78 protein-coding genes, 2 tRNA genes and 3 rRNA genes (1 of these 83 cut by a window edge) are annotated in these 92725 nt (G+C 66.4%); 32 read left to right on the top strand and 51 right to left on the bottom strand.

Annotated features, from left to right (window positions below):
- Positions 1 to 330 precede the first annotated feature (330 nt).
- Complete coding sequence (locus tag ACFSCU_RS05130; protein ID WP_377560080.1) at positions 331 to 1689, top strand: hypothetical protein; 1359 nt, start codon at positions 331 to 333, stop codon at positions 1687 to 1689.
- Positions 1690 to 1856: 167 nt separating this feature from the next.
- Positions 1857 to 3425: a UDP-N-acetylmuramate:L-alanyl-gamma-D-glutamyl-meso-diaminopimelate ligase gene (gene mpl, locus ACFSCU_RS05125; protein WP_377560078.1), complete on the top strand. Its 1569-nt coding sequence runs from the start codon at positions 1857 to 1859 to the stop codon at positions 3423 to 3425.
- Positions 3426 to 3637: 212 nt separating this feature from the next.
- Here the strand turns inward: mpl and ACFSCU_RS05120 are convergent, their stop codons facing one another.
- The 8 genes from ACFSCU_RS05120 to ACFSCU_RS05085 form a co-directional block, all read right to left on the bottom strand.
- Positions 3638 to 3949: a hypothetical protein gene (locus tag ACFSCU_RS05120; protein ID WP_180550797.1), complete on the bottom strand. Its 312-nt coding sequence runs from the start codon at positions 3947 to 3949 to the stop codon at positions 3638 to 3640.
- Between the two features lie 106 nt (positions 3950 to 4055).
- Entirely contained in the window at positions 4056 to 5180 is a 1125-nt protein-coding gene (locus ACFSCU_RS05115; protein WP_377560076.1) for a 3-deoxy-7-phosphoheptulonate synthase, read from the bottom strand.
- 318 nt (positions 5181 to 5498) lie between these two features.
- On the bottom strand, positions 5499 to 6959 hold the full coding sequence (tldD, locus tag ACFSCU_RS05110) for a metalloprotease TldD (RefSeq protein WP_180550796.1): 1461 nt from the start codon (positions 6957 to 6959) through the stop codon (positions 5499 to 5501).
- Positions 6960 to 7089: 130 nt separating this feature from the next.
- Positions 7090 to 7202: ribosomal RNA gene (rrf, locus tag ACFSCU_RS05105) — 5S ribosomal RNA — on the bottom strand.
- A 121-nt stretch (positions 7203 to 7323) separates the two neighbouring features.
- A 23S ribosomal RNA gene (locus ACFSCU_RS05100) occupies positions 7324 to 10192 on the bottom strand.
- A gap of 299 nt (positions 10193 to 10491) precedes the next feature.
- Positions 10492 to 10567: transfer RNA gene (locus tag ACFSCU_RS05095), tRNA-Ala, on the bottom strand.
- 21 nt (positions 10568 to 10588) lie between these two features.
- Positions 10589 to 10665: transfer RNA gene (locus ACFSCU_RS05090), tRNA-Ile, on the bottom strand.
- 97 nt (positions 10666 to 10762) lie between these two features.
- Positions 10763 to 12291, bottom strand: a 16S ribosomal RNA gene (locus tag ACFSCU_RS05085).
- The 16S, 23S and 5S rRNA genes sit together here with 2 tRNA genes alongside, the layout of an rRNA operon.
- Positions 12292 to 12921: 630 nt before the next feature.
- Between ACFSCU_RS05085 and ACFSCU_RS05080 the strand changes: the two genes are divergently transcribed.
- Positions 12922 to 14817: an ATP-binding cassette domain-containing protein gene (locus tag ACFSCU_RS05080; RefSeq protein ID WP_377560074.1), complete on the top strand. Its 1896-nt coding sequence runs from the start codon at positions 12922 to 12924 to the stop codon at positions 14815 to 14817.
- A 71-nt stretch (positions 14818 to 14888) separates the two neighbouring features.
- The gene (locus ACFSCU_RS05075; RefSeq protein WP_180550795.1) at positions 14889 to 15578 is read left to right on the top strand and encodes a DUF2726 domain-containing protein; all 690 of its coding nucleotides are present in this window, start codon (positions 14889 to 14891) and stop codon (positions 15576 to 15578) included.
- A gap of 35 nt (positions 15579 to 15613) precedes the next feature.
- On the opposite strand, the gene glmU is transcribed toward ACFSCU_RS05075, so the two are convergent.
- The 10 genes from glmU to ACFSCU_RS05025 all read right to left on the bottom strand — a co-directional run bounded on the left by glmU (position 15614) and on the right by ACFSCU_RS05025 (position 25599).
- Positions 15614 to 17044 carry a bifunctional UDP-N-acetylglucosamine diphosphorylase/glucosamine-1-phosphate N-acetyltransferase GlmU gene (glmU, locus tag ACFSCU_RS05070; protein WP_180550794.1) on the bottom strand — a complete coding sequence of 477 codons (1431 nt, stop codon included), beginning with the start codon at positions 17042 to 17044 and terminating at the stop codon, positions 15614 to 15616.
- Between the two features lie 83 nt (positions 17045 to 17127).
- Positions 17128 to 17883: a Crp/Fnr family transcriptional regulator gene (locus ACFSCU_RS05065; protein WP_180550793.1), complete on the bottom strand. Its 756-nt coding sequence runs from the start codon at positions 17881 to 17883 to the stop codon at positions 17128 to 17130.
- 70 nt (positions 17884 to 17953) lie between these two features.
- On the bottom strand, positions 17954 to 18559 hold the full coding sequence (locus tag ACFSCU_RS05060; protein ID WP_180550792.1) for a TetR/AcrR family transcriptional regulator: 606 nt from the start codon (positions 18557 to 18559) through the stop codon (positions 17954 to 17956).
- Positions 18560 to 18663: 104 nt separating this feature from the next.
- On the bottom strand, positions 18664 to 19932 hold the full coding sequence (locus ACFSCU_RS05055) for a multifunctional CCA addition/repair protein (RefSeq protein ID WP_377560070.1): 1269 nt from the start codon (positions 19930 to 19932) through the stop codon (positions 18664 to 18666).
- A gap of 3 nt (positions 19933 to 19935) precedes the next feature.
- On the bottom strand, positions 19936 to 20571 hold the full coding sequence (locus ACFSCU_RS05050) for a LysE family translocator (RefSeq protein ID WP_180550791.1): 636 nt from the start codon (positions 20569 to 20571) through the stop codon (positions 19936 to 19938).
- A gap of 205 nt (positions 20572 to 20776) precedes the next feature.
- Positions 20777 to 21037, bottom strand: coding sequence for a translation initiation factor IF-1 (gene infA / locus ACFSCU_RS05045; RefSeq protein WP_180550790.1), 261 nt, complete (start codon positions 21035 to 21037; stop codon positions 20777 to 20779).
- Positions 21038 to 21067: 30 nt separating this feature from the next.
- A complete protein-coding gene (locus tag ACFSCU_RS05040) occupies positions 21068 to 21304 on the bottom strand; it encodes a hypothetical protein (protein WP_333707389.1) in 237 nt (78 codons plus the stop codon).
- Between the two features lie 477 nt (positions 21305 to 21781).
- On the bottom strand, positions 21782 to 22471 hold the full coding sequence (locus ACFSCU_RS05035) for a glutathione S-transferase family protein (protein WP_180550788.1): 690 nt from the start codon (positions 22469 to 22471) through the stop codon (positions 21782 to 21784).
- A gap of 106 nt (positions 22472 to 22577) precedes the next feature.
- Complete coding sequence (locus ACFSCU_RS05030) at positions 22578 to 23546, bottom strand: complex I NDUFA9 subunit family protein (protein WP_377560067.1); 969 nt, start codon at positions 23544 to 23546, stop codon at positions 22578 to 22580.
- A 118-nt stretch (positions 23547 to 23664) separates the two neighbouring features.
- Positions 23665 to 25599 carry a lytic transglycosylase domain-containing protein gene (locus ACFSCU_RS05025; protein WP_180551809.1) on the bottom strand — a complete coding sequence of 645 codons (1935 nt, stop codon included), beginning with the start codon at positions 25597 to 25599 and terminating at the stop codon, positions 23665 to 23667.
- Between the two features lie 207 nt (positions 25600 to 25806).
- On the opposite strand from ACFSCU_RS05025, the gene ACFSCU_RS05020 reads away from it, so the two are divergent.
- From ACFSCU_RS05020 to ACFSCU_RS05005, 4 genes are all read left to right on the top strand, one after another.
- Complete coding sequence (locus ACFSCU_RS05020) at positions 25807 to 26397, top strand: 5-formyltetrahydrofolate cyclo-ligase (protein WP_333707383.1); 591 nt, start codon at positions 25807 to 25809, stop codon at positions 26395 to 26397.
- Positions 26398 to 26519: 122 nt separating this feature from the next.
- Positions 26520 to 27701 carry a polyphosphate kinase 2 gene (gene ppk2, locus ACFSCU_RS05015; RefSeq protein WP_377560066.1) on the top strand — a complete coding sequence of 394 codons (1182 nt, stop codon included), beginning with the start codon at positions 26520 to 26522 and terminating at the stop codon, positions 27699 to 27701.
- A 501-nt stretch (positions 27702 to 28202) separates the two neighbouring features.
- Entirely contained in the window at positions 28203 to 28670 is a 468-nt protein-coding gene (locus ACFSCU_RS05010) for a RidA family protein (protein ID WP_180550787.1), read from the top strand.
- Between the two features lie 64 nt (positions 28671 to 28734).
- On the top strand, positions 28735 to 29367 hold the full coding sequence (locus ACFSCU_RS05005; protein ID WP_180550786.1) for a class I SAM-dependent methyltransferase: 633 nt from the start codon (positions 28735 to 28737) through the stop codon (positions 29365 to 29367).
- A 205-nt stretch (positions 29368 to 29572) separates the two neighbouring features.
- Here the strand turns inward: ACFSCU_RS05005 and ACFSCU_RS05000 are convergent, their stop codons facing one another.
- Complete coding sequence (locus ACFSCU_RS05000; protein ID WP_377560064.1) at positions 29573 to 30556, bottom strand: LysR substrate-binding domain-containing protein; 984 nt, start codon at positions 30554 to 30556, stop codon at positions 29573 to 29575.
- 117 nt (positions 30557 to 30673) lie between these two features.
- Between ACFSCU_RS05000 and ACFSCU_RS04995 the strand changes: the two genes are divergently transcribed.
- A complete protein-coding gene (locus tag ACFSCU_RS04995) occupies positions 30674 to 31147 on the top strand; it encodes a DUF2917 domain-containing protein (protein ID WP_377560063.1) in 474 nt (157 codons plus the stop codon).
- Between the two features lie 289 nt (positions 31148 to 31436).
- Positions 31437 to 33743: an NADP-dependent malic enzyme gene (locus ACFSCU_RS04990; protein ID WP_377560062.1), complete on the top strand. Its 2307-nt coding sequence runs from the start codon at positions 31437 to 31439 to the stop codon at positions 33741 to 33743.
- Between the two features lie 585 nt (positions 33744 to 34328).
- Here ACFSCU_RS04990 and ACFSCU_RS04985 read toward each other — a convergent pair.
- Positions 34329 to 34910, bottom strand: coding sequence for a YceI family protein (locus ACFSCU_RS04985; protein ID WP_377560061.1), 582 nt, complete (start codon positions 34908 to 34910; stop codon positions 34329 to 34331).
- A 249-nt stretch (positions 34911 to 35159) separates the two neighbouring features.
- Between ACFSCU_RS04985 and ACFSCU_RS04980 the strand changes: the two genes are divergently transcribed.
- The 5 genes from ACFSCU_RS04980 (at position 35160) to ACFSCU_RS04960 (ending at position 42538) form a co-directional block, all read left to right on the top strand.
- Positions 35160 to 37856, top strand: a complete 2697-nt coding sequence (locus ACFSCU_RS04980) for a bifunctional acetate--CoA ligase family protein/GNAT family N-acetyltransferase (RefSeq protein ID WP_377560059.1) — start codon at positions 35160 to 35162, stop codon at positions 37854 to 37856.
- A 73-nt stretch (positions 37857 to 37929) separates the two neighbouring features.
- On the top strand, positions 37930 to 39195 hold the full coding sequence (locus ACFSCU_RS04975; RefSeq protein ID WP_377560058.1) for a lytic murein transglycosylase: 1266 nt from the start codon (positions 37930 to 37932) through the stop codon (positions 39193 to 39195).
- A gap of 106 nt (positions 39196 to 39301) precedes the next feature.
- Positions 39302 to 39877, top strand: coding sequence for a COG4648 family protein (locus tag ACFSCU_RS04970; protein WP_180550783.1), 576 nt, complete (start codon positions 39302 to 39304; stop codon positions 39875 to 39877).
- 421 nt (positions 39878 to 40298) lie between these two features.
- Positions 40299 to 41087, top strand: a complete 789-nt coding sequence (locus tag ACFSCU_RS04965) for an Lcl C-terminal domain-containing protein (protein WP_377560056.1) — start codon at positions 40299 to 40301, stop codon at positions 41085 to 41087.
- A 182-nt stretch (positions 41088 to 41269) separates the two neighbouring features.
- Complete coding sequence (locus ACFSCU_RS04960; protein ID WP_377560055.1) at positions 41270 to 42538, top strand: Lcl domain-containing protein; 1269 nt, start codon at positions 41270 to 41272, stop codon at positions 42536 to 42538.
- A gap of 677 nt (positions 42539 to 43215) precedes the next feature.
- Here ACFSCU_RS04960 and ACFSCU_RS04955 read toward each other — a convergent pair.
- Positions 43216 to 43752 carry a DUF3617 domain-containing protein gene (locus ACFSCU_RS04955; RefSeq protein ID WP_180550779.1) on the bottom strand — a complete coding sequence of 179 codons (537 nt, stop codon included), beginning with the start codon at positions 43750 to 43752 and terminating at the stop codon, positions 43216 to 43218.
- A 28-nt stretch (positions 43753 to 43780) separates the two neighbouring features.
- Positions 43781 to 44932 (bottom strand): hypothetical protein, encoded by a 1152-nt coding sequence (locus tag ACFSCU_RS04950; protein WP_377560054.1) that lies wholly within the window; start codon positions 44930 to 44932, stop codon positions 43781 to 43783.
- 195 nt (positions 44933 to 45127) lie between these two features.
- Here ACFSCU_RS04950 and ACFSCU_RS04945 point away from each other — a divergent pair, with 195 nt between their 5' ends.
- A complete protein-coding gene (locus tag ACFSCU_RS04945) occupies positions 45128 to 45778 on the top strand; it encodes a response regulator transcription factor (RefSeq protein ID WP_180550776.1) in 651 nt (216 codons plus the stop codon).
- Positions 45768 to 47612 carry an ATP-binding response regulator gene (locus ACFSCU_RS04940; RefSeq protein ID WP_377560053.1) on the top strand — a complete coding sequence of 615 codons (1845 nt, stop codon included), beginning with the start codon at positions 45768 to 45770 and terminating at the stop codon, positions 47610 to 47612. Before ACFSCU_RS04945 ends, ACFSCU_RS04940 begins: the two co-directional genes overlap by 11 nt.
- A gap of 119 nt (positions 47613 to 47731) precedes the next feature.
- Here ACFSCU_RS04940 and glmS read toward each other — a convergent pair whose 3' ends face one another.
- Positions 47732 to 49651, bottom strand: coding sequence for a glutamine--fructose-6-phosphate transaminase (isomerizing) (gene glmS, locus ACFSCU_RS04935; protein WP_180550773.1), 1920 nt, complete (start codon positions 49649 to 49651; stop codon positions 47732 to 47734).
- 152 nt (positions 49652 to 49803) lie between these two features.
- On the opposite strand from glmS, the gene ACFSCU_RS04930 reads away from it, so the two are divergent.
- Positions 49804 to 50283 carry an Lrp/AsnC family transcriptional regulator gene (locus ACFSCU_RS04930; RefSeq protein WP_377560051.1) on the top strand — a complete coding sequence of 160 codons (480 nt, stop codon included), beginning with the start codon at positions 49804 to 49806 and terminating at the stop codon, positions 50281 to 50283.
- 315 nt (positions 50284 to 50598) lie between these two features.
- Here the strand turns inward: ACFSCU_RS04930 and ACFSCU_RS04925 are convergent, their stop codons facing one another.
- The 6 genes from ACFSCU_RS04925 to ACFSCU_RS04900 form a co-directional block, all read right to left on the bottom strand.
- Positions 50599 to 51768: a DSD1 family PLP-dependent enzyme gene (locus ACFSCU_RS04925; protein WP_180550772.1), complete on the bottom strand. Its 1170-nt coding sequence runs from the start codon at positions 51766 to 51768 to the stop codon at positions 50599 to 50601.
- Positions 51752 to 52399: a histidine phosphatase family protein gene (locus ACFSCU_RS04920; protein WP_180550771.1), complete on the bottom strand. Its 648-nt coding sequence runs from the start codon at positions 52397 to 52399 to the stop codon at positions 51752 to 51754. Before ACFSCU_RS04920 ends, ACFSCU_RS04925 begins: the two co-directional genes overlap by 17 nt.
- A 62-nt stretch (positions 52400 to 52461) precedes the next feature.
- A complete protein-coding gene (locus ACFSCU_RS04915; protein ID WP_180550770.1) occupies positions 52462 to 53178 on the bottom strand; it encodes a DUF4136 domain-containing protein in 717 nt (238 codons plus the stop codon).
- A gap of 31 nt (positions 53179 to 53209) precedes the next feature.
- Entirely contained in the window at positions 53210 to 54154 is a 945-nt protein-coding gene (gene ttcA / locus ACFSCU_RS04910) for a tRNA 2-thiocytidine(32) synthetase TtcA (RefSeq protein ID WP_180550769.1), read from the bottom strand.
- 36 nt (positions 54155 to 54190) lie between these two features.
- Complete coding sequence (locus tag ACFSCU_RS04905; protein ID WP_377560049.1) at positions 54191 to 55438, bottom strand: IPTL-CTERM sorting domain-containing protein; 1248 nt, start codon at positions 55436 to 55438, stop codon at positions 54191 to 54193.
- A gap of 14 nt (positions 55439 to 55452) precedes the next feature.
- The gene (locus ACFSCU_RS04900) at positions 55453 to 56277 is read right to left on the bottom strand and encodes an OmpA family protein (RefSeq protein WP_377560047.1); all 825 of its coding nucleotides are present in this window, start codon (positions 56275 to 56277) and stop codon (positions 55453 to 55455) included.
- A 133-nt stretch (positions 56278 to 56410) separates the two neighbouring features.
- Between ACFSCU_RS04900 and ACFSCU_RS04895 the strand changes: the two genes are divergently transcribed.
- On the top strand, positions 56411 to 57577 hold the full coding sequence (locus ACFSCU_RS04895) for a response regulator transcription factor (RefSeq protein ID WP_180550764.1): 1167 nt from the start codon (positions 56411 to 56413) through the stop codon (positions 57575 to 57577).
- Positions 57578 to 57717: 140 nt separating this feature from the next.
- Here the strand turns inward: ACFSCU_RS04895 and ACFSCU_RS04890 are convergent, their stop codons facing one another.
- From ACFSCU_RS04890 to ACFSCU_RS04870, 5 genes are all read right to left on the bottom strand, one after another.
- Positions 57718 to 57810 (bottom strand): IPTL-CTERM sorting domain-containing protein, encoded by a 93-nt coding sequence (locus ACFSCU_RS04890; protein WP_180550763.1) that lies wholly within the window; start codon positions 57808 to 57810, stop codon positions 57718 to 57720.
- 95 nt (positions 57811 to 57905) lie between these two features.
- Positions 57906 to 58259 carry a hypothetical protein gene (locus tag ACFSCU_RS04885; protein ID WP_180550762.1) on the bottom strand — a complete coding sequence of 118 codons (354 nt, stop codon included), beginning with the start codon at positions 58257 to 58259 and terminating at the stop codon, positions 57906 to 57908.
- 181 nt (positions 58260 to 58440) lie between these two features.
- Entirely contained in the window at positions 58441 to 58998 is a 558-nt protein-coding gene (locus tag ACFSCU_RS04880) for a hypothetical protein (protein ID WP_180550761.1), read from the bottom strand.
- A 151-nt stretch (positions 58999 to 59149) separates the two neighbouring features.
- Positions 59150 to 59527 carry a dihydroneopterin aldolase gene (locus ACFSCU_RS04875; protein WP_377560046.1) on the bottom strand — a complete coding sequence of 126 codons (378 nt, stop codon included), beginning with the start codon at positions 59525 to 59527 and terminating at the stop codon, positions 59150 to 59152.
- 7 nt (positions 59528 to 59534) lie between these two features.
- Complete coding sequence (locus tag ACFSCU_RS04870) at positions 59535 to 60311, bottom strand: SDR family oxidoreductase (protein ID WP_377560045.1); 777 nt, start codon at positions 60309 to 60311, stop codon at positions 59535 to 59537.
- Between the two features lie 13 nt (positions 60312 to 60324).
- On the opposite strand from ACFSCU_RS04870, the gene ACFSCU_RS04865 reads away from it, so the two are divergent.
- Both ACFSCU_RS04865 and ACFSCU_RS04860 read left to right on the top strand, forming a co-directional pair.
- Positions 60325 to 61494 carry a class I SAM-dependent methyltransferase gene (locus ACFSCU_RS04865; protein WP_308645848.1) on the top strand — a complete coding sequence of 390 codons (1170 nt, stop codon included), beginning with the start codon at positions 60325 to 60327 and terminating at the stop codon, positions 61492 to 61494.
- Positions 61495 to 61505: 11 nt separating this feature from the next.
- The gene (locus tag ACFSCU_RS04860; protein WP_180550759.1) at positions 61506 to 61700 is read left to right on the top strand and encodes a DUF2905 domain-containing protein; all 195 of its coding nucleotides are present in this window, start codon (positions 61506 to 61508) and stop codon (positions 61698 to 61700) included.
- An 83-nt stretch (positions 61701 to 61783) separates the two neighbouring features.
- On the opposite strand, the gene ACFSCU_RS04855 is transcribed toward ACFSCU_RS04860, so the two are convergent.
- From ACFSCU_RS04855 to ACFSCU_RS04835, 5 genes are all read right to left on the bottom strand, one after another.
- Complete coding sequence (locus ACFSCU_RS04855) at positions 61784 to 61909, bottom strand: hypothetical protein (protein WP_257645789.1); 126 nt, start codon at positions 61907 to 61909, stop codon at positions 61784 to 61786.
- 46 nt (positions 61910 to 61955) lie between these two features.
- Positions 61956 to 63659: a phospholipase D family protein gene (locus ACFSCU_RS04850; RefSeq protein WP_377560044.1), complete on the bottom strand. Its 1704-nt coding sequence runs from the start codon at positions 63657 to 63659 to the stop codon at positions 61956 to 61958.
- A gap of 154 nt (positions 63660 to 63813) precedes the next feature.
- Complete coding sequence (locus ACFSCU_RS04845; protein WP_180550758.1) at positions 63814 to 64152, bottom strand: YegP family protein; 339 nt, start codon at positions 64150 to 64152, stop codon at positions 63814 to 63816.
- A 146-nt stretch (positions 64153 to 64298) separates the two neighbouring features.
- Positions 64299 to 65453, bottom strand: a complete 1155-nt coding sequence (rodA, locus tag ACFSCU_RS04840) for a rod shape-determining protein RodA (protein WP_377560043.1) — start codon at positions 65451 to 65453, stop codon at positions 64299 to 64301.
- 115 nt (positions 65454 to 65568) lie between these two features.
- Positions 65569 to 66084, bottom strand: a complete 516-nt coding sequence (locus tag ACFSCU_RS04835) for an IPTL-CTERM sorting domain-containing protein (protein WP_377560041.1) — start codon at positions 66082 to 66084, stop codon at positions 65569 to 65571.
- A gap of 386 nt (positions 66085 to 66470) precedes the next feature.
- On the opposite strand from ACFSCU_RS04835, the gene ACFSCU_RS04830 reads away from it, so the two are divergent.
- From ACFSCU_RS04830 to ruvC, 11 genes are all read left to right on the top strand, one after another.
- On the top strand, positions 66471 to 67388 hold the full coding sequence (locus tag ACFSCU_RS04830; RefSeq protein WP_377560040.1) for a helix-turn-helix transcriptional regulator: 918 nt from the start codon (positions 66471 to 66473) through the stop codon (positions 67386 to 67388).
- A gap of 35 nt (positions 67389 to 67423) precedes the next feature.
- A complete protein-coding gene (locus ACFSCU_RS04825) occupies positions 67424 to 67786 on the top strand; it encodes an SHOCT domain-containing protein (protein WP_377560039.1) in 363 nt (120 codons plus the stop codon).
- 53 nt (positions 67787 to 67839) lie between these two features.
- Entirely contained in the window at positions 67840 to 68634 is a 795-nt protein-coding gene (locus ACFSCU_RS04820) for a hypothetical protein (protein ID WP_180550754.1), read from the top strand.
- Between the two features lies 1 nt (position 68635).
- Positions 68636 to 70369, top strand: a complete 1734-nt coding sequence (locus tag ACFSCU_RS04815; protein WP_377560037.1) for a hypothetical protein — start codon at positions 68636 to 68638, stop codon at positions 70367 to 70369.
- Positions 70347 to 72080 carry a LeoA/HP0731 family dynamin-like GTPase gene (locus tag ACFSCU_RS04810; protein WP_180550753.1) on the top strand — a complete coding sequence of 578 codons (1734 nt, stop codon included), beginning with the start codon at positions 70347 to 70349 and terminating at the stop codon, positions 72078 to 72080. Before ACFSCU_RS04815 ends, ACFSCU_RS04810 begins: the two co-directional genes overlap by 23 nt.
- Before the next feature lie 1053 nt (positions 72081 to 73133).
- A complete protein-coding gene (locus tag ACFSCU_RS04805) occupies positions 73134 to 73721 on the top strand; it encodes a YqiA/YcfP family alpha/beta fold hydrolase (RefSeq protein WP_180550751.1) in 588 nt (195 codons plus the stop codon).
- A gap of 168 nt (positions 73722 to 73889) precedes the next feature.
- On the top strand, positions 73890 to 74414 hold the full coding sequence (locus ACFSCU_RS04800; RefSeq protein ID WP_180550750.1) for a cytochrome b: 525 nt from the start codon (positions 73890 to 73892) through the stop codon (positions 74412 to 74414).
- A 50-nt stretch (positions 74415 to 74464) separates the two neighbouring features.
- On the top strand, positions 74465 to 76531 hold the full coding sequence (locus tag ACFSCU_RS04795) for a ribonuclease catalytic domain-containing protein (RefSeq protein WP_377560036.1): 2067 nt from the start codon (positions 74465 to 74467) through the stop codon (positions 76529 to 76531).
- Complete coding sequence (locus ACFSCU_RS04790) at positions 76531 to 77442, top strand: energy transducer TonB (RefSeq protein ID WP_180551806.1); 912 nt, start codon at positions 76531 to 76533, stop codon at positions 77440 to 77442. Before ACFSCU_RS04795 ends, ACFSCU_RS04790 begins: the two co-directional genes overlap by 1 nt.
- Before the next feature lie 241 nt (positions 77443 to 77683).
- Positions 77684 to 78409, top strand: coding sequence for a monofunctional biosynthetic peptidoglycan transglycosylase (gene mtgA, locus ACFSCU_RS04785; protein ID WP_180550749.1), 726 nt, complete (start codon positions 77684 to 77686; stop codon positions 78407 to 78409).
- Between the two features lie 129 nt (positions 78410 to 78538).
- Entirely contained in the window at positions 78539 to 79075 is a 537-nt protein-coding gene (gene ruvC, locus ACFSCU_RS04780; RefSeq protein ID WP_377560035.1) for a crossover junction endodeoxyribonuclease RuvC, read from the top strand.
- Positions 79076 to 79371: 296 nt separating this feature from the next.
- Here the strand turns inward: ruvC and lpxC are convergent, their stop codons facing one another.
- The 12 genes from lpxC to ACFSCU_RS04720 form a co-directional block, all read right to left on the bottom strand.
- The gene (gene lpxC, locus ACFSCU_RS04775) at positions 79372 to 80295 is read right to left on the bottom strand and encodes a UDP-3-O-acyl-N-acetylglucosamine deacetylase (protein ID WP_180550748.1); all 924 of its coding nucleotides are present in this window, start codon (positions 80293 to 80295) and stop codon (positions 79372 to 79374) included.
- A gap of 397 nt (positions 80296 to 80692) precedes the next feature.
- Positions 80693 to 81919: a cell division protein FtsZ gene (ftsZ, locus tag ACFSCU_RS04770; RefSeq protein WP_180550747.1), complete on the bottom strand. Its 1227-nt coding sequence runs from the start codon at positions 81917 to 81919 to the stop codon at positions 80693 to 80695.
- A gap of 130 nt (positions 81920 to 82049) precedes the next feature.
- Positions 82050 to 83279, bottom strand: coding sequence for a cell division protein FtsA (ftsA, locus tag ACFSCU_RS04765; protein WP_333705466.1), 1230 nt, complete (start codon positions 83277 to 83279; stop codon positions 82050 to 82052).
- Positions 83280 to 83314: 35 nt separating this feature from the next.
- Positions 83315 to 84121: a cell division protein FtsQ/DivIB gene (locus ACFSCU_RS04760; RefSeq protein ID WP_180550746.1), complete on the bottom strand. Its 807-nt coding sequence runs from the start codon at positions 84119 to 84121 to the stop codon at positions 83315 to 83317.
- Positions 84118 to 85095 (bottom strand): D-alanine--D-alanine ligase, encoded by a 978-nt coding sequence (locus tag ACFSCU_RS04755; protein WP_377560034.1) that lies wholly within the window; start codon positions 85093 to 85095, stop codon positions 84118 to 84120. The genes ACFSCU_RS04760 and ACFSCU_RS04755 overlap by 4 nt, the downstream gene beginning before the upstream one ends.
- Positions 85096 to 85106: 11 nt before the next feature.
- Positions 85107 to 86525, bottom strand: a complete 1419-nt coding sequence (murC, locus tag ACFSCU_RS04750) for a UDP-N-acetylmuramate--L-alanine ligase (RefSeq protein ID WP_377560033.1) — start codon at positions 86523 to 86525, stop codon at positions 85107 to 85109.
- Complete coding sequence (gene murG / locus ACFSCU_RS04745; protein ID WP_377560032.1) at positions 86522 to 87595, bottom strand: undecaprenyldiphospho-muramoylpentapeptide beta-N-acetylglucosaminyltransferase; 1074 nt, start codon at positions 87593 to 87595, stop codon at positions 86522 to 86524. Before murG ends, murC begins: the two co-directional genes overlap by 4 nt.
- Entirely contained in the window at positions 87592 to 87768 is a 177-nt protein-coding gene (locus tag ACFSCU_RS04740) for a hypothetical protein (RefSeq protein ID WP_377560031.1), read from the bottom strand. The genes murG and ACFSCU_RS04740 overlap by 4 nt, the downstream gene beginning before the upstream one ends.
- Before the next feature lie 80 nt (positions 87769 to 87848).
- The gene (gene ftsW / locus ACFSCU_RS04735) at positions 87849 to 89120 is read right to left on the bottom strand and encodes a putative lipid II flippase FtsW (protein WP_333705462.1); all 1272 of its coding nucleotides are present in this window, start codon (positions 89118 to 89120) and stop codon (positions 87849 to 87851) included.
- Positions 89117 to 90643, bottom strand: coding sequence for a UDP-N-acetylmuramoyl-L-alanine--D-glutamate ligase (murD, locus tag ACFSCU_RS04730; protein ID WP_180550745.1), 1527 nt, complete (start codon positions 90641 to 90643; stop codon positions 89117 to 89119). The genes ftsW and murD overlap by 4 nt, the downstream gene beginning before the upstream one ends.
- A 4-nt stretch (positions 90644 to 90647) precedes the next feature.
- Entirely contained in the window at positions 90648 to 91826 is a 1179-nt protein-coding gene (mraY, locus tag ACFSCU_RS04725) for a phospho-N-acetylmuramoyl-pentapeptide-transferase (RefSeq protein ID WP_180550744.1), read from the bottom strand.
- Positions 91816 to 92725: the 3' portion of a UDP-N-acetylmuramoyl-tripeptide--D-alanyl-D-alanine ligase gene (locus ACFSCU_RS04720; RefSeq protein ID WP_180550743.1), read on the bottom strand. Its footprint extends 509 nt past the window's final position; the window shows 910 of its 1419 coding nt (coding positions 510–1419); the start codon falls outside the window, past its right edge; the stop codon is at positions 91816 to 91818. Before ACFSCU_RS04720 ends, mraY begins: the two co-directional genes overlap by 11 nt.

The following is a 92725-nucleotide window of genomic DNA, read 5'->3' as shown; positions in this document are numbered from 1 at the left end:
GTCCAGACCTGCGCAGGCAGGTCTGGAGCCGCAGACCTCAGCCCCCACTGGGGGACAACGCCGGTGGCCGGCGCAGGTCCGGCCACGGCGTTCTGGCGTGGCCTGCTCCGCGGCCTTGCGATCGGTGAACGAGGGTCGCGCAAGCAGATCAAACTCTTGTTTTTATAGCTGCTTGCGCTTTATTGGCGGGCGCTAGAGGCCAAAAAGACTCTGAACCAGATTCAGCGCGACAATCACGCCCTGCTCAGCGTCGCCGTCGTTCATGCACCCCTTGGCCGCCCCATGAAACGTGTCCTGCTCATCGCCAGCGGCGTCGCCGTCGCCCTGGCCGTGCTGTTCTGGCCCTACACCGTGGGGTTGTTCATGATGGGCAAGAGCCTGCAGGCCGATGGCCTGCAGGTGGTCTCGGGCATCCGCGAAGAACCCGGGCCGTGGGAAGTTGTCGACCCCGGCCAACCCAACGCCGTGTTCGTGAAACCCTACGTGCTACAGGCGGGCGCTGGCGAGGCGGTGCAGATTGGCGACATCGTGACTGTGCGCAAGTACATACTCGATACGGACGCCACGACGATCACGAAGGACATGGGGCCCATCTGGTTCTGGGTGGGATACCGCAGACCCCAAGACGGTCGCTTCTTTAAATGCCTCAAGATGGAGAACAGTTGTGACGTCGAAAGCGGCGTCGTCGGCCTGAAGACGGGTAGCTGGTTCTATTACCCCATCAACGATGTCAGCGTGGCATCCTGGCGCAATAAGGATGGACATCTTGACCCGCGCTGTGGCTCTGAACTCGTGCTGGGAGGGGGAAGTGGCGTCTTCATGCTGGAAGACACAACTGCCTTTCGCCATTCCTTGCCTGCCAAGCCCGCACCTTATCTGGAGCAGCAATTCAAGAACACCTTCGTGGCTGGCGGCGTGGGCGCAATGGTGCAGAGGCAGCTCTACCACCTGGTGCAGCGCTGCCCGGCCCAATTGCACCAGCGGACGGTGAAAGTCAGGAGCGGCGGCCCGACGACCACCCTTGAGCGCCGCCTGTGGGTGGTGGAGGGCGAACTGAAAGCCACCTGCGCCGACGGCAGCGTGATGACCTTCGGCGTAGGCCCGCTGTACACCGACCCGCCGCCCGGCGAGAGCTTTGGCCCGGCGCCACCCCAGGGCTATTGGGACGGCTGGTTCAAGCGCGCGTCGGCCAAGGTGCCGAAGGGCCTGCGCATCGAGCCGGCGCCCCCCATGCAGCCTGGCACCGTCTCGCCCGAGTTGCTGGCGCAGGTGCGCGACGTGAACGCGCGCTATGCCAAGCCGCTGAGCCACGGCCCTCGCCTCCTGCACAACGCCTATGTGGTGGTGGCGGGCGAGAAGACGCGGCTCAATTTGCGCGAGGGGCTGTGCTCGATACAAGGTTCCTGTGAAGGTTTCCACAAACTGGATCGCATCAAGATCACCGATTACCGGGTGCACGAACACACGCACGGCACGGCCGTGCGCGGCGAGAACGATGAATTCTTCTACACCGCCGATCCTGGTTACAGCGGCCCGGCGCATTTCAGGATTCACTTATCTGAAACCATCATGCTGAGTTCTGGAAAGCCCTGGATACGCACCAACGACGCCGACGTGCCGATCGAGGTGATCTCGCCGCAGGAGGCGGCCGCGCGCGCCGCACAAGGCAGGCCGGCAGGCGCATCCTGATTGCCCGCCAGCCGCCCACCGCGTGGCACACAGGCGCAGGGTCGCTCAGTCCGTGTGGCGCACATGTTGCCGCATCCCAGTCACTATATTTTGAATAGCTGCTCGCGCTTTCCCCACGGGCGCCAGAGGCCGAAAAGGCTTGCAATTCAGCCGTAGAATCCAGCCCCATGCATATTCACATCCTGGGCATCTGCGGCACCTTCATGGGCGGGCTGGCCGCGCTGGCGCGCGAGGCGGGCCACACCGTCACCGGCTGCGACGCGGGCGTGTACCCGCCGATGAGCGACCAGTTGCGCGCGCTGGGCATCGAGCTGATCGAGGGCTATGGCGCCGAGCAGATCGCGCTGAAGCCCGACGTGTTCGTGATCGGCAACGTGGTCAGCCGCGCGCGGCTGACGGACGGTTCACCGAAGTTTCCGCTGATGGAAGCCATTCTCGACGCCGGCGCGCCCTACATCAGCGGCCCGCAGTGGCTGCTGGAGAACGTGCTGCAGGGCCGCCACGTGCTGGCCGTGGCGGGCACGCACGGCAAGACGACGACCACGTCGATGCTGGCCTGGATTCTGGAGAGCGCGGGCCTCGCGCCCGGCTTCCTGGTCGGTGGGGTGCCGCTCAACTTCGGCATCAGCGCACGGCTGGGCTCCACCACCCCATCGGATGGGTCTGGCTCCCTCTCCCGGGAGCGGGAGAGGATTGGGGTGAGGGCCGACGGCCTTGCCCCCGCGCCCGCGAGCCCCTCACCCCAGCCCCCGGATCAAGTCCGGGGCAAGCTCTCCCCCCAGAGGGGCGAGGGAGCAACATCTCCCGCACGGCCCTTGTTCGTGATTGAAGCCGACGAATACGACACCGCCTTCTTCGACAAGCGCAGCAAGTTCGTGCACTACCGCCCGCGCACGGCGGTGCTGAACAACCTGGAGTTCGACCACGCCGACATCTTCGACGACCTGGCGGCGATCGAGCGGCAGTTCCACCACCTGGTGCGCACCGTGCCGCCCTCGGGCCGCGTGGTGGTCAACGGGCTGGAAGAAAGCCTGCAGCGCGTGCTGGCGCAGGGCTGCTGGAGCGGGCAGCGCAGCTTTGGTGCGGCGGTGAGCGATTTCACCGCGCACGGCGACGCGTCGGATTTCGAGGTGCAACTGCGTGGCCAGCCCGTGGGCCGCGTGCGCTGGGATCTGTCGGGCACCCACAACCAACTCAACGCGCTGGCCGCCATCGCCGCGGCCGAGCATGTGGGCGTGGCCCCGGCCGAGGCCTGCGCGGCGCTGGCCAGCTTTCAGAACGTGCGCCGCCGCATGGAGGTGCGTGGCCGCGTGGCCCAAGCCGGCGGCGCCGAGATCACGGTGTACGATGATTTCGCCCACCACCCCACGGCGATTCGCACCACGGTGGACGGCTTGCGCCGCCAGCTGGATGCGGCCGGCAAGCGAAGCGAGCGCATCCTCGCCATCTTCGAGCCGCGCAGCAACACGATGAAGCTGGGCACGATGAAATCGCAACTGCCCTGGTCACTGGAGCACGCCGACCTGAGCTTCTGCCACACCGGCGGGCTGGATTGGGACGCGGCCGCCGCGCTGGCGCCCCTAGGCGCGCACGCGCAGGTGGCCGCCAGCGTGGACGAGATCGTGCGTCAGGTCATCGCCGCGGCGCGCCCGGGCGACCACCTGCTGTGCATGAGCAATGGCGGCTTCGGCGGCGTGCACACGAAGCTGATGGAAGAACTTCAAAAACACCGATGAGCAACGAGTCTCAGACAGTGTTGCAGGAGCGGGCTTGCCCGCGATCAAGCGTTGATTGCGGCGAGACGTCTCATCGCGGGCAAGCCCGCTCCCACAACAGGGTCTGAGACTTCTTGATAGTCAAGCAAAAACAATAGCTGCTCGCGCTTACCCAGCAAGCGTTAGCGGCCAATTTGACCAAGAACCTGCCGCCTCGGCAGCGTGCTGCCGCATCAGTAAGAAACCGTCATCGCGCCCAGGTCGATGCGCACCACGGGCTTGTCGAGCGCAGCACTGGCGGCGCGCGCGAATTCGCGGCTCCACTGCGGGTCGTTCAGCAGCCGCGGGCCGGCGTCGCGCGCCACCACCAGCACCTTGTCGGCCAGCAGCAGCTTGCCGGTGGGGCGCAGCGGCTCGCTGCCCAGCTGGGTGAACTGCGCGTCGAGCCAGTCGCGTGCCTCGGCGTTGCCCATCGGCGCGGCGGGTTCGAGATCGAAGCGCCATTCGGTGCGCTCGTCCTGGATGACGCGGACTTCGCTTTGCATGATCGGTGGGTCTCCTGAAGGCGGGGGGATGCAGTCTGCATGCGCCCCGCGACCGCGGCACGCCCCGTGACTGTAGTCGATCCGAAGCGGCCGCCCTTGACGTCGATCAGCGCTTGCGCCGCGCCCGCACCGCGTCCGACAGCACTTGCAGGATAGTCTGCGTGCCGTCCCAGCCGATGCAGGCGTCGGTGATGCTCTTGCCGTATTCGAGCGCGTTCACGTCATCCTTGCCGGGCGTGAACTTCTGCGCCCCGCCGTGGATGTGGCTTTCCACCATCACGCCGAACACGCAGCGCGAGCCGCCCGACACCTGGGCAGCCACCTCGCGCGCCACGTCCAGCTGCTTCTCGTGCTGCTTGCTGCTGTTGGCGTGGCTGCAGTCGACCATCAGCGTGGGGGGCAGCTTGGCGGCCTCCAGCTCCTTGCAGGCGGCGGTCACGCTTTCGGCATCGTAGTTGGGCGCCTTGCCGCCACGCAGGATCACGTGGCAGTCCTTGTTGCCGTCGGTGTGGACGATGGCGACCTGGCCGTTCTTGTGCACCGACAGGAAGTGGTGGCCGCGGCTGGCGGACTGGATGGCGTCGGTGGCGATGCGGATGTTGCCGTCGGTGCCGTTCTTGAAGCCGATCGGGGCCGACAGCCCACTGGCCAGCTCGCGGTGCACCTGGCTTTCGGTGGTGCGCGCGCCGATGGCGCCCCAGCTGATCAGATCGCCGATGTACTGCGGCGAAATCACGTCGAGGAATTCGCTGCCCGCCGGCAGGCCCAGGCGGTTGATTTCGATCAGCAGCTGGCGCGCGATGCGCAGGCCTTCGTCGATGCGGTAGCTCTCGTCCAGGTAGGGGTCGTTGATGAGACCCTTCCAGCCCACGGTGGTGCGCGGCTTCTCGAAATACACGCGCATCACGATCTCGAGCGAATCGGCGTAAAGATCGCGCAGCGGCTTCACGCGCCGCGCGTAGTCCAGCGCCGCCGCCGGATCGTGGATGGAACACGGACCGATGACGACCAGCAGGCGATCATCCTTGCCCGACATGATGCGGCGGATCGACTTGCGGGTTTCGCCGATCAGCGTTTCGACCGCGGTGCCACGAATCGGGAAGAAGCGGATCAGGTGCTCGGGTGGGGGCAGCACGGTGATGTCCTTGATGCGTTGGTCGTCGGTCTGGCTGGTGCGTTCCTGCGACGGTTGCCAGGCCTCGACGGCGGCCTGCACGGCTTTCGCGTTCATGGCTTCTTCCTTTGAAATGAATAGGTGTTGACGGTGGTGTTCGGGCACAAAAAAACCGCCGGGCTCATCGCGTCGGCGGTCTTGTCGGGAAGTGCGCTTGGGTTACACGTTCGCCTCTCGTCCGCCGAGGACTGAGAACCAAAAGTAAAAACCGAAAGCGACACGCGTTTTCATGACCCAGCGAATGTAGCACAAGCAGCGTGACGGGCCGATGACGGGCACGGGCCGGGCGGTTACATACCGTCGCTTACTCACAAATTAATAGCTGGAAGCGCTTGACAGTCGACGGCTTCAGGGCAAATTCATTAAAAATGCAACTCAACCCGTTCCACCGACGGTGAGGCCGTCCAGCCGCAGCGTCGGCTGCCCCACGCCCACCGGCACACTCTGCCCTTCCTTGCCGCACACGCCCACGCCGGAATCGAGCCGCATGTCGTTGCCGATCATCGTGATGCGCTTGAGCGACTCGGGGCCGCTGCCCACGATGGTCGCACCCTTCACCGGGTACTGGATCTTGCCGTTCTCGACCCAGAAGGCCTCGCTGGCAGAGAACACGAACTTGCCGCTGGTGATGTCGACTTGGCCGCCGCCGAAGTTGGTGGCGTACAGACCTTTCTTGATGCTGGCCACGATTTCACGCGGGTCCGTGTCGCCGCCGAGCATGTAGGTATTGGTCATGCGCGGCATCGGAATGTGCGCATAGCTCTCGCGCCGGGCATTGCCGGTGGGCTTCACTCTCATCAAGCGCGCGTTCATCGCGTCCTGGATGTAGCCCTTCAGGATGCCGTCCTCGATCAATACGTTGCGCTGCGTGGCGTGACCTTCGTCGTCCACGTTGAGGCTGCCGCGCCGATCAGGAATCGTTCCGTCATCCAGCACGGTGACACCCTTGGCCGCCACGCGCTGGCCGATGCGGCCACTGAACGCGCTCGACCCCTTCCGGTTGAAATCACCCTCCAGGCCGTGACCAACCGCCTCATGCAACAGCACGCCCGGCCAGCCCGGACCGAGCACCACGGTCATCTCACCGGCAGGTGCAGGCCTGGATTCAAGGTTGGTGAGCGCAGCGGTCACCGCCTCGTCCACATAGCTCTTGACCAGCGCGTCGTCGAAATACGATAGGCCGAACCGCCCTCCACCGCCGAATGAACCAACTTCGCGCCGACCATTCTGTTCGGCGATCACGGTCACGGAGAGTCGGACCAACGGACGCACATCGGCTGCCAAGCTTCCATCGAGACGCGCGACCAACACCACATCGTACTCACTGGCCAAGCCGGCCATCACCTGGACAATCCGTGGGTCCACGGCCCGCGCCATCTGCTCGACCCTTTCAAGCAAGGTGACCTTGGCTGTGCTATCGAGAGATCCAATCGGATCAAGCGAGTCATAAAGCCTGCGACTTTTGGCCACAGTCCGACGTGGAAGCTTGATTCGGTCACTGCGGGCCGCCGTCGAGATGGCACGCACGGTGTGCGCCGCATCGTTGAGGGAGGCGGCCGAGATGTCATCGGCGTACGCAAATGCGGTTTTTTCGCCCGTTACCGCGCGCACGCCCACACCTTGGTCAATCGAAAAGCTGCCGGTCTTGACAATGCCCTCTTCCAGGCTCCAGCCTTCTGCGCGCGTGTACTGAAAGTAGAGATCCGCGTCATCGATCTGACGCTGTCCGATGATGCCCAGCGTCTTGCCTAAATCCACCTCGGTCAACCCAAATGGCGCCAATAGCAAATCATTAGCCGTCGCCAAACGCTCAATCGTGCTGCTTCTGGAAATCATGGCTGGATTGTAGGATGTGCGTGGATTCTTTGCGGTTGGCGCGCGACTTCTGCCCCCTCCGCCGACACCCAAAACGTTGCCCAAAAGAAAACGCCCAGTCATTTCTGACTGGGCGTTTCTCGCTGTAATAGCCTGACAATGTCCTACTTTCACACGGGAATCCGCACTATCATCGGCGCTAAGGCGTTTCACTGTCCTGTTCGGGATGGGAAGGAGTGGTACCACCTCGCTATGGTCATCAGGCATAACTTGTTGCCATCCAGCCGCACCGCAGTGCTTGGCTGGACGACCAATTCATAGAGCAAATCAGCTTATCTTGAATGCGTCACTTGGCATAACAACCTTGATCGTCGATCAAAGTTATAGGGTCAAGCCGCACGAGCAATTAGTACTGGTTAGCTTAATGCATTACTGCACTTCCACACCCAGCCTATCAACGTCCTGGTCTAGAACGACTCTTTAGGGGGCTCAAGGCCCCGGCAGATCTCATCTTGAAACGAGTTTCCCGCTTAGATGCTTTCAGCGGTTATCTCTTCCGCACTTAGCTACCCTGCGATGCCACGGGCGTGACAACAGGTACACCAGAGGTGCGTCCACTCCGGTCCTCTCGTACTAGGAGCAGGCTTTCTCAAATCTGCAGCGCCCACGGAAGATAGGGACCAAACTGTCTCACGACGTTTTGAACCCAGCTCACGTACCTCTTTAAATGGCGAACAGCCATACCCTTGGGACCGGCTACAGCCCCAGGATGAGATGAGCCGACATCGAGGTGCCAAACACCGCCGTCGATATGAACTCTTGGGCGGTATCAGCCTGTTATCCCCAGAGTACCTTTTATCCGTTGAGCGATGGCCCTTCCATACAGAACCACCGGATCACTATGTCCTGCTTTCGCATCTGCTCGACTTGTCAGTCTCGCAGTTAAGCACGCTTATGCCATTGCACTATCGTCACGATGTCCGACCGTAACTAGCGTACCTTCGAACTCCTCCGTTACACTTTGGGAGGAGACCGCCCCAGTCAAACTGCCTACCATGCACTGTCCCCGACCCAGATAATGGGCCTAGGTTAGAACCTCAAACACACCAGGGTGGTATTTCAACGTTGGCTCCATGCGATCTAGCGACCGCACTTCAAAGCCTCCCACCTATCCTACACAGATCTGTTCAAAGTCCAATACAAAGCTACAGTAAAGGTTCATGGGGTCTTTCCGTCTTTCCGCGGGGAGATTGCATCATCACAAACATTTCAACTTCGCTGAGTCTCTGGAGGAGACAGTGTGGCCATCGTTACGCCATTCGTGCAGGTCGGAACTTACCCGACAAGGAATTTCGCTACCTTAGGACCGTTATAGTTACGGCCGCCGTTTACTGGGACTTCGATCAAGAGCTTGCACCCCATCAATTAATCTTCCAGCACCGGGCAGGCGTCACACCCTATACGTCCACTTTCGTGTTTGCAGAGTGCTGTGTTTTTGATAAACAGTCGCAGCCACCTATTTGTTGCAACCCTTTCATGCTCAGATGTTCTCATCACATTACCGGGGCACACCTTCTCCCGAAGTTACGGTGTCAATTTGCCGAGTTCCTTCTCCAGAGTTCTCTCAAGCGCCTTAGAATACTCATCTCGCGCACCAGTGTCGGTTTGCGGTACGGTCGTGTGCAGCTGAAGCTTAGTGGCTTTTCCTGGGACCCCGTTCAGTCACTTCGCGAGCAAGCTCGCTCGATCGACAGCCTCGGTATATGACAGGCGGATTTTCCTACCTGTCGCCTACATCTGCCTAAACCAGAATCCAATAACTGGATGACCTATTAGGATCCGTCCCCACATCGCACTACACATCGGTACAGGAATATTGACCTGTTTCCCATCAGCTACGCATCTCTGCCTCGCCTTAGGGGCCGACTCACTCTACGCCGATGAACGTTGCGTAGAAAACCTTGCGCTTACGGCGAGCGGGCTTTTCACCCGCTTTAACGCTACTCATGTCAGCATTCGCACTTCTGATACCTCCAGCATCCCTCTCGAGACACCTTCACAGGCTTACAGAACGCTCTCCTACCACTCACAGTAAACTGTGAATCCGCAGCTTCGGTAACTGGCTTAGCCCCGTTACATCTTCCGCGCAGGACGACTCGATCAGTGAGCTATTACGCTTTCTTTAAATGATGGCTGCTTCTAAGCCAACATCCTGACTGTTTTAGCCTTCCCACTTCGTTTCCCACTTAGCCAATTTTAGGGACCTTAGCTGGCGGTCTGGGTTGTTTCCCTCTTGTGTCCGGACGTTAGCACCCGGTGCACTGTCTCCCAAGCTGTACTCTTCGGTATTCGGAGTTTGCCTTGGTTTGGTAAGTCGCCATGACCCCCTAGCCAAAACAGTGCTCTACCCCCGAAGGCAATACTTGAGGCACTACCTAAATAGTTTTCGGAGAGAACCAGCTATTTCCAGGTTTGTTTAGCCTTTCACCCCTATCCACAGCTCATCCGCTAATTTTGCAACATTAGTCGGTTCGGACCTCCAGTACCTGTTACGGCACCTTCATCCTGGCCATGGATAGATCACCTGGTTTCGGGTCTACACCCAGCGACTGAGCGCCCTATTCGGACTCGATTTCTCTTCGGCTTCCCTATTCGGTTAACCTTGCCACTGAATGTAAGTCGCTGACCCATTATACAAAAGGTACGCCGTCACCCCGAAGGGCTCCGACTTTTTGTAAGCATGCGGTTTCAGGATCTATTTCACTCCCCTCCCGGGGTTCTTTTCGCCTTTCCCTCACGGTACTAGTTCACTATCGGTCGATGATGAGTATTTAGCCTTGGAGGATGGTCCCCCCATGTTCAGACAGGATTACACGTGTCCCGCCCTACTTTTCTCTAGCCTAGTACCACACGTCTGTTTTCGCATACAGGGCTATCACCTGCTATGGCCTACTTTTCCAAGTCGTTTTGCTAACAGTCGTGCTATCACTAGAAGGCTGCTCCGATTTCGCTCGCCACTACTTTCGGAATCTCGGTTGATGTCTTTTCCTCGAGCTACTGAGATGTTTCAGTTCACCCGGTTCGCCTCCTGCAGCTATGTATTCACTGCAGGATACCTTACGGTGGGTTTCCCCATTCGGAAATCTCCGGATCAAAGCTTATTTGCCAGCTCCCCGAAGCTTATCGCAGGCTATCACGTCCTTCATCGCCTATCATCGCCAAGGCATCCACCACATGCTCTTAGTCACTTGACCCTATAACTTTGACGCCTCTCACGAGGGCAAAAGCAATCAAGGACTTGCCAGGTCTTTCACCTGGCGCGTTATGCCGTAATTGAGCTCGAAAGCTCCAATTACTATGAATATCAACTTACGTTGAATTCATGGTGACGCAATCAAAAATTGTTGCCGACGGCACGGTGAGCCATGACGCTCTTTCCGTCGACAACGCTGATTCGACTCTATGAATTGTTAAAGAACAGCCGTGAGTCTTTCGACTCGTTATTGGCAATGCCAATATCAAAACACCAAACTGATGCTTTGATATGGACAAATGGTGGAGGATGACGGGATCGAACCGACGACCCCCTGCTTGCAAAGCAGGTGCTCTCCCAGCTGAGCTAATCCCCCAGATGAATGTTGCGGTGGGGATGGTGGGTCTGGTTGGTCTCGAACCAACGACCCCCGCCTTATCAAGACGGTGCTCTAACCAACTGAGCTACAGACCCAAGTCGGTCGCTTGCGAGCCGTGCTAGCCCAGACCGCTGGCGACACCTTCCAACAACCGATAAGTGTGGACGTTTGAATTGAATTGCTGTTTTCCAGAAAGGAGGTGATCCAGCCGCACCTTCCGATACGGCTACCTTGTTACGACTTCACCCCAGTCACGAACCCTGCCGTGGTGATCGCCCTCCTTACGGTTAGGCTAACCACTTCTGGCAGAACCCGCTCCCATGGTGTGACGGGCGGTGTGTACAAGACCCGGGAACGTATTCACCGCGACATTCTGATCCGCGATTACTAGCGATTCCGACTTCACGCAGTCGAGTTGCAGACTGCGATCCGGACTACGACTGGCTTTGTGGGATTAGCTCCCCCTCGCGGGTTGGCAACCCTCTGTACCAGCCATTGTATGACGTGTGTAGCCCCACCTATAAGGGCCATGAGGACTTGACGTCATCCCCACCTTCCTCCGGTTTGTCACCGGCAGTCCCATTAGAGTGCCCTTTCGTAGCAACTAATGGCAAGGGTTGCGCTCGTTGCGGGACTTAACCCAACATCTCACGACACGAGCTGACGACAGCCATGCAGCACCTGTGTTACGGCTCCCTTTCGGGCACCAAGCCATCTCTGGCAAGTTCCGTACATGTCAAAGGTGGGTAAGGTTTTTCGCGTTGCATCGAATTAAACCACATCATCCACCGCTTGTGCGGGTCCCCGTCAATTCCTTTGAGTTTTAGCCTTGCGGCCGTACTCCCCAGGCGGTCAACTTCACGCGTTAGCTTCGTTACTGAGAAAATGAATTCCCAACAACCAGTTGACATCGTTTAGGGCGTGGACTACCAGGGTATCTAATCCTGTTTGCTCCCCACGCTTTCGTGCATGAGCGTCAGTGCAGGCCCAGGGGATTGCCTTCGCCATCGGTGTTCCTCCGCATATCTACGCATTTCACTGCTACACGCGGAATTCCATCCCCCTCTGCCGCACTCCAGCCTTGCAGTCACAAAGGCAGTTCCCAGGTTGAGCCCGGGGATTTCACCTCTGTCTTACAAAACCGCCTGCGCACGCTTTACGCCCAGTAATTCCGATTAACGCTTGCACCCTACGTATTACCGCGGCTGCTGGCACGTAGTTAGCCGGTGCTTATTCTTACGGTACCGTCATGGACTCCAGGTATTAGCCGGAGCTTTTTCGTTCCGTACAAAAGCAGTTTACAACCCGAGGGCCTTCATCCTGCACGCGGAATGGCTGGATCAGGCTTTCGCCCATTGTCCAAAATTCCCCACTGCTGCCTCCCGTAGGAGTCTGGGCCGTGTCTCAGTCCCAGTGTGGCTGATCATCCTCTCAGACCAGCTACAGATCGCAGGCTTGGTAAGCCTTTACCTCACCAACTACCTAATCTGCCATCGGCCGCTCCAGACGCGCGAGGTCTTGCGATCCCCCGCTTTCATCCTCAGATCGTATGCGGTATTAGCCACTCTTTCGAGTAGTTATCCCCCACGTCTGGGCACGTTCCGATGTATTACTCACCCGTTCGCCGCTCGCCGCCAGGTTGCCCCGCGCTGCCGCTCGACTTGCATGTGTAAAGCATTCCGCCAGCGTTCAATCTGAGCCAGGATCAAACTCTACAGTTCGATCTTGAAATTTATACTCTTCCGAGTTAACTCATTTAAACGGAATTGAAGTGAACTTCACTTCTGTTCTCATGAGCGTTTGATAGTCTGAAAGACTTTGGCAATTCGCCATCAAACGCCCACGCTTATCGGCTGTATGTTTTTAAAGAACCGCCGCAAAGCTTGTTGCTCTTGCGTCGAATCAGTTGCGATCAACTGAGCCTTGAATTATGACATGGTTTTTAAAGACCTGTCAAACTTTAGGGTTTTTACCGATTTCGCTTGGCGTCGCCTTGCGTTATCTTTTCGACCCGCCCAGCTGTTTGCTGGAAAGCCTTGCAGTATCGCACATTTCTGATTGACCTGTCAACGCTTAGGGTCTTTGCCTTTTTGCGCACATCCTCCAGCGGGAGAATGCAGCACCCTTCGGCACCCTGCGACATCGAGCTTCTGGCTTGCCTTCAGCTCTCTGCCGCTCCGCTGATTGCTGCACAAGGCAGTGATCAGCGAAGCCCTAGACTATAGCATCCTTTTCACCGGCTCCGCAAGTGCCGCAAAAAATTTTTTGCTGTGGTGTCGTCTTCTGATGGCGCGCAGTGACTGACAGCATCCGCGGCCTGTGCCCTCGCGGAGTTCTTCCCTCAATTGACCATGGCTCTTATCTCTCTGCTCAACGCGCAACTGGCCTTCGGTCATGTGCCCTTGCTTGACCATGCCGATTTCGCGCTCGAGGGCAGCGAGCGTGTTGGCCTCATAGGTCGGAATGGCGCCGGCAAGTCGTCGCTGCTGCGCATCCTGGGCGCGCTGGAGCGCGCCGACGACGGCGAGCTTCAATTCCAGCAGGGCTTGCGCGTGGCCTATGTGGCACAGGAACCCGTACTGGCCGAGGACGCCACCGTGTTCGATGCCGTTGCCGAAGCGCTGGCACCGCTGCGAGCGCTGATCGACGCCTATTCAGCTGGCGGTGACGATCTGGATGGGTTGCAGGCGCAGATCGAAGCGCAGGAGGGCTGGACCTGGCAACAGCGCGTGGAAGAGACGCTGCAGCGCCTGCGGCTGTCTCCCGCGGATCGGATCGGTGCGCTGTCCGGTGGCACGCGCAAGCGGGTTGCGCTGGCCCAGGCGCTGGTGGCCAAGCCGGATGTGCTGCTGCTGGACGAACCGACCAACCACCTGGACCTGGATGCGATCCGCTGGCTTGAGGAGTTGCTGCTGGCGTTCAAGGGCAGCGTGGTGGTGATCACGCACGATCGCGCCTTCCTCGATGCGGTGGCGATGCGCATCGTCGAGCTGGACCGGGGCAAGCTGCTCTCGTATCCGGGCAACTTCGCCGCCTATCAGGTGCAGAAGGAAGAACAGATGGCCCAGGAGGCCGCCATCAACGCCCGCGCCGACAAGCTGCTGGCTCAGGAGGAGGTCTGGATCCGCAAAGGGGTGGAAGCGCGCCGCACCCGAGCGCAAGGCCGCGTCAACCGGCTCGAAGCCTTGCGGGCCGCGCGTGCGGTGCGGCGCGAGGCCGTGGGCCGCGTGCGCCTCGACGTGGACGCGCGCACGGGCGGCTACCAGGGCAAGCTGGTGGCCGAGTTGCAGGACGTGAGCCTGTCGTTTGGCGACAAGTGCATCGTCGACAAGCTGAACACCACCATCCTGCGCGGCGACAAGATCGGCCTGATCGGGCCCAATGGCGCCGGCAAAACCACGCTGCTGAAGCTGATCCTGGGCGCGCTGGAGCCGGACAGCGGCCACATCCAGCGCGGCGCCAACCTGCAGGTGGCCTATTTCGACCAGATGCGCGCGGCACTGGATCTGGACGCCACGCTGGAAGACTTCATCAGCCCCGGCAGCGAATGGATCGAGATCGGCAGCCGGCGCCAGCACGTCAAGAGCTATCTCGGCGACTTCCTGTTCAGCCCGGCGCGCGCCGCATCGCCAGTGCGCAGCCTGTCAGGCGGCGAGCGCAACCGCCTGCTGCTGGCCCGGCTGTTCGCCCGGCCTGCCAACGTGCTGGTGCTCGACGAGCCGACCAACGACCTCGACATCGACACGCTGGAGCTGCTGGAAGAGCTGCTGCAAGGCTACGAGGGCACGGTGTTCCTGGTCAGTCACGACCGCGCCTTTCTGGACAACGTGGTGACCAGCACGCTGGTGTGGGAAGGCCCCGGCCAGTGGCGCGAATACGAGGGCGGCGTGCAGGACTGGCTGGCGCAAAGTGCCCGCTGGCAGGCACAGCAGGCGCCGGAAGCCGGCGCACAAGTGCCGGCCACTGACAAGAATTTGGATAAAAACGAGCCGAATCGCTCGTCCGACGGGCGCGAGCAGCTACAAAAAAAGAAGCTTTCGTACAAGGAGCAGCGCGAACTGGAGGCCTTGCCCGGCCACATCGAGGCGCTGGAAGCCGAGCAAGCCGGCATTCGCGCCGCCCTGGCCGATGGCACGCTCTATCAGAGCAACCTGCAAGAAGCCATCGCCTTGCAGGCGCGCGATGCGGCCATCGACGACGAACTCACCGCGGCGCTGGAGCGCTGGGAAACGCTCGGCGCCGTCTGATCGCACCGCCGCCCGGGCGGCGTGCCATCATGCGGCCTGCGCCGGCGCGCCGGCAAACCAGAGGAAGACCCATGATTCAAACCCTTGCTCCGTGGCTCGTTCTGGCCGTCGCGCTGGCGGGATTGGCGGCCTGGTGGTGGAGCCGCCAGGCCCGCTCGGCCGCCTCGCCGGCGCTGGGCGCGAACGACCGCTTCGGCGCCGTGGCCGCCATTTCGCCGGTGCAGTGGGACATGCTGAGCTACCTGAACCAGGCCTTTCCCGGCCGCCCGGTGCTGTTTCGTGCCGGCCTGTCCCAGCTGGTGGCCGTGCGCCAGGCGCAGAACCGCGCGGCGGCGCAGCAGCGGCTGGCGCAGCACATCGTCGACTACGTGGTGTGCAACCGCGACGGCAAGGCAGTCTACGCCTTCGAGCTGGACGCCGCGCACGAAGACGAGGACGAGGCGGCGCTCGACGCCACCGAGAAGCACCGCGTGCTCAAGACCGCCGGCATTCGCCTGATCCGGCTCAAGCGCTCGCGCCGGCACATGCCGCCGCCCGATGAGTTCCGCCGGCGCCTGCGCTCGGCCGAGATCGACCCCACCGCCACCGAGGCGCCGCCGACGCCGCCGGCAGACGCACCCGACACGATGCCGGTGCCTTCGATCAGGCGCGACCAGCGCGCCGTGCCGCCGGACACCGAGCCCATGAGCCTGACCGGCCTGATGGATCTGCCGCCAGCCCCCGACGAGGAAGATCCGTGGGGCTCGCCGCGGCGGCGCTGACGGCTGTCAACACGCAAGCGCCGTGAACATGAGGCTCAGCGCTTCTTCTGCGGCCGCGCCCAGTTGGCGATGCTCACCTGCTTGCCGCGCGCCACGCTCAGCGCGCCCGGCGGCGTGCTCTTGGTGATGGTGCTGCCGCCGCCCACCGTGCCGCCGGCGCCAATGGTCACGGGCGCCACCAGCACGCAGTTGCTGCCCACGTGCACGTCGGCCTCCAGCACGGTGCGGTGCTTGTTGGCGCCGTCGTAATTGGCGGTGATGCTGCCGGCGCCGTAGTTCACGCGCTCGCCCACGGTGGCGTCGCCCAGGTAGGCCAGGTGGTTGGCCTTGGCGCCGGCGGCCAGCGTGCTGTTCTTCACCTCGACGAAGTTGCCGATGTGCACCTCGGCGCCCAGCTGCGCGCCGGGGCGCAGACGCGCGAAGGGGCCGACCAGCGCTCCGGGGCCGACGACCGCGCCATCCTTGCCGCCGTCGATGTGGGTGAAGGGGTGAATCACCGCGCCGGCCTCGACGCGCGCATTGGCGATCACGCAATGCGCGCCGATGCGCACGTTGTCGGCCAGCGTCACCGTGCCTTCGAAGATGCAGCCGACGTCGATCTCCACGTCCTGCCCGCATTGCAGATCGCCGCGCACGTCGAAGCGCGCCGGGTCCAGCAGGCGCACGCCGGCCTCCATCAGGCGCTGTGCCGTGCGGCGCTGCACCTCGCGTTCCAGCTCGGCCAGCTGCACCGGGCTGTTCACACCGGCCACCTCCGCCTCGTCGTCGATCTTCAGCGCCAGCACAGGCGTGCCGCCCGCCACGGCGTGCTTCACGACGTCGGTCAGGTAGAACTCCTGCTGCGCGTTGTCGTCGGTCAGCAGCGCCAGATAGCGCTTCAGCAGGCGCGTGGGCGCGGCCATCACCCCGCTGTACCACTCGGTGATGGCGCGCTGGTCGGGCGTGGCGTCCTTGGCCTCGACGATGGCGCGCACCGGCACGTCGCCATCGGGCTCGGCCGCGCCGCGCACGATGCGACCGTAGGCGCCGGCGTCGCGGCCCGTGTCCACCGTCAGCAGCGCAATCTGGTCGTCGCCGCACAGCGCGATCAGGCGCTGCATGGTCTCGGTGCGCACCAGCGGCACGTCGCCGTTCAGGATCAGTGTCAGGCCGTCGTCGGGCAGCATGGGCACCGCCTGCTGCACCGCGTGGCCGGTGCCCAGCTGCGGCTCCTGGCGCACCGGGCGCAGCTGGAGTTCAGTGCTTTTTCGGCCTGCAGCGCCCGTCCAGTCTGCGCAGAACGCTTCAACTTCCGCAGCACCATGACCGGTGATCACCACCGCCGAGCGCGCCCGCAGCGCCGCGGCGCTGTCCAGCACATGCCCCAGCAGTGGCCGGCCGGCCAGACGGTGCAGCACCTTGGGCCGCTGGCTTTTCATGCGCGTGCCCTTGCCCGCGGCCATGATGACGACGTCGATTGCGCTCATCGGTGGGTTCCGTTGCGTGGTGGATATGGGCGCCAATTATCGGAGCCCGCTGCACCCCGTCGCCCAACCAGCAGAGCGGCCCGTCAGAGCAGGGGCACACGCCGCAGTGGCCGCGTGTAGTAGTCGGCCAGTCGCTCCAGCGCCTGCGGCTCGATCAGGCGCAGGCGGCCGGCGCGGATTTCGTGCAGGGCCAGGCGCTCCAGCTTGCGCAGCGTCTTGTTGGTGTGTACCAGCGACAGGCCCAGCGCGTCGGCGATGTGCTGCTGCGTCAGCGGAAAGTCGATGCCGCCGTCGTCGCCGGTCAGGCCCACGCGCTCGGCGCGGCGCCACAGGTGGATCAGCAGCATGGCGATGCGCTCGGCGGCGCTGCGGCGGCCCACGGTGACGAGGTTCTCGTCCACCAGCTGCTCCTCGCTGGCGCACAGCCAGGTCAGGTCGTAGCCCAGCTGCGGCTGCTGCTGGAACAGCGCCCACAGCCGGTCCTGCGGAAACACGCACAGCTGCACATCGGTCAGCGCCTCGACGCCGTGCGTGGCCTCGTCGATGAACTCGGCCTGCAGCCCGATCAGGTCGCCCGGCAGCAGAAAGTTGAGGATCTGCCGCCGCCCGTCGGCCAGGCTCTTGTGGCGAAAGGCCCAGCCCGAATACAGCGTGAACAGCCTGGCCGACGCCCGATGCTCGGGCACCACCGCCTGGCCGGCGCGCACCCGCGTGATGTCGGCGCGGAAGGATTCGATGCAGGCCAGCTGCTCGGGCGTGACGGACGTGAAGCCCGGCTGGCGGCGCAGCACGCAGTCGGCACAGTGCTTCGGCGGGACGGGCGAAGGGGTGGTGTTCATGGCCTTCGCGCTTCTATCACACGGCTTGCAGGCCACCATGCCGCGCGGCATAGCCACGCGCGCGCCGCGGTCAGGTGCTGCTTGCCAGGCCCTGGTCGAGCAGGCGGATCACCTCTTCGGCAAAGGCCGCGTAGCTCATCGCGCCGCCGGGGCGCAGCCAGGTGAAGGTCCAGTTGATCATGCCGAACAGCGTCATGGTGATGGCCGTCTGGTTGCGCGCATCCAGCCGCTCGGGGTAGGCGCGGCGCAGAAAGCGCGTAACGGCCGAGACCACGTCGCGCTGGCGGTCCAGGATCAGCTCGCGCGGCTCCTCGCCCAGGAACTGCGTGGCGCCCAGCAGCGCGGCATGGCGCGTGGCCGAGGTTTCGTACTCGCGCAGAAAGGCGCGGATCAGCTCGTGCAGCGCGGCGCGCTCGTCCAGCGACTGGCGCTGCGCCTTGGCCTCGACCTGGGCGACGATGAGCAGCAGCTTCTGCGTGTAGCGGTCGAGCAGGTCGAACAGGATCGCTTCCTTGCTCTCGTAATAGTGGTAGAGCCGCGCCTTCGACGTGCCGCAGGCGGCGGCGATGTCGTTCATGCTGGTGGCGGGGTAGCTGCGCTGCGCGAAGCACGCCGCCGCGACGTTCAGGATTTCGTCGCGCCGCAAGTCGTGCGAGGCGGAGATGGGACGGGCCATGGCGGGATTATGGGTGGCGGCCTGGTTTATGAATCAAATTGGCCTCCAGCGCTTATGCAGCAAGCGCTGCCAGCTATGATTTTCATACCTACCCAAAGCCAGGCTCAACGGGCGGCCGCGGCTTCATCCATCCAGCCTTGCACCGCCTGCGCACGCGCCTTGGCCACGGCCTGGCCGATGGCCGCGCCCTGCGCGCCGTGCGCCATGGCCGCCTGCGCCACGCTGGCGGTCTGCACGCCCTGCGCCGCGGCCAGCGCCGCCAGCAGGCGCGGGCGCTGCGGGTAGGCGTCGTCCTCCATGCCCAAGCGGCCGCGCGCGTCGCATTCGCAGGCCAGCAGCACGTCGGCAAAGCGCGCCGGCTTGCGGAAGGCGTCGCAGCGCTCCAGCAGGCGCACCAGGGCGGCGGCGTTCAGATCGGCGCTGCGGTGGATGTTGCCGTGCTCGCGCGCCACCACCTCGGCCAGTTCGGTGCACTCGGTGGGCACGCGCAGGCGCTCGGCCACGGCACGCAGCAGCCTGGCGCTGCGCGCCTCGTGACCGATGTGGCGCGGCAGCACGTCGGCGGGCGTGGTGCCCTTGCCCAGGTCGTGCATCAGGCAGGCCCAGCGCACGGGCAGCGGCGCCCGCAGGCGCGCGGCCTGCTGCAGCACCATCATCACGTGCACGCCGGTGTCGACCTCGGGGTGGTATTCGGGGCGCTGCGGCACGCCCCACAGGCGGTCCAGCTCGGGCAGCACCACGCGCAGCGCGCCGCAATCGCGCAACACGTCGAACAGGCGCGCGGGGTGGTCTTCCATCAGGCCGCGCGCCAACTCCTGCCACACGCGCTCGGGCACCAGGTGGTCGGCTTCGCCTTCTTGCACCATCTCGCGCAGCAGCGCCATGGTTTCGGGTGCGATGGCGAAGTCGTGAAAGCGCGCCGCAAAGCGCGCCAGCCGCAGAATGCGCACCGGGTCTTCGCGGAAGGCCGCCGTCACATGGCGCAGCACCTTGGCCCGCAGGTCGCGCCGGCCGTTGAAGGGGTCGATGAATTCAGGGTCTTTTTTGCCTTCAGCGCCCGTCCAGTCTGCGCGGGCAGCTATGGCATTGATAGTCAAGTCGCGCCGTGCCAGGTCGTCCTCGATGGTCACGTCGGGGCTGGTGAACACGGTGAAGCCCTTGTAGCCGCGCCCGCTCTTGCGCTCGGTGCGCGCCAGCGCGTATTCCTCGCGCGTGTCGGGGTGCAGGAACACCGGAAAGTCCTTGCCCACCGGCAGATAGCCCTGCGCCACCATCTGCTCCGGCGTGGCGCCCACCACCACCCAGTCGTGGTCCTGCACCGGCAGGCCCAGCAAGCGGTCGCGCACCGCGCCGCCGACCATGTAGATCTGCATCGCTCAGCGCTCCGCCAGCGCCAGCCTGGCGGCCAGCCCCACGAACACCAGCGCCGCCGCGCGGTTGAGCCCGCGCTGCGCCCGCGCCGAACGCGCCAGCCGCGCGCGCAGCGCATCGGCGGCCAGCACCACGGCGCCGAACACCAGCGTGGCCGCCAGGATGAACAACGCGCCGAACCACACGATCTGCCCCGCCACCGGCCCCTGCCCCGGCTGCACGAACTGCGGCAGCAGCGCCAGGAAGAACAGCACCACCTTGGGATTGGTCAGGTTCATCACCACGCCGCGCGCCATCAGGCGCGGCCAGGGCGGCGGGTGGGTGGGCGCGCCGGCGTCGCTGGCCACCAGCATAGGCGGCGCGCGCCAGGCACCCCAGGCCAGGTACAGCAGGTACGCGGCGCCCAGCAGCTTGAGCACGGTGAACGCCGTGGCAGAGGTGGCGAACACCGCCGCCAGGCCCAGCGCCACGGCCAGCGTGTGCACCATCACGCCCAGCATCAGCCCCGCCACCACCGCAAAGCCGGCACGCCGCCCGCCGGTGGCGGACTGCACCAGCACGAACAGGTTGTCCGGCCCCGGCGACAGCGCCAGCAGCAGGGCAACGGTGAAGAAGGCGAGCGAGGCTTGCAGAGTGGGCATGGCGAAGGCGGAAGGCAGCGAAGGCCAAAATTTTCAGCACGCCATTGTCGCCGGCAGGCGGCCGCCGGAGCGCCAGTGCAGGCGCGGCCCGTGCGCCAAACGCCCTGACATGAAAAAAGGGGGCCACGCCCCTTGCTTCAAAAGCCGCTTCAGCGGCTGCGCAGCGGCTCGGGGGGCCTTGGCTCACCCGGCGCCGCGGCCGCGCTCAGTGGCGGCGTGGCCGTGCCGGGCCGCGCGGGGCGCTGCGCTCAAGATGGCGGAAGGTGATGCGGCCCTTGTTCAGGTCGTAGGGCGACATCTCCAGCGTGACCTTGTCGCCCGCCAGGATGCGGATGCGGTGCTTGCGCATCTTGCCGCCGGTGTAGGCCACCAGCTGGTGGCCGTTGTCCAGGGTGATGCGGTAGCGCGAATCGGGCAGCATCTCGTCGACGGTGCCACGCATCTCGATCAAATCTTCCTTGGCCATGGATCTCCTTTGTCAAAAAAGTGAATGGGTTCAGCCGAACGCCCGCGGGTTGGCGAGCCACGCACGCGCCTGCGCAACCGCGTAGCGCAGGGCGCTGTCGCGGCTGGCGAACTGGCGCGCGAAGGTGTAGACGCGGTCGTGCGTCTGCATGCCGCTGCCCCGGCGGATGGACAGGCAGGCAGTGAAGCCCCCGTCGGCCGCCACGCGGCTCCACGGGGTGAAACGAAACTTGCCGCTGGCAAACGCAGCGGCCACTGAAATGGACATGGATAAAAACAACCGGAAACGGGCGGGTAAGGCCCAAAGCGCGCGCCCAGGTCAGCCCTTGCAGGCCGGACACGCATGAAAGCCGCCGCCGGGGCACCAGGCCCGACGGGAATAAGTGCGCCAATTGAAAAAGCGTGACCACCAAAATGCCTCGGTCAGCGAGGGGGGTGGTGCGGGTGCGCGGTGTCTTGGGGCCACCGCAGACCTTCGTCAAACTTCGTTGTAGCGCAGCACAGCGAACGTCTACAAGCCCACACAGTCTACTCGGTATCGCTCCGCCTTGCAGCGCGGTCACACCAAAGGCCTCTTGCCAAGGCTGAAGCCCGCGCGCCCTGATCAGAGGATGTTCATCAAATTGATAGCTGCCTGCGCCCGCCAATCGGTGGTTTTAGAGCTATTTCTATTGAAACCCACGCCAAACAAGCGCAAGCCACTATCAAAACCATACCGACGCCGCGCCCGCAACGCTGCGCGCGATCACCGTGCGGCGGACAGCCGATACGGCTCTTCGAAGTCGCGAAAGTCCTGTTCGGCCAGCGCGGCGTCGACCCAGGCCTTCACGCCCGGCAGCGCGCACAGGTGCTCCATGTAGGCGGCCACGTCGGGCGGCACGGGCAGCGCGTAGGTTTTCAGGCGCATCACCACCGGGGCATAGAACGCATCGGCCACCGAGAAGCGGCCGAACAGCAGCGGCCCGCCGTGCTCGGCCAGCAGTTGCTGCCACATGGCGATGAGCCGGTCGAGGTCGGCGCGCACGCCGGGCTTGTCGCGCAGCGCCAGTGCGCCCACGTCGGGCAGGTGCGCCTCGATGTTCATGGGGCAGGCGCCGCGCAGCGCGGCAAAGCCGCTGTGCATCTCGGCGCACACGCTGCGGGCGCGGGCGCGCTTGTCGGCCTCGCGCGGCCACAGGTGCAGCTCGGGAAACTGCTCGGCCAGGTACTCGGCGATGGCCAGCGTGTCCCACACCACCAGATCGCCATCCACCAGCACCGGCACCTTGCCGGTGGGGCTGACGCCGGCCAGCGCGGCCTTGAACCGCGAGCCGGCGTCGAACCCGTCGAAGCGCACCATCACTTCCTCGAACGGGATGCCGGCCTGCGTCATCAGCACCCAGGGGCGCATGGACCAGGACGAGTAGTTCTTGTTGCCGATGTAGAGCTTGAGCATGGGTTTCTCCTGTCTTGCGAGCGGCCATGCTAGCGTGGCCACACGCGCCGATTGATGCATTCGCGCGGGGCCATTGATGCGCCGGCGCACCCCGGCCCAGGGCCTGTCAACGCCCGGCCGAGCGCCGGTAGCGGTCGAGTTGCGCCTGCGGGCCAGCGCTGCCCAGCAGCAGCGGCCCCACGCCCGACAGCGGCGCGGGGGTGATGCCCAGCGCCTCCAGCCCCGGCACCTGGCCGCTGGCCACGTTGTCGACGGCCATCGAGTCGAGGTTGTCGCGGCTCATCAGCGGCTGGCCGGGCAGCAGCTCCAGCGCCAGCGCCTGCAGGCGGCCCAGCGCGCCCGGCAGGCCGATCACGGGCCGGCCATCGCCGCCGCCCACGCCGGCCCACTGGCCCGCGGCCTTGACGATGTCGCGCAGCGTCCACACCTCGGGGCCGCAGCATTCATAGATCTGGCCGATGGTGTCGTCGCGCTGCAGGCAGGTGACGATGGCATGGGCCACGTCGCGCACCCACACGGGCTGAAAGCGCGCGTCGGCACGGGCCAGTGGCATGACCGGAAACACCTTCTGCAAACGGGCGAACAGGTTCAGAAAGCTGTCCTGCGCGCCGAACATGACGCTGGGCCGCAGCACCGTCAGCTGCAGCGAGCCGACCTGCGCCGCCTGGCCCAGAACGGCCTCGCCGCGCGCCTTGCTGCGCTGGTATTTCGACGGCCCGTCGGCCGCGGCACCCAGCGCGCTGATGTGCACCACGCGCCGCCCGCCGGCCTGCGCGCAGGCCTCGGCGATGCGCCGGGGCAGCTCCACGTGGGCGCGCTCGAACTGCTGCTCGCTGCCGTGCAGGATGCCGACCAGGTTGACCACGGCGTCGTGCTCGGCCACCAGGCGCGCCAGCGTGGGCGGGTCCATCACGTCGGCCACGGTGACGTGCACGCGCGGCTGGCTCCACATCGAGCGCGCGGCGGCCAGCCGGCGCGTGGGCACCGTGATGAGGGCGCCGGCGCGCTGCAGGCGCTCGACCACGTGGCGACCGACAAAGCCCGAACCGCCCAGCACCAGCACGCGTGAAGACATGGATGAACCCTCCAGAATATCAATGAAATTGGCCTGCAGCGCCCGCCAATACTGCGCAAGAAGCTATAAAAACAAAAGCAAACCGTCTGCCGCTATCGTGCCCGAGCGTGCGCGTCTGTCAAGGCAAGTCCTTCGTCAGCACCGGCTCATCGACCGGCGCCGGGCCCACGGTGCCCAGGCGGTTTTTCAGCGACTGCGGCTGGCCCGTCAGGTACGCGGCGTAGTCGGTGGTGTTGGAGAGCACCTTCTTCACGTAGTCGCGCGTTTCGCCGAAGGGGATGTTCTCGGCCCAGATGGCGCCTTCCAGCACCGGGCCGTTGCGCCAGTTGCGCGGCCGGCCCGGGCCGGCGTTGTAGGCGGCGGCGGCCAGCGGCATGGAGCCGCGGAACTCGTCCAGCGCCAGCTTGAGGTAGCTGGTGCCGATCAGGATGTTGGTATCGCGGTCGTTGATCTGGCCGGGCGTGAAGCCCTCCAGCCCGATCTTGCGCGCCGTCCAGCGCGCGGTGGCGGGCATGATCTGCATCAGCCCCGAGGCGCCGACGTGCGAGCGCGCGTCCATGATGAAGCGGCTCTCCTGCCGGATCAGGCCGTAGACATAGGCCGGGTCCAGCCCGATGGCCTGCGACTGGCGCACCACGGCGTCGCGGTGCGGCATGGGAAAGCGCTGCGCGAAGTCGATGAAGCCCTTGGTGCGCTCGCTGGTGTTGATGCAGCGGTCCCACACCTGGTGCTGGCAGGCCAGGTCGGCGGCGGCGTACAGCTCGCGGTCGGGCTTGCCGCCGGGGCTGTGCAGGTTGGTCCAGTAGTTCCATTCGCGCACGCCTTCGCTGCGCAGGCCCAGGGCAATCGCCAGCAGGCCGCGGTTCAGGCCAATGTGGCGGCGCGCCCAGTCGCGCTCGGCTTGTGTCAGCGGCGGCGGCGCGGGCGGCGCGGTGATGGGACGGCCCAGCTCTTCCTGCGCCAGCTTTTCATAGAAGCCGCCGTAGCCGGCGATGCCTTCCAGCAGCTGGCGCGCCTGGGTGCGGTCGAGGTCGCTGCGCGCCTGCGCCAGTTGGGCGCGGGCCAGCCAGTAGGTCCAGGCCGGGTCGCGGCGGGCCTCGTCGCTCATGGCCTGCACGGCGTCCTGCACGGCGCGCCACTGGCCCTGGCGCAGCGCGGCGCGCACCTTCCAGGCCAGCAGGTCGTCGCTCAGGTCGTGGTGGCGCGTGATCTTGGCGAAGTGGCCGGCCGCGCCCTCGTGCAGCTTCAGCGCGGCGGATTTGCCGATGACGCCCCAGACCCAGTTGCGCTCTTCGGGCGACAGCTGGCTGGCCCAGCGGCCTTCCATCTGCGCGGCGGCCTGGTCGGGGTCGGCCGTGGCCAGCTTGATGAGCGCCAGCGTCACCAGCTCCTGCCGCTTGCGCGTGACCACGGGCAGGCGCGCCGTCAGGTAGCGGATCGGGCTGCTCTGGATCTGCGCCACCTCGGCGCCCACGTCGGGCGCGTCCAGCTCGACGGCGGCGCGTGCCAGCGTGGGGCGGTTGGCCTCGATGGCCAGGCGCGCCTTCTTCCACAGATCCTGGTAGGGCAGCTGGCCCGCCTGGTGCAGCGCGCCGGCGGCCAGCAGGCAGCCGTCGTCCAGGTCGCGCTGGGCGAACCAGTCGGTGCGCACCTGCTCGGCCGCTTCGGGCGCCACGGCGCGGCCCTGGTAGATGGCGGAGGCCACGGCAAAGCAGCGCACCTCGCGGTCGTCGCGCATGCGGAACTGCGGGTAGTGCGCGTCGAACGCTGCCCAGTCGCGCCGCTTGCCCGACACCAGCAGCCAGTCGTTGCGCAGGCGGTCTTCCTGGTAGGTGTTGGGGTAGCGCGCCACGAAGTCCTGCACCTCCAGCGGGCTGGCTTCTTCCAGCCGCGCCTTCAGTTCCCAGTAGGCGGCCCAGGGCTCCAGCGCGTGGCCGCGCGCCTGCGGCAGCAGCGCCGCCAGGCGCGGGCGGTCGTTGCGGCGGAAGGCCTCGCGCATGTCCAGGATCACGCTGTCGCTGGGCGGGGCGCTGGCAATGGGCGGCGGCGCCATCGGCGCGGGCGGTGCCACGGGCTGGACGGATTGGACAGGCTGGGCCGGCTGTGGCGCCACCGGCTGCCCCGGCAGGGCGGCGGGCGGTGCGAAGGCGGGTTGTGCGGGCTGCGCCACGCCAGCGGATGGCGGCAGCGCCGCCCAGAAAACCGCTGCGCCCACGGCGCGCAACGGTGTCAGAATCTTTGAAAAACGCATCGACCCATTATGAGCAAGTTCGACAAAAAAGCCCTGCGCGAACGCCTGGTGCAAGAGCGCCTGCACCTTGAAGACCGGCTGGCGCGGGCCGATGCGCTGCAGGGCATCATCCGCGTGTGGCTGCTGGAGCGGCCCGACACCGTGATCGGCGCCTACTGGCCGATCAAGGGCGAGTTCGACCCCCTGCCCGCCCTGCACCGCTGGAAGGAGGACGGCGAACTGATGGACGAGCCGCAGCGCCGCCGCATCGGCCTGCCGGTGATCGACAAGGTGCACAAGACGCTCACCTTCCACGCCTGGCACCCCGGCTGCCCGATGGAGGAAGACGCCTACGGCATCCCCAAGCCGAAGGACACCGAACTCATCGTGCCCACCCTGCTGTTCGTGCCCTGCGTGGGCTACGGCCCGGGCGGCTACAGGCTGGGCTATGGCGGCGGCTTTTACGACCGCACGCTGGCCGCGCTGGAGCCGCGCCCCTTCACCGTGGGCGTGGGTTTTACCAATGGTTTCATCTTCGACTTCGAGCCCGAACCGCACGACCAGCCGCTGGACGCCATCCTCAACGACAACGGTGTGGTGTGGCCGCTGCCGATGCCGTGACGCAGCGCACGCTCGGGCGGCCGTTGTCGGCCACGCTGCGGCCATCTCCCTACCCCGAGCACGGATAATCAAGGGTTCGGCTGCCCTGCAGGCGGCAGCCCCCGGATGACAGGAGAAAAAGCATGAGCACCACCACGCCCCGCAAGATGACCCCTGCCAAGAAAGCCACGGCCACCAAGACCGCCGCACGCCCCAGGATGGACATCAACACCGATGTGCGCCCGGTGAAGAAAGGCGACACGCCGCCCTCACTGGCGCCCAAGGCGATCGAGAGCTACGTGGTCGAACGCGCCACCGTGTCGGCGCGCGACAAGCAACTGGCCGCCGCGCGCCGCCTGGTGCAGGACGAGAAGGCCGGCACTGTGGCCGAGCGTGCGCACGGCCTGCGCGCCATCCTCGAAGGCGCCTCGCCCGACGACCGCAAGGCGCTGCGCAAGGCGCTGAACGCGCTCGACGCGCCCGAGATCGAGAAGATCAACCCCGACGAGGTGCTGGCCGACGACTGGCGCGACGGCGGCTACCCCTACAAGAACCTGCTGCGCCGCGCCACCTACGAAAAGCAGAAGTTCAAGCTGCAGGTCGAGCTGCTGAAGCTGCAGAGCTGGGTCAAGGAAACCGGCGCGCGCGTGGTCATCATCTTCGAAGGGCGCGACGCGGCCGGCAAGGGCGGCACCATCAAGCGCTTCATGGAGCACCTGAACCCGCGCGGCGCGCGCACCGTGGCACTGGAAAAGCCCAGCGAAGTCGAGCGCGGCCAGTGGTACTTCCAGCGCTACGTGCAGCACCTGCCCAGCTTCGGCGAGATCGTGCTGTTCGACCGCAGCTGGTACAACCGCGCCGGCGTCGAGCGCGTGATGGGCTTCTGCAGCGACAAGGAATACGCCGACTTCATGCGCCAGGCGCCCGAGTTCGAGCGCCACCTGGTCAGCAGCGGCGTGCACGTCATCAAGTTCTGGTTCAGCGTCAGCCAGGCCGAGCAGCGCCGCCGCTTCAAGGAGCGCGAAGGCCACCCGCTGAAGCAGTGGAAGCTGTCGCCCATCGACAAGGCCAGCCTGGACAAGTGGGACGACTACACCCGCGCCAAGGAGCAGATGTTCTTCGAGACCGACACCGCCGACAGCCCGTGGACGGTGGTCAAGAGCGACTGCAAGAAGCGCGCGCGCCTGAACGCCATGCGCTACGTGCTGCACAAGCTGCCCTACACCGGCAAGGACCTGCAGCAGGTCGGCAAGCTCGACCCGCTGATCGTCGGCCGCGCGCACGTGGTGTACGAGCGCGGCGAGAAGCCGCAGGCGCTGATGTGACGCCCCCTGAGTCGGCCTGCGGCCGCCATCCCCCACTGGGGGACAACGCCAGTGGCCGGGCCAAGCCCGCTCCACGGCGTTCCCGGATGGCCTGCTCCGCGGCCACCTGAACGGGCTTGCTGCGCAGCCCAATGGGTTGAGACGATATTGATTTGATAGCTGCTCGCGCACGGCGGACGGGTATTCCAGACGCAAATGCCCTGAAATCATTAAACGACTTGCGCGGCCAGCTATCTTTTTTTCTTGATCCGCAACCATGCACACCTGCGGTCGGGCCCCCCGCTCTGTGGGAACGGGCTTGCCCGCGATGGCAGCGGCAGCGCCTGGCCTGACGTCCATCGCGGCCAGGGCAGCTCCCAAAAGCAGCAGCTGAGTCTTCCTGGCAATCCCGCAGGCCCGGCTGACCTCCCTTGCGGCCGTGGCATGGCCTAGACTGCCGTGCGGTCCGCCGCCGGGCCTTCGGCCGAAGGCCTGTCGAACCATCACAACAAGGAGACCCCCATGTCGATCAGAACCCTGGCCCTGTTGGCTGCCTTCGCCATCGCCGGCCTGCAGGCAGGTTGCGCCACGCAGGCGCCAGCCGTCACCCACCTGAACTCCGGCAAGGTGCTGCCCACCGGCCTGCCGTTCTCCGAAGCCGTGCGCGTAGGCGATACCGTGTACCTGTCGGGCCAGATCGGCAACGTGCCCGGCCCCGGTCCGATCAAGCTGGCTCCCGGCGGCATGGTGGCCGAAGCCCGGCAGACCATGGACAACATCAAGACCTCGCTGGAAGCGCACGGCCTGTCGATGGCCGACGTGGTCAAGTGCACCGTGATGCTGGCCGACATGAAGGAATGGGGCGCCTTCAACGACGTCTACAAGACCTATTTCTCCGGCAACTACCCGGCACGCAGCGCCTTCGGCAGCAACGGGCTGGCCTTCAATGCCCGCGTCGAGGTGGAGTGCCTGGCGGTGGCCCGCCGGTAAGCTGCCGGGCGCGCCGGTGGGCGTGTCGCGCCCTCCGCCTGCGCTGGCTAGAATCCGCGCGGTCATGAGCCCCATCACGCGCCAGAACGTCGAGAGCACCTACAACCATTACGCCGGGTTTTACGACCTGCTGTTCGGCGCCGTGCTGCAGGGCGGGCGGCGGCGCATGTGCGATGCGGTGCGCGGGCTGGCGCCGGCGGCGCTGCTGGAGGTGGGCATCGGCACCGGCCTGACGCTGGCGCAGTACCCGGCGGCCACCGCGGTGACCGGCATCGACCTGTCGCGCGACATGCTGCGCCACGCCCAGCGCCGCGCCGCCGCGCTGCCCGATCGCCGCATCGCGCTGCACTGCATGGACGCCGAGCAGCTCGCCTTCGAGGACGGCACCTTCGACTGCGTCACCCTGCCCTACGTGCTCTCCGTCACGCCCGAGCCGGCGCGGCTGACGGCCGAGCTGCGCCGCGTGTGCAAGCCGGGCGGCGACATCTTCGTGCTCAACCACTTCAGCGGCGGCAACGCCGTGTGGGCGCCGCTGGAGCGGCTGGTCAGCGGGCTGGCGGCGCGCATCGGCTTCCGTTCGGAGTTTCCGTTCGCGCCGCACATGCAGCACCCGGACTGGACGGTGCTGTCGGTGCGCAAGGTCAACCTGCTGGGGCTGACCACGCTGGTGCACCTGAAGAACCAGCCGGCGGGCTGACCCCACCCGGGGGCTGTGGGAGCGGGCTCGCCCGCGATGACGGCGCTTCGCTCCTCCAACCGCCCTATCGCGGCCAAGGCCGCTTTCACCGGGCTGAAATTCAATATTGATAGTGGTCAGCGCAGGTCAATCAATGGTTTCAAGCCAAATCAACCTGAAAACCTTGCTTAACGAGCGCCAGCAGCTCCCGATTCAATAGCAAACCTCAATCCAGGTCGTTCACCAGATCGGGGTCGTCGCCCTCGCCGATCACCTGGCGCGTGGCCACCGCCTGCGCCAGCACCCAGTCGGCAAAGGCCTTCACCTCGGGCCGCGCGGCGCTGCGCGGGGCCAGCATCAACCAGTAGGCCAGGGGCGAATGCAGGCGCGTCTGCGGCAGCAGCTCCACCAGTTCGCCGCGCGCCAGTGCATCGGCCACCAGCGGCGGGCGCGCCAGCACCAGGCCCTGGCCGGTCAGCGCGGCCTGCACCATCTGGTAGGCGTAGTTCAGCGTCAGCCAGCGCTTGGGCTGCTGCTTGGCCAGGTCGTTGGCCTCCAGCCAACGGTGCCACGACAACCACGCCAGGTGCGGCGCGTAGGCGTCGCCCGATTCGATCAGCGTGTACTGCAGCACATCCGCCGGGCGCCGCAGCGCCGGGCCGGCTTTCAGCAGCCACGGGCTGGCCATGACGGTGACCGATTCGCCGAACAGCCGCCGCGCCCCCGTGGGCACGCGCGCCACGGGGGCGTAGCGCACGGCCAGGTCCACGTCGGCCACCTCCAGGTCCAGCATGGTGTCGGAGGCCTCGATGCGGATGTCGATGTCGGGAAACTCGCGCTGGAACGCCTCCAGCCGCGGAATCAGCCACATCGACGCGAACGAGGCGAAGGTGGTCACCGTCACGTGCCGCCGCCCGGCGCTCTGGCGGATCTGGCGCACCGCGGTGTCGATGCGCGGCAGCGCCTGCGCCACCGCCTGCAGCAGCAGCGCGCCGGCGGCCGTCAGCTCCACCGCGCGGGTGTGGCGCAGAAACAGCGGCGCGCCCACCTCGTCCTCCAGCGCCTGGATCTGGCGGCTGACGGCCGACTGGGTGAGCGCCATCTCCTCCGCCGCCAGGCGAAAGTTGAGGTGGCGCGCCACCGCCTCGAAGGCGCGCAGGTGGCCGGCCTGGATCGGGCGGGTGCGCAGGTGGGTTTGTGAGTGCAGCATGGCAATTGATGCGTGAACGGCATGAATAGGCTCGCCGGATTTCATTGGACTGTCAATGCGGCCAGGCGCACCATGGCGGCATCGATTGATGCTGAAACAACAGTGCAGGAGGTTTCCATGTCCGCCGCTGATCACGCCCTGTCGCCCCTCGCTGCCCGGGCCGCTGCCCACGCCGTGCAGACCCTGGCCCCCGGCCAGGCGCTGACATTGCGCCCGGCGCGCGCCGGCGTGCTGCACGTGCAGCGCGGCGCGGTGTGGGCCACCCGCCGCGGCCCGCACGCGGCCAATGCCGGCGCCGCGGGCGGCGACGACGTGCTGCGCGCCGGCCAGCGCCTGCGGCTGCACGCCGGCGATGTGCTGGTGCTGGAACCCATCGCCGTGCCCGGCACCCCGGCGCAGCGCGTGGCCCTGCACTGGCAACCCGCCGCCGACACGCGCTGGGCGACCGAAGTGGCCCGCCCGGCCAGCGAACTGCAGCGCGCGCTGCGCGATGCCGTGCGCGCCGGCGGCCAGTTGCTGCGCGGCACGGCGGCGTGGGCCGGGCACCGGCTGGGGCCGTGCCGGGATGCGCGCTGCCTGCACGATGCCTGACACGAAAGCTACTTTATTGATAGCTTCCAGCGCTTGCTGGACGGGCGCTGAAGCCCGATTTCGCTCATAACCCCTGGCAACACCGGGCGGGCCCGCGCTGGGCCGCACCGGTTCAGCCGACACGCCACGGCAGGCCACCGCGCATCGCCCGCAGCCACCGGCGCCAGGACTTGGGTTAGGCTAGCGATCCGACAGCGCCGCCAGCGGCACGCCTGAACTCCTCGAAGAAAAAGCGAAGGCTCGCGGCGCTCGACGTGCCCGAACCTTTGGACCCGACAGGAGACCCCTCATGACCAAGCCCCTCTCGCCCGCCGAGACGTCCCTGCGCGACGCCGCGCGCGAGTACCACCGCACGCCCACGCGCGGCAAGATCTCGGTCACCCCGACCAAGCCGCTGGTCAACCAGCTCGACCTGTCGCTGGCCTATTCGCCCGGCGTGGCCTACCCCTGCCTCGACATCCAGGCCGACCCGGCCAAGGCGGCCGAATACACGGCGCGCGGCAACCTGGTGGGCGTCATCACCAACGGCACCGCCGTGCTGGGCCTGGGCGACATCGGCCCGCTGGCCGGCAAGCCGGTGATGGAGGGCAAGGGCTGCCTGTTCAAGAAGTTTGCCGGCATCGACGTGTTCGACATCGAACTGGACGAGCGCGACCCCGACAAGCTGGTCGACATCATCGCCGCGCTCGAGCCCACGCTGGGCGGCATCAACCTGGAAGACATCAAGGCGCCCGAGTGCTTCTACATCGAGACCAGGCTGCGCGAGCGCATGAACATCCCGGTGTTCCACGACGACCAGCACGGCACGGCCATCATCTCGTCGGCGGCGCTGCTGAACGGGCTGGAGCTGGTGGGCAAGCGCATCGACAAGGTCAAGGTGGCCGTCAGCGGTGCCGGCGCGGCCGCCATCGCCTGCCTGGACGTGATGGTGGCGCTGGGCGTGCGGCCCGACAACGTGTACGCCTGCGACTCCAAGGGCCTGATCTACGAAGGGCGCCCCGGCGGCTTCGACGAATCGAAGGCGCGCTACGCCCAGCCCGACACCGGCCTGCGCACGCTGGCCGACGTGGTGAAGGGCGCCGACGTCTTCCTCGGCTGCTCTGCGCCCGGCGTGCTGACGGGCGAGATGGTCAAGACCATGGCCGACCAGCCGGTGATCCTGGCGCTGGCCAACCCCGAGCCCGAAATCCGCCCCGAGGACGCCAAGGCCGCGCGGCCCGACTGCATCATCGCCACCGGCCGCTCGGACTACCCGAACCAGGTCAACAACGTCCTGTGCTTCCCGTACATCTTCCGTGGCGCGCTGGACTGCGGCGCCACCAAGATCACCGAGGCCATGAAGCTGGCCTGCGTGCACGAGATCGCCAACCTGGCCAAGGCCGAGACCAGCGCCGAGGTGGCCGCCGCCTACGCCGGCAAGGACCTGCAGTTCGGCCCCGACTACATCATCCCCACGCCGTTCGACCCGCGCCTGATCACCCGCATCGCCCCCGCCGTGGCGCGGGCGGCGGTCGAATCGGGCGTGGCGGAACGCCCCATCACCGACATGGAGGCCTACCGCACCAGCCTGGAGCGCTTCGTCTACCAGACCGGCATGGTGATGCGCCCCGTGTACGACGCCGCCAAGGCCGTGCCGCACGACCGCAAGCGCGTGGCCTATGCCGAGGGCGAGGACGAGCGCGTGCTGCGCGCGGCGCAGATCGCCATCGACGACCGGCTGGCCATGCCGATCCTGATCGGCCGCCCGGCGGTGATCGAGCAGCGCATCCAGAAAGCCGGCCTGCGCATGCGCCTGGGCGCCGACGTGCAGTGCGTGAACCCCGAGGACGACCCGCGCTTTCGCCAGTACTGGGAGGCCTACCACCGCCTGATGGCGCGCAACGGCGTCACCGTCGAGGCGGCCAAGGCCGCGGTGCGGCGCTCCTCCACCATCATCGCCGCGCTGATGGTGCACCTGGGCGACGCCGACGCCATGCTGTGCGGCGCGCTCGGCCGCTTCGACCAGCACCTGGAGCACATCCACGACATCATCGGCGTGGAGCCCGGCGCGCCCGGCTACGCCACCGTGAACGCGCTGCTGCTGCAGGACCGCACGCTGTTCGTGGCCGACACCTACGTCAACGAAGACCCCAGCGCCGAGCTGCTGGCCGCCATCGCCAAGATGGCCGCCGACGAGGTGCACAACTTCGGCCTGCCGCCCAAGGTGGCCTTCGTATCGCACTCCAACTTCGGCTCGTCCAAGCGCCCCTCGGCGCTGAAGATGCGGCGCGCGCGCGACCTGTTCCGCGCGCAGCACCCGTCCATCATGTGCGACGGCGAAATGCACGGCGACAGCGCCCTGTCGTCGACCCTGCGCGAACGCGCCGTGGCCGACAGCACGCTCGACGGCGAAGCCAACCTGCTGGTCTGCCCCAGCCTGGACGCGGCCAACATATTGTTCAACGTGCTGAAGATCACCGTGGGCCACGGCGTCACCATCGGCCCCATCCTGCTCGGCACCGCCGCGCCGGCCCACGTGCTGACGGCATCGGCCACGGTGCGGCGCGTGGTGAACATGACGGCGCTGGCGGTGGCGGAGGCGGAGAGCAAAAGGTAACCCCCCTGAAGCGCTGACGCGCCTTCCCTCTCTTGCGAAGCAAAGGGGCGCGCAGCCGGCCCCAAGCCCGCGCTGCGGTTCGCCCTCACCCCAACCCTCTCCCGCCAGCGGGAGAGGGGGCAAGAAAGCCGCCGCGCAAAGCAGCGGCCTGACGAAACCAAGGCCGAGCGCAGCGATGGCCCGTGTGGACTTCCCCTCCCCTCTGGCCGTGCCGAGAAGCGCAGGGCGTGGGGCGGGCATGGGCTGCGCAGCAAGCCCATGCTTCGTGCTCTGACTCGCTGCGGTTGTCTGAGCGGAGCGCGTAAGCGCGAAGCGAGTTCCGCAGCGCCGCCCCATGCCCGAGCATCGCAGGTTGCCCCGGAGCGAAGCGCAGGGGACATGGCCAGTGGGGTCGCCTTTCTTTTGCCTACTTTTCTTTGGCGAGACAAAGAAAAGTAGGTCGCCCGCCGGGGCGAACTCCCGGCCAGCAGCGCCCCCAACCCCCTTCAGCCACAAAAAAAGCGGACCCCGGCCCGCTTCTTTTTTCATAGCTACCAGCGCCCACCAAGCAAGCGCCAGAGCCCGATTCGATTCAAAAACCGAAGATCACTGCTTGAACGCCTCGATCGTCGCCGTGATCTTCACGTTCTTGGGCATGCCCATGTCGACCATGGCGTTCATGCCCCACTGCGTGCGGTCGATCACCGCCTCGAAGTCGCCGCCGCAGGCCTCGGTCTTGGCCAGCGGGTTGGAGTAGCAGGCAAACTGGTTGGCCTTCAGCGTCACCGGATGGGTCTGGCCCAGCAGCGTCAGCTGGCCCGGCACCTCGACCAGCTTGTCGCCCTGGAGCACCAGCTTGTCCGACACGAAACGCATCGTCGGGTGCTTGGCCGCGTCGAACAAATCGGCCGCCTGCAGGTGCTTGTCGAAACCCTTGGAGCCGCTGTAGACGCTCTTGACGTCCACCGTGACGTCGATCTTGCCCGCCTTGGCCGCCTTGTCGAACTGCACCGTGCCGGTCACCGTGTCGAAGCGCGCGCGGTTCACCGAGGCGCCGAAGTGGTCGATGGCGAAGGTGGCGTAGGTGTGGTCGTCGTCGATCTTGTAGGTGGCGGGGGCGGCCTGGGCCGCGCCAGCGGCACCCAGGCCCAGGGCGGCGGCGATCAGGGCAACGGAAAACGATTGCATGGGAAACTCCTTTTTGTTGGGCTGTTCTGTCCACAAGTAAGTCACGCGATCCGGCCGCGCCATGCAGGCGCCGGGCCGAAACCAGTCAGACCCATGTTAGAACTGGCCAACATCGATCGGTTCCATTCGATTTGACGTTTAAGTTCAATTATTTTGAATGATGCAGGGCATTCCACGCCCTGTCATCGCCCCATCATCCTGGTGCGCTAGGCTGGCGGCACCGGGGCCATCACCCCTTTGAGGCAACCCATGAGCATCCGCAATCTCGATTCCCTGTTCGACCCGCAATCCGTGGCCGTCATCGGCGCGTCCGAGCGGCCCTTCTCCGTCGGCGGCACGCTGTGGCACAACATGCGCACCAGCGGCTTTGCCGGCCCCGTGTTCCCGGTCAACCCAAAGTACAAGACGCTGTCGGGCCAGCGCTGCTACGCCCGCGTGGCCGACCTGCCCGAGGCGCCCGAGCTGGCCGTGATCTGCACGCCGTCCGGCACGGTGGTGGACCTGGTCAAGCAGCTGGCGCGGCGCGGCACCAAGGCGGTGGTGGTCATCAGCGCCGGCCTGACGGCGCAGCAGAAGCAGGCCATGCTGGACGCCGCCCGGCCCACGCTGATGCGCATTCTGGGCCCCAACTGCGTGGGCCTGCTGGCGCCGCACGCCAGGCTCAACGCCAGCTTCGCGCACATTCCGGCGCGGCCGGGCGAACTGGCCTTCGTGTCGCAGTCGGGCGCGCTGGTCACCGCCATGCTCGACTGGGCCGAGGCGCGGCAGATCGGCTTCTCGCACTTCGTGTCGCTGGGCGAGCATGCCGACGTCGACTTCGGCGACATGCTCGACTACCTGGCCAACGACCCCCACACGCGCGCCATCCTGCTGTACATCGAATCGGTGGACCAGGCGCGCAAGTTCATGTCGGCCGCACGCTCGGCGGCGCGCAACAAGCCGGTGATCGTGGTCAAGGCCGGCCGCAGCGAGCAGGGCCAGAAGGCCGCCGCCTCGCACACCGGCGCGCTGGCCGGCGCCGACAACGTGGTCGACGCCGCCATCGCCCGCGCCGGCATGCTGCGCGTGGACAGCCTGGAAGAGCTGTTCCTGGCGGCCGAGATCCTGACGCGCTTCAAGTCGCCCATCGGCGACAAGATGACCATCCTGACCAACGGCGGCGGCGTGGGCGTGATGGCGGCCGATGCCGCCGCCGCGCACAGCGTGCCGCTGGCCGAGCTGGGCGACGGCCTCATCCGCGACCTCGACAAGGTGCTGCCCGCCAACTGGTCGCGCGGCAACCCGGTGGACATCATCGGCGACGCGCCAGCGCAGCGCTATGTGGATGCGCTGAACGCGCTGGCCAAGCACCCGCAGGACACAGGCACGCTGCTGTTCATCCACGCGCCGACGGCCATCGTGCCCTCCACCGACATCGCGCGCGCCATGCTGCCGGCCATCCAGCCGCCGGGCCAGCGCCCGCTGCCGCTGATCAGCGCCTGGGTGGGCGGCCCGGCCGTGGCCGAGGCGCGCCAGCTGTTCATCGACGCCGGCATCGCCTGCTACGACCTGCCCGAGCAGGCCGTGGCCGCCATCGGCACGCTGCAGCGCTACGCCCGCAACCAGGCCGAACTGACCGAGGCCCCGCCCGCCACCCAGCTGCACAACGGCAGCACGCCCGACGTGGCACGCGTGCGCCAGCTGATCCAGGGCGCGCTGGCCACCGGCCGCGACATGCTGACCGAGCCCGAGGCCAAGGCCGTGTGCGAGGCCTACCACATCCCCGTGGTGGCCACCAGCACCGTGCCGGCCGATGCCGAGGCCGCGGCGGCCGAGGCGGCGCGCATCGGCTTTCCGGTGGTGCTGAAGATCCTGTCCGAGGACATCTCGCACAAGTCCGACGTCGGCGGCGTGGTGCTGAACCTGCAGAGCGAGGACGAGGTGCGCACCGCCGTCGAGCTGGTGCTGGCGCGCGTGCGCAAGAAGTTTCCCAAGGCGCGGCTGGAGGGCTTCACCGTGCAGCGCATGGTGAAGAAATCGCAGGCGCAGGAGCTGATCATCGGCGCCAGCATCGACCCCACCTTCGGCCCCGTCATCCTGTTCGGCCAGGGCGGCACGGCGGTGGAGGTGATGAAGGACAGCGCCATGGCGCTGCCGCCGCTGAATGCGCCGCTGGCACACACGCTGATCGAGCGCACCCGCGTGGCGCGCCTGCTGAAGGGCTACCGCGACGTGCCGCCGGCCGACATGGACAGCGTGGTGGCCACGCTGATGGCCGTGTCGCAACTGCTGGCCGACGTGCCCGAGGTGGCCGAGCTGGACATCAATCCGCTGATCGTGAACCACGAAGGCGCCATCGCGCTGGATGCGCGCGTGCGCGTCAGCGCCAAGCTGCCGGCCGGCGCGGCCAACTTCGCCATCCAGCCCTACCCGGCCGAGCTGACCGAGGTCATCGACTGGCACGGCCAGAAGCTCACGCTGCGCCCCATCCGCCCCGAGGACGAGCCGCGCCACCGCGCCTTCGTCGACAGCCTGGATGCCGAGGACATGCGCATGCGCTTCTTCTACAGCCGTCGCATCATGGAGCGCAGTGAACTGGCGCGCCTGGTGCAGGTGGACTACACGCGCGAAATGGCCTTCATCGCCACCGTGCCGGACGAGAACGGCAACGAGAAGACGCTGGGCGTGGCCCGCGCCATCGCCGACCCCGACAACATCGGCGCCGAGTTCGGCATCATCCTGCGCCCCGGGATGAAGGGCACGGGCCTGGGCCGCATCCTGATGGACAAGCTGATCCGCTACCAGCGCGCCGCCGGCACGCAGCAGCTGGTGGCCACCGTGCTGGTGGAGAACGACCGCATGCGCCAGCTCGGCCAGGCGCTGGGCTTCAGCGAAACGCCCACGCCGGGCGATGCCACCACGCACCAGCTGGTGCTGAACCTGCAGTTGAGCGCGCAAAGGGCCTGAAGGCAACAGCCGGTTTCAAAAGAAACCGGCTTCCAACGCCCGAGGGATGAGCGCAATCAGCTATCATTTTTGAATGACGCAGATTGACCGCCATCCCCTCCCCTCCGGCATTTCCGGCTTGTCCGGCCTGCTCGTGGCCGCCGCCCTGCTGGGCGCCGGCGCCGCCCGCGCGCAGGACACGCCGCCGGCCATCGACCCGGCCGACTTCAGCCGCTGCCTGGGCCAGCTCAAAGGCACGCCAGCGTTTCGCCCCATCTCCGCCGCCACCTACGCTCGGCACACCGACGGCCTGGCGGCCGACCCCTCGGTGCTGGTGCTGCTGAACCGCCAGCCCGAATTCACCCTGCCGGTGTGGGACTACCTGGCCATGCTGGTCGATGACGAGCGCGTCGCCGATGGCCGCGCCGCCTACGGCCGTTGGCACGACACGCTGCAAAAAATTGCGCAGCAAAGCGGCGTGGCGCCCGAGATCGTGGTCGGCGTGTGGGGCGTGGAGAGCAACTTCGGCCAGAACCTGGGCGGCCGGCCGCTGGTGCAGTCGCTGGCCACGCTGTCTTGCTTTGGCCGGCGGCAAAGTTATTTCCGCGGCGAATTCGCCGCCGCGCTGCGCATCCTGCAGGAAGGCCACATCGCGGCCGACAAGCTGTCGGGCTCGTGGGCCGGCGCCTTCGGGCAGACCCAGTTCATGCCCAGCACCTTTTTCCGCAGCGCGGTCGATTTCGACGGCGACGGCCGCCGCGACATCGTGGACAGCGTGCCCGATGCCCTGGCCTCCACCGCCAAGTTTCTGCAAAACGCCGGCTGGCGCCGCGGCGAAGCCTGGGGCTTCGAAGTGCGGCTGCCCGCCGGCTACGACACCTCGGGTGCCAGCCGCAAGGCCAAGCGCCCCATCGCCGCCTGGCGCGCCGACGGTGTGACCTTGGCCGACGGCGCGCCGCTGCCCGACAGCCTGCCCCGCGCCGGCCTGCTGGTGCCCGCCCGCCGCGAGGGCGGCGGCCCCGCCTTTCTGGTCGGGCGCAACTTCGACGCGCTGTTCAGCTACAACGCCAGCGAGAACTACGCGCTGGCCATCGCCCAACTGTCGAACCTGGTCGCTGCGCCGGCCGGCACGCCGATCGGCTTTGTGCAGCCCTGGCCCACCGACGATCCCGGCCTGTCGCGCGCGCAGAACCGCGAGCTGCAAGCCCTGCTGCTGACCCGCGGCCACGACATCGGAAGCGCCGACGGCCTGATCGGCGCCAGGACGCGCGAGGCCATCAAGACCGAACAGCAGCGCCTGGGCATGGAGGCCGACGGGCGCGCCGGGCAGAAGCTGCTGGCGGCGCTGCGCGGGGGCTGAGACGCCGCCGCGCCGGTATGATTTTTGGGTGAACCCGCCGGCGCCCACTTCGTCCCCACCCGCCACTGCGCCGCAGCGCCGCGCCTTGGCGGGAACGACGCTCAGCGTGGCCTATGCCTTGGGCTGCGCGGTGCTGCTGTGGCTGCAGCCACGCTCGCCATGGACCGTGGCCGCCTTCCTGCTGCCGGCCCTGGTCTTTGCCTGCGGCTGGCTGTGGCGGCACGGCTGGCGCGCCGCGTCGGTGCTGCTGGCCGTGGCCGTGCCGGCGGCACTGCTGGCCTGCCTGCAACGCTGCGCGCCACAGGCGCACCTGCTCTACGTGGCCGAATACGTGGCGGTGTACGGTGCGCTCAGCGCCTGGTTCGCTGGCTCGCTGGCCGGCACGCCACTCATCACCCGGGTGGCGCGGCGTGTGCATCCGCTCACGCCCGACATGCAGGCCTACACCGTGCGCCTGACCCGCGCCTGGGCGCTCTACTTCGCCGCCATGGCGGCGCTGTCGCTGCTGACCTTCGCGCTGCTCGGCCTGCGCGCCTGGGCCTTCTTCACCCTGGTGCTGTCGCCCATCTCGCTGGGCGTGTTCGTCGTCGGCGAACACTTTCTGCGCTACCGCTGGCACCCCGAGTTCGACCGCGCCTCGCTGCGCCAGACCATCCGCACCTGGCGCGAGGGGCGGCTTTGACCTGAAAAAGAAGAACTGACACCGGCAATCCCCCTGCAAGCACTGTGCGTAACCCCATGAAAGCGCTTGGGGCTGGTGTGCGGGCACTGCATAAAAAGATGCAAAAGATCGGCGGGGGCGCACGGTCGGCCATGCCGCCGCGGGGGTAGCGGCGCGCGCTGGCCCGCACATGGAACCGGGGCTCGCCATAGGCCGGCTGGCCGATGGCGCATGTCGCAGGGAGGCTTTAGCGTACGGACTACAGACCTGCCGAAGCCCGCCCCATGCCCACTGCGTTCACCTGGAGTCACCACACGTTTGCCGCCCGTCAAGGGGCGGCCGAGCTTTGCCCGGTTCGCTCCACATTCACTTCCTCTGCAGGCCACGGAGCACATCCATCGCCTGCTTCGCCGCTTTCGTTTTTCTTCGGGAGGCAGACTGCATGAGCCCCAAATTGCCCCATCTTCGCGCCGCGACCTTGTCGCTGCTGACACTGCCCGCTGCCTGGGCACAGACCAACCCGGTCAACGACTCGGGCATTGACTTCTGTCGCGAGCACGCCAGCGGCGCCGACACGGCCATCAGCGCCAGCACCACGTGCACGCCCCTGCCCACCCACGGCGGGCAAGACGCGCGCTACGGGCGCGATGCCGCTGCCGCCAAGGGCGTGCTGCCCAAGGTTGGCGCGGGCGCCAAGGGCTTCGACTACACCAAGATCAGCCACAGCGGCGCCACCCTGCCCGCCAGTGCCGTGCTGGGTACGGGTGCCGGCGACTGGGCCTGCACCTACGACAACCACACCGGGCTGATGTGGGAGGTCAAGGTCGATGACGCCAGTCACCTGCGTCACAAGGACCACACCTACTCGTGGTACTTCAGCGCCAACAGCCATGGCGGCCCTGGCGTTGCCAGCAGCGGAGCATGCCTGACGGCGGGCCGCTGCGACACCGAAAAGTTCGCCCAGGACGTCAATGCCGTCGGCCTGTGCGGTCACAACGACTGGCGACTGCCCACCATGCAAGAGCTGTACAACCTGGCCGACCGCGGCAGTGCTACTGGGGCCATCGATTTCGACTACTTTCCCTACACCCCAGCCATGCAGTTCTGGTCGGCTTCGCCCATGGCCAGGGTCGCGGGCAACGCGTGGACAGTGCGCTTCCTGGATGGCGCCAATGGCTGGACCAGCCGGGGCGGCGCCCTCCGGGTTCGCCTCGTCCGCACGGGACTGTGACGTTCTTGCAAGGGGCCAGAACAATGACGGCAACCATGCGCCTGCGCCAGCCGGCCCGCTGGCCGGCCGCCGAGGCGCCGTGCGCCGCGCCCGTGGCATCGGCGGCCCGCGGCCAACCGACCATCGGGCGGACGTTGTCCAGCAGCCGCTCAATTCCCGCATCTTTTTGGAGGCCACAAGCCATGAGACTTTCTGCCCTCGTGCGCTGGGCGGCGGCCCTGCCGGCCCTGTTGATCGCGCTCGCCGCCCAGGCACAACAAAGCTGCCCACTGCCGCTGACGACCCCCGACGGCGCATTTGCCGACGCCGGCAGCGGCAGCGGCATGGTCCGTCACCTGCCCACGGGCCTGGTGTGGAAGCGCTGCGCCGAAGGGCAGGCCTGGGACGGCGCCACCTGCACCGGTACGGCGGCCGGCTATGCCTGGCAACAGGCCTTCGCGCGTGTGGATGCCGTCAATCAGGCCGCCGCCGGCACGCAAAACCTGGGCGCCACCGACTGGCGCCTGCCCAACCTCAATGAGTTGACATCGATTGCCGAACTGGGCTGCGCCGAACCCGCCATCAACCTGGCGCAGTTTCCTGGCACCGGGGCAAACTGGGCCTTCTGGTCGTCCTCGCCCATCGTCACCAGACCCAATCTGGCATGGGCCGTGTTCCTCGTCAACGGCAATGACACTTTGAGCGGCCGCACTGCCACCAACTACGTTCGCCTGGTGCGCGGGGGACAGTCCTTCCTGGACTATGTTGATGCACCTACCGTGGCGCCCACACTGACCGGCACCGCGCCCGGCGGCACGGTGGGGCAGCCCTACGCGGGCTTCACACCCACGCTGGGCCCGGCCGGGGTGACGCAACCGGTCACCTACGCGCTGGCCGGCGGCACGTTGCCGCCGGGGCTGAGCCTGAACCCCACGACGGGCCACATCAGCGGCACGCCCACGGCAGCCGGCAGCTACGACTTCAGCCTGGTGGCCAGCAACGCCGCCGGCGACAGCGCGCCGCTGGCGCAGACGGTGGTGATTGCCGCTATGGCCGTGGCGCCCACGCTGACCGGCACCGCGCCCGGCGGCACGGTGGGGCAGCCCTACGCGGGCTTCACACCCACGCTGGGCCCGGCCGGGGTGACGCAACCGGTCACCTACGCGCTGGCCGGCGGCACGTTGCCGCCAGGGCTGAGCCTGAACCCCGCGACGGGCCAGATCAGCGGCACGCCCACGGCAGCCGGCAGCTACGACTTCAGCCTGGTGGCCAGCAACGCCGCCGGCGACAGCGCGCCGCTGGCGCTGCGCCTTGTGGTGGCCGCGACTGGCAACGGCAACGGCAACGGTACCGGCGGTGGCGCTGGCGGCGGTGGGCAGGTCACGGCCGTGCCGACGCTCGGGCAGTGGACGCTGGTGTGGCTGGGGCTGGCAGCGGCGCTGCTGGGGGCCAGGCGACTGCGACGCGGCTGATGGCCGGGCCAGCGCTGAAAGTGCGGCCGCCAGGCCTTCTGTCGCGCCCCAAGCAAACGAGTTGAAACCATCCGCCACTCACGCGAGGGTGGGGAGTCCATGCATCCACCCTCTGCGGCGCTTGGAACCCGCTTCTGAACTCCCGCCTCGGCGGAAATCGTGCGCTCCGCGTGGCAGCGGCAACACCACCATCGCGCAACTGAGGGGCGACCGTATTCGACGTTCCGTTCATCGCCTCTGCGCCACCGTGCCGGGCGGCGTCACGAACGCAGCGAGGCGGTGCGGCCGACCCCGTGAAGGCGCGCGGGGCGTCTTGGCGCCCAAGAGCAACACCGTCTACATGGCCTTCGGCCTGCCGGGGCACTTTTGAAGGCGGGTGCGCCCAGCAAGGATTGCGGCGCTGGATTGCAAGCCCGAACCTCGACCAGAGGCGCACGGCAAGGTCGGCACCAATGGCGCAAAGGGTCAGCGTCGCGGCGCCCAACCGCGTCCGGCCCAAACAAATGACCAGGCGACCTGCAGGCACGGCATGGGGCAGGGGCTGCCTGCCCGCTCACAGTCCTCTTTTGCCGCGCACCGCCCCGACCATCAGCAAACCACCGACCACGCAGGGCGGGCGCCCGTTCAAGCGCCGCGGCACGATCTCCTGTCCGGGCAGATCCTGCCTGTTGCCGGCATCAGCGGCGTGGCACGGCCGCTACCGCGCCGCAGTCGGTGCCGATGCGGCGCGCGTCGAGCTTGACCTCCGTGCGCCCTTGCGCGCCACTGAGCACCGAGATGGTGCTGAAATGCGAGGCACTGTGCACCGTGGTCGTGAATTTGCCCTGGCCCGCCGGTTCGGTGCATGTCACGCGTCCGCTCCAGGTGTTGCCATTGCGCTTGACCTGGGTGTAGGTGCAATCGTTGTCGCGATGGCCCTCGCGCACCGGCCCGCGCCGCGCGTCGTCCAGGCCCATGCACACGCGCAATGCTCCGCCCTCACCGAGACCGACACCCATGTTCGCCAGTTGCCGCTCCATCATCTGGCGCATCTGTGGCGGCAGCGACTTCATGCGCTCGCGCATCTGCGCCATCTGGGCGTTCAGGTCGGGCATGCCGGGCGCGCGAACGTCGTGCTTGAATTCCCACAGACCGGGGTCGATGGACTGCGCATGCGCAGCCCCGGCGCACGCCAGGAGCAGCGCGGTGAATACAGTGCGGTTGCTTGTCAGCATGGGTCGCCTCGCGTTTGGGTTGGTGGCTTCACTGGCGCGAAGCGTGGTACTGGCTGACCGGTACGCCGTTGACATGCGAGTCAGGCTGCATTTCCATGCGCACGAGCCCGCCGTCCTCGATCCTGCTGGCGATCACCAGCGGCAAGCCACTGCCGACCGAGTAGTAAACATCCACCTGGCCCTCGGTCGTCGCATTGCTGAAGTGGCAGGCTGGGTAGGTGCCCGCCGCGACGGTGATTTCCTTCTGCCCCAGATAAGTCACTCGATAGGCATCGGTGCTCGTATCGACGGTGGTATGGATCGCCACCCCGCTCATCATCGTTCTTGTGGTCGTGCGCGTGGTGGCACTGTATGGATAGCTCTGCCCGGATTGCAGCGCAAACTCTCGCTTTTCCGCTGGCGGCGTGTTGACCCACTCGTGCCGCGAGTCGAAACGCATACCCCCCGCGCTGGTCGTCGCATCGGCGCTGCCGCCATATTCAACGATCACCGGTCCGGCAGCCGTGTCCAGGCGCTTGTAATACCAGGCGCCTCTTTGATCCATCGAGCCGCTGGCGCCGAAGGTCATGGACATCGAACCACTATCCACCACCAAGCCGGAAGCACCAGCAAAGCTGCCGCCGCCCTCGATCCGGCGTTCCTGCACCATGGATACCAGCTGGCCTTCCACCTGCGTCTGCATGTGCCACCGGTAGCGGGTTCCAGGCGTCATCAGGGCAGGGTTGAAGCAGGCGCTCGCGGCGCCGGCGCCCACATCGGCGCCACCGTCTCCGTCGCCGGTGCCGTCACCCGGGCCCGGTATGGCCCCGTCGTCGCCCGCTGCGGGTGCGCAGTTCACCTGGACATCGCGCACATCGCGCGCCAGCATTCCCTGCCCGCGACCTACCATGCATTTCTGGCCCGACGGCTGCGCCCTGATGCTGACGTCGTAAGGCTCGCCCGCCGCCAGCGCAGCCGCAAACACGAAATCACGGGCGCCGGCCGGCAGCGCCAGGTCATCGGCGCCATTGTTCTGCAGCACCAGCCCTGCGGCGGTCAGTCCGCTGACCGTGCCGCCAACCGTGAATCGCTGGGTCGCCTCGTCGTCCGAGCCGCCGCAGGCCAGCAACCCCAGCCCCAAGCCGCAAGCCGCGACGAGCCGCCAATGGCCGACGTGGAAAGTAGAAACCGTGCTGCGCATGATCGCGCCTCCTTTCAGGCGATGGGGGCGGCACCGCAGGCGTCTGTCAGTCATCGCCGCACGCACATACGGCCGCTGAACCCATCATGCCGGCGGGCACCGCGCGCCACCATCGGCCGTTTGGCCCCCTGCGCAAACGCGGACCCTGCGCTATTCTTGAAAATCATGCCCCAGCCGCACTTCAAAGGATCTCCGTTGAACGATGAGCTTGATGGCTTCGCCGTGCTGCTAGTGGATGACCATCCGCTGTTTCGCGACGGCCTCGCCACGGCGCTGCGCCACCAGGTGCCGACGCTGCAAGTGCATGCTGTGGCCACGCTGGACCAGGCGCTCGAGGTGCTGTGCTCGGATGGCGAGGCGTTCGACCTGGTGCTGCTCGACTACCGTCTGCCCGGCGAGGACGGCCTGCGCGGCGCCGAACGCCTGCGGGCGCGGTGCCCGTCCGTCGGCATCGGCCTGATGTCGGGCGTGGACGACCCCACGCTGCCTCGGCGCGCGTACGACGCCGGCTTGATGGCATATCTGCCGAAAGCGTTGGAGTTGCCGGCCTTGCTGTCATGTCTGCGCCGGCTGGCCAATGGCGAGACCGTGTTCGATGACGAGCTGCTGGCGCCAGCCATCAGCGTAGCCGCCGTGGCCGGACCGCGCGGACTGACCGGCAGACAGGTGGACGTGCTGCGTCACCTGGCCACCGGCGCCAGCAACAAGAAGATCGCGCGGGCCCTTGGCATCTCGCCGGCCACGGTGAAGAAGCATATCGAAGACATCTTCGACAAGATGGGCGCCTCCAACCGCTTGCAGGCGGTGATGATGGCTCGCGACACACTTGAGCAACATGACGCCTGACACATCGGTCGCCGACGCAACCGCCAACGCCGCAGGCTGGTCACTGGCGCGTGCAATGATGCTCGAAGCCGAGCGTCTGTTCCCGAAGGTCCATGATCCGGCCCAGCGCCTGCTGCTTGAGCAACGGGTACTCGACCTCGTCATGGCAGGGCTGCGCACGACGCTGATCACCGCAGCCGTCGGGCCGGCGCTGGTCGTGTGGCTCATCATGCCGAGCGTCGGGCCAATGGCTGCCATGGTGCCCGCGTTGCTGCTGTATGCGCTGACCGTTGAGCGCCTGTTCTTCATTCGCCGCGCCGCACGGGCACAGGCGGACGGCGACAGCCGGCCGCGCCCCTGGCTGCACGCCGTGACCTGGCGCACCGGACTGTCGTCCGCCATCGTCGCCGGCTGGGGCTATCCAGTCGTCATCTCGGGCAACGCGTCGCTGGTGTTCGTGATCCTGGCCTTGGCCACCATCGTGGCCGCCAGTTCGGTGACACAGTTCTGCTGCTGGCCACCGGCCATGTGGGCCTCGTTCACACCAATGCTGCTGGGCCTGAGCGCTCAAGTACTGCTGCTCGGCGGCGACGAACGCCTGTTCGCCGCACTCTTCACCGCGTTGCTTTGGTTCACGCTCGGCATGGCCGGATTGCGCTTCGCGCGCACACTGCACAACGACATGTCCACCCGCCTGCTCAACGAACAACTGATGCGCGAGCTGGATGAACGGCGCGCTCAGGCCGAAGCTGCCAACGCCGCCAAATCGCGCTTCTTTGCCGCTGCCAGCCACGATCTCCGCCAGCCTCTGCAAGCCATGAGCCTGTACCACGGCGTGCTTGAAGGCAGTGCGCGCGACGCGCCGACGCTGGCCCGCATGGGCGAGTGCATGGCCTCGCTCGACCGCCTGCTGGAAGTCGTGATGGACCTGTCGCGCCTGGACGCCGGCCAGATCACGCCAGCACCCAGCGCATTCGCCGTGCAGCCACTGCTGGAGCGCTTGGCCGGCATGTACGAAGGCATGGCCCGGCAGAAAGGGCTGCGCTTGCGCATTCACCCCACCACCGCCTGGGCCCGCAGCGATGTGGCGCTGCTGGAGCGCGCGTTGTCCAACCTGCTGGCCAACGCCATCCGCTACACCGCCCGTGGCGGTGTGGTGCTTGGCGTGCGGCCCCGAGGCAACGCCTGGCGCCTGTGCATCGTCGATACCGGCATCGGCATCGCACCCGAGGCGCACGATGCGGTGTTCGAGGAGTTCGTGCAGCTCGACAACGCAGCCCGCGACCCCACGCAAGGCACCGGACTGGGCCTGGCCACCGTGCGGCGTGTCGCCGACCTGCTGGGCCACCGCATCACGCTCAACTCCCGGGTCGGGCGCGGCTGCGTGTTTGCACTCGACTTGCCGCGCGCCGACCCGCCGCCCGACGGCATGCCCTACCCGCAACAGGCCGCCCCATCCGCTCGACCATTCTGCGGCCGGGTGCTGGTAGTGGAAGACAACCCGAGCGTGCGCGATGCGCTGGTGCTGCTGATGCGGATGTGGGGATTGCATGCCGACGCCGCACACGATGCCGGACAGGCCAGTCGCTCGATGGCGCAGCACGCTTACGACGCCGTGATCAGCGACTGGCGGCTGCCCGGTGAGCGTGACGGCCTCGCGGTATTGCGCGAGGCACGCCAGCGCTTGCCCGACCTGCGCCTGGCGCTGCTGGTCACCGGCGAGGACATCCAGCACCTGCACCAGGCCGGCTCGGCGTTTCAAGTGCTGCGCAAGCCGGTTCGGCCATTGCGCCTGCGCGCCCTGCTGGCGGCGCGCCTCGGTGTCGCTCCCCAAGAGGTTGTTCACGCGCGCTAAGGCAGCACGGAGATTCTCAAACCAGTTTGCTTTCGGAGCAATAGCGATCTTCGCCGGACTATGTTGGCTCCCGACGGACTTTACTTGTTGGGGTCAGCATTGAAGGCACTGGCAGCCGCTTACTCCACCGTCACGCTCTTGGCCAGGTTGCGTGGCTTGTCCACGTCGGTGCCGCGCGCAACAGCCGTGTGGTAGGCCAGCAGTTGCAGCGGCACCACGTGCACGATGGCCGACAGCGCGCCATAGTGGCCCGGCAGGCGGATGACGTGCAGGCCGTCGCCGCTGTCGATGTGGGTGTCGGCATCGGCCAGCACATAGAGCACGCCGCCGCGGGCGCGCACTTCCTGCATGTTGCTCTTGAGCTTTTCCAGCAGCGCGTCGTTGGGCGCCACGGTGACCACCGGCATGGCGCTGGTGACCAGCGCCAGCGGGCCGTGCTTGAGTTCGCCCGCCGCGTACGCCTCGGCGTGGATGTAGGTGATCTCCTTGAGCTTGAGTGCGCCCTCCTGCGCCACCGGGTAGTGCAGGCCGCGGCCCAGGAACAGCGCGTTCTCCTTGGCGGCGAACTGCTCGGCCCAGGTGATGACCTGCGGCTCCAGCGCCAGCACGGCCTGCAGCGCGTTGGGCAGCTGGCGCATCGCCTTCAGGTGCTCGGCCTCCTGCGCCTCGGTGAGCAGGCCGCGCGCCTGGGCCAGCGCCAGGGTCAGCAGGAACAGGCCGGCCAGCTGCGTGGTGAAGGCCTTGGTGCTGGCCACGCCGATCTCGATGCCGGCGCGGGTGACGTAGGCCAGCTTGCATTCGCGCACCATGGCGCTGGTGGCCACGTTGCACACCGTCAGCGTGTGCTGCATGCCCAGTGACTGCGCGTGGCGCAGCGCGGCCAGGGTGTCGGCCGTCTCGCCCGACTGGGTGATGGTGACCACCAGCGTGCGCGGGTTGGGCACCGATTCGCGGTAGCGGTATTCGCTGGCGATTTCGACCGCGCAGGGCAGCTGGGCGATGGCCTCGAGCCAGTACTTGGCCACGCAGCCGGCGTAGTAGCTGGTGCCGCAGGCCAGGATCAGCACCTGGTCGGTGGCGCGGAAGGTGGCGTGCGCGCCCTCGCCCGGCGCGTGGTTGCGGGCGGCCTCGAACAGCTCGGGCACCACGGCCTCGACGCCTTCCAGCGTGTCGGCAATGGCGCGCGGCTGCTCGAATATTTCCTTCTGCATGTAGTGGCGGTAAGGCCCCAGCTCGGCCGCGCCGCTCATGGCCTGCACGGTGCGCACCGGGCGCTGCACGGCCTGGCCGTCGCGTGCCACAACCCAGTGCTTGCCCAGCTGCACGTCCACCGTGTCACCTTCTTCCAGGTAGACGATCTGGTCGGTCACGCCGGCCAGGGCCATGGCGTCGCTGGCCAGAAAGTTCTCCTTGCCGTCGGCGCCGATGCCCAGCACCAGCGGCGAGCCCTCGCGCGCGCCCACCAGGCGCTGCGGCTCGTCGCGGTGCAGCACGGCGATGGAATAGCTGCCGCGCAGGCGCTTGACGGCCGCCTGCACCGCCGCCAGCAGGTCGCCGTCGTACAGGCTGTCGATGAGGTGGACGATGACCTCGGTGTCGGTCTGGCTGGTGAAGAAGTAGCCGCGCGCCAGCAGTTCGGCGCGCAGGGCCTCGTGGTTTTCGATGATGCCGTTGTGCACCAGCGTGACACGCGCCGGGCGGGCGGCGGCCTGCTCGCCGTCCATGCCGGCGGGCACGGGGCCGCGGCTGAAATGCGGGTGCGCGTTGCCGATGGCCGGCGCGCCGTGCGTGGCCCAGCGGGTGTGGGCAATGCCGGTGCTGCCGGCCAGGCCCTGCGATTCAGCCTGCGCGCCCAGGTCGGCCACGCGGGCGATGCCGCGCAGGCGCTTCAGGCGCGTGCCCGGCACGGCGCCCGCGGCCTCGGCCGCATGCACGGCCACGCCGCACGAGTCGTAGCCGCGGTATTCGAGCCGCTGCAGGCCCTGCACGAGGAGGGGAACGATGTTGCGCGTGGAGACCGCGCCGACGATGCCGCACATGGGAAAGCCCTTCAGAAACGCCGCATGCTGCGCGGCCGACCCGCGATCTTAGGAAAGTCTGTATGAAATTTCAGCGGCCATCAATCACCTAAATTGAAATAAATCTACATTTTTCTTGAATGATGAACTTTTCAGCCAAAATACCGCTGCATATGAAACCAAACGACACCGACTGGGCCCTGCTGGCCGCCCTGCAGCACGATGCCGCCCAGAGCAACCAGGCACTGGCCGAGCGCGCCGGCATCTCGCCGCCCACCGCGCTGCGGCGGGTGCGGCGGTTGCACGACGAGGGCCTGATCAGCGCGCAGGTGGCGCTGCTGGACGAAGACCGCGTGGCCGCGTTGCAGGGCCACGGCCTGACGGCGATCGTGGAGGTGACGCTGGACCGCCAGGGCGCCGAGCACCAGGACGCCTTCGAGCGCCGTGCCGTGGCCGACGACGCCGTGCGCCAGTGCTATCGCGTGGCGCCAGGGCCAGACTTCGTGCTGCTGCTGCGCGTGCCCGACATGCCGGCCTACCAGCGGCTCGCCGAGCGCCTGTTCACGCAGGATGCCAACGTGCGCACCGTGCGCGCCTTCTTCTCGGTCAAGCGGGCCAAGTTCGAGACGCAGGTGCCGCTGGTGCGGGGGTGATTTGCGGCTGCGGTGCGTGGGGAAAACCAAGACAGCCGGACGCAGAGGACGCAGAAACCACGCAGAGGACGCAAAAAACTCCCGATCACATCTGTCAATCAAGCACCCCGATGAGCAGGTGTTTGGATTTCTTTTGCGTCCTCTGCGAAACCTTGGCGTCCTCTGCGTCCGGCTGTTCGGCTGTTCGGCTGTTCGGCTGTTCGGCTGTTCGGCTGTTCGGCTGTTCGGCTGTTCGGCTGTTTAGATTCAAGCATCCAATCAGCCTTCTGCCCTTGCCAGTCAAGCGCAGAAAGCCATCAAATTGATAGCACCCACTCACCAGGCGCCGCGTGCGTCCACCGCCACCACCGCCTCGACGCGGCCGGCGGCCACGCCGCCGCGCACCACCACCAGGTGGTCGTGCAGGTTCACGGTGGGGTCGCAGTGGCCGGGGATCAGCCACACCGTGTCGCCCAGCGCCGGCAGCGTGCCACCATCGGCCAGCGTGAGCACACCGTGCTCGTCGCCGCCGTTGGCAAACGCCAGCGGCGCCTGCCCGGGCAGCGCGTGCACCAGCGGCAGGCCGCTGTCGATGGCATGGCTCTTGTGGCCGGCATCGCACACCGCGCGGCCTTCGCCGACGCTGATGACCTGCGACTTGACGAACAGCGCCGGCTCGAACTGCGGCTGCGCCGCATCGCGCTCGTTGCGCAGGTAGTCCGCGTCCATGAACAAAAAGCTGCCGGGCTGGATCTCCGTCCACAGCCCGCTGGCGGCCTCGTGCGCGAAGGTGCCGGTGCCGGCGCCGGTGATCACCGCCGGCGGCAGCTCGCCCGCCACCAGCAGGCGGCGCGTGTCGTCCAGCCGTTCGGCGGCGGCGGTGATGGCGGCGCGGCGCTCGGCCACGCTGCGCAGGTGCTGCGCCCCGCCGTGGTAGGCCTGCAGGCCGGCAAAGCGCAGGCTGGCCGATCGGCGGGCGATCAGGCGCGCCAGTTGCAAGGCTGCCTCGCCCGGCGCCACGCCGCAGCGGCCCTGGCCGATGTCGACTTCGACGAACACGTCGATCACCGCGTTGGTCAGCTGCATGGCCTGCGCCAGCCGCTCCACGCCCTCGAAGCTGTCGACCGCGATGGCCAACTGGCCGCCCCGGGCCTTGAGCTGGTGCGCCAGCGCCGCCACACGCCGCAGCTTGGCCACCGACACCACCTGGTTGGTGATGAACAGGTCGTTGATGCCGCCGGCGGCCAGCGCCTCGGCCTCGCCCACGGTCTGCACGCACAGGCCGGCGGCACCGGCCTGCAGTTGCAGGCGGCCGAATTCGGCACTCTTGTGCATCTTGGCGTGCGGGCGCAGGCGCAACCGGTGCTTGGCGGCGAACTCGGTCATGCGCTGCTGGTTGCGGTTGGCGGCGTCCAGGTCGACCACCAGCACGGGCGTTTCGATGGCGTCCGTGCCCTGGCCGATCAGGGCGCGCAGGCGTTCAGGTATTTCAGGCGGTGCTTTCATCCAGCCACTCGTCTTCCAGGTGGGTGGTGTCGGCCCAACCCACCAGGGTCAGGCCACTGTCGGGCGTCCACAGCAGGCGGTTGACCGCCGTGTTGCCGATCTGCCAGGTGCGCGCATCCTCCAGGCCCAGGCCGGTGGCGGCACGGTACAGCACGTCGAGCACGCCGCCGTGCGTGAACAGGGCCAGCGTCTTGCCGGCATTCTGGGCTGCCAGCACTTGCACGGTCTGCGTCACGCGCTCTCGAAACGAGAGCAACGACTCGCCGCCGCCAGGTGGCACCCAGTCGGGGTCGCGCCGGCGCCAGCGCTCGGCTTGCTGCGGCGCGGCGGCGCTGAACTCGGCGAAAGTGTGGCCCTGCAGATCGCCGAAGCAGCGCTCGCGCAGGCCGGCGTTCACGCTCAGCGGCGCGCCGGTGGCGTCGGCCACGATGCGCGCCGTCTGCAGCGCGCGCGACAGGTCGCTGCTGCAGATGGCGTCGATCGGCGCGTGGCCGAGCAGCGCGCGCGCCAGGCGGCTGGCCTGTTCGCGGCCGGTGGCGTTGAGCGGAATGTCGAGATGACCCTGGATGCGCGTGTCCACGTTCCAGGCGGTTTCGCCGTGGCGGATGGCCAGGATGCGGGTCGGTTCCATGCCGTGCATCATGCCATGAGGGTTGGGCCGCCCGCGGGGCACTTTGCCCCGCTGGACCCCAGTCAGCGCGCGGGCGCCTGCACCGGCTCGGGGCCGCGCACCGGGCGGTGCGCCGGTTCGGCGGCGCCGGTCGTCGGCGTGGCGCCGGCCGCCCCGCTGGCGCTGGCCGGCGGCAGCAGGGGCACGCCCACGCGGCGCACCGCAGTGGCAGGCTGCGGATAGCCCTCCAGCGCCGCCACGAACAGCGCCGCCAGCACGTTGTCGGTGTCGTGCCAGCCGCCGTCGTGGCGGGCGCGGGTGTCGTAAACGATCTGGCCCGTCTGCAGGTCGCGCATCAGCAGGCTGACTTCGCTCACGTAGGCCGGGGTGCTGTCGTCCCACATCGGCATGCCGAACCCGAACCCGATGCCGCCGCCCCGCCAGCCACGCCCCACGCCCAGGCCCAGCGCCACGCGCGCATTGCTCGGCTCGCCCCAGAGATCGCGGTAGTACGCGTTCACATAGCCGCCCACCTGCACGCTGACGCGCGGCCGCGCATCGTCACGCACGGCGCCCACGCGGGCCAGCGCGGCCTGCGCCATGGCTTCCAGCCTGGCCGGGTCAGGCTGGCCGGCGATCAGCGGGCCGCGCTCGAAGCGGTAACGCGCGCCGTTCAGCACCGCGTTGCCCGGCGGCTGGGCCGCGCTGGTGCGCACGTCGGCACCCACGGTGCGTGGGCCGGTGGCACAGGCCGTCAGCGTTGCCGCTATCAATACAAGAGCTGTTCGCGCAATCCACATCACGATACCTCCGCGATTTATTGCAAAAAGATCAGGCACTGACCAGCGCCACGCCACCGAAGGGCGTGCCCACGGGCGCGGGGAAAGTCTCTTCGTCGAAAGCCTTGTCGCCCTGCTCGTCCGGCACGCCGGTCGCCTTCAGGTTTCGGAAATCGTGCAAGGTTCCATCCATCAGGTGCGAGGGCACCACGTTCTGCAGCGCGGTGGTCATGTTCTCGATGCGGCCGGGGTATTTCTTCTGCCACTCGCGCAGCATGTCGCCGATCTGCTGGCGCTGCAGGTTCTCCTGGCTGCCGCACAGGTTGCACGGAATGATTGGGAACTGCCGGTGCGCCGCCCAGGCCACCAGGTCGCGCTCATCCACGTAGGCCAGCGGGCGGATCACGATGAACTCGCCGTTGTCGCTGGTCAGCTTGGGCGGCATGCCTTTCAGCTTGCCGCCGAAGAACATGTTGAGGAAGAAGGTCTGCAGCATGTCGTCGCGGTGGTGGCCCAGCGCGATCTTGTTGCACTTCAGCCGCCGCGCCACGCTGTACAGGATGCCGCGGCGCAGGCGCGAGCACAGGCTGCAGGTGGTCTTGCCCTCGGGGATCTTGGCCTTGACGATGCTGTAGGTGTCCTGCGTCTCGATGTGGTGCTCGATGCCCAGGTCACGCAGGTAATTCGGCAGCACCTCGGCCGGAAAGCCCGGCTGCTTCTGGTCGAGGTTCACCGCCACCAGCTCGAAGCGCACCGGCGCGCGCGCCTGCAGCTTCATCAGCACGTCGAGCAGGCCGTAGCTGTCCTTGCCGCCCGACAGGCACACCATCACGCGGTCGCCTTCCTCGATCATGTTGAAGTCGGCAATCGCCTGGCCGACCTGGCGGCACAGGCGCTTTTCGAGCTTGAGCGCCTCGCGCTCGGCGCGCGTGCGGGCGGCGGGTCCGGTGGCCGGTTCAGCGGCCTGTTCGGAATGCGGTGCGAAAGCGGCGGTCATGCCGCCATTGTCCTATGCCGGGGCTGCGCGACCTTGCTATCGGCGCTGCCGGAGGTTCCGTGCGCCGACGCCCGCGGCCAGCAGGCCCAGCATCATCAGGCCCCACTCGCCAAGGGTTGGCACCGCCGCCACGCCCCCCGGCAGCGGCGGCGCGGCCGCCAGGCGCTCATAGGCGCCGATGTCCACGCCGGCTCCTTGCGGACGCGAGATACCCCGCTGATCGGACGCTGGCGCACCGGCAAGCACACCCGCGTCGATGGCTGGGCTGCCGGCCGGAAGCGCCATGGTCGGCGTCGGGCCGCCGTTGTCGCCCAGCGCGCCCAGTTGCGGGTCTGTGGTGACGGTGACCGTCGGGCCGCAGGAATTGACACCTGCGGGGTCGGCGAAATTCAGGTTGTTGCTGCCGGCCGAGATCGGGTTGGTGCAGTGCCCACCACCAGTGCCGCTGGCAAACACGGTGTTGCGCACCGTCACCCCCACCCCGCCAGCCACGGACAGCGCGGAGCCTGTCGTCGCGGTGTTGCCGGAGAAGGTCACGTTGGTGAGCGACATGCCAGGGTAATCGGTGGCGATCGCGCCGCCGAAGCCGCCCGCCGTGTTGCCCTGGAAGGTGCTGTTGGTGATGGTGACCGAGCCAGTGTTGGTCACCGCCAGTGCGCCGCCATACCCGCCACCGCCCTGACCAGCGGTGTTGCCGGAAAACGTGCTGCCGGAAATGGTGATCGCGCCGCAGGCGCCGATGGCGCCGCCGCCGTTGGTGGCGTGGTTGTCCATGAACACGCTGTCGATCACGCCGAGCGTCTGCGTGGCGGGATCGACGCACCCCGACACGCCCGCGCCAACGCTGCCCGTGTTGCCGCGCACCAGCACTTGCGTCAGCGTGAGGTTGCCGTTGTTCTGCACCGCGTTCTGTGCGTTGAGCAGCGACAGGCGCGTGAGCGCCGCCGCGGCCCCGACGCCGACGCGGAACAAAGGGATCGCCGCGCCACCGCCGCTGATCTGCACGGCCGCCCCACCGGGCGGGACTTCGATGGTGAGGTTCCGGTCAATGGGGATCACGCTGGCCAGCGTGATGGCGCCACCCACATCGAACGTCACCACGTCGCCGTTGACCGCAGCCTGCACCGTGGCGCGCAGCGAGCCCGGGCCGGCGTCGTTCAGGTTCGTGACGTGCAGCGTGGCGGCCTGCGTGGTGGCGCCGGCCGTCAGCAGCGCGAGGGTTGCGGCGCGACGGAGGCGGCGTCGGGCGGACGATGACAAGGCGATAGGCATGAACATGAGCATGAAGTACGAAGGAGTTATTGCTTGAGCATCTCGACGCGGCGGTTTCTGGCGCGACCGGCGTGGCTGCGGTTGTCCGCCACCGGCTTGTCCTGGCCCCAGCCGACGGCGCTCATGCGGGCGGGCGCCACGCCTTGGGCCGTCACGGCGTCAACCACCGCCTTGGCGCGTTGCTGCGACAGGGCCTTGTTGGCGGCGGCGTTGCCCTGGTTGTCGGTATGTCCCTCGATGGAGACCTTCAGCGCGGGCTGCTGCTTGAGCAGGTCGGCGATCTGGCGCACCACGCCCGCGGATTCGGGCCGGATGCTGGCCTTGCCGGTGTCGAACAGCACCGGCAGCGTGACGAAACCATCCTTCCGCAGGGCGTCCCACATCAGGTTGGCGCTGACTTCCTGCGCCATGGCCTGCTGCTCCAGCACCTGCAATTCGACCGTTCGGCCTTCGTTGAACACCTCCACGCTGGCGTAGACGGTGCGGCCCTCGGGGGTGAACTTCAGGGCCGTGTAGCGCGGGTGCTCGGCCAGCACGGCGCCGCCCCTGGCGGTGGCGGCGTTCTGGTAGTTGCGCAGCACCTGCAGAAAATCGGGCGGCGTGCCGGCCGCGTCATCCCACTCGTACCGGCTCTTCGAGCGGTCGCCTTCGGGATGAGGGTTGCGTGCAGCGTCGGGGTCCTCGTCGAGCTTGATGACGAGCTGCTCGAACTTCTTCTCGCAGGCGGCGAGCTGGTAGCCGCTCATGCGCGTGAACAGCGGGTGGTCCTTGCAGCCTCGGGCGTCGGCGGCCCACCCCGTGACTGACAGCAGGCCCAGCAGCAGAAAAGCCGTGACGGTTCTGGTTCTCATGAAATATTTCGGAGGGCGGTTTGATTCAGGTCATCGGTGCCCCTCGCCACCGTGCCCCGCCGTCGCGCCGGATCAAAATACGATCGTGGCATGCGATCCCCTAAACGACAGCCCCACCACGGTTAGGAATCTGATGCTCTCCGACGCCTTGCACGAGCGCGACACCAACGTCCTGCCGGCCGCGCCCAGTGCGCCCAGCACACCGCTGCGCGATACGGCCTGGCATGGCCAATTGCAATTGCTGGCCAGCCTGCCTCACTCGCTGCTGACCCTGGCGCCGGCCATCGCCGCTTCCGTGCGCTCCGGCATGCGGGCCGATTTCGCCAGCATCGGCTTGTGCGACAGCGCGACGTTGACGCCCACGGGGTTCTGGACGGAGCGCGTAAGCGAAGCGCTGCTGTACTGGCTGGGGCGGCATGCCGACGAGTTGCTGGCCCTCACGCCGCTGACGCTGCAGCGCGACAGCGACGGCCAGGCCGTGCGCGACACCTTCGACGCACCCGGATGGAGCACGCACCCGGTTTACCAGGGCGCCTTCGGGCCGCTGGGGGCGCGCTGGGGCACGGGCGTTCCGCTGCTCGATCGGCAGGATCGCTGCCTGGGCTTCATCTACCTGTACCGTGCCGAAGCCGAGGGCCGTTTCAGCGACGCCGAGCAGCGGCGCCTGCGCGACGCGCGCGATCGCCTGCGCGGCCTGGCATCGGCCCACGCGGCGCCAGGCACGCGGGACACCCCGACGGTGCCGACGCGCAGTGCGCTGCTGCGCATCGACGCGCAAGGGCGCATCCGTGCGCGCAGTGCCGACGCCTACGAGTTGCTGTTCCTGGGCCAGCACCAGCAACTGGGCTCCCTGACCTGGGCTGCAGCCGACCTGACAGCGTTGCCGGCGCCCGTTGCAGAGCGGGCGCGCCAGTTGCTGGACGAGCCCGCGGCGCCGGCCTGCGACGAGCTCACCCTGCGTGACGACGGCGGCGGCATGCGCTACCGCATGGAGCGGCTGATCGATGCCGGCGCCGATGCAGCCGAGCTGGTGCTGACGCTCTGCCATCTGGAGCCGATCGATCTGGCCGTGGCACTCCAGCTGACGCGCTGGCCGTTGACGCCGCGCGAACGGCAGCTGGCCGTCGCCAGCGCACGCACCGACAGCCAGCGCGAAATGGCCAGCGCGCTGGGCTGTTCGCTGGGCACCCTAAAGGGCTACATGAGAAGCCTGTACGCCAAGCTGGGCGTGGCCTCGCGGGAGGCGATGATCGAGCGGCTGCTGGCCGGCGCAGCAAGCGCCGCGCCTACCTCGCGTTGACGCGTTGACGCGGCACCCGCCTGCGATCCCATCAGTGGATCAATGGGCACGAACCCAGCAGACGATGCCTTTGCCGGCGGGCCCGTCGCCCGGCTGGACGGGCTGTGTGGCGTGGCGAAGACCGCGCCAGCGGCCCAGCATCAGGGGCGCCGGCGTCTTTGCGCGGCCCCGGCACCCCACAGCATCAGGACGGCCGAAAGCGCCATCAACGCCCATTCGCCCAGCGTGGGCACGGCGGCAACCGTCGGAGCGGGGGGCAAGGGCAGGCTGGCGCAGTGGCCACTGGCGGTGAAGGCTGTCTGCTGCGGCAAGCCGTTGCCCGCCAGACTCACCAGCCGGAAGTTATGGGGTTCGCTGCGGGCGGAGCGGTGTAAGCCAGCGTACCAGCGTTGCCGAATACCTCTGCGCCAAACGGCGGCGGACCCAGCGACTGGGTGTTGGTGAACTGCCACAGCACGTTGCCTGCACCATCCACGATCTCGGACACGTAGCTTTCCGTGTTGTTACCGGTGTTGTCACGGTCCAACTGGAACAGGAAGCCCGCAGCGCTGTAGGTCAGCCCGGTGCACGAGAAGGTCAGCGTGGGCACTGGGCCAGACACGGTAATCGCCTGCGCCGGGTATGCCAGCACGGCAGCGACGGCGCCGATCACGGCCAGCCACTTGATATCGCGGAACTTCATCGACGCCCCTCCCACTCGGCCGAACGTGGCCAGCGCTTCATTACAGCAGCATCCACGAGACCGCACAACTCACCACCGCCCCGCCTCCATCCTGATCGCCATGGCGCAGTCTTCGAACATATCCAGCTTGGCGATCTTTACCAGCACGCCCTGCACTCCCCGTACAGGCGCCTCAGGCATTTCACAGCCGCAGATATGTCGGTCCGATGGCAGCGCTGGTCGGGTAGCCTTGTGCATCCAGCGGCGCCTGTGTCTGCACGTACAAGTTCGCGCCTTCCAGCCACAGCAAGGCCTTCTGCGACGTCGGCGCCAACATGAAACGGTCGACGGTTCGCCCGTCGACCGAGGCCGAACCCTGGTAGGTCCCTGTCCAGACGGGTGCCGCGGCACTTTGCACAGCCGAGCCCGTGCAGTCCGGCGTGCCGAAGGTCAGCGCCACCCGAGAAAGGGTCAGGCTGTTGTCGGCCCGCGTGATCGAGGCGGCCTGCGCCGTGGATCGGCCGGTGGGGTATCGCGTGCTTCCCACGTCGGCCACCTTGGTGCACACCAATCCGACGGGGTCGACCCACGTCCCGACGTAGACATCCAGTCCCTGAGGCGTGGCTGGCGTGGCCACATCGGGCACCGCCGGGACGGTTGGTGTGTCGGTGGCCGCTGGCGCTGGCGGATCATCGCTGCCGCCACAGGCGGTCAGCCCCATGGCGAGTGCAAGCAAGGTCACCCGTGCAAAGCCTTTCATGCTGTTCTCCCTGTCGTGGTTCTGATGAACGGTGGCACGCAATCCGTGCAACAGTTCATTCCCACGCCACTCAAGACCGGATGGCAAGCATGGCGCGGTGACGCAGGTCAAACGAAGCGCTCGCGGCACCCCATGCATGGATCGGAGACATTCACCACCGCCCCGCCTCCATCCGGATCGCCACTTCGCAGTCGTCGAAGATTTCCAGCTTGGTGATCTTCACCCGCACGCCCTGCACGCCGGGCAGGCGCATCAGGCGGTCGCACAGCTTGCCGATCAGGGTTTCGAGCAGATTCACGTGCTCGGCCGTGCACTCGTCGATGATGATCTGGCGCACCTTGCGGTAATCCAGCACGTGGCTGATGTCGTCGTCGCGCGGGTGCAGCGGCTGCGGGCCCAGGCTCAGTTCGGCGTCGACCTGGATGGGCTGCGGCGCGCCCTTTTCGTGGTCCAGGATGCCCAGGGCGGCGTCGAAGCGCAGGCCGGTGAAGCTGAGGCTTTGCAGGCCCTCGGTTGGCAGATCGCTCATGGCGGGCTCACATCATCGAAAAATCACGGTCGAAACGCATCAGGTGCTGGCCGCCGTCGACCAGCAGCGTGGTGCCGGTGATCGAGCGGTTGTCCAGCGCGAAGCGCACCGCGCCGGCCACGTCCTCGGGCGTGGACGAGCGGCCCAGCGGGCTCTGGCGGTGCAGTTCGGCAAAGCGCTGTTCGTCGAGCAGGTGGCTGGTCAGCGTGAGGCCCGGCGCCACGCCGACGACGCGCACGCGCGGCGCCAGGGCCTGCGCCAGCAGCGTGGTGGCGCTGTGCAGCGCGGCCTTGCTGAGGGTGTAGCTGAGGAAATCCGGGTTGGGGTTGAACAGCTTCTGATCGAGCAGGTTGACCACGCAGCCGCTGGCTGCCGGTGCATCGCGTGCGGCCAGGTGCTCGGCCAGCGCCTGCGCCAGCAGCACGGGCGCAGCGGTGTTGGTGCGCCAGTGGCGCTCCATCTGCGCGTGGCCGAAGCTGGCTGCGTCGTCGTAGTCGAACAGCGCGGCGCTGTTGACCACGGCGTCCACCGCGCCCAGCGCGGCCACCACGCGCGGCAGCAGGGCGCGGGTGGGTGCCTCGTCCGAAAGATCGGCATCAAAAGCGGCCGAGCCGCCCGTACTGCTTGCGCAAGCAGCTACTGTTTCAAGAGCATCCTGCTGCGAGCTGTGGTAATGCACCGCCACGCGCCAGCCCGCGCGCGCCAGGTCGATGGCGATGGCGCGCCCCAGCCGGCGGCCGGCGCCGGTGACCAGCACGGTGCGGGGGGCGGGGGTGGCGTTCACGGACAATGGCGCGGTGACGAATGACGACCAAACCAGTGTAACCAGCGCGCTGCCGGCGCTGATCGCCCGCGAGATCGCGCAGGCCGGCGGCTGGCTGCCGTTCGACCGCTTCATGCACCTGGCGCTGTACGCACCGGGGTTGGGCTATTACGCGCATGGTTCGCGCAAGTTCGGCGCGCTGCCGTCGTCGGGCAGCGACTTCGTGACGGCGCCCGAGCTGTCGCCGCTGTTCGCCCGCGCGCTGGCGGCGCAGGTGGCCGAGAGCCTGGCGGCGACCGGCACGCAGGAAGTGTGGGAGTTCGGCGCCGGCTCGGGCGCGCTGGCGGCAGAATTGATCGCCGCACTGGATGCGCTGGGCCAGCCGCTGACGCGCTACACCATCGTCGACGTGTCGGGTGCGTTGCGGGCGCGCCAGCAGGCGCGGCTGGCAGCCCATGGCGACCGCGTGGCCTGGGCGGATGAGCTGCCCGCCACGCTGCGCGGCGTGGTGCTGGGCAACGAGGTGCTGGACGCGATGCCGGTGAAGCTGCTAGCGCGCGTGGGTGGTGAGTGGCATGAGCGCGGCGTGATTCTTGAGGCAAATCAGGCTGCAGCGCCCGCTCCACAAGCGCCGGCAGCTATTGAAAGCGAAGCGCGTGCATTCGTTTGGCAAGACCGCCCCACCGCCCTGCGCCCGCCGGTCGAGATCGACGGCAACGGCGACTACGTGACCGAAGTGCACCCGCAGGCGCACGCCTTCGTCGCCACCGTGGCCGCGCTACTTCAGCGCGGCGGCGCGGGCGCGGCGTACTTCATCGACTACGGTTTTCCCGAGGCCGAGTACTACCACCCGCAGCGCACCACCGGCACCCTGGTGTGCCACCGCGCGCACCGCATGGACGACGCGCCGCTGGCCGATGTGGGCGACAAGGACATCACCGCGCACGTCAACTTCACCGGCGTGGCGCTGGCGGGACAGGACGCCGGGCTCGACCTGCTGGGCTACACCAGCCAGGGGCGCTTTCTGCTGAATTGCGGCATTGCCGCGCTGATGGAAGCCAGCGACCTGCCCACGCGCGCCACGGCCATGAAGCTGGTGGCCGAGCACGAGATGGGCGAGCTGTTCAAGGTGATCGGCTTCGCCACGCCGGGCCATCCGCCGGCGCGCGGCTTCGCGGCGGGCGACCGGCTGCACCGGCTTTGATGGAGGCCTGAATGATCCGCTGGATGATCGTCATCTTCCTGGCGCTGGTGCTGATCAGCTGGTTCACGCCGCTGCTGGGCAAGCTGGGTTTCGGGCGGCTGCCAGGCGACTTCCGCTTCAGGCTGTTCGGGCGCGAGTGGTTCATCCCGCTCACCACCACGCTGATCCTGAGCGGCGTGGCGAGCCTGATCGCCAGGCTGCTCTGAGCCATCACGCATCCAATTCGCTTGATCAGCAACAAGTCTCCGACTGTGTTGCGGGAGCGGGCTTGCCCGCGATGAGCCTTGGTTCAGGGTGAAGCGCCGCCATCGCGGCCAAGGCCGCTCACACACGCAGTATCTGAGAACTCTTGATAATCAAGCAAGTTTAATAGCTGCTTGCGCTCGCCAGAATTCATTTTCAGATAGATTTTCATCTGAAATCAGCTTCTGACGGGCGCTAACAGCTATCTTTATTGAATTTCAGAGCATCTCATCCGGCGCGAATGGCCCCAGGATTTGCAGCAGGAACTGCAGGCCCCAGCTGGCGTCGGGCTCGCTGCGGGCGTCCTCGAACTTCGCCTGCGGCGGGGCGCGCCACAGCAGGCCGCCGGCGGGCGTCAGCTCCAGCTTCCAGGCGCTGTCGTCGAACACGTCCTCGATCTGCGCCGCGGCCTCCCTCGACAGCGCGCCGCTGCGGATGACCAGCGCCACCTCGGTGTTCTGCAACTGCGAGCGCAAGTCCAGGTTCATCGAGCCGATGCTGATCACGCGGCCGTCGAAGATGAACATCTTGGAATGCAGGCTGGCCTTGGAGCCGCCCGCGCCGGAGCCGAACACGGTGCGGTCGAGGTGCTGGCTTTTCAGCGCGCGCATCTCGTACAGCTCCACGCCCAGCTGCAGCAGCTGCTTGCGGTAGCGCGCGTAGCCCACGTGCGCCAGCGGCGCGTCGTTGCTGGCCAGCGAGTTGGTGAGCACGCGCACGCGCACGCCGCGGCGGCGCATGTCGGCAAACACTTTCATCATCGCCTCGCCCGGCACGAAGTAGGGCGAGACGATGAGCACGTCGCGCTGCGCGCCCTGCATCAGCGACAGCATGCCGTCGACCACGGTGTCTTCGGTGTAGGTGTCGTTCAGCTCGGGCACCAGCTTGAAGGGCTTGTCGACGATCAGCGTGCCGGGCGCCCAGATTAGCGGCAGCTTCTGCAGGTCGAGCGCGTCGGGCAGCGGCGCGGGCGGTGCGTCCTGGTCCTTGTCGGTGGGCAGGTTGACGGCGGCGTGCACGGCGCTGCCGGCGGCGTCGGCGGCCGAGGCAGCGCTGCTGGGCGGCGGCGCGGCGTGGTCGGCGGCCGGGCCCGGCGCGGCGTGGTCGGCGGCGTCGGTCGACGCGGCCACCTGCTCGCGCAGCGTGCGCAGCTCTTCGGCCGAGATGAGCGACTGCACCGGGTAGGCCAGCGGGTTGTTCCAGTACTGGTCGAAGCTGGCCGACATCTGCGGCACCACCGGGCCAATGGCCAGGATGTCCATGTCGACGAAGTTGCTGCCGTCGGCGGTGCCGAAGTAGGCGTCGCCCAGGTTGCGCCCGCCGGTGATGCCCCAGGCGTTGTCGGCGATGTACAGCTTGTTGTGCATGCGGTGCTGCATGCGCCGGAAGTCGTGCAGCGAGCGCATGGCGCGCACCACGGTGGAGCCGCGCCCGCCCGGCAGCGGGTTGTACATGCGCATCTCCACGCCGGGCAGAAAAGCCATGCCCATCACCAGCGCGTTCTTGCCGGTGGAGTTGAAGTCGTCCAGCAGGATGCGCACGCGCACGCCGCGCTTGGCGGCCAGGCGCACTTCCTGCAACAGGCGCGCGGTGCTCTCGTCGCCGTGGATGGCGTAGTACTGGATGTCCAGCGTGCGGCGGGCCTGCTGCGTCAGCGCCAGGCGGCTGCTGAAGGCGAGGTTGGCGGAATCGATCAGCGCGTAGCCGGACACGTCGGGCGCCGTGTCGGCCGGCCGGCGCGCCGCCGCCAGCTGGCCCAGCGGCGTGCCGGCGGGGCTGGCCAGCGCGTGCGACACCGGGCGCTCGACGTTCTCGGGCAGGCTGCCGCAGCCCGCCAGCACGACCGCCAGCAGCAGCAACGGCAGCCACGCCAGCCAGCGGGGCGTGGTGTGTGGGCGCGCGAATGGGGCAGGCTGGAACATGGCGGCGGCAGGGTGATTGACACCCATCGTAGAGCCAAAGAACGGGCGCCGCCTGTCGGACAAGGGCGTTTGCGCGCCGGCCGGCGGCAGGGCAGCGTGGTGTGCGGGCACAAAAAAGCCGCCCTGCGGCGGCTTTTTGGGGGCGATGGGCGGATCAGGCGGCCGTCTGGTCGTCCACGCTGGCGCCGGCGGCGTTGGCCATCACCGACTCGATGCCGGCATCGCGGGCCGATTCGCTGCTGTACATCTCGCTGCTGCCGATGACCTGGCCGTTGGCCGCCTTCAGGTTGAAGTAGGGCGAGCCGTTCTTGGCCACGGCCTTTTCGTAGCGCGCGGCGTCGCCGGCGTTCTTCTTCACCGACTCGATGCCGTTGACCGCGCTGGCCTTGGCCTCGTACATCTCGCTGCTCAGGATGGTCTGGCCATTGCCGGCCAGCAGGGAGAAATAGAACTTGTCGTTCTTGGACTTCTTCAGTTCGAACTTGCCTGCCATGAAAACTATCTCCTTCTGAGGGTGAGCGCCAAGCGGGTGCCGGCTGGCGCGCATTGTGGCCCTCAAATCCGACAGATTCAATCGCGCGGGCCGGGGATGTGCAATTGCGCACGCCCCTGTGGCGCCCCCGCCATGCCCGGCGGGCTTCAGCTCTGCATCATGCGGCGCGACTTGGCCACCGACATCAGCATGCCCAGCGCCAGCCCCAGCGTGACCATGGCCGTGCCGCCGTAGCTGATGAAGGGCAGCGGCACGCCCACCACCGGCAGAATGCCGCTGACCATGCCCATGTTGACGAAGGCATAGGTGAAGAAGATGGTGGTGAGCGCCGCCGCCAGCAGGCGCGCGAACAGCGTCGGCGCCTCGGCGGCGATCATCAGGCCGCGGAAGATGAGGAACGTGAAGCCGGCGATCAGCGCCAGGTTGCCGGCCAGGCCGAACTCCTCGGAGAAGGCGGCAAAGATGAAGTCGGTGGTGCGCTCGGGGATGAACTCCAGGTGCGTCTGCGTGCCCTGCATGAAGCCCTTGCCCCACCAGCCGCCCGAGCCGATGGCGATCATGCCCTGCAGGATGTGGAAGCCCCTGCCCAGCGGATCGCGCGTGGGATCGAGCAGCGTGCACACGCGCTGGCGCTGGTACTCGTGCAGCACGTGCCAGTCCACGCCGTCGGCGCACAACTGCGGCTCGAACGCGATGATGCTGACGATGCCCACGGCCGCGATCACCACCGGCGGCAGCACCAGCTTCCAGGGCAGGCCGGCGAAGAAGATCACCGCCAGCCCGGCGGCCATCACCAGCAGGGCCGTGCCCAGGTCGGGCTGGCGCATGATCAGCGCCACCGGCACCGCCAGCAGCGCGAAGGCGCCGATGAAGTCGATCGGCCGCGTCTGCCCCTCGCGCCGGTGGAACCACCAGGCCAGCATCAGCGGCGTGGCGATCTTCAGCAACTCGCTGGGCTGGATGACGATGCCCACGTTGAGCCAGCGCGTGGCCCCCTTGCGCGTGATGCCGAAGAACTCCACCCCCAGCAACAGCACCACGCCCAGCACGTACAGCGGCACCGCCAGGCTCATCAGCCGCTGCGGCGGCACCTGCGCCACCACAAACAGAATGCCCAGCGCGATCAGCATGTTGCGCCCATGGTCGGCAAAGCGCGTGCCGTGGTCGAAGCCGGACGAATACATCGCCGTCAACCCCAGGCCCGCCAGGATGAGCACGGCCAGCAACAGCCACAGATCGAAGCCGCGCAGCAGCGGCCACAGGCGGCGCCAGAGCGAGGGTTTTTCGAACACGATGGCCATGGGGAATTATCCCTCTGGGGCTGGCCGGGGGTGGCCACCGGCCACAACCGACCCTTCGCCTAACGCCCCCGAAGCGGTCTTTCAGGCCGCTTCGGGTCGGCCCAAGGCTAGTTGATCAACCTCGCCGCCGCAGCCTGCTCGCACCCAAGCCTCCGGCAGCCAGTGCCATAAGCATCAGGCCCAGTTCCGACAGCGTGGGCACCGGCGTCACCGCAGACGGTGGCGATGGCGCGACCTTGCGGGTGTTGGTCAAGGTGCAGGTGACATCCGTTTCCGGCATTTGGAAACTGCCATCTGTGATGGTCACGGCGCCTTCGGCGGCGTTGCAGGTCAGTTCGGCATCGTAGTTGGCCAGATCGGTGTCCGGGTTGGCGGCAATTTCGGTCACCTTCACTTCGGTGCCAGCCTCAACAGGCACGGGTCCGGTGGTCCCGGTGTCGCCTACATCCGTCGATTGCTCTGTGGTTTCGCCATTGACTTGAAGGGTGCACCTGCCCGGGTCTTCCGCCGGTGACAGCACCTTGGTCACCGTCACCGTGGGGGGTGGCGTGCAAGTTATCTTCATGGTGGCGTTGCCATTGAGTGGCAACTCATCATTGGCGCTGTCAAAAATATAGACGATCGGCAACACGCCTGCCGTCGGTGCTGTGTATGTGAGGCTCGTGCCGAGCTGGCCTCCAGGCACTAAAGGCGCGGGTACACCGCCAGACGATTCGGTCGCAAACGCCGATTCAAAGTTATACAGAGCCCACGACGCCGTAGTCGCAGGGTCTGGATTTCCTGGCTCCAGCGTGAACGTGATCTTGTCACCCTGAGCAGTTCACAACTGAACGTCATGGTCGAAAAAGCGTCGGGGTCGTCTGGAGTGACAACGTAGCCCAACACACGGGATTCGCCCTCTGGCACGGTGTAGGTAGAACGACCATTTCAAACTTCACATAATGTTTTCTGTTGCAGTTCGACACACCTTGTCGCACCCCAGTTCTACAGTCCGTGCAGCCACTTTCTCGAACAACCATGTCTGCCCAAACTCCTGCAGCCAACACCACATCCAAAGGTGAAAAGCTGGCCCAGCGCCTGTCACGCATCATTGCCCGCTTGCACCAAGGGGAGCTGATCGACAAGCACCAACTGGCCGCCGAATTCGATGTGGACGTGCGCACCATCGAGCGTGACCTGCACCAACGCCTGCACGGCATTGCCGAGCGCAATGACCAAGGGCAGTGGCAACTCACCCACACCGCCCGCAGCACCATCCCGGCCAGGCACCTGCACGACTACGCCCGCATGGCTGGCACCGAACACCTGTTCCCCGACACCAGCCTGTCCTACCTGCTCGGCCAGCTTGCCACCCCCGAACCACGCCGCGCAACCCACGTCCAGCCCGTGCCGCACGAAGACCTTGGTGGCAACACCCGCACCTTTGCCGCACTACAGCAAGCCATTGGGCAGCACCACATCTGTCACTTCACCTACAAGGCCAAGCCACGCATCGCCCACCCCTACCGCCTGATCCACAAGAACGGCGTCTGGTACCTGGCCGCAGAAGAAGCAGGCCGCCTGAAAAACTTCAGCGTTGCGCTGATTGAAGCATTGCAGGTAGACCACACCCAGCACTTCACCCCCAAACGCGCACACCTGGACTACATCGCCAACAAGGACGACGTGTGGTTTACCGAACAAACCACCGAAGTGCTGCTGCGCGTCGCCCCAGAGATTGCCCACTACTTCGCCCGCCGCCAGCTCCTGCCGCAACAACAGCAGCGCCAGGACAGCGACGGGTCCCTGCTGGTCACCACCCAGATCAACCACATTAACCAGCTACTGCCCGTGGTGCGGTATTGGCTACCGCATGTGCGCATTGTTCAGCCCAAGGCTTGGGAGGAGGAGTTGGTGAGGGGGCTGGAGCAAGCGTTGGTGATGTGGGAGCCCTGAAATCGACAGACAAAATTAGATAAAGAAGTACCTCTATGCTGCAATTCATTCTTTTTTTATTGGTGCTGTTCGCCATTGGCTGTGTGCTGTATGGCGTTTCGGCGGGGGTACAGATGATTCAGCGTGGGCTTGCCTATATGGCAAGAAGTACAAGCGAAGGTGTATTGGAAAAGACGCCGTTATCACCAAAGACGGACAAAAGCTCTGACAGTGCTGTTGTGTCGCCAGAGCCAGCCAGCACACCGTCGCCCGCAGGTTCGCCGATGCAACACGGCATTGAGGAACTACGCGCACTTTTTACGCTGTATCAGCAAGGCGCGCTGACGCAGGCTGAATTTGAAGAGATGAAGCGTAGTTTGCTGGCGGCCTTTAAAAGCGTTGCACCGCAAGACCAGTGAAGTCTGTACGCCCAGCGTCAAGGAATAGCCAATTTTCATCACAAAGACAAACAATGAACGCACCCCAAGACCTCAATCGTCTGTACGCCAATGTATCGGACAGCGTCGGCAAAGCCATGGCAGACATTCTCTCGCTCAATGTTGAGCATAAGGATGGCAAGCGTGAAATCGGAAACATTACGAAAAAGCTTCGCGACATTCAAAATCGTTTCGACAGCGAACTCCAGCAGCTAAAAACCCATGCCGAGTGGGACACATTCACTTTGGCGTTCTTTGGCGAAACCAACGCAGGTAAAAGTACGATCATTGAATCACTGCGTATCTTGTTCAAGGAAGAAACCCGTCAAGCACTGCTACAACAGCATGCCAATGATTTGGAGCAGTTCGCGCAGGCTCTTACCGCTCACCTTGAGCATGTCCGTGAAGGTCTACACGCCTTGTACAGTGAATACACGGATGAATTGACGGCCATCTGTCAAGGCACCGATCGATTAGTGCGAATCGCCCAGAGCGAAGTCCAAGAAAGAAATGCAATTGCCAAAGCCGAGGCTGATGCAAGAAATCTGATAGTCCAGCAAGAAACCCAGGCACGTCTTGAAATACAGCGCCAGGAAGTGGTGCATCGTCAGCAACTCGCTGAAACTGAGGCCCAGGCTAGACAGAAACTCGCCGAACAGGAATCCAGCGCTCGCCTGGCTGCGGAGCAGCAAGAGGTATCACAACGCTTGCAAATCGAGCAGGCCTACGCAGTATCACGTCACAAGCTGCGTTTGGCCCTCTTCGGTGGTGGTGGGATCTTGATCGGTGCCATGGCTGCTGTGGCATTGTTGAAGCTGGCAGGAGTCTGAGATGGCTGCTCATGAACTCGATGAACTATTCGAGGAGGCGACATCAATGCCTTCATCAGTTGTGCCTACGACGTCTGTCTCCCAGCACATCGAGGTAAGCTCCCCAACACTTGATGCGTTGCTCAATCGCCAACTCACCGCACTCCTAGACATGCTAGTAGTCTATGAGCGTCAGAAGGCCCAAGTCCATCGGGTGGATGGCTTAATCATTGGTACTGGCGAGGCTGATTTTACCAAGGGTAATACGCTGTATCCCCTGAATTACAAGGGCAAGCGCTTTCAATTAATAGATGTGCCTGGTATCGAAGGTGATGAGAGCAAGTATGCGCATATGGTTCGTGAAGCCATAGCCAAGGCTCATTTGGTTTTTTATGTCAATGGCACCAACAAAAAACCTGAGAAGGCCACTGCACAGAAAATACGAAATTATCTCAGACTGGGTACGCAAGTCTGTCCCCTAGTAAATGTTCGTGGCAATGCAGATGCATACGAGTTTGAAGAAGATCGTGAATCTCTAAAAAATCATGGTGACTCCACCACTGCATTGCAGCAGACCGAGGAAGTACTTCGCTCAGTATTGGGTAGCAAGGTTATGCAAACCGGCCATTGCGTACAGGGCCTGCTTGCGTTCTCAGCATTGGCGATCGATGCGCAAACCGGACGAACTACTATTCACTCTTCTCGTAGCCGAGATTTAGTCATCCAGCAACGTAATTATCAAAAGCACTTCACATCACGCAAGTCGATGTATGAATTTAGCCAGATACAGTCCGTTGCTAAAGTGCTCCACGACAAGCTATCGACCTTTCGGGAAGACATGATAGAGAGCAACAAGACCAAAGTTTATGAATTACTTGTTGAAAATTTAGAAACATTGAAAAATCTTTACATATCGCACGAAGCATTTGTTGCAAAAACCAAGCCGGAGTTCGATAAGTGCCGCGAAGCAATAAAACAAGCACAAGAAAGATTTGAGCAACTGGTCGTGACCGGACGAAAAAATCTTTGGGAGAAGCTTTTCAACAGCCTCAAAGAGGATGCTGACGAAATTGTCGAGCAAAATTTTGGAGAAAATAAAATCATCTCCAATAAAATTGAACGTGCATTCAAGAATCGACAAGAGTCACTCAAAAATGCATTACAGGAACAGTATGAAAAGTACCTCGCTGATTTACAGAAGGATCTACAACAGGCCATGCGACGGTTACTGGAAGATGTTTCGCGGGTCGAGTTTGAAAAGTTACTCAGTGACTCCGAAAATATGAACATTAACTATAAGACTCCTGAGCTTGGCATCGGTCTTGAATTTGGCGATTATGGCTGGATGGCTTTAAATATTGGTTCTTATGCTGTTGCTGGATTTGGTATCGGTTCCGCGTTCCCAGTGATTGGCAACTTGATAGGTGCTATTGCTGGTGCTGTAGTGGGCGCGCTGGTCAGCTTCATAAAGCACATTTTCACCAGCAAGGGAGAACGCATTCGTAAGGCACAAGGCCAAGTGCAAGAAAAAATAGATGAAGCCTGGTCCGAGGCCCGTAAAGCCTTGCAAGAAGAAAGCAAAACACTTTTCTCGCCTGTGCGCAAGCAGGTTCAGGAAGTTGTTTTGGCACGTGTGCAACAACTTGATGAATCACTCAAACGACCCCTAAAAATAATCGAGCAGCAGATGATGCTGATGAAAAACACTAAAGACCAATTGGAGAAAATGCCTTATGGAACAATTCAAGCAATTTAATGTAGAGAAGCAAGCTGCACTCAAGGAACTGGAGCAATTGCGTGTAGTACTCAACGAACTAGGTGATATGGGTGCTGATGTCAGCAACGAATTGCAAAAAATTGATTCAGCAATACGAACTATTGAGTCTGATGTTCTTCGCATCGCACTTCTCGGTGCCTTTTCTGACGGCAAGACTAGTGTGATTGCCGCTTGGATGGGCAAGGTAATGGCTGATATGAAAATCAATATGGACGAATCCTCTGACCGTTTAGCCATTTATTCACCCGAAGGATTGCCAGAAAAATGTGAGATTGTTGACACCCCTGGCCTTTTTGGTGACAAGGAAAAGTTGGTTGATGGCGAGCAGGTGATGTATGAAGATTTGACAAAACGCTATATCTCCGAAGCGCACTTGATTCTCTATGTGGTGGATGCTACCAACCCACTCAAGGAAAGCCACAACGACATTGTCAAGTGGGTGCTGCGAGATTTGAATAAGCTATCGTCAACCGTTTTTGTGATCAACAAGATGGATGAGGTTACTGATCTGACGGAACAAGTGCTTTTTGATGCACAGGCCACGATCAAGAAAGATAATCTTAAATCTAAGCTGCAGCGTGCAGCAAATCTTAGCCCTGACGAAGTGGCCCAGTTGAAAATTGTTTGTCTGGCATCTAACCCTAATGGGCGTGGCTTGGAATTTTGGTTCAGTAAGCCAGCGCATTATGAAAGTCGATCGCGAATTAATGACCTCAAAGCTATGACAACCCAGGTGCTGCACCGCAACGTCCCAGCCGTATTGATGGCTAAGACCGGCCTGGATGTCGTTCACGATATTGTTGGGCAGCATGTGGTTCGCGCTGAAAATCAATTGATGCAACTCAATATTTTTGCCGAGCAAAATGCAGAAGAGGCGGCACGTATCCGTCAAGATATTTCTAAAGGCCGTCGGGAAGTAAAACAATTGGCTGGTGAATTATTTGAGGAGTTGCAAAACATTGAAAATAGCCTGCTGGGCAAGTTGCGTCCTCTATCCCTAGAAAACATCCGTGACTTCCTTGAGGATGAACTCGGTTATACCGTGGATGGCGTTGGATTTAAGTTGCACTTGAAAATCAAGAGTGCAATTGACCGTTCCTTCGAACAGTCTTCTAAAGTTACCAGTCGTATATCGCAAGATATCGGTCGCCAGCTAAATTCTAGCGAAAGCTTTCTTAATGCCATGGGTGAAAGTGCGTTGAAGTCCATGGGTGGCGCAGCGAAGGGGATTGCCAGCCTGAGTCCAGATGTCATCAAGGGTGCAATATTCGTTGCCCGTGATACACTGAAATCTGTGGCAGGTATTGCAATAAAATTCAAGCCTTGGGAAGCGACCAAACTTGCCGCCTCTATTTCCAAATGGGCGGGTCCTGCGGGAGCAGCTTTTAACCTTGCTTCTGACTTGTTCAGTGCATATAAGGCACATGAATTGGAGCAGGAACTAAAAAGCACCAAAGATTCCATTGCAGAGATAATCAAAAGCTCCTTCAAGGATATTTATGACATCATCGGTGATGACGAAAAGCTGATGGATTTCTTTGCTCCTCAACTCAAAGAATTTGAGAAAATTGTAAAAACCGTTGAGGAACGATCGAAATTCATCAGCACAAGCCAAGAGAAACTCCAAGGGGTGAAGGAAAAGCTGAATGCGCTTAAGTTTGATGCTGCGCGGCTTGAGACAACGGCCTAAACGGATAGCTGGCCTTCGCAAGAACAACGCTCAGCACCGGTCTTCTGCCACCACCCCACGCGATCGATATGCCCATTCGTCCAGTTCCCATGCGTTACCTCGGCTCAGGGTGCTCGGCAGATTCGCTTGTTCTGCACTTGATGCCAGCGGTTGCCAGACTGGTGTTTCACCGGCATCAATGCTGGAGCCGAGGATCGACCAGGTAGCCTTGCTCAGTGCTGGATCCCAAGTTGGGTCCCCTTCCCGCCAACTTTGCAGGCGCTCTCCACTCAAGGTAACCGTCAGTTTGTCGCCCGGATGGAACGTCCCGAGCTTTGTGCTGGCGTCTGGTCGTACCCAGTCGCAGGCCCATCCGGACCGAGTGCCTCCTGTCGGACCGAGTGCGGCAAGATGCTAAGCAACTGGCATGAGGTGCCTAGCCCCCCCAGGAACATAAATGCGTTGGCAATGGTACTGGTCGTTGTGGTGCCGTCCTGTGCCGAGACGGGACTACTCAGCCCAACACCCATGGCAGCGAGCAGCGTTGTCAATACCAGCTTGAGTTTGTTCATGATTAACGCTCCAGAGACCGATCACTACGCCTAGCCAACCTAGTATGCGAGCCTATGACCATAACTCAGCCATGTGAGTTCTTGGTCTTTTCGCAGGCTTTTCATTCGTGAACTAAATGTGCATTGCTGACACTGCACGACCTTGGTTTGACCTTTGTCAGAAGGAAGCCGCTAATGTGGCGCCTGAAACCGGCGCGGATGCACGGGTCGTCCACGTCACAATAGACGGCTTACCGAGTCGCGCAATGGCTGCAACGGGTCGAAAGTGCCTGTTCGCTGGTCCGAAGAGCAGCCGTTCGCGACTCCGCCAGGCGGTGACCGCATCGGATGTCCGATGAGCACGTCAAATCGGTCTTTGATTTCGGCAAACCGTTGAAGGCTGAGCGGCCGCTTAGAAGTCGGCCTTCACACACGGGGTGCAACCACGAACGGCAGCAATCGCTGCAACGCCGTCATCCCAGCCAGCCGCGCCTCTGCACTTCCCGCCGCTACCATCCCCCGGATGCCCACCACCCACCTCCTCTACCTGCACGGCTTTCGCTCGTCGCCGCAGTCGGCCAAGTCGCGGATGATGGCCGCGCGCGTGGCGGCGGAGCATCCGTCCGTCACCTGGTGGTGCCCGCAGTTGCCGCCCTCGCCCGCCGCGGCAGCAGCGCTGATCGAACGTGGCACGGCCGATTGGCCGGCGGATCGCATGGCCGTGGTCGGCTCCTCATTGGGCGGCTTTTATGCCACCTGGCTGGCCCAGCGGCGCGGTTGCCGGGCGGTGGTGCTGAACCCGGCCGTCGATCCGGCGCGCGATCTGACGGCGCACATCGGCGAGCAGACCGCGTGGCACGACCCGCAGGCGCGCTTTTTCTTCCGCCCTGAATACATCGACGAGTTGCGCGCGCTCGAATCCGGCCCGCTGCACCACCCCGAGCGCTTCTTGGCCGTCATCGCCAAGGGCGACGAGCTGCTGGACTGGCGCGAGATGTGCGGCCGCTACACGGGCGCCACGATCCGCCTGCTGGAAGGCAGCGACCACGCGCTGTCGGACTTCGACCAGCACATCGACGCGGTGCTGGATTTTCTGGAACTTGCCGGCTGAGGCCCCGCTCTCACCCCGGTGCCGGCGGCGCCGGGCGCCACTCAAAAGTATTATTTTGATAGCTGTCAGCGCTTGTCCAGCAAGCGCTGAAGGCAGATTTCTTGCTTAAACCTTCGGCAGCACACACCACCGTTCGCGTGTGCGCCCCCCGCCTTCTAGAGCCTGCCCATGACCCCCGATTCCGCCACCCGCTACGGCACCGTCAGCCGCACGCTGCACTGGGGCATGGCCCTGGGCCTGGGGTGGATGTTTGCCTCGGCCATCACGCACAGCCTGGCCGAGAAGTCGGCGCTCGACGCCTTTCTGTGGCCCACGCACAAGCATGTGGGCAGTCTGCTGATGCTGCTGGTGCTGCTGCGCGGCGCCTGGGCGCTGATGAATGCGGGGCGGCGCCCGCCTTCGGTCGGCACGCTGGCGCACCTGGGGCATCTGGGGTTGTACGGGCTGATGGTGGCGATCCCCTTCATCGGCCTGCTGCGCCAGTACGGCTCGGCCCGCGCCTTTTCGCCGCTGGGCCTGCCGGTGTTTCCGGGCCGCGATGCGGACACGGCGGTGAAGTGGATGACCGACCTGGGCGGCGCGCTGCACGGCGAACTGGGCTGGGCGCTGCTGGCGCTGACGGTGGGCCACGTCTTCATGGCCTTCTGGCACCGCCGCCGCGGGCCGGACGTGCTGCCGCGCATGCTGGGCTGACCGCCGGCGCCGGCCTGCCATGGCCGGGGATGGGACAATCGCCCCCCTCTATGCATGTACTTTTCGACGAGGCCGGCAAATTCCTGGCGGGCCGCATTCTTTCCGAGGCCGAGGCCTCGGCGCAGGTGGAGCTGGACTCCGGCAAGCGCGTCAAGGTCAAGTCGGCCAACCAGCTGCTGCGCTTCGACAAACCCGCGCCGGCCGAGCTGATGGCCCAGGCCGCGCCCCTGGCGGCTGAGATCGAGTTGCCGCTGGCCTGGGAGTTCGCGCCCGAGGCCGAGTTCGGCTTCGGCGAACTGGCGGCCGACTACTTCGGCGGCACGCCGGGCGTGGCGCAGCAGGCCGCCATGCTGCTGGCGCTGTACGAGGCGCCGCACTACTTCCGCCGCGCCGGCAAGGGCCGCTTCAAGAAGGCGCCGGCCGACATCGTGGCGCAGGCGCTGGCCGCCATCGAGAAGAAGAAGCAGATCGCCGCGCAGATCAGCGCCTGGGCCGACGAGCTGGCTGCGGGCAGCACGCCGGGGCCGATCCGCGAGCAGCTGTACAAGATCCTGTTCCGGCCCGACAAGAACGCGCCCGAATACAAGGCCGTGGTGGAGGCCGCGCGCGCCACGCAGCTGGCGCCGCTGGCGCTGCTGCAGAAGGCGGGCGCCATCGAATCGGCCTACCAGTTCCACTGGCAGCGCTTTCTGTTCGAGAACTTTCCCAAGGGCACGGGCTTTCCGGCGCTGCAGGCGCCGGCCATCACCGACGAGCTGCCGCTGGCCGACGTGCAGGCGTATTCGATCGACGACTCGTCGACCACCGAGATCGACGATGCGCTGTCGCTGCAGGGCCTGGGCACGGGCACGGTGGTGCTGGGCATCCACATCGCCGCGCCGGGGCTGGCCGTGCAGCCGGGCGACGCGCTGGACGCGCTGGCGCGCGCGCGCCTGTCCACCGTGTACATGCCGGGCTACAAGATCACCATGCTGCCCGACGACGTGGTGGAAGCCTACACGCTGAGCGAAGGGCGCCCGGTGCCGGCGGTGTCGCTGTACGTCACGCTCGACGAGGCCACGCTGGAGGTGCAGGCCACCGAGACCAGGCTGGAGCGCGTGCCCATCGTGGCCAACCTGCGGCACGACCAGATCGACCACCTGATCGCTGACGACTGGCTGGCCGGCGGCCATGTTTCGAACAAAATCGAGGCTGAGGCCTTGCCCATCAAGCGCGAGCAGCTATCATTTTTGTATAAACTGGCGCAGCACCTGAAGCACCAGCGCGAGCTGGTGCGCGGCAAGCCCGAGACCTTCAACCGGCCCGACTACAGCTTCAAGCTGGCCGGGCACGACGGCGACGTGCCCACGGGCGACGAACAGGTGCTGATCACCACGCGCCAGCGCGGCGCGCCGCTGGACGTGATCGTCTCCGAGCTGATGATCCTGGCCAACAGCACCTGGGGCCAGTGGCTGGCGCACCTGGGCGTGCCCGCCATCTACCGCAGCCAGGCCAGCCTGCTGCCGGGCGTGAAGGTGCGCATGGGCGCCAAGGCGCTGCCGCATGCCGGCATCGGCGTGCCCAGCTATGCGTGGAGCACCTCGCCGCTGCGCCGCTACGTCGACCTGGTGAACCAGTGGCAGCTGATCGCCGCCGCGCGCCACGGCCAGACGGCCGCGCTGGCCGCGCCCTTCAAACCCAAGGACGCGCAGCTGTTCGCCGTCATCAGCGCCTTCGACGCCGCCTACAGCGCCTACAACGCGCACCAGGCCAGCATGGAGCGCTTCTGGACGCTGAAGTACCTGCGCCAGCACGGCATCACCGAGCTGACGGCCAGCCTGATCAAGGAGCAGGCTGGCGGCGCCTGGCTGGCGCGCGCCGACACGCTGCCGCTGGTGTTCACCGTGCTGGGCGCGCAGGGCCTGCCGCGCGGCACGCAGGTGCGCGTGCGGCTGGGGCAGATCGACGACATCGCGCTGGACGTGGGCGGCACCGTGATCGAGGTGCTGGACGCCGACACGCCGCCCACCGACAACGGCGTCGAGGACGAAGATGAGACTTCTGCCGCAGGGCCGATCGCCATCGCCGTGGACGTGAGCGAAGCCGAGGGCGCCAGCGCCGATAATCCGGCCCCGTGATGCTGCGCGCGCAACGCCTTCCCTCGCTCAAGACCCTGACCACGCTGCAATGGGCGCTGGGGCTGTCGGTGCTGCTGCACGCGGCGCTGCTCACCATCCGCTTCGTCGATCCGGAAGGCTTCAAGCGCGTGTTCCAGGACACCACGCTCGACGTGGTGCTGGTCAACGCCGAGTCCGACGAAAAGCCCGAGAAGCCCCAGGCACTGGCCCAGGCCACGCTGGCCGGCGGCGGCGAGGCGGCCGACAAGCGCATGGTCAGCACGCCACTGCCGCCGGCGCCGGTCGAGTCGCCCGGCGATTCGGCCGTCAACGAGAACCAGCGCCGCATCGACAGCATGCTGGAGCAGCAGGAGCAGCTGCTGGCCCAGGTGCGCCAGCAACTGGCCACCATGCCCAAGGTGGACCCGCAGAAGCTGAACCAGGACCCCGAGGCCCAAGCGCAGGAAGAACGCCGCCAGCAGCTGCAGAAGCTGCTGGCCGCCATCGAACGCCGGGTGGAGGAAGAAAACTCGCGCCCACGCAAGCGCTACCTGAGCCCGGCCACGCTGGGCATCACCTACGCCGTGTACTACGATGAGATGCGCCGCAAGATCGAGGCCGAGGGCACGGCCAACTTTCCGCAGGTGGCCGGGCGCAAGCTGTATGGCGAGCTGCTGATGTCGCTGCTGATCAACCACGACGGCCGCATCCTGGATGCGCGCGTCACGCGCAGTTCGGGCAATCGAAACCTCGACCGCCTGGCCGAGATCATCGCCTCGCGCGCCGCACCCTTCGGCAACTTCACCGCCGCCATGCGCAAGGACACGGACCAGTTCGACGTCACCGCGCGCTTCAGGTTCACGCACGAGCAGACGCTGGAGACGACGCTGCAGTCCGACCAGTTGACGACGACGGTGCAGGAATTGAAATGACCCGCCTGAGTCGCCTGCAGCGCCACGTGCTCGTCGCCAGAGGCGCCGGCTCTTCGGCCCGTCCAGACCTGCGCAGGCAGGTCTGGAGCTGCGGGCCTCAGCCCCCCAGGGGGACAACGCTGGCGGCCGGCGCAGGGCTGGCCACGGCGTTCCGGGGCGGCCTGCTCCGCGGCCTTGCGTCGAGCTTGCTGCGCAACCCTGCGTGGTTGCCCATGCCCGCCGGCTGGCAATAAACCCGGATATGCGAAGACTGGGCCGCTGGTTGTTGCTGGTGCTGGTGGCCGGCCTGGCGCTGCAGCTGTTCTTCATCGGCCGCATCGCGCTGATGAGCGTGGTCGATCCGCAGTCCACCGCCTTCCAGCGCTCCGAGGCCTGGCGCATCGCCAACACCGGCGCGCTGCGCTGGCGCCAGGACTGGCGCGACTACGACCAGATTTCCGACCACCTCAAGCGCGCCGTCATCGCGGCCGAGGACGACAGCTTTGCCAGCCACGAGGGCGTGGACTGGGACGCCATCGAGAAGGCCTGGGAGCGCAACGCCCAGGCCGAGGAGGCCGCCGCCCAGCGCGCCGCGCAGAACAAGCCCGCGCGGCCGCTGCGCATCCGCGGTGGCTCCACCATCACGCAGCAACTGGCCAAGAACCTGCTGCTGTCGGGCGAGCGCACGCTGCTGCGCAAGGGGCAGGAGCTGGTGCTGACCTACGCGCTGGAGCACATGCTGACCAAACGGCGCATTCTCGAGATCTACCTGAACAGCGTGGAATGGGGCGAAGGCGTGTTCGGCGCCGAAGCGGCCGCGCAGCACTATTTCAAGAAGAGCGCCGCACAGCTCAGCGCCTGGGAGGCCGCCCGCCTGGCCGTGATGCTGCCGCGCCCGCGCCACTTCGAGAAGCAGCCGAAGTCGCGCTACCTGGCCAGCCGCACCAACACCATCGTGGCGCGCATGCGCAGCGCCGAGCTGCCATGAAGCCCGCCATGGCGTCCACACCGCGCTTCAATTTCAAGAGCTGCTTGCGCCCGTTCAAAAACGATTTCAGATGAATTTCCATTTCAAAACGTTGCACAGCATGCGCCAGCAGCTATCATTAGCATAGTCATGAGAATCCTCGGCATCGACCCCGGCCTGCGCACCACGGGCTTTGGCGTGCTCGACGTGGAGGGCCCCGCGCTGCGCTACGTGGCCAGCGGCGTGATCCAGACCGCGCAGGCCGAACAGGGCAACCTGCCGGCGCGGCTGAAGGTGCTGTTCGACGGCATCCGCGAGCTGCAGGCGCGCTACCAGCCCGACGTGGCGGCGGTCGAGATCGTGTTCGTCAACGTCAACCCGCAGGCCACGCTGCTGCTGGGCCAGGCGCGCGGCGCCTGCGTGACGGCGCTGGTGGCCGGCGAGCTGCCGGTGGCCGAATACACCGCGCTGCAGATGAAGCAGGCCGTGGCCGGCCACGGCAAGGCCGCCAAGGCGCAGGTGCAGGCCATGGTGCAGCGCCTGCTGCAACTGCCCGCCGCCCCGCGCCCCGATGCCGCCGACGCGCTGGGCCTGGCCATCACGCACGCCCACGCCGGCCGCGCCGTGGCGCTGCTGCACGCGGCGGGCGCCGGGCGCAGCACCAGCAGCATGTACAAGCGACGCTGATTCTTTAGGTTGGGGCGATCGGTGCTGCCCCGTCAGGCTGTTTCGCGTTCCCAAAGACGGCTAGCGCGTGCGCGATGCGATGACGAAATGACCTCGCTGCGCTTCGATGACGGCAGCTGCGCCGCCATGACGCCAGCCAAGGGCGAGGCCTTCCGCGCATCACTGACGTCATTTCGTCATCACGCCGCGCAGCGGCGGAGTCATGGCGTCAGCAGTCAAAAGTTGGAACGCGCAGCGGTATCAGACGCCGGCAACACTGGTTTTCTTGGGAGCGGGCGCAGGCGCGAGGGCGCCGCTCACCAGGCCCGCACCAGCTGCGCGAAGCCAGCCGGCGCCTTCTTCTCGTCCTCGAAGCTGACGATCTCGTAGGCGTCTTCGCGCGCCAGCAGTGCGCGCAGCAACTGGTTGTTGAGCGCGTGGCCCGAGCGGAAGGCGCTGTACGCCGCCAGCATGGGCTGGCCGACGCAGTACAGGTCGCCGATGGCGTCGAGGATCTTGTGCTTGGCGAACTCCTCGGCGTAGCGCAGGCCGTCCACGTTCAGCACCTTGGTGTCGTCCATGACGATGGCGTTGTCGAGCCCGCCGCCCAGTGCCAGGCCGTTGGCGCGCATCATCTCCACGTCCTTGCTGAAGGCGAAGGTGCGGGCACGGGCGATGTCGCGGCTGTAGCGGCCCGAGCCCATGTCGAACGTGACCTGCTGGCCGGTGGAATCGACCGCCGGGTGCTGGAAGTCGATCTCGAAGCTGAGCGTGAAGCCGTGGTGCGGCTCCAGCCGCGCCCACTTGAGCTGGTCGCCCTCGCCTTCGCGCACTTCCACGGGCTTGAGCACGCGCAGGAACCGCTTGGGCGCGTTCTGCAGTTCGATGCCGGCGCTTTGCAGCAGGTAGACGAAGGACGAGGCCGAGCCATCGAGGATGGGCACTTCCTCGGCCGTGATGTCGATGTAGAGGTTGTCCAGGCCCAGGCCGGCGCACGCCGACATCAGGTGCTCCACCGTGCGCACCTTCGCGTCACCGTGCGACAGCGTGGAGGCCAGGCGCGTGTCGGTCACCGACCGGGCGTTCACCGGAATGTCCACCGGCTCGGGCAGGTCGATGCGGCGGAACACGATGCCGGTGTCGGGCGGTGCCGGGCGCAGCGTCAGCTCCACCCGCTCGCCGCTGTGCAGGCCGACGCCCACGGCGCGCGTGAGGGACTTGAGGGTGCGTTGCGCAAGCATCCGCATATTTTAAGTGCTCCGCGTCAACGGCGCTTACAAGCCAAATCAGGCTTCAGCGCCCGTCCAACAAGCGCAGACAGCTATCAATACAATAGCCTTCAAGTGCTTGATTCATCCGCCGCCCGGGCCGATGCCAGGAACGCCGCCGAAGAGCTTGGCCCGCCCTGGGGCGTTGCCCATGCTGAAAGAAGGAGGAAGCAGACCTGTCACGTTTCCCGCGCCGCCGGCCCCCACCCCAACCCTCCCCCAGCGGGGGAGGGAGCGAATGCCGGGCTGCGCAGCAAGCCCGGAAAGGGCCGCGGAGCAGACCATGCGCGAACGCCGCGGCCGGACCTGCGCCGGCCGCCAGCGTTGTCCCCCTCCGGGGGAAGGCGCGTCAGCGCCTCAGGGGGGATGCTCAGTCTGCCTGCTTGCGCAGGAACGCCGGGATCTCGAAGTCGTCCATGCCGCCCGAGGACAGCGCGTCGACCTTGGCCGCCGCCTGGGTGCGGTTGGTGCGCCACACGCTGGGCACGGCCATGTTGCCGTAGTCGGGCTGCTGCGCGGCGTGGCCGGCCGGTGCACCGCCCACGGACTGGTTCAGCGTCGGCACGTGGAACGGCACGTTGTCGGTGCCGGTGCGCAGGCCGCCCTGCACCACGGTGATGGGCTGGCGGCGCACGCCCTGGCGCGACAGGCCGGTGGCCAGCACGGTGACGCGGATGTCGTCGCCCAGCGAATCGTCGTAGGCGGCGCCGTAGATCACGTGCGCTTCCGGCGAGGCGTAGGCGCGGATGGTGTTCATGGCCTCGCGCGACTCGTTCAGCTTGAGCGAACCCTTGGACGCGGTGACCAGCACCAGCACGCCCTTGGCGCCCGACAGGTCGATGCCCTCCAGCAGCGGGCAGGCCACAGCCTGCTCGGCGGCGATGCGGGCGCGGTCGGGGCCGCTGGCGGTGGCCGTGCCCATCATGGCCTTGCCGGGCTCGCCCATCACGGTGCGCACGTCCTCGAAGTCGACGTTCACGTTGCCGTAGTTGTTGATGATCTCGGCGATGCCGCCGACGGCGTTCTTCAGCACGTCGTTGGCCTGGGCGAAGGCTTCTTCCTGGGTGATGTCGTCACCCAGCACCTCGAGCAGCTTCTCGTTCAGCACCACCACCAGCGAGTCGACGTTGGCTTCCAGTTCGGCCAGGCCGGCTTCGGCGTTGGTCATGCGGCGGCCGCCTTCCCAGTCGAAGGGCTTGGTGACCACGGCCACGGTGAGGATGCCCATGTCCTTGGCGATGCGGGCGATCACCGGTGCGGCGCCGGTGCCGGTGCCGCCGCCCATGCCGGCGGTGATGAACAGCATGTGCGCACCACGGATGGCCTGGCGGATGTCGTCCGACGCGGCCTCGGCGGCCTCGCGGCCCTTGTCGGGCTTGCTGCCCGCGCCCAGGCCGCTGTTGCCCAGCTGGATGGCCGCACCCGCCAGCGTGCGGCTGAGCGCCTGCGCATCGGTGTTGGCGCACACGAACTCGACACCCTGGACCTGGCGCGAAATCATGTGGTCGACGGCATTGCTGCCGCCGCCGCCAACGCCGATCACCTTGATCTGGGTGCCCGCGTGAAATCCGTCCGTCTCAATCATCTCGATGCTCATGGTGTCACTCCTTGTCTGCCTGCAGTTGCCGTGGTTGGAAAGAAATTGAAATAGCTGTTGTTGTCATGGACCTGATGCGCTTGCTGAAGGGCCCAGGTCGGCGGCCCCGTGCTCTGCCAATGAGGGGTCATCAAAAGTTCCCCACGATGAAATCCTTGAAGCGGCCGAACGCCGTCTTCACACCGCTCGACTTCTGCGCCACCTTGTAGCCGCGCAGCCGTGCGGCGCGCGCCTCTTCCATCAGCCCCATCACGGTGGCCGCGCGCGGCTGCGCCACCATGTCGGACAGGGCGCGTGAGTACTTGGGCACGCCACGCCGCACGGGCTTGAGGAAGATGTCCTCGCCCAGCTCGACGATGCCCGGCATGACGGCGCTGCCGCCCGTCAGCACCACGCCGGAGGACAGCACCTCCTCGAAGCCGGAATCGCGAATCACCTGCTGCACCAGCGAGAAGATTTCCTCCACGCGCGGCTCGATCACGCCGGCCAGCGCCTGCTTGCTCAGCATGCGCGGCGTGCGGTCGCCCAGGCCCGGCACCTCGACCTGCGTGTCGGCGTCGGCCAGCAGTTGCTTGGCGCAGCCGCTGGCCACCTTGATGTCCTCGGCGTCCATGGTGGGCGTGCGCAGGGCCATGGCGATGTCGCTGGTGATCAGGTCGCCGGCGATCGGGATCACCGCCGTGTGGCGGATGGAGCCGCCGGCGAAGATGGCCACGTCGGTGGTGCCGGCACCGACGTCGACGCAGGCCACGCCCAGTTCGCGCTCGTCGTCGGTCAGCACCGCCTGCGCCGAGGCCAGCGGGTTCAGCATCAGCTGGTCCACGTCGAGGCCGCAGCGGCGCACGCACTTGATGATGTTCTCGGCCGCGCTCTGCGCGCCGGTGACGATGTGCACCTTGGCTTCCAGCCGCATGCCGCTCATGCCCACGGGCTCACGCACGTCCTGGCCGTCGATGACGAATTCCTGCGGCTCGACCAGCAGCAGGCGCTGGTCGCTGGAGATGTTGATGGCCTTGGCGGTCTCGACCACGCGCTGCACGTCGGCGTGGGTGACTTCCTTGTCCTTCACCGCCACCATGCCGGTGGAGTTGATGCCGCGGATGTGGCTGCCGGTGATGCCGGTGTAGACGCGACCGATCTTGCAGTCGGCCATCAGCTCGGCCTCTTTCAGCGCCTGCTGGATGCTGGCAACGGTGGCGTCGATGTTGACCACCACGCCGCGCTTCAGGCCGTTGCTGGGGGCCACCCCCAGGCCGGCGAGCTTGAGGTCGCCGCCGGCCAGCACCTCGCCCACCACCACCATGATCTTGGCGGTGCCGATGTCGAGGCCGACGATCAAATCCTTGTACTCTTTTGCCATGAAGTTACCAGTCGTTCTTGCTTTCTTCTTGTGTCTCAGCGCGTGGCCGCGGGCTTGCCGGGCGGCGTGTCGGGGCGCACGGTGGTGACACCGCGCAGCCGCAGCGCATAACCGCCCGGATGCCGCAAATCCGCCGCCTCGACGGCCTCCACCGGGCGCTGATGGCGCGCCGCCACTTCCTTGACCGTGCCCACGAACTGCTTCAGGCGCGCCGCCAGCGCGGGCGGCTCGCCATGGCCCAGCTCGATCACGGCCCCGTTGTCCAGTTCGGCCTGCCAGTTGCCGCGCGACTGCAGCGCCAACTGCGCGATCTGGGCATCCAGCGGCGCCACCAGCGGGTTCAGCAGGCGGTGCATGGCCAGCACCTGTGCGGCCTGCCCCTCGGGCCCGGCCAGCACGGGCAGTTCGTCGTCGCTCAGGTCGTTGCCGCCAGCGGCCTCGAACACCTCGCCGAAGCTGTTGACCAGCGGCGTATCGTCGCCCTCACCCCAGTGCGCCACGGCCCGGTGCTCCTGCAGGATCACGTTCAGCCGCCCCGGAAACTCGCGCTGCACCACCGCCCTGCGCACCCAGGGCGCGGCCTGGAAGGCGGCCTGCGCACTGGCCAGATCCAGCGTGAAGAAGTTGCCCGACAGGCGCGGCGCCACGGCCGCGCGCAGGCTGGTGGCGCTGTTGTGCGTGGTGTCGCCCGCCACCACGATCTGGCGGATGGCGAAGGCCGGGTTGCGCAGCGCCCACCACAGCCCGGCCGCCAGGCAGGCCAGCACCAGGCCCGTGACGAGCAGCGAAGTCGTCACGTTCATCAGGCGCACATCGACCGGCACCGGCAGGCTGTTCGTCATGCGCGCGCCTCCGTGGTGGGCGGGTAATCCAGCGAGGCGCTGGCCAGCAGCTGCAGGCACAGCGTTTCGTAATCGGTGCCCGCCGCCTGGGCCGCCATGGGCACCAGCGAGTGGCTGGTCATGCCGGGCGAGGTGTTGATCTCCAGCAGGTAGGGCTGGCGCGTGGCGGCGTCGATCATGACGTCGATGCGGCCCCAGCCGCGGCAGCCGAGCACGCGGTAGGCCTTGAGCACCAGTTGCTGGATCGCCGCTTCCTCACCGGCCGGCAGGTCGCACGGCACGCGGTATTCGGTGACGTCGGTGAAGTACTTGTTCTGGTAGTCGTACTGGCCTTCGGGCGCGACGATGTGGATCACCGGCAGCGCGCGGGCGTCGCCGCCGGTGCCCAGGACCGGGCAGGTCACCTCGTCGCCGGCGATGAACTCCTCGCACAGGATGTCGGCGTCCAGCGCCGCGGCGTCGGCCAGGGCCTGTTCCATCTGGTCGGCGCTGGTGACCTTGGTCACGCCCAGCGACGAGCCTTCGCGCACCGGCTTGACGATCAGCGGCAGGCCCAGCGCGGCGGGAATGGCGCGCACGCGCTCGGGTGTGTATTCGCTGCGGTGCAGCAGCACGTAGCGCGGCGTCGGCAGGCCTTCGGCCAGCCACACGCGCTTGGTCATCACCTTGTCGATGGCCATGCTGGAGGCCATGACGCCGGCGCCGGTGTACGGAATGCCCAGCAGCTCCAGCGCGCCCTGCACCGTGCCGTCTTCGCCGTAGCGGCCGTGCAGCGCGATGAAGCAGCGGGTGAAGCCCTGCTTCTTCAATTCGTCCATCGGCTGGGCGGCCGGGTCGAAGGCATGCGCGTCGACGCCGCGGGCGCGCAGTGCGGCCAGCACACCCTGGCCGGACATCAGCGACACCTCGCGCTCGGCCGACTGGCCCCCCATCAGCACCGCCACTTTTCCGAATTGAACGTCTTGTTGCACCATGGTCGTCTTGTTCAGCCCGGATTATGCTCAGTTTTTTGTAGCATTTCAACGACTTTTGCGGGAATACCACCAATCGAGCCCGCACCCATGCACATCACCACGTCGCCGGCCTGCGCCTGTGCGGCGATCAGCGCCGGCAGATCGGCCACGTCGCCCACGAACACCGGCTCCACGCGGCCCGCCACGCGCAGCGCGCGCGCCAGCGAACGGCCGTCGGCGGCGACGATGGGCTCCTCGCCGGCGGCATAGACCTCGGTCAGCACCACGTGGTCGGCACTGCCGATGACCTTGACGAAATCCTCGAAGCAGTCGCGCGTGCGGGTGTAGCGGTGCGGCTGGAAGGCCAGCACCAGCCGCCGCCCCGGAAACGCGCCGCGCGCCGCCGCCAGCGTGGCCGCCATCTCGACCGGGTGGTGGCCGTAGTCGTCGATCACGGTGAAGCTGCCGCCGCCCCTGGCCGGCAGATCGCCATAGCGCTGGAAGCGCCGGCCCACGCCCTTGAACTCGGCCAGCGCCTTCTGCAGCGCCGCGTCGTCGATGCTCAGCTCGGTCGCCACGGCGATGGCCGACAGCGCGTTCAGCACGTTGTGCTCGCCCGCCAGGTTCAGCACCACCGGCAGATCGGGCAGCTGCACGCCATTGCGGCGCTGCACGGTGAAGTGCATCTGGCCGTGCGCCGCGCGCACGTCGACGGCGCGCACCTGCGCATCCTCGGCAAAGCCGTAGGTGATGACCGGGCAGGCCAGGTTGCCGGCGATCTCGCGCACCGCCGGGCTTTCGAGGCACAGGATGGCGGTGCCGTAGAACGGCATCTTGTGCAGGAAGTCGACGAAGGCCTGCTTCAGCTTGCCGAAGTCGTGGCCGTAGGTCTCCATGTGGTCGGCGTCGATGTTGGTGACGACGGCCATCACGGGCAGCAGGTTGAGGAAGGAGGCGTCGGATTCATCGGCCTCGACCACGATGTAGTCGCCCGAGCCCAGCCGCGCGTTGGCGCCGGCACTGTTCAGGCGCCCGCCGATGACGAAGGTCGGGTCCAGCCCGCCCTCGGCCAGCACGCTGGCCACCAGGCTGGTGGTCGTCGTCTTGCCGTGCGTGCCTGCAATGGCGATGCCCTGCTTCAGGCGCATCAGCTCGGCCAGCATCATGGCGCGCGGCACCACGGGAATGCGCCGCTCGCGCGCGATCAGCACCTCGGGGTTGTCAGGCTTGACGGCGGTGGAGGTGACCACCGCGTCCGCGCCCTCCACATTGGCGGCGGCGTGGCCGATGAAGGTGCGGATGCCCATGCCGGCCAGGCGCCGCAGCGTGGCGCCATCAGCAAGGTCGGAGCCGGACACCGTGTAGCCCAGGTTGTGCAGCACCTCGGCGATGCCGCTCATGCCGGCGCCGCCGATGCCGACGAAGTGGATGTGGCGGATGGCGTGCTTCATGCCGTTAGCTCCTCACAGGCGGCGACCACGTCCTCCACGGCGTTTGTTTTCTGCATCGTTTTGGCCTTCTGCGCCGCCTGCACCAGCGCGGAACGCTCTTTTTTCTGAAGCAGATCAGCCAGGCCTTGCGGCGTCAGATCGCGCTGCTGGATCAGCCAGCCCGCACCCTGGTCGACCAGGAACTTCGCGTTGGTGGTCTGGTGGTCGTCCACCGCGTGCGGAAACGGCACGAACAGCGCGGCGGCGCCGATGGCGGCGATCTCGGTCACGGTGGTGGCGCCGGCGCGGCAGATCACCAGATCGGCGTCGGCATAGGCGCGCGCCATGTCGTCGATGAAGGGCACGCACTCGGCCTGCACGCCGGCGGCCTGGTAGTTGGCGCGCAGCGCGTCGATCTGCTTGGCGCCGCTCTGGTGCAGCACGATGGGGCGCTGCGCGGGCGGCATCAGCGCCAGTGCCTTGGGCACCACCTCGTTCAGCGCCTGCGCGCCCAGGCTGCCGCCCACCACCAGCACCTTCAGTGGGCCACTGCGGCCGGCAAAACGCTCGGCCGGCGCGGGGACTTGCTTGAACGCGGCGCGCAGCGGGTTGCCCACCCACTGCACCTTGCGCGCCTTCGGTAAGACGCCGGGGAAGGCGGTGAACACGCGATCGGCCACGCCGGCCAGCACCTTGTTGGCCATGCCGGCGACCGAGTTCTGCTCGTGCAGCACCAGCGGCTTGTTCAGGGCCACGCCCATCAGGCCACCGGGAAAGGTGATGTAGCCGCCCAGGCCCACCAGCACGTCGGGCTTCACGCGGCGGATCACGCCGATGCTTTGCCCGAAGGCTTTCAGCAGGCGCAGCGGCAGCAGCACCAGGGTCGACACGCCCTTGCCGCGCACGCCGCCGAATTCCACCGCCTCGAAGTCGAAGCCGCGCGGCGGCACCAGTTGTGCCTCCATGCTGGCGGGGGCGCCCAGCCAGTGCACGCGCCAGCCGCGCGCGCGCAGCGCCTCGGCCACGGCCAGGCCCGGAAAGATGTGGCCGCCGGTGCCGCCGGCCATCACGAGCGCGCACTTGGCGCTCATGCGCGGCCTCCGGTCGTCAGGGGCAGCGCCTCAACAGGGGGGACTTGCTGAATTTTTTGATTCAACAAAAACGCCTCTAGCTCTCGATTTACGGGCGCCAGCAGCTTCTTTTTTTGAATCGAAGAATGGCGCCAAATGGCTATCGCCTGATTTGCTGCACTGAAGCGCCTCATGCCCGGCCTCCGTGCATGAGCCATGCCGCACGGCGGCATGCTGCGCTGCGCGCACGGCCGGTTTTGGCGAAACCGTCGCCTCATGCCCGGCCTCCGTGCATGAGGCGACGGTTTTCAACATCGACCCGCAGCACGATGGCAATGGCCACCATGTTGGCCAAAATGGCCGAGCCGCCGTAGCTCATGAAGGGCAGCGTCAGCCCCTTGGTGGGCAGCGCGCCCAGGTTCACGCCGATGTTGATGAAGGCCTGGAAGCCCAGCCACAGGCCGATGCCCTGCGCCACCAGGCCGCTGAACACGCGGTCCAGCGCGATGGCCTGGCGGCCGATGACCATGATGCGGCGCGTGAGCCACATGAACAGGAAGATCACGCACACCAGCCCGACCAGGCCGAACTCCTCGCCGATGATGGCGGTGAGAAAGTCGGTGTGCGCCTCGGGCAGCCAGTGCAGCTTCTCCACGCTGCCGCCCAGGCCAACGCCGAACACCTCGCCCCGGCCGATGGCGATCAGCGCGTGCGACAGCTGGTAGCCCTTGCCCAGCGCGTGCTCCTCGCTCCACGGGTCGAGGTAGGCAAAGATGCGCTCGCGCCGCCAGGGCGAGGCCCAGATCATGGCGGCGAAGATGCCCACCAGCACGAAGGCGATGAGGAAGAACATGCGCGCGTTCACGCCACCCAGGAACAGGATGCCCATGGCGATGACCGCGATCACCATGAAGGCGCCCATGTCGGGCTGCGCCAGCAGCAGCAGGCCCACCACGCCCACCGCCACGCCCATGGGCAGAACGGCGCGGAAGAAGCGCTCCTTCACGTCCATCTTGCGCACCATGTAGTCGGCGGCGTACAGCAGCACGGCGATCTTCGCCAGCTCGGACGGCTGGAAGCTGATGGGACCGAGCGAGATCCAGCGGCGCGCGCCGTTGACCATGTTGCCGATGTGCGGGATCAGCACCGCGATCAGCAAAGCCAGCGACACCACGAACAGCCACGGCGCCATCTTCTCCCACCAGTCCATGCGCACCTGGAAGGTGATCAGCGCCGCCACGAAGGACAGCAGGATCCAGAACGCGTGGCGCATGGCGAAGTGGTTGGGCGAATAGCGCTCGAAGCGCGGGTTGTCGGGCAGCGCGATGCTGGCCGAATACACCATCACCAGGCCCCAGGCCAGCAGGGCTACGCAGACCCAGATCAGCGCCTGGTCGAACCCCAGCAGGCGCGACGGCGTGCTGGCCGTGCGCGCGTATTCCATGCCACCGATGCGCACCGGCAGGTCGTCCACGCGCTGGCGGCTGCGCGGCTTGCGCGGCTTCTTGCCTGCGGGCGGCGTCAGTGTTTCTGCGGCGGCTGTCATGACAGCACCTCCATCTCGGTTCCCTCGGCCAGCGCCAGGTCGCGCACGGCGGCGCGGAACACCTCCGCGCGCTCGGCGTAGTCCTTGAACATGTCCAGGCTGGCGCAGGCGGGCGACAGCAGCACGGCATCGCCGGGGTGTGCCCGCGCGCGCGCCTGGGCCACCGCATCGGCCATGCCGGTGGCGTCCAGCAGCGGCACGCCGGCATCGGCCAGCGCGGCGCGCACCTGCGGCGCATCGCGGCCGATCAGCACCACCGCCCGCACGAAGCGCGACACGGGCGCCGCCAGCGGCGTGAAGTCCTGCCCCTTGCCGTCGCCGCCCAGGATCACCACCAGCTTGCGCTCGGCGCCCAGGCCCTCCAGCGCGGCCACGGTGGCGCCCACGTTGGTGCCCTTGCTGTCGTCGAAGTACTCGATGCCGCCCAGCAGGCCGATGGATTCGACGCGGTGCGGCTCGCCGCGGTATTCGCGCAGGCCGTACAGCATCGGGCCGAGCTGGCAGCCCGCGCTGGTGGCCAGCGCCAGCGCGGCCAGCGCGTTGACGGCGTTGTGGCGACCGCGGATGCGCAGCGCGTCGGCGGGCATCAGGCGCTGGATGTGCAGTTCGACCTCCACATCCTTGCGGCGGCGCAGGGTTTCGTCGGCCTCCTGCGCACGCACCAGCCAGGCCATGCCGCCCACCACCTCGATGCCGAAGTCGCCCGGCTCGGCGGGCATGTCGGCGCCGAAGCTCACCACGCTGCGCGGCACGGGCCTGGGCGCGCCCTTCGGCAGCTTGGCCGGTGCGGCGGGGCGCATGGCCATCACGGCGTCGTCGTTGCGGTTCAGCACCATCACCGCGCGCTCGCCAAAGATGCGCGCCTTGGCCGCCGCGTAGGCCGCCATGTCGCCATGCCAGTCCAGATGGTCCTGCGTGACGTTGAGCACGGTGGCGGCCGTGGGCTCGAAGTCGTCGCTGCCGTCGAGCTGGAAGCTGGACAGCTCCAGCACCCAGGCCTGCGGCAGGCTGTCGTCCGCCAGGTGGGCCTGCAGGGTTTCCAGCAGCGTCGGGCCGATGTTGCCGGCCACGACCACCGACAGGCCGGCGCGCTCGACCAGTTGCCCGGTCAGCGCCGTCACCGTGGTCTTGCCGTTGGTGCCGGTGATGGCCAGCACGGCGGGTGCATAGCCGCGCTGCGCCTTCAGGTCGGCCAGGGCCTGGGCGAACAGGCCCAGTTCACCACTGACCGGCAGGCCGCGCTCGCGGGCGGCGTTGACGACACTGGAAATCGCGGCGGGCGCCAGGCCCGGGCTGCGGTACACCGCGCGCAGGCTGGCATCGTCGACCAGCGCGGCGTCCATCGGCCCGGCCACGAAGCGGGCCGCGGGCACCTGCGCACGCAGCGCCTCCAGCTGCGGCGGCGCGTCGCGCGTGTCGGCCACGGTCACGCTGGCGCCTTGCGCGGCGCACCAGCGGGCCATGGCCAGGCCCGACAGGCCCAGCCCCAGGATCAGCACATGACGGTCTTGCAGCATCGTCATGGCCTCACCTCAGTTTCAAGGATGCCAGGCCGATCAGGCACAGCAGCATGGTGATGATCCAGAAGCGCACAACGACCTGCGTCTCGGCCCAACCGCTGCGCTCGAAGTGGTGGTGCAGCGGCGCCATCTTGAGCAGGCGCCGGCCTTCGCCGTAGCGGCGCTTGGTGTACTTGAACCAGGTGACCTGCAGCATCACCGACAGTGCCTCGACGACGAAGATGCCGCCCATGATGGCCAGCACGATCTCCTGCCGCACGATGACCGCGATGGTGCCCAGCGCGCCGCCCAGCGCCAGGGCGCCCACGTCGCCCATGAACACCTGCGCCGGGTGCGCGTTGAACCACAGGAAGGCCAGCCCGGCACCGGCCATGGCGGCGCAGAAGATGAGCAGCTCGCCCGTGCCCGGGATGTGCGGGAACAGCAGGTACTTCGAATACACCGAACTGCCGGTGACGTAGGCAAAGATACCCAGCGCCGAACCGACCATGATGACGGGCATGATGGCCAGGCCGTCCAGCCCGTCGGTCAGGTTCACGGCGTTGCTGGCGCCGACGATGACCAGGTAGCTCAGGATCACGAACCCGACCACGCCCAGCGGGTAGGTGATCTCCTTGAAGAAGGGCACCAGCAGGCCGGCGGCCGAGGGCAGGTCGATGGTGAAGCCCGAGGACACCCAGTTGACGAACAGCGCCCACACCTGCGCATTGGACGCGCCGGAGATGGCAAACACCAGGTACAGCGCGGCCACCAGGCCGATCACCGATTGCCAGAAATACTTCTCGCGCGAGCGCATGCCCTCGGGGTCCTTGTTGACCACCTTGCGCCAGTCGTCGACCCAGCCGATGGCGCCGAAGCCGAAGGTGACCACCATCACGATCCAGACGAAGCGGTTCGACCAGTCGAACCACAGCAGCGTGGACAGCGCAATGGCAAACAGCACCAGCACGCCGCCCATGGTCGGCGTGCCGCTCTTGGACAGATGTGTCTCCATGGCGTAGCCGCGCACCGGCTGGCCGATCTTCAGCTCGGTCAGCTTGCGGATCACCCACGGCCCGGCAAACAGGCCGATGACCAGGGCGGTCATGGCGGCCATCACGGCGCGAAACGTGAGGTATTGGAAGACGCGGAAGAAGCCGAGCTCCGGCGACAGCGTCTGCAGCCAGGCGGCCAGACTAAGCAGCATCGGCGCCCTCCCCGTCGCTGGCGGGCGACGCCGTCAACGCCTGCACCACGCGCTCCATGCGCATGAAGCGCGAACCCTTCACGGCAATCGACGCGCACTGCGGCAGGTGCGCGCGCACGGCGTCCGTCAAGGCCTGGATGTCGTCGAAATGCCGACCGCCGCCAAAGGCCATGGCGCTGTGGATGGCCAGCGGCCCGTGGGCCAGCACGCGCTCGATGCCACGCTCACGCGCGTAGCTGCCCACTTCGGCGTGGAAGGCCGGGCCGCGCTCGCCCACCTCGCCCATGTCGCCCAGCACCAGCAGGCGCGGGCCGGCAAGCTCGGCCAGCACGTCGATGATGGCGCGCACCGAGTCGGGGTTGGCGTTGTAGGTGTCGTCCACCAGCGTGATGGCGCGGCCACGGTGGCGCAGCATGAAGGTGCGCGAGCGCCCCTTGACCGGCCGGAAGGCCGTCAGGCCCTGCGCCACCGCCGCCAGCGGCGCGCCTGCGGCCAGCGCGCACGCGGTGGCCGCGAGCGCGTTGCGCACGTTGTGCCGGCCGGCCACATGCAGTTCGAACTCGAGCGGGCCCGCCGCCGTATCGGCCGCCACGGACCAATGGTCCTGCCGCCAGTCCGCGCGCCGGTCCGCGACCTCGGCGCCCGCTGCCGGGTCGCCGAACTGCACCACGCGCCGCCCCGCGGCCAGTTGCCGCCACAGCGCGCTGTAGTCGTCGCCGGCCGGAAACACCGCCACGCCGCCTTCGGGCAAGGCCGCCAGCACCGAGCCGTTCTCGCGCGCCACGGCTTCCACGCTGGTCATGAACTCCTGGTGCTCGCGCTGCGCGTTGTTGACCAGCGCCACCGTGGGCTCGGCGATACCGGCCAGGTAGGCGATCTCGCCGGGGTGGTTCATGCCC

The sequence above is a fragment of the Ottowia beijingensis genome (assembly GCF_042680925.1).
In the GTDB taxonomy this organism is placed as follows: domain Bacteria; phylum Pseudomonadota; class Gammaproteobacteria; order Burkholderiales; family Burkholderiaceae_C; genus Ottowia; species Ottowia beijingensis.
The sequence above is the reverse complement of the archived record's forward strand: the minus strand, read 5'-3'. Positions and strand labels throughout refer to the sequence as shown.

Bases quoted from the DNA above. Each gene is read 5' to 3' on its own strand.
- mpl (WP_377560078.1), top strand. From the start codon at position 1,857: ATGCATATTCACATCCTGGGCATCTGCGGCACCTTCATGGGCGGGCTG.
- ACFSCU_RS05120 (WP_180550797.1), bottom strand. From the start codon at position 3,949: ATGCAAAGCGAAGTCCGCGTCATCCAGGACGAGCGCACCGAATGGCGC.
- ACFSCU_RS05115 (WP_377560076.1), bottom strand. From the start codon at position 5,180: ATGAACGCGAAAGCCGTGCAGGCCGCCGTCGAGGCCTGGCAACCGTCG.
- tldD (WP_180550796.1), bottom strand. From the start codon at position 6,959: ATGATTTCCAGAAGCAGCACGATTGAGCGTTTGGCGACGGCTAATGAT.
- ACFSCU_RS05080 (WP_377560074.1), top strand. From the start codon at position 12,922: ATGGCTCTTATCTCTCTGCTCAACGCGCAACTGGCCTTCGGTCATGTG.
- ACFSCU_RS05075 (WP_180550795.1), top strand. From the start codon at position 14,889: ATGATTCAAACCCTTGCTCCGTGGCTCGTTCTGGCCGTCGCGCTGGCG.
- glmU (WP_180550794.1), bottom strand. From the start codon at position 17,044: ATGAGCGCAATCGACGTCGTCATCATGGCCGCGGGCAAGGGCACGCGC.
- ACFSCU_RS05065 (WP_180550793.1), bottom strand. From the start codon at position 17,883: ATGAACACCACCCCTTCGCCCGTCCCGCCGAAGCACTGTGCCGACTGC.
- ACFSCU_RS05060 (WP_180550792.1), bottom strand. From the start codon at position 18,559: ATGGCCCGTCCCATCTCCGCCTCGCACGACTTGCGGCGCGACGAAATC.
- ACFSCU_RS05055 (WP_377560070.1), bottom strand. From the start codon at position 19,932: ATGCAGATCTACATGGTCGGCGGCGCGGTGCGCGACCGCTTGCTGGGC.
- ACFSCU_RS05050 (WP_180550791.1), bottom strand. From the start codon at position 20,571: ATGCCCACTCTGCAAGCCTCGCTCGCCTTCTTCACCGTTGCCCTGCTG.
- infA (WP_180550790.1), bottom strand. From the start codon at position 21,037: ATGGCCAAGGAAGATTTGATCGAGATGCGTGGCACCGTCGACGAGATG.
- ACFSCU_RS05040 (WP_333707389.1), bottom strand. From the start codon at position 21,304: ATGTCCATTTCAGTGGCCGCTGCGTTTGCCAGCGGCAAGTTTCGTTTC.
- ACFSCU_RS05035 (WP_180550788.1), bottom strand. From the start codon at position 22,471: ATGCTCAAGCTCTACATCGGCAACAAGAACTACTCGTCCTGGTCCATG.
- ACFSCU_RS05030 (WP_377560067.1), bottom strand. From the start codon at position 23,546: ATGTCTTCACGCGTGCTGGTGCTGGGCGGTTCGGGCTTTGTCGGTCGC.
- ACFSCU_RS05025 (WP_180551809.1), bottom strand. From the start codon at position 25,599: ATGGCGCCGCCGCCCATTGCCAGCGCCCCGCCCAGCGACAGCGTGATC.
- ACFSCU_RS05020 (WP_333707383.1), top strand. From the start codon at position 25,807: ATGAGCAAGTTCGACAAAAAAGCCCTGCGCGAACGCCTGGTGCAAGAG.
- ppk2 (WP_377560066.1), top strand. From the start codon at position 26,520: ATGAGCACCACCACGCCCCGCAAGATGACCCCTGCCAAGAAAGCCACG.
- ACFSCU_RS05010 (WP_180550787.1), top strand. From the start codon at position 28,203: ATGTCGATCAGAACCCTGGCCCTGTTGGCTGCCTTCGCCATCGCCGGC.
- ACFSCU_RS05005 (WP_180550786.1), top strand. From the start codon at position 28,735: ATGAGCCCCATCACGCGCCAGAACGTCGAGAGCACCTACAACCATTAC.
- ACFSCU_RS05000 (WP_377560064.1), bottom strand. From the start codon at position 30,556: ATGCTGCACTCACAAACCCACCTGCGCACCCGCCCGATCCAGGCCGGC.
- ACFSCU_RS04995 (WP_377560063.1), top strand. From the start codon at position 30,674: ATGTCCGCCGCTGATCACGCCCTGTCGCCCCTCGCTGCCCGGGCCGCT.
- ACFSCU_RS04990 (WP_377560062.1), top strand. From the start codon at position 31,437: ATGACCAAGCCCCTCTCGCCCGCCGAGACGTCCCTGCGCGACGCCGCG.
- ACFSCU_RS04985 (WP_377560061.1), bottom strand. From the start codon at position 34,910: ATGCAATCGTTTTCCGTTGCCCTGATCGCCGCCGCCCTGGGCCTGGGT.
- ACFSCU_RS04980 (WP_377560059.1), top strand. From the start codon at position 35,160: ATGAGCATCCGCAATCTCGATTCCCTGTTCGACCCGCAATCCGTGGCC.
- ACFSCU_RS04975 (WP_377560058.1), top strand. From the start codon at position 37,930: ATGACGCAGATTGACCGCCATCCCCTCCCCTCCGGCATTTCCGGCTTG.
- ACFSCU_RS04965 (WP_377560056.1), top strand. From the start codon at position 40,299: ATGAGCCCCAAATTGCCCCATCTTCGCGCCGCGACCTTGTCGCTGCTG.
- ACFSCU_RS04960 (WP_377560055.1), top strand. From the start codon at position 41,270: ATGAGACTTTCTGCCCTCGTGCGCTGGGCGGCGGCCCTGCCGGCCCTG.
- ACFSCU_RS04955 (WP_180550779.1), bottom strand. From the start codon at position 43,752: ATGCTGACAAGCAACCGCACTGTATTCACCGCGCTGCTCCTGGCGTGC.
- ACFSCU_RS04950 (WP_377560054.1), bottom strand. From the start codon at position 44,932: ATGCGCAGCACGGTTTCTACTTTCCACGTCGGCCATTGGCGGCTCGTC.
- ACFSCU_RS04940 (WP_377560053.1), top strand. From the start codon at position 45,768: ATGACGCCTGACACATCGGTCGCCGACGCAACCGCCAACGCCGCAGGC.
- glmS (WP_180550773.1), bottom strand. From the start codon at position 49,651: ATGTGCGGCATCGTCGGCGCGGTCTCCACGCGCAACATCGTTCCCCTC.
- ACFSCU_RS04930 (WP_377560051.1), top strand. From the start codon at position 49,804: ATGAAACCAAACGACACCGACTGGGCCCTGCTGGCCGCCCTGCAGCAC.
- ACFSCU_RS04925 (WP_180550772.1), bottom strand. From the start codon at position 51,768: ATGAAAGCACCGCCTGAAATACCTGAACGCCTGCGCGCCCTGATCGGC.
- ACFSCU_RS04920 (WP_180550771.1), bottom strand. From the start codon at position 52,399: ATGGAACCGACCCGCATCCTGGCCATCCGCCACGGCGAAACCGCCTGG.
- ACFSCU_RS04915 (WP_180550770.1), bottom strand. From the start codon at position 53,178: ATGTGGATTGCGCGAACAGCTCTTGTATTGATAGCGGCAACGCTGACG.
- ttcA (WP_180550769.1), bottom strand. From the start codon at position 54,154: ATGACCGCCGCTTTCGCACCGCATTCCGAACAGGCCGCTGAACCGGCC.
- ACFSCU_RS04905 (WP_377560049.1), bottom strand. From the start codon at position 55,438: ATGCTCATGTTCATGCCTATCGCCTTGTCATCGTCCGCCCGACGCCGC.
- ACFSCU_RS04900 (WP_377560047.1), bottom strand. From the start codon at position 56,277: ATGAGAACCAGAACCGTCACGGCTTTTCTGCTGCTGGGCCTGCTGTCA.
- ACFSCU_RS04895 (WP_180550764.1), top strand. From the start codon at position 56,411: ATGCTCTCCGACGCCTTGCACGAGCGCGACACCAACGTCCTGCCGGCC.
- ACFSCU_RS04885 (WP_180550762.1), bottom strand. From the start codon at position 58,259: ATGAAGTTCCGCGATATCAAGTGGCTGGCCGTGATCGGCGCCGTCGCT.
- ACFSCU_RS04880 (WP_180550761.1), bottom strand. From the start codon at position 58,998: ATGAAAGGCTTTGCACGGGTGACCTTGCTTGCACTCGCCATGGGGCTG.
- ACFSCU_RS04875 (WP_377560046.1), bottom strand. From the start codon at position 59,527: ATGAGCGATCTGCCAACCGAGGGCCTGCAAAGCCTCAGCTTCACCGGC.
- ACFSCU_RS04860 (WP_180550759.1), top strand. From the start codon at position 61,506: ATGATCCGCTGGATGATCGTCATCTTCCTGGCGCTGGTGCTGATCAGC.
- ACFSCU_RS04855 (WP_257645789.1), bottom strand. From the start codon at position 61,909: ATGAAAATCTATCTGAAAATGAATTCTGGCGAGCGCAAGCAGCTATTA.
- ACFSCU_RS04850 (WP_377560044.1), bottom strand. From the start codon at position 63,659: ATGTTCCAGCCTGCCCCATTCGCGCGCCCACACACCACGCCCCGCTGG.
- ACFSCU_RS04845 (WP_180550758.1), bottom strand. From the start codon at position 64,152: ATGGCAGGCAAGTTCGAACTGAAGAAGTCCAAGAACGACAAGTTCTAT.
- rodA (WP_377560043.1), bottom strand. From the start codon at position 65,453: ATGGCCATCGTGTTCGAAAAACCCTCGCTCTGGCGCCGCCTGTGGCCG.
- ACFSCU_RS04830 (WP_377560040.1), top strand. From the start codon at position 66,471: ATGTCTGCCCAAACTCCTGCAGCCAACACCACATCCAAAGGTGAAAAG.
- ACFSCU_RS04825 (WP_377560039.1), top strand. From the start codon at position 67,424: ATGCTGCAATTCATTCTTTTTTTATTGGTGCTGTTCGCCATTGGCTGT.
- ACFSCU_RS04820 (WP_180550754.1), top strand. From the start codon at position 67,840: ATGAACGCACCCCAAGACCTCAATCGTCTGTACGCCAATGTATCGGAC.
- ACFSCU_RS04815 (WP_377560037.1), top strand. From the start codon at position 68,636: ATGGCTGCTCATGAACTCGATGAACTATTCGAGGAGGCGACATCAATG.
- ACFSCU_RS04810 (WP_180550753.1), top strand. From the start codon at position 70,347: ATGGAACAATTCAAGCAATTTAATGTAGAGAAGCAAGCTGCACTCAAG.
- ACFSCU_RS04805 (WP_180550751.1), top strand. From the start codon at position 73,134: ATGCCCACCACCCACCTCCTCTACCTGCACGGCTTTCGCTCGTCGCCG.
- ACFSCU_RS04800 (WP_180550750.1), top strand. From the start codon at position 73,890: ATGACCCCCGATTCCGCCACCCGCTACGGCACCGTCAGCCGCACGCTG.
- ACFSCU_RS04795 (WP_377560036.1), top strand. From the start codon at position 74,465: ATGCATGTACTTTTCGACGAGGCCGGCAAATTCCTGGCGGGCCGCATT.
- ACFSCU_RS04790 (WP_180551806.1), top strand. From the start codon at position 76,531: ATGCTGCGCGCGCAACGCCTTCCCTCGCTCAAGACCCTGACCACGCTG.
- mtgA (WP_180550749.1), top strand. From the start codon at position 77,684: ATGCGAAGACTGGGCCGCTGGTTGTTGCTGGTGCTGGTGGCCGGCCTG.
- ruvC (WP_377560035.1), top strand. From the start codon at position 78,539: ATGAGAATCCTCGGCATCGACCCCGGCCTGCGCACCACGGGCTTTGGC.
- lpxC (WP_180550748.1), bottom strand. From the start codon at position 80,295: ATGCTTGCGCAACGCACCCTCAAGTCCCTCACGCGCGCCGTGGGCGTC.
- ftsZ (WP_180550747.1), bottom strand. From the start codon at position 81,919: ATGAGCATCGAGATGATTGAGACGGACGGATTTCACGCGGGCACCCAG.
- ftsA (WP_333705466.1), bottom strand. From the start codon at position 83,279: ATGGCAAAAGAGTACAAGGATTTGATCGTCGGCCTCGACATCGGCACC.
- ACFSCU_RS04760 (WP_180550746.1), bottom strand. From the start codon at position 84,121: ATGACGAACAGCCTGCCGGTGCCGGTCGATGTGCGCCTGATGAACGTG.
- ACFSCU_RS04755 (WP_377560034.1), bottom strand. From the start codon at position 85,095: ATGGTGCAACAAGACGTTCAATTCGGAAAAGTGGCGGTGCTGATGGGG.
- murC (WP_377560033.1), bottom strand. From the start codon at position 86,525: ATGAAGCACGCCATCCGCCACATCCACTTCGTCGGCATCGGCGGCGCC.
- murG (WP_377560032.1), bottom strand. From the start codon at position 87,595: ATGAGCGCCAAGTGCGCGCTCGTGATGGCCGGCGGCACCGGCGGCCAC.
- ACFSCU_RS04740 (WP_377560031.1), bottom strand. From the start codon at position 87,768: ATGAGGCGCTTCAGTGCAGCAAATCAGGCGATAGCCATTTGGCGCCAT.
- ftsW (WP_333705462.1), bottom strand. From the start codon at position 89,120: ATGACAGCCGCCGCAGAAACACTGACGCCGCCCGCAGGCAAGAAGCCG.
- murD (WP_180550745.1), bottom strand. From the start codon at position 90,643: ATGACGATGCTGCAAGACCGTCATGTGCTGATCCTGGGGCTGGGCCTG.
- mraY (WP_180550744.1), bottom strand. From the start codon at position 91,826: ATGCTGCTTAGTCTGGCCGCCTGGCTGCAGACGCTGTCGCCGGAGCTC.